This window comes from Plantibacter cousiniae (nom. nud.) (assembly GCF_977070315.1).
This window is the reverse complement of sequence record NZ_CDRVEU010000014.1, coordinates 56,824-169,911: the sequence shown is the minus strand read 5'-3', so window position 1 is coordinate 169,911 and position 113,088 is coordinate 56,824. Positions and strand designations below refer to the sequence as shown.

Sequence of the window (113,088 nt, the reverse complement as noted above, 5' to 3'; positions counted from 1 at the left end):
TCGGCGCGCTCGCGCAGTTGCTCTAGCAGCACGTCGGGATTGTCGCCCGGCAGGTTGCGGAACTCGAATTCCATGGTGCACAGGTTGGGCACGATGTTCAGCGCCTTGCCGCCATCGATACGGCCAATGTGCACGGTGCTGTAGGGAATGTCGTAGCCCTCGTCACGCGCGCCCTGCTGTTCGATCTGCTTCTGGCTGTTGCGCAGCTCGGCGATGAAATCGCTGGCCAGATGAATCGCGTTGACCGCTCTTGGGGCCAGCGAGGAATGCGCTTCCTGGCCTCGACAGAAGGTGCGATAGGACGCCTTGCCCTTGTGACCGACAGCGAACTGCATCAGGGTCGGCTCGCCAACCACGCACAGGAACGGGCGTACCGGTGCCAGATGCAGGACGTCGAGCAGACGCCGCACACCGACACAGCCGATCTCTTCGTCGTGGGACAGCGCCAATTGCAACGGTCGCATCAGGGGCATGTCCGCGGCATTGAGCATCGCGTCGATAGCCAGGGCGATAAAGCCCTTCATGTCGCAGGTGCCACGGCCGTAGATGCGCCCGTCACGCAGGGTGGCCTGAAATGGCGGCATCGTCCACGCCTGACCGGCCGCAGGAACCACGTCGGTGTGGCCGGACAGCAGCACGCCGGGTACATCACGCGGGCCGGTGCTGGCGAACAGGTTGGCCTTCTTGCCGGTCTCGTCCTTGACGATCAGCGACTCGATGCCTTTGCTGGCCAACAGTTCACGGACGTATTCGATCAGCGCCATGTTCGGCTCCGACGACACGGTGTCGAAGGCGATCAGGCGCTTGAGGATTTCCAGTGCGCGTGGGCTCATGAGGCTTTACTCGTCTGTTCAGTGAGGTTGTCCACAAGGCTGACATCAAACCGGCGAATGTCGAACGGGCTGATCGAGGTGCTGGTCGCGCCGGTGCTGATCAGCTCAGCCATCACGTCGCCCACGCCCGGACCGAGCTGGAAGCCGTGGCCGCAGAAGCCGAACGCATAGAACAGGCCGTCGACCTTGCCGCTGCGACCCATCACCGGCAGCGAATCCGGCGTGTAGCCTTCGATGCCGCTCCACACGCGGATGATGTTCAGGTTGCCGACGCCGGGCAACAGGCGACGCATTTGCTGCACCTGATTGATGATGCTGCGCGGCTCGACGTAGGCGCGGCGGTTGATCATGTCCGGCTTGCTGCGAAAACCACCACCGATGACGATGTTGCCGCGTGCGATCTGCCGGAAGTAGATCACTTCGTGAGGGATTTTGGTGAACACACCGATCACTGTCGGCAGTGCATACGGCACCGGCTCGGTCACGGCCATCTGCGGACCGTGGGTGTCCAGCGGCACGGATTCACTAAACTGCGTGGAGAGTTTCTGTCCCCAGGCGCCAGCGGTGATCAGCAACTGATCGGCGGTGAATATGCGCCCGTCAGTGGTGGTGACTTCGAATTCGTGACCGACCTTTTCCACATGGGCCACTTCGGTACGCTCTTCGATCCGCGCCCCGGCCCGAATCGCCGCGCGGGCGAAAGCCGGTGCTGCCAGACGCGGGTTGGCGTGGCCATCGTGTGGCGCGTAGGAGCCGCCCTTCACGTCCGGCCCGAGAAACGGAAAGCGCTCGTGCAGTGCTTTCCCGCTATAGATTTTCAGGTCCAGCTCACGGGCTTCCGGGGCCGCTGCGTAGGCTTCCAGTTCGGCGATTTCGTCCTCGCGATAGCAGACGCGCATGTGGCCGCTGGGCAGGAATTCCAGGTCTTCACCGATCAGCTCCGGCAGCCGCTGCCATAACGCTCTGGAACGGTTGGCGAGTTCCAGCTGGCCAAGATGCCGCCCCTGACGTCGCACGTTGCCGAAGTTCACGCCGCTGGCGTACTGACCGATCACGTCGCGCTCCAGCAGCGTCACCGACTTGCCGCGCTGGCGCAGAAAGAAGGCTGACGCCGAGCCCATGAAGCCACCGCCGACAATCAGCACATCGACTCTCGGCTGCCTCATGAAACCACCTCGTCGATCAGCATCGACAACGGTTTGACCGGCGCCTGACCGCGCTGGCGACCGACCTGTTCGACCGGCACACCGGCTTCGGCCGCGATCACCTCGGCCCCGGCCTGCGAGCAGTAGCGGCCCTGGCAGCGGCCCATGCCGACGCGACTGAAAGCCTTGGCGCGATTGACTTCGCAGGCGCCCTTTTCACGTACGACGCCGCGCAGTTCTCCCGCGCTGATCATCTCGCAGCGGCAGACAATGGCGTCATCGGGCAAGGCAGCGGCCTGGGCCGCAGGCCAAGGAAACGCTTCGGCCAGCCCGACCCGAAAGCGATCCATTGCCACCAGGCTCTTGCGTACTTCTTCCTGACGCGAGTTATCCACAGGTCGCCCGAGGTCCTCCAGCAGTGCCATCGCCACCAGTCGACCGGCCTGTTCGGCGGCATCGGCGCCACGAATCTTCGCGCCGTCACCTGCGGCGTAAAAACCTTTGACCGAAGTACGTCCCTCTTCATCAACTGCCAGCACCCATTGCCCGGACGCTTCGTCGAAGCGTAACTGGCAGCCGGCCAGATCAGCCAGCTGGGTTTCCGGACGCAGGTGGTAACCCAGCGCCAGAGCATCGCAATCGACGTTCAGCGAGGTCCCATTGGCCAGCTTCACGCGCACGCCGACCACGCCGTCCTGTTCGCTGCCGATGATTTCCTCGGGCTGCACGCCCAGATGCACCGGCACCCCGGCGCTGTACAGTTGGCCCAGCAGTTTCATGCCGTTGAACAGCAGACCGGGACGCGCCAGCAATTTGGGCATCGCGCTGACGCGTTTGCCGAACGGTGAGGTGTCGAGCACCGCAGCGACATCGGCACCGGCTTTGACGTACTGGCTGGCGACCAGGTACAGCAGCGGGCCGCTGCCCATGAACACCACGCGACTGCCAATCGAGACCGATTGCGACTTGAGCGCAATCTGCGAGCCGCCGAGGCTGTAGGTGCCTGCCAGCTGCCAGCCCTTGATCGGCATCAGGCGGTCGGTGGCCCCGGCACACAGAATCAGTGCGTCGTATTCGACCACGGTGTGCACGCCCTGACTGGCGCAGCACAGTTCGCCGTGGGTCAGGTTCCAGGCCAGCGTGTCGGGGCGGTAGTCGATCTGCGTGCGCAGGCGATCGAAGCTTTCATGCAGGTCACGCGCCTTGGCCGCCTCGGTGCCATACAGCGCTGAATAATCGCGTTTGAAGCCCTCTGGCTGACGGCGATAGATCTGCCCGCCGTCACGCCGGTTTTCGTCGATCAAAATCGGTTTGATGCCTGCAGCCAGCAAGGTTTCGGCGCAACGGGTACCTGCCGGGCCGGCGCCGATGATGACCACTCTCGGGCTGCCAGGGTTGCGAACGTCTAACCGTGAAGAAGTGGCCATTTCGCCTCCGGTTGGGTGGTGACGATGTCGAGTCCGTCGCGGACTTCGTTGGAGCAGGCGCGCAGCCGCTCGCCGCTGCGGGTCCAGACCCAGCAGTCCTGGCAGGCGCCCATCAGGCAGAAACCTGCACGGCGCCCGGTGTCGAACTCGGATTGGCGTAATGTGCCCTTGCGGGTCAGCAACGCTACCATCAGGGTATCGCCCTGCAATGCCTCGATGGGCGCGCCATCGACCATCAGGCTCACGACCGGGCGTTCACGTTCGCCCAGTCTCACAAAACGGCCATTCATGCGTAAGCTCCGACGGTTTCAGGGTTCAGGTTTTCTTGCACGGCTTGCAACTCGTCGCTGTCGCGGTGGCAAAGGATCTCGCTGCCACCTGCGATCAGGCGACGACCCGGCGCGGTCTTGTTGCACAGGCCTTCGATGCGGGCCGGGCAGCGATTGAGGAAGGTGCACAGCTCCGGATTGTTGGCCGGTGCGCTGATGGGCGGCAGCTTGCCGCTGGTCACACCGCAGGTTTCCAGCCAGCCCTGACGCAATTCCGGCACCGAATGCACCAGCAGATCGGTGTAAGGATGGAACGGCACTCGGCTGAAGGCTTCGCGGCTGCCCTCTTCAACCTTGTGGCCGCTGTACATCACCACGATGTCGTCGCACAGCGCGCGAACGGTGGAGATGTCGTGGCTGATGAACAGGTAGGAAACCCCCAGCTTGCGGCGCAGTTCGCCGAGCAGTTCGAGGATGCATGCACCGACCACGGTATCCAGCGCCGAGGTCACTTCATCACAGAGGATCAGGTCCGGCTTGGCCGCCAGGGCGCGGGCCAGGTTGACGCGCTGTTTCTGCCCGCCCGAGAGTTCGTTGGGGCGCCGCTCGGCCAGCTCGCGAGGCAGGCGCACCAGGTCCATCAGCTCATCGATGCGCTCGCGCAGGGCCTTGCCCTTCAGGCCGAAATACATCTTCAGCGGGCGGGCCAGAATCGCGCTGATGCTGTGCATCGGGTTGAGCGCGGTATCGGCGTTCTGAAACACCATCTGGATGCGCCGGAACTGTTCTTCGGTACGACCCGCCAGGGTGCCGGACAAGTCGGCACCGTCGAACGTCAGGCTGCCATGCGCCGGGTCCAGAAGACCGGCGACCACACGGGCCAGCGTCGATTTGCCCGAGCCCGACTCACCGATCACGCCGATGGCCTGACCACGGCGGATTGTCAGGTCGATGTCTTCCAGCACGCGAATCATCGGCATGCCTTGCAGGTCTTTTTTGCCATACCCCGCCGTCAGGCCTTTGATGGTCAGCAGCGTGCTGTCCTTGACCACTTCGCTGGCCGGACTCAGTACTTTATCCGGACGCGCGGCCGCCAGCAGGCTGCGGCTGTAGGCATCCGCCGGGCCTTTGAGCAGCTCGGCGGTGCTGCTCTGTTCGATGATCCGCCCGCCATTGAGCACCACGATCTGATCGGCCATCTGCGCCACCACCGCAAGGTCGTGGGAGACATAGACTGCCGTGGCACCCCGGTCGCGGACGACCCGCTTGAATGCGCGCAGCACGTCGATCTGCGTGGTGACGTCCAGTGCGGTGGTCGGCTCGTCGAGGATCACCAGCAACGGATCACTGATCAGCGCCATGGCCGCCATGACGCGCTGCAACTGGCCACCCGAGACCTGATGCGGGTAACGCCGGCCGATGCTTTCCGGATTGGGCAGGGCCAGGTCGCGGAATAGCTCGACAGCCTTGGCTTCCAGTTCCGCGCGGCTGCCCAGACCATGAATCAGCGCACCTTCGATCACCTGATCGATCAGCTTTTTCGCCGGGTTGAAGGCGGCTGCGGCGCTTTGTGCAATGTAGGAAACGCGGTTGCCACGCAGGCCCTGCAATTGGCTTTCGGGCAGGCTGAGCATGTCGTGCTCGCCCACTTGAACCACCCCGCCAGCCAGCTTGCAACCGCGTCGGGCGTAACCGAGCAGGGCCAGCGCGATGGTGGTCTTGCCGGAGCCCGACTCGCCGATCAGTGCCAGCACTTCACCTTTTTCCAGCGAGAAGCTGACGCCTTTGACGATCTCCAGCTCGCCATGGTCGCCCTCGGCAACCACACGCAGGTCTTGCACACGAATCAACTGGCTCATCTCAATGCCCTCCCGAACGACGGCCGCGCCGCGAGGCCAGCCGGTCGATGAACAGGTTGACGCCGATGGTCAGGGTGCCGATGGCCAGTGCCGGGATCACGATGGCCGGAGCGCCCTGGCTGAGGCCGCCGATGTTCTCGCGTACCAGCGAGCCAAGGTCGGCGTCAGGCGGTTGTACACCGAGCCCCAGAAAGCTCATGCCGCTGAGCAGCAAGACGATGAAGCCGAAGCGCAGGCCCAGGTCGGTCATGACCGGGTTGAGCATGTTCGGCAGGATTTCCCGGCAGGCAATGTAGATACGGCCCTCGCCGCGTGTGCGCGCCACCTGCACGTACTCCAGCGCCTCGATGTTCACCGCCAGGCTGCGGGCGATCCGAAACGCGCCTGGCGTGTAGCTCAGTACCGCCGTGCAGATGAGCAACACTTCGGACGAGCCGAACGCCGAGACCATGATCAGTGCCAGCATTTTGCTGGGGATCGAGATGAACGCGTCCATCAGGCGGCTGATGATTTCGTCCAGCCATTTTGGCGCGACCACCGACAGCAGCGCACACAGGGTGCCGATGCCGCTGGCCAGCACGGCAGAAATCAATGCCAGACCGACGGTGAAGCGCGCACCGACCAGCACGCGGCTGAGCATGTCGCGGCCCAGGTAATCAGTGCCGAACGGATAGGCTGCGCTCATGTTTTCGAACATGTTGTCGGAGACCACTTCGCCCACCGGATGCGGCGCGAGCCAGGGGCCGAACAGGGCGACCATCAACCAGATGAAGCACACCGTAGCGCCCAGCAGGCCAAGCCATGAGGTCGGACGGGACGCCTTTTTGCGAAGCACCGGTTGCGGCGCCGCAGGCGTCGATTTCGCAATGAATTGAGTCATTGGGTTCTCAGCCTCGGATTGGAAAGAATTGCACACAGGTCGGCCATCAGCACCAACCCAAGGTAAGCGGAGCAGAACAGCATCGTGCAGCCCTGCACCAGAGCCATGTCACGGTTGGTCACGGCATCGACCATCAGGCTGGCGATGCCGGGATAGTTGAAGATGGTCTCGACGATAACCACCCCGCCGAGCAGGTACGACAGGCTCAGTGCCACGGCGTTGACGATCGGCCCGATGGCGTTCGGCAAGGCATGGCGCAAGACGATGCGCACCGGGCTAACGCCCTTGAGGCGCGCCATTTCCACATACGGGCTGTCCAGCTGATCGATGACCGCAGCGCGGGTCATGCGCGCCATCTGCGCCACGATCACGCAGCACAGGGTCATCACCGGCAATGCATACGTGCGCATGAACTGCCACGGCGAGCTGACATCGGCGCCGTAGGACAGCGCGGACAGCCAGCCCAGGTTGACGGCGAAAATCAGCACCGCCAGCGTCGCCACCAGAAACTCGGGCACCGCGACCAGTGACAGGGTGATGAAATTCAGCGCGCCATCGAGGCGACCGCCACGGCCCATTGCGGCGCCGATGCCCAGTGCCAGCGCAACCGGCACCGATACCAGCGCGGTGGTGGCCGAGAGCATCAGGGTTTTCGGGAAGCGTCCGGCAATCAGCTCTGAAACCGGCATCGCGTTGGAGACCGATTCGCCGAGGTTGCCGCCGAGCAGGTTGGTCAACCAATGCAGATAACGCACCACACCTGGCTGATCGAGGCCCAGTTGGGTACGCAATGCCGCGACCTGTTCAGGCGTCGCGAATTGCCCAAGGGCCTGTTGCGCTGCGTCTCCGGGCAACACCGCCGTGATGGCGAAGACCACGATGGAAACGATCAACAACGTCACGATCGCCGCGCCGAAGCGCTGCACGATCAACCAGAGTGTGTTGCTATTCATCTGCATCCTCCTGCTCGGTTCAGCGTTGCATTTATGCGTCCAGCCACACCTGCTCGCTGAACATGTAGCCCATGAAGCCGCCCAGCGGGTTGCTGGAGTAGCCCTGGATACGCTTGTCCACACCGTCGATGTTGCTGATGAACACGGGGATGCCGATGCCGCAGTTCTGGCTCACCAGAGCCTGCATGTCGCCATACATTTTGGCGCGCTTGGCGTCGTCGGTTTCGCCACGGGCCAGCAACAGCAACTGGTCGAACTGGTCGTTTTTCCAGCCGGATTCGTTCCACGGCGCGGTGGACTGGAAGAACTGCGAGAAAATCACGTCTGCGTTGGGGCGCGGGTTGATGTTGCCGAAGCTCAGCGGGTGTTTCATCCAGTGGTTGGACCAGTAGCCGTCGCTTGGCAAACGGTTGACGTTGAGGGTCAGCCCGGCCTGTTTGGCGGACTGTTGCAGCAGCACGGCGATGTCCACCGAACCCGTGGCGGCAGGCGATGCCGCGACGGCCATGGTGATCTTTTCCATGCCGGCTTTCTTGAGCAGGAATTTGGCTTTTTCCGGGTCGTAGGCGCGCTGTGGCAGGTCGGCGTTGAAGTAGCGCGAGCCCGGCGAGATCGGATGGTCATTACCCACGCGCGCGTAGCCACGGAACACCGCCGATTTGACCTGTTCACGGTCCAGCAGGTACTTCATGGCCTCGGTGAATTCCGGGCTCTTGCCGGGCATCTGATCCTGACGAATGATCAGGTCGGTGTAGTTGCCGGACGGTGCATCCACAACGCGGTGCTTGGCGCTGGCCGCGATGCGTGTGGTCGAGCGCGGGTTGACCTCGTTGATCATGTGCACATCGCCGGACAGCAGCGCGTTGACCCGCGATGGCTCGTCGCTGATGGCGATGAATTCGATCTCGTCCAGATACGGCAGGCCCGGCTTCCAGTAGTTGGGGTTGCGTGCACTGACCGAGCGCACGCCAGGGTTGAATTCCTTGACGGTGAATGGCCCGGTGCCGATGCCTTTGCTGAAGTCGGTGGTGCCTTCGGGCACGATCAGCAGGTGTGAAACGGCGAGGATCGACGGCAGCTCGGCGTTGGGCGAACTGAGGGTGATCTGCACTTCCAGCGGGCCGGTGGCCTTGATCTCGGAAAACTGTGCCATCAGTGGCAGGACTTTCGAGCCAGTGGCCGGGTCCTTGTGGCGCGACAGGGAGAACACCACGTCGCCAGCGGTCAGCGCCTTGCCGTTGTGGAAGGTCACGCCCTGGCGCAGGGTCACGGTCCAGACGGTCGCGTTGTCGCTTTCGATCTTCTCGGCCAGCTCCATGTGCGGGACCAGATGGCTGTCGAAACGGGTCAGGCCGTTGTAGAACATGAAATGACGCACGTAGTCGGTAGACAGCGCGCCTTTGGCCGGATCCAGCGTGTCGGCGGTAGAACTGGACATGCCGGCAACGCGAATGCGGCCGCCCGGCTTGCCTTTGACAGGGGCATCCGCGTCATCGGCAAAGACCTTGCCGGCCGCGCCGAACAGGCTGGTGGAGCCCGCCGCAACCACACCTGCAACACCCAGCATGCGCAACGCATCGCGCCGCGACAGGCCACGATTGAGACCTTCGAAAACCCGCAGGCTGTCTTGGCCTGTGATCAACGCGGAGTCGGTTTTGTTATCAGCCATATCAGTTCTACCTGTCGAAAAGGGGAAATTCCGAATTGCTCACGGTTGGCCGGAGCGTCCTTCAAACACACACGACGACGGTTAAACAAACACTCAGTGGCGGCTGTCCTGGTAGCGGTAATACGCGCCTACCAGCGGCAGAAACCATGGCTTGCCGAAGTGGCCGGGAATGGCTGGCCAGCTCAGGTCCTTCCACGGATTGGCCTGTGCCTTGCCTTCCATGACTTCGGCCATCATCCGCCCCATGTGCACTGACATCTGTACACCGTGGCCGCTGTAACCCATCGAGTAGAAGACCCCGTTGTGTTCGCCTGCACGCGGCAGACGGTCCGAGGTCATGTCCACCAGTCCGCCCCAGCAGTAGTCGACCTTGACGTGTGCCAGTTGCGGAAACATCTGCACCATGGCCGCCTGCAGCACCTTGCCGCTCTTGGCGTCGGAGCTGCTGTTGGACATGGCGAAGCGCGCCCGCCCGCCGAACAGCAGGCGGTTGTCCGGCGTGAGGCGGAAATAGTTGCCGATCAAACGGCTGGTCACGTAAGCGCGCTGGTGGGGGAACAGTTGGTCGATCAGCGCTTGCGGCAACACTTCAGTGACGATGACGAAACTGCCGACCGGCACGATGCGCCGGCGATACCAGCCCAGTCCGCCATGCTGGCAGGCACCGGTCGCCAGCAGCAGCTGGCCGACCTGGATCGAGCCCTTCGAGGTGTTGACCACAAAGCCGCCACGGTTGGCCTTCCAGTCCTTTACCGTTGCGTTCTGATAGACCCTTGCGCCATGACGCACCGCCGCGTCGGCGAGACCCAGACCGAAACGTCCGACATGCATCTGTATGCCGTTGCGCTGCAGCAGGCCGCCGTGAAACTCGTTCGAATCGATTTCGGCGCGCACGTCCTGGGCGGACAGCAGTTCGACGTCAGCATCGACTTCACGGCGGATCAGCTCGCAGGTGCGCGCCAGTCCTTCGTAATGCCCTGGCTTGGCCGCCAGCTTGAGCTTGCCGTTACGCTTGATGTCGCAGGCGATGTTTTCCTGCTCGATCACGGTCACGACGCTCTGCACCGCGCTTTCGTAAGCCTTGTAATACTCGCGTGCCTGATCGGCACCCAGGGTTGCGCTCAGCGACGCATAGTCCTGGGCCACGCCGGTATTGCACTGTCCGCCGTTGCGGCCCGACGCTTCGCCGATCACCCGGCCTGCTTCCAGAACCACCACGCTGGCACCTTTCAAGGCCAATGCACGCGCCGCCGCAAGGCCGGTGAAACCGCCACCGACCACTACCACGTCAGCCTGCCCCTCCACTGCGCCGTCCTGCGCGCCGGTAAAGCCTGGAGCCGTATCGAGCCAGTAAGACTCACTGCGCATCTCGTTCCCCTTGTCACTCATCGAAGAGCACCTTGAAAAATGCCGGTGTCAGGCGCCGGGCCTGGCTTACAAGCCGACCAGCCCGGCCAGTCCGCCGATATCGGGAATCTGGTGGTATTCGAAGCTGCTGTTGGCTGGCTGCTCATGACCACGCGCCACGAATGCCTTGTTCCTGATCTTCATGTCATGCGCCGAGAACAGGTCGTAACGGAAGCTCGAGGACACATGCAAGATGTCTTCCGGGCCGCAACCCAGGTTGTCGAGCATGAACTCGAAAGCAGCCAGACGCGGTTTGTAGGCCTTGGCCTGTTCAGCGGTGAACACCTTGTGGAACGGCGCGCCGAGCTTTTCGACGTTGGACATGATCTGGCTGTCGCTGGCGTTGGAGAAAATCACCAGCGGGATCTTGTCGGCGATTTTCGACAGGCCGGCGGGCACATCGGCGTGCGGGCCCCAGGTCGGCACGGCGTCGTAATACAGTTGGCCTTCTTCGCGGTATTCAACGTTCCAGCGCTTGCAGGTGCGAGCCAGTGCGACCTTGAGGATTTCGTCGTACGGCATCCAGTCACCCATGACCTGATCCAGACGATACGCCGAAAAATCCTTGACGAACTGATCCATCTGTTCAGCCGCAACGCGGTCGGCAAACAGCTCGCGCGTCATGGTGCCCATGTGGAAATTGGTCAAGGTGCCGTAGCAGTCGAACGTAATGAATTTTGGTCGAAGAAAGCTCATTGTGTGCGGTCCTGAAAGTTCGTTGAGGTCATGGCATGACGAGCAATCCGGCCTGATGTTCAGGGGCGGTGATGCACGCTGCAGCACAACCTCATTACAACACCGTGAAATCAGCAGATGGCGTTAAAAGTGATGGCTGCTTGATAGAAACCACCGTTTTGAGGTGCGCGCTCAGCAGACTTTGCGGGGCGCTCCAGCCTTGGGCAGAGCCCGGTTTTCGGCGCTTTTATGACCCTTTTCAGGGCGCTCGGGCTCAAACCCGCGGGTTTGCGCCGCAGAAACTGCGCCGCGCCAGCGCTTGGCGGGCGACAAACTCCGAGCCCTATATAAAAGGCTTGAACACGGGGTGAAAACCCTAAGCATTTGCTGCCGGAGGCCGCGCCGATTTAAGCAGTAACTGTGGTCTGGCGAACGGCACTTCGTGGAATCTGCCGAATGCGTGCAGCCCTCTTGTCACCGTCCGCAGCAGGTGGGATACAACATGCCTGACGCATCCTTTTATTGCCTGTGCATCCTTCTGGACGGAGACACGTCATGCTCGCTCAGCAACGCCTCGATTTTGAATTTCGCCCCATGACCGCAGCCGACGTCGGCAACGCGCACGAGTTATCCATCGCCTTGAAGTGGCCGCATCGGTTTGAGGACTGGGCCATGCTGCAACGTGTCGCCCAAGGCTTTGTCGCGGTACACAACGGGCGGTTGATCGGCAGTGCCTTTGCCTGCCATCAGGGCGAGTTTTCTACCATTGGTCTGGTGATCGTCAGCGACGACTATCAGGGCAAGGGCATTGGTCGCAAGTTGATGGAGCTGGCCGTCGGCTGCGTCGCGCCCCGCACGGCGGTCCTCAACGCCACACTGGCGGGTGCGCCGCTCTACGCGAAGATGGGGTTTGTCAGTTTTGGCGAGATCCAGCAGCGTCAGGGGCAGGCCCAACCGACCGGCACCACCGAATTGAAGGCGCAGGAACGTTGCCGGGGGCTGAGCGAGGCTGACCACCCTCGCGTGCTGGAACTGGCCAACGCCGGTTCGGGCATGGACCGCTCGGTGACGCTGGGCGATGTGCTGAACAACCTTGAGCACGCCGTCGGCATCGAGCACGACGGCCAGTTACAGGCCTTTGCTCTGCTGCGCCCGTTCGGCCGCGGCCTGTGCCTCGGCCCTGTCGTCGCCCAGAGCGTCGACCAGGCCAAACACATGATCGGAGAACTGCTGGCCCGCGTGCCTTATGCCTTCGTACGTATCGACATCCCGACCGACAGCGGCCTGGCCGACTGGCTGGAGGACGCCGGCCTCAAGCGCGTCGATAGCGTGACCTGCATGAGTATGGGCGCAGTCCCGCAAGCCAGTCAGGGTGTGCGCCAGTTTGCGCTGATTACCCAGGCGATCGGCTGATCGCCCGGAAGAACATCATCGTGCCAATGCTCTGCGTTGGCATGCAGTTCTGGACGCTCTGCGTCCGGTCTTGAGCATGTGACGCAGAGCGTCACGAAAGGCATTACCACGCAGAGCGTGGGAACGATCAGCCACTCTTCAACTTCAGGAGCCCGACTCAATGCCCCACCCCACAGTCCTGCTATTGGCCCGCGCTGACCTCAGCCCGGTAGACACCGAATTCACCACCGGCCCCATTGATGCGCATGACCCGTTCGACAGTGGCCGCCGCACGGCATTTGTCGATGAACAGGGTATTGCGGCTGGCATCGTTGAATTGGGTTCGGCGCTCTCGATAGAGGCCTACCCCTACACCGAAATGCTGGTGATGCATCGCGGCAGCGTCACGCTGACCTCTGGCACCGGCAGCATCACCATCAGCACCGGCGAAAGTGCCGTGATCGGTCGTGGCACGCAAGTACGTATCGAAGCGCAACCGGACAGCCTCTGGGCGTTCTGCGCGTCCACCCAGGCCAGCGGGCCAGACAAACCCGGCATCACCGCGCTCGACCGCCTCGCCATGCTCACGCCGTCGTCACCGCCAGACCCGGCGATCATGATCAGCGCACTGCCGCAATGCCGCAGCAACAACCTCTTCGAAGACAGCGCCAGCACCCTGCGCATCGGCGTCTGGGACTCCACACCCTACGAGCGCATCTCGCGGCCGCACAAGATCCATGAACTGATGAACCTGATCGAAGGCAGCATAGTGTTGAGCCTGGAAAACGGCCCGAGCCTGAGTGTGAATACCGGCGATACCGTATTCGTCGCCCAGGGCGCGCCCTGCAAATGGACCAGCACGGGGTATGTGCGCAAGTTTTATGCGGTGACGTGAAGAAAGTTATTGCGCCCTTCAGCCTTGTAGGGCGCAATATACTTACATGTTTAGCTCTCGCAAGCGCAGTTAATCCAATGCAGCGCTAAAAGACAAGAATTAAAAATTTCTTTCGCCAATGCACGAAGAATCAGAAGTTTCCTACTTGCCTTTCGTGTCGCTTGTGTTAAAAAACAATAACTAATTTCAGCAAGTTAAAATTTGCTCCTGACGGGCCCATCAAGGCAGTCATGCGCTTTATGCATGGCTTAACCTTTATCTATCATGTTGACTGGAGCTACTTTATCTGACCGACGCATTCACTGTGCGCACGACTTACTAACCCTCCGCGACACGCTATAAGCTGAACGATCCGTATGGGCACGAACGACCGCTACCCCGTTTCGTCTCGCGTTTACCTTATTCAAAATCAATATGAAATTACTCATTTAACTCAAGGAATATTCCCGATGAAAACTAACAAGACCTTATTGGCTTCCCTTGCTTTTGCAACACTGTGCACCAGCGTTACGGCGCAAGCGGGACCAGCAGTTACTGTTACATTTAAAAACCTGGGCTCCGAGGTGGCGGAGTATAAACCCGTTACGCGTAATGAGATATCTGCCCGGCTGAATGCTAAATCACCGATTAACTCTGCAGTCCCCCCGGGAGGTTCAGATACTTACTCGATGCAAAGCACGCTCTCGCCGGATACCAGCTACGCCAGTGTTCGCTACGTCATGGGGTCCAAGGTTTGCGTATTCTCGACCACCTTTATAAAGATTCCCGGTGCAGGCGGGGTCAAGGTGCCGAAATGGAACCGGACTGCAAATTCTGAAGGCGGCGCTGTCTGCGCGGCGACGTCTCGCGCCACCAATCTGTCCACCTACGCGTGGGCTGCTGAATTCACCATGAAATAAGCCCCCGGAGCGTGCGTGTCGCATTTTGATACGCACGCTTTTCAGCGGAAAACTAAAGCGGTGTCTGGCTGGGCCGATACAAAGAGTGAATATAAAGCCATGGATTGGCCCCTGCCGCGAGGACGCAGCATGATTGATACAACATCCCTCACACACCTCACCCATAAAACTGCACTAACGACTGTCGAGAAAAGCACCTCCGCCACGCCTTTAAACTCCAGCCTGAAAGAACTTGATTCTGCATCTGCTATTGACGGTGCCACCTTCTCGACATTGTCCCGTCAATTAAGTAGTAGTGCCGCACGAGCTCAGGCTCGCGACAGCAGTCTTGACTTCAAAAGCCTGAGGTCTCTGGCAAACAGTATTAGTGACAAAATTGCAGGCAACAGCTATCACGCCAATAGGAAACTGCACGACGCAGAGATTCCGGATACGGACGACCCTGCATTGCTCGAAAGAGCCGTGCAAGCGACTTCGTTCAAAAACGGGTCAGGAGCAAATCCGTTCGCGGGGTTATCTCAAGATCAACTGAGGCTGATCATGTACGACGAAGATAGCGACTTCACAATTAACGAAAGAAGTGCTGCGTATTCCGAAAACTACGCTCAAGAGCAAGTATGGAAAAGGGCCATCTGCCAAAGATATACCGACGAATACAACGAAACCGGCAAAAGCACGCAAACACTGGTGATGCTTCTCGCCCATTATGATCAGTTGCCACCCATAGAAAAAGCCCAATACCCCGCCCATTACGCGGCGCTCATCACATCGGACGACAGCTCGGCCATGGACATTTTCAACGCGCTGAAAAGCCAGTCAGATATTCAGGAGGCTTGATTGCAAGACATGAAGAATCGCCGTAACGCTTCCGAGAACTTGAGTGTCGACGAGGAAGACACAATTGCGCGTGCTCAGCGCCGCAAGTCAAGGAGTGCTCCGACGTTCCAGCACTATCTATTGATGGTGCTTTTACTGATGGGGCTGTGCGCTTACGGCCTGTTTCATTACCGGCATTTGCCGAAAACAATCGATGCCGCGCCTGCGCTATCTTCTGCTTTCGTCGATGCCGACGCTTCAGCCGTTGCTCCGCTACCACTACACGAGACGCCGGGCCGCCCCCAAACGCTGTCTGAGTGCATGGGACCGGATAATCTCATCGACGAAACAGTCGCTACCTGTCGATTTGGCAAAGGCCAAGAGACAGTTCGAAATTCAACCGCACAGGGGATGGTGTCTGCGAGCTATATGAGCCACTACAAGGCACAACAGCAAAGGCCGCAGCCAAGGCTCGCAGCGGCGCAATTCGTTGAGTCGGCCGTTGTGTGGCAGTGGGACAGGAAGCGCACCTATCACGCTGAATGGATCGTTACAGATGCTCAAATCGACGGCACCAGCGTGTGCCATAACTGGCGTAGAGGCTCAATCGAATACCGGGAGTGTCGCAAGGGTGCCAAGGTGTATTTCAAGGAGCAGTGCAAGCGTCTCGCTGAATCCGCCACTCGCCAACGCTATTGCAGTGCGGCGAGCGGGTTTAATCCGTTGGGTTGAGCTGCGGCCACAGCTTTACTCAGGGTTCAGACCCAGCACGTAGAACTTGCTGTCCACCGCAATTAGCGGAAAGCTCGCAGGCAGATCCTCTTTTGCGATCTCCTGGAAACCGTGCTTCTCATAAAATCTATGTGCGGCGAGAAATTTGTCGGTTGTACCCAGAAACACTTCGGTCACGCCTTTGCGAGTCGACTCTTCGATCAAACGGTCCAGCAGCTTGGCTGCAATCGAGAACTCTTTGCCGCGAAACGGCGCGGCGACGAACATCTTGCGCAGCGCTGCCTGCCCTGAGCCGATGTCCTTGAGCGCGATGCTGCCGACGACGTGATCACCTTGCACCGCGACCCAGAAATCGCCGGTGCCGGTCTGGTAAAACTCTGGAATCGCCTTCAGATCAGGCTGATCCTCGGCGGTGATGGGGATACCGAATTCTTCACGCTGGATGGGCAGGATCAATGCCGACACACCTTGCTCATCGTTCGGCACAAAACGACGTACCTGAATTCCGGTCGCTGTCACAAGCCACCTCCTTGTCATCGTCACAAATGGAAATCAGTATTCCAGACAAGCAAACGCCCCGACAAGTCGAGGCGTCTTCATGAGCATTTCCGGGGGCGCATTTGGGAACGTACTCGAAGATGTTTAATTACAACATGGCTTCGGCGACCTCGCGGTTACGACGGTTGCCGTTGAATCAGGCGATCAGTCTTGCCCCTCCACCACTCGGGGTGGACAACTCCCGACCGCTGCGATTGAGCTGATCACTGGCCTAATGCGCTGTGGCCGAAGCAATAGCCATATGGGCAGAATTTTCGACGCATGAACGGCACAGGCTGGGCCATCCATCACGCGGTCAAACGTCGCGGACGTGCGGGCTCACAATGTTAATCGAGTCACATGGAGAGAGAGAATTGATACTCCGGTGTGCAGCGAAATTGACGGTTTGGGTACACAGGCTAAACAACGCAGACCTGCATTACTTTGCTCCGGCAGTCCTGCCGCTGCGCAAGAGGTGCTGAGCGGATTTGGGATTTGATTGTTTTACCAAGGAAAGGGTTTATGGCTGAAGTAAAGAAAATACCTTATTACACGATGAAACGGTCTATTTTTCGTGGCAAAGTATGGAAAGAAAATGATGGCCTAGAAGGTGCTGTCCCCATCAATACTTCACAAAAAATCTCCTATGATCGTTGCGCGCCTGGTCAAGTAGTCTTAAAGCCCACAAAGCGCAGTAAAGAGCAACTCATAGCGCAAAAAACAGAAGCGGAAGGTAAGAGATCGCTTACTGAAGTTAAAAGTAATAAACCATCCTCCGGGGAAACCAAACCCTCAAAGCCCTATACGTTAGAGAGCGATGCGGAAGATAAGGAAAAGCTTCCAAAGTTCGATCTTCAGGATGTTCCTTTGGCTATGGACAAAATAGGTTGGCCGACAGCTGCCAAAATCGCCAGACGGTGGTTCGCTAACCCTAAGCATATCTACAATGACCAACCCAATTCAGTTCAACCCATTGATGACACAACAGTGACATTAAAATGGGCTTTGAAGTATGGAAGCGTAGCAGAAAAATTTAATGAATTGGTTGAAGAAAAAATTTACTCTGAAAAAGCAATTGCAGGTGCTAAACAAAAAATCCTCAAGCATGTAAAAAATAAATTCGATGATTCTAGTTCGGCAGCAAATCTTTCCTTTGATACGTCTCCTTGGATAAGGGATATCAGGCAGTTTCATATTGACTGGCAAATTCAATTTCAGGCAATATCAACACGTAACACTCTTGACGGCCTGAGTTTAACTGATCTCACTGCCACGCTCGGAAATTTTAATATCTATGCTGCTATTGGCATGGTTGAAGTTGCTGTGGAAAAATTCTACAGATATGATGATAAAGGCAGAACCAAAACTTTTTGCGCTGAAGCTACGGCGACCATCACTAGTGTGTATACCTACCTGAAAGATAACTATTCCTTTAACGACAAAAATGATGGCAATAGTCAATATCTGAGGCACTGGAACAAAAATGACATGATTCTTTCCTACTCTGCTGTTGTCAGTGATCTTGTTGACGGTAAGAAAATTCATACTAATATGGGGAGTGCCCCTATAAGTGAAACTAAAGTCAATTGGGACTATTTGCCTGGCGGGCAGATTGACAAGCCAGTAGATAAGAGAACAGGTGTTGTCAGAAAATTTATGGAGAAAGATGTTTACTGGCCTGTGTACAATAGCTCTTATAGTGAGTGGAGAGAAAAGCATGGTCGAGGTGGCGATTTTATGATTTACAGCAGACCTGAAATACATAAACTAAAAAGCCTATTACCATAAAGCTGGATACATTATGCAAACCCCCAGAACCCATGTAAGAAAAATGTACCTCAGGTCTTTTTTCTTCTTTATTTTCATGCTGACTGCTTTGGTTGTTTACTCCGCTGCATTCAACGTGCTAGACAGCACTGACTGCCAAAGCTACAACCACACCAAAGAATTAAACGGCGGCACAAAAAACTTTGACAATAAGACGTTTGTGATAAGCATTTGCGGAGTCGGAGTAAACAATAGCCTTTTTAATGGCGATGGCATGGAGAGGGTCCGGTTGACTATTTTCGACGATCAAGGCGAGCTATTAGCCAGAAGGTACTATAGGGTCTTTTGGGACGGCCAGCCCGGACATGAGCCGCTTAAGGTTTCTGAAAACAGTATCACCTATCAAGACGACAAGGAGCAGAAAGACCACGCAATCACTATGCCTCCTACACGCTTGGAATGGATTCGCGCAAGGCTTCCCCTATGATTTTGGTCTTCATACGAATGGGCTTATTACGGATTTTAGAAAAGCCCTGATGCAGTGGAAGCGCTCATTGATAAGTATTTAGCCAGAGACTATACAAGCCCTCTGGCTGGGTCTGAAGTAAAGGGCGTAAAGTTTGATTTATTGAAGTGCCTTGATCTCTACCACAGTAAAAAATTCAATGCTCTGGTAAAGAATATTGTAATAAAACCGGGCCACACACATAGGCAAGATAATAAATGACAGATGCCAACGCTGACATTTCCACGCAGGTTGTGCGGACGCTATTCAATCGTCGGTTCGCAATCTGAAAGGGCCTACATCAAGTACTCAATTCCAGGACCAAAAAAAAACCGCCTGATGAAGGCGGTTTTTTAAAGAGGCTAATTAAAGCTTCTTACAACTTCGGACCCGCAGCCTTGATGGCGTCGCTCACGTCGAACTTCTTGAAGTTCTCCACGAACAGGCCAGCCAGTGCTTTTGCTGCTTCGTCGTAGGCGGCTTTGTCAGCCCAGGTGTTACGTGGGTTGAGCAGGCCGGTATCGACGCCGGGTACCGATTTCGGTACGTCGAGGTTGATGGTGTCGAGGTGCTCGGTTTCGGCACCGATCAGTGCGCCGCTCTGGATCGCTGCGATCACGCCACGGGTGGTCGGGATGTTGAAGCGCTTGCCGACGCCGTAGCCGCCGCCGGTCCAGCCGGTGTTGACCAGGTAGACCTTGGATTTGAAGCCACGGATGCGCTTGATCAGCAGTTCTGCGTATTCGCCAGCCGGACGCGGGAAGAACGGTGCGCCGAAGCAGGTGGAGAAGGTGGACTTGATGCCCGAACCCGAACCCATTTCAGTCGAGCCGACCAGTGCGGTGTAACCCGACAGGAAGTGGTAGGCGGCCTGTTCTTCGCTGAGGATCGACACAGGCGGCAGTACGCCGGTCAGGTCGCAGGTCAGGAAGATAACGGCGTTCGGCTCGCCACCGAGGTTTTTCGGTGCGCGTTTTTCGATCAGTTCGCGCGGGTAGGCCGCACGGCTGTTCTGGGTCAGGCTGCTGTCGGCGTAATCGGCTTTTTTGGTAACCGGGTCGAGTACGACGTTTTCCAGTACCGCGCCGTGCTGGATGGCTTTCCAGATGACCGGCTCGTTCTTCTCGGACAGGTCGATGCACTTGGCATAGCAACCGCCTTCGATGTTGAACACCACGCCTTCGCCCCAGCCGTGTTCGTCGTCACCGATCAGGTAACGGCTTTCGTCGGCGGACAGGGTGGTTTTGCCGGTGCCAGACAGGCCGAAGAACAGGGTTACATCGCCCTCTTCGCCCATGTTGGCTGCGCAGTGCATCGGCAGAACGTCGGAAGCCGGGAGCAGGAAGTTCTGCACCGAGAACATGGCTTTCTTCATTTCGCCGGCATAACGCATGCCTGCGATCAGCACCTTGCGGGCTGCGAAGTTGATGATCACGGTGCCGTCGGAGTTGGTGCCGTCACGCTCAGGGTCGCAAACGAACCATGGCGCGTTCTGGATTTCCCACTCGTCCTTGCCAGCCGGGTTGTACTGTTCAGGGTTGATGAACAGGCAACGGCCGAACAGATTGTGCCACGCAGTCTCGGTGGTCATCTTGACGGGCAGGTAGTGCGCAGGATCGGAGCCTACATGAACATGGGAAACGAAGCGCTCGCGCTCGGCGAGGTACGCACCGACACGGTTCCACAGGGCGTCGAATTTCTCGGCCGGGAACTTGCGGTTGATCGGGCCCCAGGCGATGGCGTCCTGAGTGCTCGGCTCTTCAACGATGAAACGATCGACCGGCGAACGGCCAGTACGATGGCCTGTCTCCACAACCAGTGCGCCAGTATCGGAAAGTACGCCTTCTTTGCGGGCAAGGGCTTCCTTGACCAGTTCGTCGGTGCTCAGATCGGTGTACACAGCGTTGTTGGTTTGCGTCATGAGGTTCCCCGTCGGCCTGTGGCCGAGTGCTCCAAACGGTTTTGTAGTAAAAAAACAACCACTACTACAGCGTAAAAGTGGGCCGGATTATGCCAGAAATGCCCGGAAATGGTAGGACCCTCCTGTCAGAACAGCATTACAGGGGCCCACACCGTATTCTGAGGCCCTTTACGCGATGATTAATGGCGCGTGTCAGATGGCGAATCGACACCGCCGCCAGCAAACAGCTGCGCGACGTCAGTGGCATCGAACAGATAGCGTTCGTTGCAGAACTGGCAGTCGATCTCGATCGTACCGTTGTGCTCGATAACCAATTGCTGCGCGTCCTCCAGCCCGAGACTGACCAGCGCATTGGCAGATCGTTCGCGAGAGCAACTGCAACGGAAGCAGATCGGTTGAATATCGAACAGGCGAACCGGGTCTTCGTGAAACAGGCGATGCAGGATGGTCTGGTTATCCAGACTCAGCATTTCTTCGGCCGTGAGGGTGTTGGCCAGGGTGATGACATGCTCCCAGTTGGCATCACGCTCTTCAGCGTCGGTGATCTGCGCGGCAGGCAATTGTTGCAGCAGCAAGCCACGCGCACGGTGACTGTCAGCCTTGAGCCAGAAACGCGAACCCAGCTGCTCGGACATCACGAAGTAGTTGGAGAGGCTTTCCGACAAGTCGACCCCGTCCAGCGCCACGATGCCCTGATAACGCTGGCCCTGGCGCGGGTCGACGGTCAGCGCCAGCGATCCGTCAGGCATCATGTCCTGAAGACCCGCGCCGGGGTTGATCAGCGATTCGTCGTAGCGAGCGATGCCACGCAACTCACGCTCGCTGGAGCACTCGACCATCAGCAATGGCACTGCGCCGCTGGAGCGAGCCTGCAGGATCAACAGGCCGTCGAATTTGAGGGTGCCGACGAGCAGCGCAGCCGCCGCCATCAGTTCGCCGAGCAACTGCGCGACCGGCTCCGGATAGGGATGCTTGGCGAGCACTTCGGCGTAACTGCGCTCCAGAGCGACCAGTTCTCCGCGAACGTCGCTTTCGTCGAAGATGAAGCGCTGGGTGAAATCGATGTCCGGGAAATCATGCATAGGTAGGAAAGGTATCTGAAGTAATGACAATGGATGGCACGCGGCTGAGCAAACGCCGTCCGGCACTCGAAAGCGCCGTGGGCCATGCGGATTGACCGGCATTTTAGGAGCTATCCGGTGCGCTTCCAAGCTGGATGGCACTTCGGACTGATAGCCGGAGCTGCCCGGTGCAGTGTTTCAGTCGTTGCTCTGGCTGGCGCGGAAACCGAAAAGCTCCCGGCGTTGCTTCTTGGTCGGCTTTCCGTCGGTGGTTACACCCAGGTTGCCGGCCTTGCGCTGAGCCGCCGCGTTCTCGCGTCTGGCGATGCTCTCGGGCGTCTCGTGATACAGCGTTTGAGCCTCCGGCGCGCCACGCCGAACGATGGATAATGCCTCGACCACCACCGTGCGGTCGTCGAAGCCCATGCGAATCTGAAACTCGTCACCGATACGCGGCTCCTTGCCGGGCTTGCAACGTTCGCCGCGACAGTGCACCTTGCCGCTTTCGATAGCCGCTTTGGCCAGCGCACGTGTTTTGAAAAAGCGCGCGGCCCAGAGCCATTTATCCAGGCGGACCTTATCGTCTTCTTCTGGCTTTTGCGCCATTTGAATTCCTCATCAATGTGACAGTCTGAACTTTACCAGGCCAGATAAACAAAGCGACGGCACACGCTCGCCCCCTTTTTCTGCGCCGCCATGAACATGAAGTAACCGATATGTGCTTGTCAAAAACAGCTATTCATCTTTTTATTGCCCCACACCTAAATGGAGCGCGACGTGACAGATTTTCCAACTTCGTTGACCGCCCCTAGAAAAGGGTGTGCTGGATGCACTGGCAGTCCAGAGCTGGATTTCTCGTTTGACTACGCCTATCAGCCGATCGTGAACCTTCACGACCAGTCGATTTTCGCTCATGAGGCGCTGGTTCGCGGGCCTAATGGCGAGGGCGCAATGTCAGTCCTGAGTCAGGTCACCGACCAGAACCGCTATCGATTCGATCAAAGCTGTCGCACCACCGCCATTGCTGGTGCCGCGAAACTGGGCATGACCGAGCGTCTCTCGATCAACTTCTTGCCCAACGCCGTGTATCGTCCCGAGCTGTGCATCCGCAGTACGCTGGAGGCCGCCAGGCAACACAACTTCCCTATCGAGCGTTTGATTTTCGAAACCATCGAAAGCGAACATGTGAACAACAACGGTCATTTGAGCAACATTCTGCGCGAGTATCGCGAGTTCGGCTTCATGACCGCCATCGATGATTTCGGGGCCGGGTATTCCGGGCTGACGCTGCTCGCGGATTTCCAACCCGACCTGATAAAGCTCGACATGAACCTGATCCGCGACATTCACCGCAATCGCGCGCGTCAGTCCATTGTTCGTGGGGTTGTCACAATGTGTTCGGACTTGGGGATTAAGCTGATTGCCGAAGGTATAGAGCAGGTGGAGGAGCGGGACTTTCTCGCCGACTGCGGCATTTCCCTGATGCAGGGTTATCTGTTCGCAAAACCTGCATTCAAAGCCCTGGCCCGGATAAGTCCCGAGGCCTGGCAGAAGTCTTGAGAAGTACGGAATCACATTGAAGACATTCGATCATCTGACAGTCATCGGCCTGCGCGAGTGGGTGGCGCTCCCCGATCTGGGGGTGGCAGGCCTGCGGGCAAAAATCGATACCGGTGCGAGCACGTCGAGTCTGCATGCCACGGAAATCGAACCTTTTGAACGCGATGGCCAGAAATGGGTGCGCTTCAACGCGCATCTTGGCACGGTGGTGCAGTTGCGCCATCGTCGCTGCGAGGCGCAACTGGTTGCCATGAAAACCATTAAAAGCTCCAACGGTCAGGCGCAGGTGCGTTATGTCATTCGCACCACGCTGGCGCTGGGTGATCGTATCTGGCCGGTGGAATTCACACTGGCCTGCCGCAAGTCGATGCGTTATCGACTGCTGCTGGGTTCCAAGGCTCTGATCGACGGCCAGCTGGTGGTCAATCCGGGCATAACTTACGTACAAGACAAGCCGGTGTTCCCGGCCTCTACTTCCTCAGGTGTTGCATGAAGATCGCTGTGCTTTCGCGTAATCCGCGTCTGTATTCCACCCGTCGTCTGGTCGAAGCTGGCATCGAGCGTGGCCATGAGATGGTGGTGATCGACACCCTGCGCGCCTATATGAACATCGCCAGCCACAAGCCGCAGATCCACTACCGCGGCAAACCTCTGGAGGGCTTCGATGCGGTTATCCCGCGCATCGGTGCTTCGGTGACTTTCTATGGCTGTGCGGTGTTGCGTCAGTTTGAAATGATGGGCGTGTTTCCGCTCAATGAATCGGTCGCCATTGCCCGTTCGCGGGACAAGCTGCGCTCGTTGCAACTCCTGTCACGCCGGGGGATCGGCTTGCCGGTCACCGGTTTCGCTCACTCGCCCGACGACATTCCCGACCTGATCCAGATGGTCAATGGCGCGCCGCTGGTCATCAAGGTGCTTGAAGGCACTCAGGGGATCGGCGTGGTGCTGTGCGAAACGGCCACGGCGGCCGAATCGGTGATCGAAGCCTTCATGGGCCTCAAGCAGGACATCATGGTTCAGGAGTACATCAAGGAAGCGGGCGGCGCCGACATTCGCTGCTTCGTGGTCGGTGACAAGGTCATTGCCTCGATGAAGCGTCAGGCCAAACCGGGCGAGTTTCGCTCCAACCTGCACCGCGGTGGCAGCGCCAGCCTGATCAAGATCACGCCTGAAGAGCGCATGACCGCGTTGCGTGCAGCCAAGGTCATGGGGCTGAGCGTGGCGGGTGTGGATATCCTGCGTTCCAATCACGGCCCTCTGGTGATGGAGGTCAACTCCTCGCCTGGCCTGGAAGGCATTGAAGTGACCACCAGCAAGGACGTGGCCGGGATGATCATCGAGTACCTCGAGAAAAACAGCGGCCCGCACATGACCCGTACCAAAGGTAAGGGCTGACGGGTCCCGCACCCGTTCAGATTGCTCGGGCCGGCGTTCTGTCTGCGGACAGACTGGCCTGGGCTCTCAGCTACCGTACATCAGGTAAATAGGCCTGGTAGTCGAGTCCGGGTCTTTGTATCGCGTCTTTGTATCCGTATCCCCCTGTTCAGCTTAAGGCGACGTAATAGCCAGCTTCGCGCCGAATAGCCATCCTCCCGCGTGACATAAATCAACACATTTCTCCCGTATTTGTATGCCGATCATGCATGAGGTAGTCGTTTACGGCATTAGACGTATACGCGCGCCATGGGAATAGTTGCGACTTTTTTCGCCTGCTACAGAGCTGGGATGCTCGTCTGCGGTGACCTTCTCGGGACATTTCCAAAGGGAGCTTCTGCCCCGAAACTGCTGTGAAAAAGCAGCTCGGCGCATTGGTTTTGGACGTGCCCAAGCCACTTTGAACAAGGGTAATAATATGAAGAAGGCAAAGCTGAGTCTGGCCTGGCAGATTCTGATCGGACTGGTACTGGGTATCGCTGTTGGGGCGTTACTCAATCATTTCAGCGCAGAAAAGGCCTGGTGGATCACCAACATCCTGCAGCCCGCAGGCGATATCTTCATTCGTCTGATCAAGATGATCGTTATCCCTATCGTTGTTGCCTCGCTGATCGTCGGCATCGCGGGCGTGGGCGATGCCAAGAAGTTGGGGCGTATCGGTCTCAAGACCATCCTCTATTTCGAAGTCGTCACCACTATCGCGATTCTGGTGGGCCTGGTGCTGGCTAACGTGTTCCATCCGGGCACCGGCATCGACATGAGCACCCTGGGCACCGTTGATATCTCCAAGTATCAGCAGACTACGGCCGAGGTTCAGCACGATCACGCATTTATCGCGACCATTCTCAATCTGATCCCGTCCAACATCTTCGCTGCCATGGCGCGTGGCGAGATGCTGCCGATCATCTTCTTCTCAGTGCTGTTCGGTTTGGGGCTTTCCAGCCTGCAGGCCGAGGTCCGTGAGCCGCTGGTGAAACTGTTTCAGGGTGTCTCGGAAACCATGTTCAAGGTCACTCACATGATCATGAACTACGCGCCGATCGGCGTGTTTGCCCTGATTGCGGTGACTGTCGCCAACTTCGGCTTCGCCTCCCTGTTGCCGCTCGCCAAGCTAGTGATTCTGGTTTATGTGGCCATCGCCTTCTTCGCCTTTGTGGTGCTGGGGTTGATCGCTCGTGCATTCGGCTTTTCGGTCATCAAGCTGATGCGCATCTTCAAGGACGAGCTGATTCTGTCCTACTCCACCGCCAGCTCCGAAACCGTGCTGCCACGCGTGATCCAGAAGATGGAAGCGTATGGCGCGCCGAAGGCGATCTGCAGCTTCGTGGTGCCTACGGGCTACTCGTTCAACCTCGACGGCTCGACGCTCTATCAGAGCATCGCAGCGATCTTCATCGCTCAGTTGTACGGCATCGACCTGTCGATTGGCGCGCAGTTGATGCTGGTACTGACCCTGATGGTCACCTCCAAAGGCATCGCGGGTGTGCCAGGCGTTTCCTTCGTCGTGCTGCTGGCGACCCTGGGCAGTGCCGGTATTCCACTGGAAGGCCTGGCATTCATCGCCGGTGTCGACCGGATCATGGACATGGCGCGTACCGCCTTGAACGTGATCGGCAATGCCCTGGCAGTGCTGGTCATTTCGCGCTGGGAAGGCATGTACGACGATGCCAAGGGCGAACGCTACTGGGAATCCCTGCCGCACTGGCGCAGCAAAGAGCCTGTACCGATGGGCCAGCCGACAGCGGACTGATCTTCGCCAATGTACTGACAAACCCCGGACCTCCGGGGTTTGTTGTTTTCAGGTCGCCGGTTAGACTGCCTGCCTTACCTGAGGATTGACCATGACCGACGACATCGATAATGACGAAGAAGACTTTGCTGCCTCGACCCTGATCGAAGCCATCGAAAACCAGATCGAAGCCGGTAATCCGCCTGCAGCCAGAGCGGTCTTCAACATGCTGACCCTGGTGAACTATGAGCGTGAGGATATTCTGGAGATGATGGCCCACGTGCTGGCTATCGAGATCGATGCCTTGCTGGAGCAGGACCGTCCGTTCGACACTCAATGGTATGAAGCAGCGCTGCGCGCCCTGCCCGACCTGCCGCCGGAAAAGTAATCCTGCGGTCCGAGCATGCCAGCAAGATATATGCTGCAAACACTTCAGGCGCTGACTACACTGCAAATGCCCCGCTGCCGCTTGATCCTCCGGGGCCACACGCCAAACCGGCTTTAACGGTCATCCAGAACCGACGAGCGCAGATCGGACACGTCGATTCCAGAGCACACCCACCAGCCGGTGAGGTCGTACTACTACAAAAAGTCTGGAGTACCTATGTCGTATACCCCTGAGTTGGTTGCCGAACTGGAAATCCTTGCACTGTTCAATCTGGGAAACACCCAGGAAGGCCTCAAAGTCCACCATGTAGCGGCACCCACGGCCGTCGCAGCAGCACAAAGACTCTTCGATAAAGGGCTGACGACCCAGGTCGATGGCGGTTATCTGACCAGCCTCGGGCTCGAGGCCGCTCAGCATGCCCAATCATTGCTGACCATCCTCAACGTCTCTAAACAAGCTGCCTGACAGGCGCAGGGCCTGCGCACAAAAAAGCGTGGCAGGCCCTTCACTTATTCGAGCGCCAGTCGATACAGGACGTTGGCGCCAGAATAACCATCCGACCGAATCCGCTTCCCTCGGCTGCAAACCTTCTCCGCCATCTTTCTCGGTAATTCCACGCCTGCACAGGCCAGATGCCTTGAGTTGTGATGACGCGTAATCCTGAAATTCGCCCCGACCTGGATGAGGGCATCGACCGCAAGGTTCTCAGCCAGCTGCGTAACCGTTTCCTGTCGCTCAACGACGGGCGATACGCGCGTGCGCTGGAAGGTATGTCGACTCGCCAGCAGAGCGTTCTGACCCTGCTGCCGCTGTTCTTTCACGTCAATCATCCGCTGTTGCCTGGTTATGTTTCCGGCAGCACGCCTGCTGGCGTTTCGCATTACGAGCCGGACACGCTGGCCTTGGCCGAGGCGCAGCGGCTGACACGCTCCTTTTCCTACAAGGCCCGGCACGGCAACCCGCCCCAGCCGATTCATGGCCTGTTTCTGATGGGCAGCCTCGGCACACTGGCTCAGGCTGAACAAAGCGATATGGATGTCTGGGTCTGCCACGACAGCGAGCTGGACCCGGAGGCTATCGCCGAACTGCGCAAGAAATGCCAGGCACTTGAAGCCTGGGCTGCGACGATGGGCGCAGAGGCGCATTTCTTTCTGATCGACCCACAGCGTTTCAAGAGTGGCGAGCGCGATTCGCAGCTCAGCTCGGACGATTGCGGGACTACTCAGCATTACCTGTTGCTCGACGAGTTTTATCGCACGGCGATCTGGCTCGCCGGGCGCACCCCGATGTGGTGGCTGGTGCCGGTCTATGAGGAGCAGAATTACGAGGATTACACCCATACCCTGCTGAGCAAGCGCTTCATCCGCGCCAGCGAGGTGCTCGATCTCGGTCCGATGTCGCACATTCCTCCGGCCGAGTTCATCGGTGCCGGATTGTGGCAGTTGTTCAAAGGCATCGAGTCGCCCTACAAGTCTGTGCTCAAGCTGCTGTTGATCGAGGTCTATTCCAGCGAGCATCCTCGCGTGCAGTGCCTGAGCCTGCGTTTCAAGCAAGCGGTGTTCGCCAATCAACTGGACCCGGATGAGCTGGACCCTTACGTGGTCGTGTACCGACGTATCGAGGAGCACCTGCAGGCACGCAACGAGCCGGAACGCCTGGAGTTGGTGCGGCGCAGCCTGTACCTGAAGGTCAACAAGAAGCTCACCGGGTCGACCCGCCTGCGCAACGTCGGTTGGCAGCGTCAACTGCTGGAACGCCTGACGACGGAGTGGGGTTGGGACGAGCGACAACTGGCGCTGCTCGACAGCCGCAGCCAGTGGAAAGTCCGCCAGGTGGCCGGCGAGCGCCGCGCACTGGTCAACGAGTTGAATTACAGCTACCGCTTTCAGAGCCGATTCGCCAAAACGCAAAGCACTGCCGATGCGCTCAACGCCCGCGACCTGACCATTCTGGGGCGGCGCCTTTATGCGGCTTTTGAGCGCAAGGCGGGCAAGGTCGAGTTCATCAACCCGGGCATCGCCCCTGACCTTGCCGAAGATACGCTGACGCTGGTGCATTCCCCCGACAAGCGCGAGCCCGGCAAGCATCAGTGGGCCTTGTTCAACGGCAATCTGGGCATTCATGAGTGGCCGAATTTCTCACCCATCAAACGCAGCCGTGAATTGCTTGACCTGCTGACCTGGTGCCACCGCAATACCGTGATCGACAGCACCACCCGCGTGGCATTGCACCCGGGCGCCAGTGACCTGAGCGAGTTCGAGCTGTTCAACCTGATGGGCGCCTTGCAGCAGAGCATTCAACTGCCACTGCCCGAGGTCAGCGATGAGGCGTTGCTGATGCCCAGCACGCCCAGTGAGATCCTGCTGTTGATCAATGTCGGCGTCGATCCGCTCAGGCATCACCGCGACCTGAATATTCTGATGACCACCGAGCGCACCGACTCGCTCAGTTATGCGGGTGTCCGGGAAAATCTGGTGCTGACGCTGGACCAGATCACCCTCAATACCTGGAACGAAACCCTGGTCAGCCGCTACGACGGCCCGCACGCCCTGCTCGACTGCATGAGCGAACTGCTCGGCAGCCTGCCGCAGAGTGGTAAGCAGCCGCAGATTCACGTGCGCTGCTTCTGCCACAACCGCGCGCCCGCGATTGCCCAGCGTGTTGAAGAACTGATCGGCACGGCGCGTTTGTTACTGGAGAGGCGGCTCAATCACCGTTACCTGATTCAGGTGCAGCAGCAGTATCACGTGCTGGAGATGAAGCCGGGTCAGATCGGACATGTGGTGGTCAACAGCCTGCCGGGTCTGTTCAAGTACCTGGGTGAGGAACTGTCGTCCTACAGCCCGTTGCACTTGGACCCGCAGGCACTCGATGATCACGATCTGTCCCTGATCCTGCCGCTGGGTCAGCCGGAGTGCATTCAGGTGTTCTACCGGGTCAACGAGCCGGATGCTGACCTGTATGTACTCGACGAACACAATTCGCTCTGGCACCAGCGTCTGCCGTATCACGATGAACAAAGCCTGCTGGTGCCGCTGCAGCGCTTTCTAAACGCGCTGGTTTATCGCCGCGGCGCTTCATTGCCGCTGGATGATCCGTCCGCGCCGGTTACGCTGGAAACCCTTTACTATCAGATGCTGCCCTCCGGTGCAGGGCCTGCACGACGTGTCGAACATCGACTGGTGCCGATTGCAGTGGACAAGGCGTTTTACGACGTGCAGGCAATCATCGAGGAAACCTCGCCAGGGCAACTGAACGCCACCCTGTACTGCGACAACAGCGAGTTTTCAGAACTGGAATACGGCGATCGACTGTACGCCGCCGTCGCGCAGCAAATCCTCGGCAAACGCCTGGAGCCCCAGCGCTATCGCTGTTACATCACCGACCTGGACCTGTCCGGTCTGCTGGACGGCAAGCACGGGCAAAGCATCCTCTTCCTGCGCCACAAGGCCGAACTGGAAAAGCTGCTGAACGAGGCGATGGATCAGGCCTGACGTACGCTTGTCCTTCCGCGCGCGCCTATCGTTCCGCACGCTCTGCGTCCGCATCCTGGATGCGGACGCACTCTGCGGATGCGGCGCCTTCGATTACTCGTACTCGCCCGCCGCTTCCGGCTGATACTCCACTGCCAGCAAGGTCAGTTTCAGGGTCTTGCCGCCCGGTGCAGGCCAGTCGATGTGTTGGCCGATTTGCAGGCCCAGCAGCGCCGAGCCCATTGGCGCCAGGACCGAGACGGTGCCGTCCGCGCCCGCATCCTGTGGATAAACCAGCTTGAGGTGGTAGTCCTTGCCGCTGACTTCTTCGCGGCAATGCACACGCGAATTCATGGTCACAACGCCCGCAGGCACTTCATCGTGGCCAACCACCTGGTCGGCGCGGTCCAGTTCGGCCTGCAACGCCTGGATACCCGGCGTGTCTTCGTCCTGGCTGGCGATAAAGCTCTCAAGACGCTGTACATCGAGTCGGGTGAGGATGATCGAAGGTGCTGTGGTCATGGTCTGGGCAGACTCCTTTATTCTCCCTGATAAAACAAAACCCCACCAATTGGCGGGGTTTGACGAGCCTCCTGATCTGCAGAGGCATGGCCTGACACTAACACAGCGCAATAAATACACAACCCGACGCGGTTTCAGCCTGCGGCCTGATCAACCTCGGCGCGGGCTCGACGCTGATCGGCCTCATGGCGAATCTGGCGGCGGCGGTCGTCATCGGCCGAGCGCCATTCGCGGATGTCTTCGACATGACGGAAGCACCCCAGGCAAACCTTCTGCTCATCGAGCCGACACAGGCTGATACACGGAGAGGCTACTGCCGGGCTGACGTTGCTGAAAAGCGGCTTGGGCGGTCGAACGGGGGACTGGCTCACGATCAGATCTCGTCGAAATCCAGTTCGACGCCGGCTTGCTCAAGGGTGATGCGCGCAAGCATTTCGCTGAGCAGCTCATCACTGGTGTCGCATGCCCAACGGCTGTTCTCTTCGTCATAATCGAAATGGAAACCGCCGGAGCGGGCTGCCAGCCACAGCTGACGAAGCGGCTCCTGACGACTGAAGATCAGTTGCGAGCCGTTTTCGAACTTGACGGTGAGGACGCCGGCCGAGTTTTCCAGATCGACATCCAGGCCGCTCTCGTCGAAAACATCTTCCAGCACCTGCTGCGTCGCATCGACGAGGTCGTGAAAACGGGCTTCGGTCAAACTCATTGCGGGAACCTCGATAAGTGTCTGCAAATAGCGCAGAGGGGCAAGATACGGACGCAGGCAGGCAAATGCAAAGCTTACTCATCATTGGCAACACACGATCGTATTAATCCGATCAACCGCCGCTCTGCTGCGGCTTTCACGCCAAAGGCCCGCCAGACGGGACGCCGCTCGCATAGGCAAGGTGCCGGGTGGTCGGTATACTCGGGCGCAATTAATGCTTTTACAAAGGATTTCGCCATGAAGCGCCTGATCTCTTCGCTTGCTGCGCTTGTCGCGGTCGCTTGTCTTGTTACAGCCTGTGGCCAGAAAGGCCCGCTGTATCTGCCGGATGACACCAAGACCCCGGACGAACAAGCCAAATCGCAATCGCACAAGCACCTTTAAGGGACTCCAATGGACGCCTTCAACTACCGCGACGGTGAGCTGTTCGCGGAAGGGGTAGCATTGTCTGCCATTGCCGAGCGCTTCGGCACGCCGACCTATGTCTACTCGCGCGCTCACATCGAAGCGCAATACCGTGCCTACGCCGACGCGCTGAGCGGCATGCCGCACATGGTCTGCTTCGCCGTCAAAGCCAACTCCAACCTGGGCGTGCTCAATGTCCTGGCGCGCCTCGGCGCCGGTTTCGACATCGTCTCGCGCGGCGAGCTGGAGCGTGTGCTGGCGGCAGGTGGCAAAGCCGAAAAGATCGTCTTTTCCGGTGTCGGCAAGACCCGCGAAGACATGCGTCGCGCCCTTGAAGTCGGCGTGCATTGCTTCAACGTCGAATCCACCGACGAGCTGGAGCGCCTGCAGGAAGTGGCCGCTGAACTCAACGTTCGTGCGCCGATATCGCTGCGGGTCAATCCGGACGTGGATGCGGGCACTCACCCTTACATCTCCACGGGCCTCAAGGAAAACAAGTTCGGCATCGCCATTGCAGCGGCTGAAGACGTGTACATTCGCGCTTCGCAACTGCCGAACCTCGAAGTGATCGGGGTCGACTGCCATATAGGCTCGCAACTGACCACGCTCGAACCGTTCATCGATGCACTGGATCGTCTGCTGGACCTGGTCGATCGTCTGGGCGACTGCGGCATTCATCTGCACCACATCGATCTGGGTGGCGGCCTTGGCGTACGTTATCGCGACGAAGAACCTCCGCTGGCGGCCGACTACATCAAGGCCGTGCGTGAGCGACTGGCCGGTCGCGACCTGGGGCTGCTGTTCGAGCCGGGCCGCTTTATCGTCGCCAACGCGGGCGCGCTGCTGACTCGTGTCGAATACCTCAAGCACACCGAGCACAAGGATTTTGCCATCGTCGATGCGGCGATGAACGATCTGATCCGGCCTGCCCTGTATCAGGCCTGGATGGATGTCACGGCGGTGCGTCCGCGTGACAGCGAACCTCGTGCGTACGACATCGTCGGGCCGATCTGCGAGACCGGCGATTTCCTCGCCAAGGGTCGCGAGCTGGCGCTGGCCGAGGGCGATCTGCTGGCCGTTCATTCAGCCGGCGCCTATGGCTTCGTCATGAGCTCGAACTACAACACCCGTGGCCGTGCCGCTGAGGTGCTGGTCGACGGTTCCCAGGCTTTTGAAGTGCGTCGTCGCGAAACCGTGGCCGAGCTGTTCGCTGGCGAAAGCCTGCTGCCGGAGTAATCCCCATGCTGCTGCGTTTTACCAAGATGCACGGGCTGGGTAACGACTTCATGGTCCTTGACCTTGTGAGTCAGCACGCGCATATCTTGCCCAAGCACGCCAAACAATGGGGCGACCGCAACACCGGTATCGGTTTCGATCAGCTTTTGCTGGTCGAGGCGCCGAACAATCCGGATGTGGACTTTCGCTATCGAATCTTCAATTCAGACGGCTCCGAAGTCGAACAATGCGGCAACGGCGCGCGCTGCTTTGCCCGTTTTGTACTCGACAAGCGTCTGACGGCCAAGAAGCAGATCCGCGTCGAGACCAAGAGCGGCATCATCGAACTGGATATCCGCAGCGACGGGCAGATCAGCGTCGACATGGGACCGCCAAGGTTTGTCCCTGAAGAGATACCTTTCGAAGCAGCGGAGCAGGCCACCTGTTACACCGTTGACGTCGACGGACAGAGTATCGAAATGGCGGCTGTGTCCATGGGCAATCCGCATGCCGTGCTGCGGGTCGATGACATCAATAACGCACCGGTGCATGAGCTGGGGCCGAAGATCGAGCATCATCCGCGCTTTCCGGCCCGGGTCAACGTCGGCTTTCTCCACGTTGTGGACCGTCAGCGGGCGCAGTTGCGTGTCTGGGAACGCGGCGCCGGGGAAACCCAGGCGTGTGGAACCGGTGCCTGTGCGGCGGCTGTCGCTGCCATCAGTCAGGGCTGGATGGATTCGCCACTGCTGATCGACCTGCCCGGAGGGCGCCTGTCCATCGAATGGGCTGGGCCGGGACATTCTGTCATGATGACCGGCCCCGCAGTCAGGGTTTATGAAGGCCAAGTTCGTCTTTGAGTGAGTAAGTACCATGACCGATCAACCTCCCGCTTCAACAGGCACCCCCTGCGAATCGCCTGTCGATAGCGCAGCGCCAGACCTTGAAGCAGAGGCGGTCATCGCCTTCCTGCTCGAGCACCCGGACTTCTTCGCCGAGCACGACGAGCTGCTGGTGTCGATGCGCATCCCGCACCAGCGTGGCGACACCGTTTCGCTGGTCGAACGTCAGCTCAAGCTGCTGCGCGAGCGCAATATCGAAATGCGCCATCGCCTGTCGCAATTGATGGACGTCGCACGGGACAACGACCGCCTGTTCGAGAAGACCCGACGCCTGAACCTCGCGCTGATGGATGCGACCAGCCTGGACGAGCTGGTCATCGCCGTTGAAGACAGCCTGCGTCAGGACTTTCAGGTGCCCTTTGTCAGCCTGATCCTGTTCAGCGACAGCCCGATGCCCGTGGGGCGCTGGGTCAGCGGTGCCGAAGCACAGAAAGCCATCGGCGGCCTGATTGGCGAGAAGATCATCTGCGGCGCCCTGCGTGAGCATGAACTGGCGTTTCTGTTTGGTGCAGAGCAGGGCAAGGAAGTCGGTTCGACCGCCATCGCCAGCCTCAATCATCTGGGCCTGCATGGCGTGCTGGCCATCGGCAGCCGCGATCCGCAGCATTACAAAAGCTCGGTCGGCACCCTGTTTCTCAGCTATATCGCCGACGTGCTGAGCCGCCTGCTGCCGCGCTTCGCCCACTCATTACGCTCGGTTCGCTAGCCATGGAACAGCATCTGGACGCCTACTGCATGCACCTGCGCAGTGAGCGCCAGGTGTCGCCTCACACGCTGGAAGCCTACCGGCGCGATCTGGGCAAGGTTCTGGCGTATTGCCAGAAGGCCCGGTTGTCGAGCTGGAGTGACCTGGATATCCAGCACCTGCGCAGCTTCACTGCCCGCCAGCACCAGCAGGGCCAGTCCTCGCGCAGCCTGGCGCGGATGCTGTCGGCGGTGCGCGGCTTCTACAAGTACCTCAATCGCGAAGGCATCTGCCAGCACGACCCGGCAAACGGCCTGTCACCGCCCAAGGGCGAGCGGCGTCTGCCCAAGACCCTGGACATCGACCGCACCGCACAATTGCTGGACGGCGGCGTTGAAGATGATTTTCTGGCGCACCGCGATCAGGCCATTCTGGAGCTGCTTTACTCATCAGGGTTGCGATTGTCCGAACTGACTGGCCTGAACCTCGATCAACTGGACCTGCGCGACGGTCTGGTGCAGGTGCTGGGGAAGGGCAGCAAGACCCGCGTATTGCCTGTGGGCAGCAAGGCGCGTCAGGCACTGGAAGTCTGGTTGCCGTTACGCGCCCTGACCAATCCGCAGGACGATGCAGTATTTGTCAGCCTGCAAGGCAGGCGCCTGGGCCCGCGCGCGATTCAGGTGCGACTCAAGGCGGCCGGTGAGCGAGAGCTGGGGCAGAATCTGCACCCGCACATGCTGCGTCACTCCTTCGCCAGCCATCTGCTCGAATCGTCACAGGACTTGCGCGCCGTGCAGGAATTGCTGGGTCATGCGGATATCAAGACCACGCAGATATACACGCACCTGGATTTCCAGCATTTGGCTACTGTTTATGACAGCGCCCATCCCCGAGCCAAACGTAAAGGAGCTGCAGATGATTAAGCTGGTGACGTTTGATCTTGACGACACGCTCTGGGACACCGCTCCTGCCATTGCCGGTGCCGAGGTCACATTGCGTGACTGGCTGGGCGAACACGCGCCCAGGCTGGGGGCGGTTCCTGTCGAGCACCTGTGGGAAATCCGCTCGCGTCTCGTGGCTGAAGACCCGTCCTTCAAGCACCGCATCAGCGCCTTGCGCCGCCGCGTGCTGTTCCATGCACTCGAAGATGCCGGTTACGACCCTGACGTGGCACAGGACCTGGCCGACCGGGGCTTTGAGGTCTTCCTGCATGGCCGCCATCAGGTGCAGATTTTCCCTGAGGTGCAGCCGATGCTGGAAATTCTTGCCAAGACCTTCACGCTGGGCGTGATTACCAATGGCAATGCCGATGTGCGTCGTTTAGGACTGGCAGACTACTTTGCCTTCGCGCTGTGCGCCGAGGACCTGGGCATCGGCAAGCCTGACCCGGCGCCGTTCGTGGAGGCGCTACGCCGCGCAAGGGTCGATGCCGGCTCGGCGGTGCATGTCGGCGACCACCCCAGGGACGATATCGCAGGCGCCCAGCAGGCTGGCATGCGCGCCATCTGGTACAACCCGCAGGGCAAGGCCTGGGATGCGGATCGACTGCCGGATGCCGAGATCCACAACCTGTCGCAACTGCCCGAGGTGCTGGCGCGCTGGGCCTGAAAGCGCACTGACAGGCGCGCATAGAAAAGCCCGCAGCGACGGCGGGCTTTCCTCATACAGCCATGCAGCCTCAGATAGGGCGGCTACCGTATTTGTTGTCAGGCTTCTTGGGCGGATCGGCGACCACGTTGGCCTCCACTTCCTGCACCTTGCCGCCACGCGCCAGGAATTCTTCCATGGCACGTGCCAGCGCATCACGTTCCTTGTTCTTGGCTTCTACGCTGGGCAATTCATCGACCGAGACAGCAGCCTTGGCCTTGCCTTTTGCGGGTGCCGCCGGAACGTCGGAATCGTCTGGTTCGGCTGCTTCGTCTTCCGGGGAGGCAGCTGCGAGACCATCGTCTTCTTCGCCGTCCAGATCGTCTTCCAGATCATCCTTAATATCGTCGTCGTCGCTCATGTTGTACCTCATGACTTGCGAAAGCTGATTAGTTATAGCCCAACCGCCCGGAAATGCTAAGGCGATCGGAAAAATTCAACAACCGCTGATCTCAGCGGTGATGTCTACTCACCCTGAAGGGTCGCCAGGACGTTACGAGATCCACCAGCGTCTCGATGTTCGCCCAGGTAAATACCTTGCCAGGTGCCCAGCGCCAGTCGCCCAGCCGTAACCGGCAACAGCAACTGGCAGCCCAGCAGACTGGCCTTGAAATGCGCTGGCAAGTCATCAGGGCCTTCGTCGTCATGTTCGTAGCCGTCCACGCCCTGGGGCACCAGACGGTTGAAAAAACGCTCAAAGTCGCGACGTACCGCCGGATCGGCATTTTCGTTGACGGTCAACGAAGCCGAGGTATGTTGCAGCCATACATGCAGTAGCCCGACACGACAATCGCGTAATGCGGGCAAACCCGCGACTATCTCGTCAGTCACCAGATGGAACCCGCGGGGCCTGGCCCGCAAGGCAATCCTGGATTGATGCCACATACCGTTCTCCGCACCTTCGGCGCGCATTCTAACTCGACTGAGAAAAAAGCAAAGCGCGCAATAAGCCGGCTTCCCTGCAAGTTGACGAAGACTGTCGCAACCTCGTTACCTGCGCTGCGTCACGGTGCCGAAATCATTGACACGGGCAAGATCAATGACAGCAAAAAGCGGCGGTATATCCACAAACGTCAGACAAAAAAATGCCCGGAGACCGGGCATTCTTTTTTGCGTAGGCCGAAGCTTACAAGTTGTAGCCACGCTCGTTGTGTTGCGCAAGGTCCAGACCGACAGACTCTTCCTCGTCGGTGACGCGCAGCCCCATGACCGCATCCAGCACCTTGAGGATGATGAAGGTCACGATTGCGGTGTAGACAACGGTGAACGCAACGCCCTTGAATTGAATCCAGACCTGAGCACCGATGTCAGTCACGGTGCCGAAACCGCCCAGTGCAGGTGCTGCGAACACGCCGGTCAGGATCGCGCCGACGATACCGCCGATGCCGTGAACGCCGAACGCATCCAGGGAGTCGTCGTAGCCCAGCTTGCGCTTGAGGCTGGTTGCGCAGAAGAAGCAGATCACGCCCGCTGCCAGACCGATGATCAAAGCGCCCATCGGGCCAACGGTACCGGCGGCAGGGGTAATGGCAACCAGACCGGCAACCACGCCCGAAGCAATACCCAGAGCACTTGGCTTACCGTGAGTCAGCCACTCGGCGAACATCCAGCCCAGTGCGGCGGCCGCGGTAGCGATTTGAGTAACCAGCATGGCCATACCGGCAGTGCCGTTGGCTGCAGCCGCGGAGCCGGCGTTGAAGCCGAACCAGCCGACCCAGAGCATCGCTGCGCCGATCAGGGTGTAACCCAGGTTGTGCGGTGCCATCGGCGTGGTCGGGAAACCTTTGCGCTTGCCCAGTACCAGGCAGGCCACCAGACCGGCTATACCGGCGTTGATGTGTACGACGGTGCCGCCAGCGAAGTCCAGAACGCCCCAGTCCCACAGCAAACCACCGACGCCGCCCCAGACCATGTGGGCGATTGGCGCGTAGACCAGAGTGAACCAGATACCCATGAACACCAGCATCGCGGAGAACTTCATGCGTTCTGCGAAAGCGCCGACAATCAGGGCAGGGGTGATGATTGCGAAGGTCATCTGGAAGGTGACGAACACCGCCTCAGGGAACAACGCAGCAGGACCGGTAATGCTTGCCGGCGTGATGCCTGCCAGGAACGCTTTACCCATACCGCCAAAGAAGGAATTGAAGTTGACGACGCCCGCTTCCATGCCGGTTGTGTCAAACGCGATGCTGTAGCCGTAGACGACCCACAGGATGCTGATCAGACCGGTGATGGCGAAGCACTGCATCATCACCGAAAGAATGTTCTTGGAACGAACCATGCCGCCGTAGAACAGCGCGAGACCGGGGATGGTCATGAACAGGACCAGAGCGGTCGAGGTCAGCATCCATGCAGTGTCGCCAGAGTTCAGCACCGGCTCGGCCACTGGGTCAGCCGCCAGGGCAAGACCAGGTAATGCGAGGGACAACAGGGCACCGAGCCCTGCGAATTGACGCAGAGTCATATTGTTTTCTCCTGGGGCGTTGGGTTTGGCGGCTTAAATAGCGTCTGTATCGGTCTCGCCGGTACGGATGCGGATGGCCTGTTCCAGATTGACCACGAAAATCTTGCCGTCACCGATCTTGCCAGTGTTGGCAGCCTTGGTTATGGCTTCGATGACACGATCCAGATCCTTGTCATCGATGGCGACATCGATCTTCACTTTGGGAAGGAAGTCGACGACGTATTCAGCACCGCGATAAAGCTCAGTGTGACCCTTCTGACGCCCGAAGCCTTTGACTTCAGTGACGGTGATGCCCTGCACGCCGATTTCAGACAACGACTCGCGCACGTCATCCAGTTTGAACGGCTTGATGATGGCAGTGACTAGCTTCATGAAAACTTTCTCCCGAATTTGGTGGACTTGCCCCAGGAAAACAAACCCGACTCAAGTCTAAGCGCAGTGTCTGGCTTTGTAACGTGCTGGCCGCCTGATCAGGCCAGACCAACTCCAGAAAACCGCTTCTGACGAAACACTTCCCCGCTCCGCCTGCCGCACTGCATTCGTCACAGCGACTGCATCAGTGCATGGGTCATAAGCCACTAAGCAGAAAGCTTGCCATCTCGCGAATATTCATTGAATACAGGCTCTTGGGCTGGTTTTGCACGACCTTGCAGGGTCCATCAAGGAGCGAATGCACAGCAATGGTGCTCATATGCCCGTCATCGCGCTCCATAAGCGTGCATCGCGCACCTGGAAGTGACTATAGACACTGCGTGTTACACTGCCGCCCTCTGATTCAGGAAAATCACCATGCTCGCGCCCAAAGCCTTTCTTGACGCTCTCAGCGGCCACGCCTCTCGCCTGTTCAATGGCGAAACGCCTGTACCGCGTAGCGAATTCGAAACCCAGTTCAAGGCCCTGCTGCAAAGCGGCTTCAGCAAACTGGATCTGGTCAGCCGTGAAGAGTTCGACAGCCAGATGGCCGTTCTCGCCCGCACCCGCGCCCGCCTGGAAGCGCTGGAGGCCAAGATGGCCGAGCTGGAAGAGAAGGCTGGCGGTGTTGAAAAGGCCGAGTAATTCCTGGCCTGATATCTTCGCCGGTCGTCAGGCCATTGCGATCAGGCGATCTCGCTTCTGATCGCTTGTACCACCATGCTCGACAATCGCTCGGTCAGAGGATTGGGATTCGCCTCGTGCCTGTGCAACGTCAGGGCTATCGAAGGCAGAGCCGGCAAACCCCGGTCTTCGATATTCAGAAGCTCAGTGCCCGATTGAAGACCAAGAGCCGTTCTGATGGTGTAGCCCAATCCAGCCTCGGTGGCCGCAGACAGACCATTGAGACTCGAGCTGGTAAAGGAAAGATGCCAAGGGATCCCGGCAAGGTTCAATGCGTCAGTGGCCTTTGAATGGAAGGGACAAGGCGCATCAAATGCAATCACAGGAAGTGGGTTGCCTGACTCGACACGCCAGTCCAGATACCGGTGTGACGATCCGATCCATTGCATGGGCAGCTCTACGATCGTTTCTTGGTACCCATTCTTTTTTACACCCCCCCACGCCACTGCAAGATCGAGAGAACCATTTTCGATGCGGTTCAACAGATCTGCATTACGTGCAATACGTGCCTCGACTCGAACATCGGGGTGGGCTCTGGCGAATCGTCCAAGCACTGTCGGCAAGAAACTGCCCAGGTCTTCCTGAAGCCCGAGGCGTACCCAGCCTTTGAGTTTGAGCTCCGACACTGCCGTTATGGTCTCGTCGTTAAGGCTCAAGAGGCGCTTGGAATAGTTAAGTAACACCTCCCCGGTGTCCGTCAACGCCAGCTTGCGTCCGGCTTTCTTGAAGAGTGGAGAGCCTGCCTGAGCTTCCAGTTTTTTCAATTGGGCACTAATGGCTGACGTAGAGCGGGCAAGTTTCTGCGCGGCCTTGGCAAAACTGCCCAATTCGACCCCTGTTACAAAACTGCGCATGACATCTAAATCGAAATTCACCGGTCTCATAACAATCCTGCTTTTTGGGACGAACACGCAAAATAATTTGATATTCGAGACGATACTCTCATGAGAATCTTGCGACCCACAACCAATTAAATAGTGGGATTCTTATGACTGTCGATAACGGTCACCGTTGGAAAGTGCTTGGCGTCGGCGTGGCCGCCAATGCGAGCTTTTCAAGCGTCGTAGGGGGGCTGCCCGCGACGGCGGTCTATATGCGTGCCACCTACCAGTTGGATAACAGCGAGCTGGGGCTTGTACTCGGCGTTTTAGGATTGGGTATCGCCATCAGCGAGATCCCATGGGGGCTGCTGACTGACCGCTGGGGAGACCGTCCCGTACTGCTGACTGGCCTGCTCAGTTCGGGGATTGCATTGCTGATATTGGCCATGCTGGCCTCTTACGCACCGACGGTCGTATTGCTGGCGGTGGGCCTGTTCGTAGTGGGCCTGCTTGGCAGCAGCGTCAACGGAGCCAGTGGGCGAGCGATCATGGCCTGGTTCAAAGAGGGTGAACGGGGGTTGGCCATGAGCATTCGCCAGACGGCCGTTCCGGGCGGTTACGCCTTGGGGGCAATCGTGCTGCCCTATCTCGCTTATACCTACGGGTTTGTAGAGGTCTTTACTGCATCAGCCTTGTTCTGCCTGATAGCGGCGTTGTTCGCCGGGTTCTGGCTCTATGAACCCGACTTCTCCAGCAGCGCTGCAAAAAAACAGAGCATGGAGACAAGTGCGAGCCCGTTAAAGGATCTGAGGGTCTGGCGCATCGTATTAGCCATCGGTCTGTTATGCGCGCCTCAATTCGCGATCCTCACCTATGCGGCGGTGTTCTTCCATGATTTCAGCAAGATGGACATCACGCTGATTTCAACCACGTTGGCGATTATCCAGGTCGGCGCGATTGTCAGCAGAATATGGAGCGGACGCTGGACCGACAAAAACAAAAACCGACGTGCCTACCTCAAGACGTGTGCTTGGTTAAGCACCCTGACTTTTTTGGCGCTGGGCACCTTGGTGTCGGCAGCGGGGTTTTATGGCTTGAGTGAAACTGCGCTGGCCAGCGGTCTGATTATCGGCGTCATGATCATTGCTGGAATCAGCGTGTCCGCCTGGCACGGTGTCGCCTATACCGAACTTGCCACACTGGCGGGTGCGAGTCGGGCGGGTACAGCCTTGGCCATGGGCAATACCTGCGTGTTTGTGGTGCTGTTCGCAACGCCCATCGCTGCATCCTCTCTCATGACTCACTTTTCCTGGGGAGTGGTGTGGCTGGCAGCAGCCTTCTGCGCGCTATTGACGGTGCCGTTGTTCCCGCGCGTTGAAAAAAGCTATGCACTGGCCCCCCGTTCAACCTGAGACCGATTCCCCTGCTGACCGCTGTTGTAAACCGTGTTGCCAACTAGTTTGAGCAGCACGCCCTCGCACTGACGATAGACGCCACCGGCCTGACGCTTTCTTAATTGAACTGAACTCTTTCCATGGAGGAGAGGCATGATCCCGCTATTTACTTTTGAGCCTGAAGAGAAAGCACACCTGCTGAATCTTCTGGAACCGCTAGATTTATCCCCCTATAAAAGCTACACAGGTTTCTCGGAAGGAATACGGCGCTTGCACTCCGATGTGCCCGCTCGTTTCCTGAGTGCCTGTCAGATTATCCGCAGCGAAAGAGCGAATCATCAGCAAAAGATTCACGTTATTCGCAACTGCCCTATGGACAGGTTGATTCCCGAGCTTGATCCGGAGGATCCGGTAAAGGATAAACACGTCAAGAAAACACAGTTTGTCAGTGAGGCCTTTCTTGAACTGTTTGCGCAACTTACCGGCACACCGTTACTGTCTTATAAGACCAGAAATGAAGGTGATTTCTTCACCGATGTTATTGCCATCAAGAAGTACAGCGGGCAATTGACCGGCTTCAGCGACAGTGAACTGGTGTTCCACAATGATCGTACCGCGCATAAAGTCAGGGCCGACTACATCACGTTGCTGGGCATGCGTTGCCCGGAAGATGACCTGATCTATACCGGTTATATCGATGGTGTCGACATCGTCAGAAACCTGGAGCCCCGGCACATTGCCTGCTTGCGTGAGCCGCATTTCTATACCGTGTTCGATATCTTTTCCCGTGACATGAACAAGCAACTCAGCACCTCTGAAAAACATGCCATTCTGAGCAACGACCATTCCATCCGCTTTCTCGACACCATGACCTGCGTTGCCGAACAAGCCCCTGTCGAAGCACGCGATGCCTTCATCGCATTCAAAAGTGCAATGACACGTTCGCACTGCAAGCGCCACCGCATACTGACTGGCGACTTGTTGACCTTCGCCAATCAGGACGGTCTGCACAACCGGGAAAAGATCGACATTCTGAACCCTGAAAGTGCGGCGTCCCGCTGGCTGTTGAAAACCTACGCTTTCAAAGACCTGTGCACCGCCGAAAGCTTTCAGTCTTATTGGTCCCGTAACAGAGCGGGCTGTGTCATCGACTGATTTACTGTTAACACGATACAACCCTTATCAGCATGTTCATATTTCAAGGTGATTCTAAATGCGGATGCGCGCACTCTCTAAGCGTGTTGAAAGTTTGCAGCTTTCGGAAACTTACGTAATTTTAGACAGGGTACGTAGCCTGCGTGAGCAGGGGGAAGATGTTGTCGATCTGGGCGGCGGTGAGCCTGATTTCAGGACGCCTGATCATGTTACACAGGCTGCCGTTGAAGCGCTGTCCGAGGGCGATACGCACTACACACCCAGCCGTGGCACCACTGCATTACTGCAAGCCGTTGTACACAAGTACAAGACCGAGCAGGCGTTGAGCCTAGTGGCGGATAAAAACATCATTATTACGCCTTCGGCAAAGCATGCGTTGTTTATCACCATGATGACACTGCTGGATGAAGGCGATGAAATCATTATCCCGACGCCCAGTTGGGTTAGTTACAAGGCAATGGCTGCGATGGCGGGTGCCACGGTCAGGGCTGTGCCGCTGGACGGCAATAACGGGTTTTTTCTTGACGCGAATGTCCTGGAGCAAGCCATTACTCCGCGCTCCAAGGCAATCCTGATCAACAATCCCAATAACCCGACCGGCCGCGTGCTGAGCCGTGAAGAGGTCGAGGGCGTTGTCAGGGTCGCCCTGAAGCACGGGCTGTACATCATCTCCGATGAAATTTATGAAAAAGTCATTTATGGCGATGTTCGCCACATCAGTATTGCCAGCATCGAAGGTGCCGCGGACATTACCGTAACGGTCAGCGGCTTTTCCAAAGCCTATGCAATGACGGGCTGGCGGCTGGGGTATGTCGTCAGTGCCGAGCGCATCTCCAATGAAATGCTCAAGGTTCATCAGCATACGGTGGGCTGCGCGGGGTCTTTCATTCAGCGCGGCGGCCTTGCTGCTCTCAATGGTGATCAGCAGCCCATCGCGGTAATGGTCGAGTCATACCAGAAGCGAAGAGACCGACTGATCTCTGGCCTTGAGAAAATTGCCGGTATCAGATGCGTGGTTCCCGAGGGCGCGCTTTATGTCTTTGCTTCGATCAACGCTCTGGGCTTTGAAAACTCCCTGACATTTACCCGCTGGCTGCTAGACACAGCCAAGGTTGCGGTCACTCCAGGCACGGCATTCGGCGAGGGGGGCGAGGGCTATGTCCGACTGTCATTTGCCGGCAGTGATGAAGCGATCGATGAGGCCGTTCGACGCATCCATAACGCCTTTAACTGATTGCCCCTCTTTTCCACGGTTACTACATACCAACAGGAGTCAGTATGCCTCTTCGAAACGTCGCGCCCTCAGCGTCGGCATATCGCATCGCGATCATTGGCAGCGGGCCTCGTGGCTTGTCTGTGCTGGAGCGTCTCGCCGCACTCATGCTCGTCAATGCGCCTGTCAGACAGGTCGTTATTTATCTTATCGACAGTGCTCAAATGGGCACGGGCCGCATATGGCGCACTAATCAGCCACGTCATTATGTGATGAACACGGTTGCCGAAGAAGTCTCTTCATTCTCCGGTCCGCTCGATGAAGGTCCTGTAAGACCTGGTGCGGGGCCTTCGCTGGCGCAATGGTGGAGAAACGCAGACCCCGACTATCCGGGCCCTAATGCATACGCTCCGCGTGCGGTGCACGGCGAGTACATGCAATTTGTGTTGTCGACCATCGAAGCCAGCTTCACATCAAATATCTCGCTATCTAGAGTTTCTGCCGTGGTCGTCGATCTTATTGACGATGAACAGGACGATACACGCACGCTGCAACTGGACGACGGAACGTCTCTGTGTGTTGACAGGGTAGTCATCGCAACCGGGCATCCGAAGCCCGAACTGGTTGGTTGGGAAAAGACTCTTCAGCAGTTCGCACAGCAGACTCCAGGGCTGGGTTTCCTTCGCGGGGATTCCGCTGCAGACATGCCGCTTTCCCGAATAAAGCCTCGCCAGCCGGTAGGCATCGTCGGCCTGGGCCTTGCTTTTCACGACATCGTTGCTGAGTTCACCGTCGGCCGCGGAGGTACCTTCAGTGTTGTGAAGGGTGTCACTTCGTATATTCCGTCCGGCCTCGAGCCGCAACTGTTTGCCGGGTCGCGCAGCGGCATGCTGATACCTGGCAGGGGCAGAAATCAGAAAGGTCCGGACTTTCAATACCAACCTGTCTACATTACGCGCGAAAAAATCAACGCACTGCAACAGCGTGGCCAGATAGATTTTGCTGCCGAAGTTCTCCCGCTCTTATTGATTGAAATAAACATCGTCTACTTCGCCACCGCCATACGGGCCAAACAAGGTGCATCGGCCGAGCTGGAGTTCAAGCGTCGCGTTGTTCAGCAGCAACTTTTTACGTACGAGGCGCTTGTGACAGAAGCGGCCTGCTTTGCGGTGGTCGATTTACCTGCTCTGGATCTGGATCGTCTGGCCAGACCTTTTCAGGCACAAGAATTCACCAGCCCGGCAGACTTCGCCCAAGCCCTGGATACGGTTTTACAAAGGGACCTGGACTGCGCCCGCGAAGGCAATGTGAACAACCCGGTAAAAGCAGCTCTGGATACCATCCGTGACACGCGAGCGCTGATCAGAAGTGTGGTGGATTTCGGAAGGCTTGCACCGCGTTCTCATAAAGAGGATTTCCTGCGTGATTACGCCCCGACCAGTCTGTTTCTGACCGCGGGCCCTCCGCTCTATCGGACCGAGCAGATTCGTGCCCTCATTGCTGCGGGTGTTCTGACGCTGGTCGGGCCTGAAACAGTCTATGGAATAGACGTCGAGCAGAATAAATTCACCATTGAGTCGCCCAGAGTCAAAAACTCCAGGCAACTGATCGATATCGTCATTGATGGACGCATCCCTTCACCTGATCTGCCCAGAGATCCTTCGGTCCTTACCCAAAACCTGATACGGCGCGGTTACTGGACCAACTACGTGAACGAGGACACGCACGATCGCTTTGTCACAGGCGGCGTTGCCGTTACTCCGGGGCCTTACCACCCGATTGATAGCAAAGGCCAGCCGCTCAGAGGGCTTGACGTATTGGGTCTCCCTTGTGAACACACCCGCTGGTTCATGCAGGCTGGCAGCAGTCGCCCCGGATTCTGGACAGACTTTGCCCAGGATGCTCACTACGTGGCTTCCGACGCTCTGGCACCGGTGTACGCCGATCTATCTATTGAAATCACTGAAGTTGCGTGATGCCCTCTCATTTAAAGGAATGAATGATGTCTGTAAAAAAAGCACTGTTGGTCATGGACTTCATCAATGAGATTGTCCACCCCGAAGGGGTTTATGGTCGTGAAGGCTATTACCAGCAGATCCAGGAGGGCGGTGTTCTGAAAAAAGCCGCAGCCGCTCTCAGCCATGCGCGCGATCACCATCTGCAGATTGTGTTTGTTGTGGTTGGGTTCAACGCACACTACGAAGGCTTTCCCCTTCGCTCCCGAGTGTTTGCGCCTGCAAAAGAACACGACGTTCTGAAGTTGAAAACCTGGTCTACCCAAGTGCATGACGAATTGCGTCCGCGCGAGGATGAAATCATCGTTGCCAAAAGCCGGGTCAGTCCTTTCTATCAAACCAACCTGGAGCTGCTTCTTAGAACCCAGGGTATCGAAGAACTGATACTGACAGGCGTCTCGACCGAGCACGTCATCCTGGCCACTACACTGGACGGCCACGACCGTGACTTCAACGTTACGGTTCTGGAAGACGCTTGTGCCGCCGTCACACGCGAGCGTCATGTGGCGGCAATAGAAAGAATATCGCGCACTGCAACAATCAGCTCGACCTCCGATTTCATTGGCTCTTCTCTATGACAGGCTCTGACATGACCCCCACTGTTTTCAACCTGCTGGACATCTCCAATGATCCTGATTCCATTCAGTGGTCGGCGCACCAGCAACTGGGCCGCAACGGTGCAAGTATCTATACCGTATTCGAATGCGGTGAAAGCGCTCAGCGTATTGCCTTGATTCGTTGCGAGCCCGGTGCCAGCGCGCAGTCCCACCGTCACCTGGGTCATGAAACTTTCCTGATCCTGGACGGGGACTTTGAAGATGAAAACGGCCTTTATCTCAAAGGCGATCTGGTGATCTATCCGCCGGGCAGCAGCCACGCCTGGAAGTCCTCGAACGGTGCTCTGATCTACGCAACCTGGGGAGGTGCGGTGACATCAACGAAGGTTGATCCGGTCTTGGCGACCAACAGTGCCGCCTATGACAGCAGTGCCTACGACGGCCGACACTTGATCTGAACATTCCGGACATTTCTTTGGGGTAAGTCATGCGTTTCAAGCGAAGTGGAAAGCTGCTGTTTCTGAGCAGTGACCCAATGAAAATGTCACAGCAACTGGGCGGACAGACACTGGTACTCGAACAGGCCCAGCCGCTGCGTGACGACATTTCTACAGATGAGATAACACCGATTCCTGTGCTGGCTTTTTTTGACGATCGCCTTGGCTCCTACCCCTATGTCGGCGTCAAGACCGGCTCGATGCTTCCAATCGGCAAGGATGATGTGCTTCGCGCAGGGTTTGAAATAACGGTTGCAGGCAAACGTTATGGAAAGGGTTCGTCTCGCGAGCACAGTCCCTTGGCCGAGAAGAAAGCGGGCATCAGGTTGGTCATCGCAGAAAGCTTCGAGCGTATTTACCGACAGAACGCTGACAATATAGGGCTGCTGACCTCCACTGACTTTTCATTGATTCCGCGTCTGCTGGCAGACGAAGAGCTTTCTCTGGAAGAGCTGACAGGGGACCGGGATGCCTTGTCGGCAGCCATCCTGAGCTGTGGCGGGTTACTTAACTATGGTCGCGACCATCTGAGCCATGAGGCTGCGCTGCCTGCGGCCCCGTCTCACCCTGCACTGATGGGGCCTCTGACATTCGCTGAAAAAATCATTCAGCGTCATTTGATCAAAGCGCATGGTGCACAACGCGTCGAGCAGGGCGCGGGGATCCTTTTAAAGGCGGACTGGCGTTTTATTCACGAATATTACACAGGCCTGTGCGCCCACTTGCTTGATGATGCGTTCGGCGAAGATTTTCAACTGTATGAGCCCGATTCCATACTGGCTTTCGAGGACCATCTTTCCTATAAAAATCGAAGCCCGGCGCACTTGAAACAAAATCTTGTCGGTGAGCTCGATGGCTTGTCCCACGCGCACCGGGATTTCGTCGAAAAGCATAAGCTCACCGGACACGGTTACTTGCCTGCGGAGGGCAGTGAGGGCATCTCTCACGCGATGATGGCCGAGCACTATGCGCTGCCTGGACAAGTTGTAGTGGGTACCGACTCACATACCCCGCACAGTGGCGCGCTTGGCTGTCTGGCGTTTGGTGTTGGCACTACCGACATGGCCAACGCGTTCATGACGGGCTCGGTCAGAGCCGTGTATCCACAGATACTGCGTATTTCGCTGATCGGCAGATTGGCCGAAGGCGTCACAGCCAAGGATCTGGTGCTGGTCTTGCTGGCTGATGCGCGTATCAGGGCAGGTCATGGCGTGGGCAAGGTATTTGAATTCGGCGGCCCGGCCATCGCGTTTTTATCGACTGATGAGCGCACAACACTCACCAATATGACCGCGGAGCTTGGCGGTTTCACCGGCATCGTTGTGCCCGATCAGGAAACCGTCCGTTTTCTCAAGCAACGACGCAACGTCGACTTCGTTCTTGAACCGTGGATGCACAGTGACCCGCATGCGGCCTATGCTGACACCATAGAACTCGATTGCGATCTGGTTCGTCCGATGATTGCTTCTCCGGGAGACCCTGGCAATGGACGACAACTCACCGATCTGACAGATCGGGTTCATGTCGATATCGCCTATGGCGGCTCCTGCACGGCGGGCAAGCGTGATGATTTCGATCACTATTTCGAGGTTATCAACTGGGCGCTTGAAAATGACCTGAGGTGCCATCCGGACGTAAAGCTGTATCTGCAGTTCGGTACTGTAGACGTGCGCGATTACTGTGAGCAAAAAGGCTACCTTCCGGCATTCGAGACCTTTGGTGCAGAACTGCTACAGCCTGCATGCGGCGCGTGCGCAAACTGCGGCCCAGGCTCTTCGACCAGTAAGGATCAGGTTACCGTCAGCGCCATCAACCGTAACTTTCCAGGGCGTTCCGGCCCGGGACAAGTATGGCTGGCAAGCCCGCCAACCGTAGTGGCCAGCGCCATAGCAGGTTACATCACCTCTTTCTCGGCGCTGCAGACCTGCAGAGCCGATTGACTGGGGGGCGTCATTTTATGGATCTGACCCTTTTTGCCTTCGAGGCTCGCACCCTCCTGTGGACGAGTCTTTGCACAGACCGCACGCGAACTGCTGCGCCCATTCAGGCTGAAGGCGGTGCCAGCTCGATGGTCCGGCAGTAATCCATGAACAGGCGTGTCGCACGGGTTGGCTGGTTGTTGCGCAGGTAGGCCATGACCAGGGTGGAGGCGGGCATGTCGTCTTCGATATCGAGCTGCACCAGCAGCTCGCCGTCGTAGGTCATGTTGGTTCTGGGCCGTGTGACCAGCACCGAAAACCCCAGACCCTGGCCGACCATACAGCGCACCATTTCGATCGATGGTGAACTGTACGCGACCACCGGCGCGTAGCCCTTTTCCGTGAAGATATCGATGAAGTAGGTCCTGCTGGGTACGGCGTCGAGCAGGATCATCGGTTCGTGGCTCAGCTCCAGCAAGGTCACGGTTTTTTTCTTCGCCAGAGGGTGGGCTGCCGGCAGCAGCGCATAGGGCTTGTGCGGTGCATTCAATTCCTCCTTGTTGATCGTGGTTCCCAGTTCCAGGTCGTACAGAAACGCCAGATCGAAGCGCCCACGGTGCAGCCCGTGCATCAGTTCATGTTGCTCGCCGTCATAGAGCTGAATGGTGACGTCCGGGTATAAGCGCTTGAAACCGGCCACCAGTCTGGGCATGTAAAGCGGGGCGGCCGATTCAAAACAGCCAATGGCGATAGTGCCGGAGACATGTTTGTTTTCAGCCCGGGAGTTTTGTTCGAGCTCTTCGGAAAGTCGCAGCAACTCTTTGGCTTTCTCATACACTTTCCCGCCACCGGAAGTTAGCGAAACACCTTGAGCGTGGTGACGGACAAACAGCGGCTGATTGAAGGCTTCTTCGAGGTTTTTGATGGCGACGGAAATAGACGGCTGCGAAATATGCAGCTGTCGCGAGGCCTCGGCAATGCTGTCCATTTCGACCGCCGTCACGAAATACTTGAGCTGTTTCAAGGTGAAGTGAGCCACGTGATACCTCGTGCTGAGCAGACCCTGGACGGCTGCACTTGAATAGCTTTTACCTATGCTTAGCGAGGAGTGTGCCAGCCGCTCGCGTCTTGCGGTATTAGTCGAGCCCGCCGCTGGCCATGGTCATTCAGCAGCATCCCTAAATAATAGACGCTTGCCAGACAAGCCCGTAAATGCGGGCGGCGCACCTATTACGAGCGATTATCGCGACGTCTTTATTTAATCGCCCTAAAAGTGTGCAATCCACTCGGTGTGACACTAAAGCATCACTAAGCCTTTTTAACGCGCTGCCGCCTTGGAGATGAATACAGGCATCTCTGCTTAGGATTTTCCTATGCTGCGGGCCAAAACTTACTATTTGGCTGCCGGACCTGGCATCAATCATGATGGCTTCAGAAGGGCAAACGGACAGCGTCCCGTTTCAACTTCAACAGGACGTCGCCCATCACTATTCAATTTGCCGAGCGAGCCGACAATGACGTTTGATTGGAAATACATGTTTGGCCTGTTCAGCGATACGGAATTCTGGATGGCCACCTGGACGGTCATTCAACTCAGTGTACTGACCTGGGTCATCAGTATTGTTCTGGGTTTTGTTCTCGCGCTGGCCAAACAATCATCTTTGCCGCTGATCAACTTGCCGGCCAAAGCCTATATCTGGTTATTTCGCAGTTTACCGTTACTGGTACTGCTGATCTTTGTCTACAACTTGCCACAGGCAGTACCCGCTACCTCGGCGGTGCTGGCCAATCCGTTCTGGGCCGGCCTGATTGCCATGGTGATGTGCGAAACGGCCTACGTCGCGGAAATTCATCGCGGCGGCCTGCTGTCCATCGCCAAGGGCCAGACCGAAGCTGCCCGGGCACTGGGCCTGCGTTTCGTGGGCACGCAATGGCGGATCGTGATCCCGCAGGCGCTGCGTGTGGCGCTGCCGTCGCTGACCAACGAATACATCTCCATCGTCAAACTCAGTTCACTGGTTTCAGTGATCTCGCTGACCGAGATCCTGATGGTCGGTCAGCGCCTGTATTCGCAGAACTTTCTGGTGATGGAAACCATGGCGGCCGTGGCGTTCTATTACGTGCTGATCGTGACCGTATTCGACTTCCTGCTCAAACGCCTGGAGCGCTATCTGGACGTCACACAGCACAAGGTGACCCGCACGCCGGACGCCGAAATGCTTGAGCTGGCCAGCCGCAAATCGGCGGTTGTCGCTCGTCCTGTCATCGACTTCGAAGGGCCGGCACTGCAAGCGACGCGACTGCACAAGGCGTACAACGACATCGAAGTACTCGGTGCGGTCAGCCTGCAGATCAATTCCGGCGAGGTGGTGTCGGTGATCGGCCCATCAGGCTCGGGCAAAACCACGCTGATCCGGCTGCTCAATGGCCTTGAGCAGATCGACAACGGCGACATCAAGATCAACGGCCAGCCATTCATTCACCTGGTTCGCCAGGGCGCGCAAAAGCCGCGTTACGTGGAGAACGCCGCCTACCGCCTGAACATCGGCATGGTGTTTCAGAGCTTCAACCTGTTTCCGCACCTGACGGTGTTGAACAACCTGCTGCTGGCCCCGCGTTATCACCGCCTGGCGCCGGTCCCCGAGCTCAAGCAGCAGGCCTACGAATTGCTGAACAAGGTCGGGATGCTGGAGCACGCCTGGAAATACCCGCATCAGTTGTCGGGTGGCCAGCAGCAACGTGTCGCCATCGCTCGCGCCCTGATGATGCGCCCGCAAATCATGCTGTTCGACGAGCCCACCTCGGCGCTCGACCCGGAGAAGGTCAACGAGGTGTTGCAGGTCATTGAAACCCTGGCCCAGGAAGGCATCACGATGGTCATCGTGACCCATGAAATGAACTTCGCCTTCAAGGTCTCTGACCGCATCGTCTTTATGGAGAAGGGACGCGTGATCTGCGATGACAAACCCCAGGCGCTACGCGACGGCCAGCACCCCCGCGTTGAAGCCTTTCTTAAAGATGTCTCACTGGCCTGAGGCCTTGTTGAAGAGGAGAAGAACATGATCGAGCAATGGCAGATTGACCAGTTTCACGAGCAGGGTTTTCTGGTAGTGGAGGGCGTGCTGGCAGCCGATGAAGTGGCAGCGCTTCAGCAGGACTTCGACCAGTGGGTCGACGACAGCCGCAGTCAGAGTCAGGCCTGGGGGCAGACTCAGGACGGGCGTCCGCGCTTCGACATCGAAAGCGATCATCGGCCGGATCACCCGTCGCTGCGCCGCGTGGCTTCGCCCACGGAGATCTCGCCGGCCTACCAGCACGCAGCGTTCCAGTCCCGGATGGCAGCCATCGCCGCGCAGCTGATCGGCGGCAATGGCACCCGTTTTCATCACAGCAAGATCAACTCCAAGCTGCCGCACACCGCGACTCAGGTTAAGTGGCATCAGGACTTCCTCTTCACACCGCACAGCAATGATGACCTGGTTACCGCGTTGCTGATGATCAGCGATGTGACCCCCGAAAACGGCCCGCTGAACGTGGCGCCTGGCAGCCATAAGCAGGCGCTTTGGTCGCATTGGCAGAACGAGCGTTTCACCGGTGCCGTGGAAGATGCGGTGGTTGAACAGCATTGCCAGCAACCGGTCGCCTGCTATGGCCCGTCGGGCTCGGTGTGCTTCATGCACACACGCCTGCTGCATGCTTCAAGCCCCAACGAAACCGAGTTCCCGCGCACGCTGTTCATCAGCGTCTATGCGGCTGAAGACGCATTGCCGTTCGGTGAGAACCCTTTGCCCAGCGAGCATGCCGGGTTGATGGTCGCTGGCCAGGAGAGCGGTCTGGTACGCAGCACCGAGAACCATATCCGCCTGCCGCAGAAACCCAAGGGTGCTTCATTTTTCGTGCAGCAAGCCGGAAAAGACGCCGCCGTTGCCTGATCTCCATGACTCCACGAGGAATACCTATGAAGCTGTCAGCTCTGATTGTTCGTCCCGTAGCCCTGGCTTTGCTGGGCGCGGTGGTTGCCATGTCCTCGTCTGCCGCTTCGGCCTTCCAGCAGCCCGGCAAGATCATCGCCGGCTCGGACATGACGTTCTTCCCCTATGAATACATGGACAAGAACCGTCCCGCCGGTTTCGACATCGAGTTTCTCGACGGCCTGGCAAAGGTCATGGGGCTCAAGGCCGAGAACATCGACACGCGCTTTCCCAATCTGATCGGCGGGCTGCAGGGCGGACGTTTCGACATCACCAACTCGTCGATGTACATCACCGCCGACCGCCTGAAAGTCATCGACATGATTCCTTACCTGAAAAGCGGCGAGGCGATTCTGTCGGTCAAGGGCAGCGACTATCAGCCCAAGACGCCAGAGGACTTCTGTGGCCACAAGATCGGCTCCATGGCGGCCACTTCCTGGCTGCAACAACTGCAGAAACTTTCGACCGACTACTGCGTGAAGAACGGCCTGCAACCAATCGCCATCAGCGAGTACGGCACCGACCCACAGACCACCCAGGCCATGCTGGCCCATGCCGTCGAAGCGCAGATCACTGACGCAGCCGTCGCACGCGGCGTGGTCGAAAAACTGGGTAGCCGGGTGGTGATTTCTTCCGAAACCCTGATTTACCCGGTGCTCAACGGCTTTGGCGTGAAGAAGGGCAACGACGAGGTCCGCAAGGCCCTGGAAGACGGCCTTGAGAAGTACAGCAAGACCCCGGAATACGCCGCGTTGCTGGAGAAATACAAGTTCCAGGCACCGACAGCCGATGACATCGCCGCCCTGATGCCCAAGCCCTGACAACCAAAGGACGTGCCTGGCAGGTTCGGCAGGCACGCTCGACCGGAGAGCAATTAGCATGGCCCTTAATTTCGAAGAGCAGACGCGCATAGACCTGGCCGCGACGTTCCGCATCATCGCCCATCTGGGTATGCATGAAGCGGTCGCCAACCACTTCAGCGCGGCCATTTCGGGGGATGGCAAACAGTTTTTGCTCAACCCGAAGTGGAAACATTTTTCACGCATACGTGCCAGCGATCTGTTGCTGCTCGACGCCGATGATGCCGACGCGGCGCATCGCCCTGATGTCGATGCGACGGCATGGTCCATTCACGGCCAGGTCCACCAGCGTCTGCCCGATGCGCGCGTGGTGCTGCACTTGCACCCGGTCTACACCACAGCCGTGGCGTGCCTGGCCAAGCCGCATATTCCGCCCATCGATCAGAACACTGCGCGCTACTTCAACCGCATCGCGGTGGACGAGCTTTACGGCGGCATGGCCGACACGACCGCCGAGGGCGCTCGACTGGCCGGTTTGCTGGAGGACAAGAGCCGCTTGTTGATGGGCAACCACGGCGTGATCGTCACCGCGCCCACCGTTGGCGAAGCCTTCGATGACATCTGGACCCTGGAGCGCGCTTGCCAGATTCTGGTAACGGCCTGGTCCACCGGCCAGCCGCTCAAGGTGCTGGCGGACGATGTCGCCGAGAAGACCGCCCGTGACTGGCAGAAGATTACGGATTTCTCTCATCAGCACTTCGAGGAAATGAAACTGCTGATGATTCAGGCTGACCCCTCTTTGGTCGACTGATCGCCCCTGCTACTGACTGGATGCGCGTCTGCGGATGGCGTAGGGCTTTTTGCGCCCGCGCATCGACGTTTCAACACTTTTCATTACGTCCAACAGGTCGTAAGCCACCTGTCGAGGGATGCCGAGATGACAGAAAAAATCATAGAAATCGATACGCTCGTCGTAGGTGCAGGACAGGCCGGAGTGGCCACCAGCGAACACCTGAGCCGTCTTGGCATCGAGCACCTGGTGCTTGAAAAACACCGCGTTGCCGAGGCGTGGCGCAGTGGCCGCTGGGACTCGCTGGTAGCCAACGGTCCGGCTTGGCATGACCGGTTTCCCGGCCTTGAATTCGCCATGGATCAGGACGGGTTCGCGGGCAAGGAGCAAGTGGCCGAGTACTTCGAGCGCTATGCCCGCAAATTCAATGCGCCGATCAAGACCGGCGTCGAGGTCAAGCGCGTTACCCGCAATACCGGGCGTGCAGGCTTTACCGTCGAAACCAGTGCCGGCACCTATGTGGTCAATCATCTGGTCTCGGCGACAGGGCCGTTCCAGAAACCGGTCATCCCGCCGATTGCGCCGGTTAACGAGGCGCTTCATCAGATCCACTCGGCGCACTATTTCAATCCGCAACAATTGCCCGAGGGCGGCGTACTGGTGGTCGGCGCTGGTTCCTCGGGTGTGCAAATCGCCGAGGAGCTGCTGCTCTCGGGTCGCAAAGTGTACTTGTCGGTCGGTCCTCACGACCGTCCGCCGCGCGCCTATCGCGGCCGGGACTTCTGCTGGTGGATGGGTGTGCTGGGGTTGTGGGACAGCGAAACTATGCAGCCCGGCAAGGAGCACGTGACCATCGCGGTCAGTGGTGCAAGGGGCGGCTATACGGTCGACTTCCGCCGGCTGGCTCAGGCCGGAATGAACCTCGTGGGCCTGACCGAAAGCTTCGTCGGCAACAAGGTGCACTTCCAGAACGATCTGGTGAGCAACCTCGACAGTGGCGACGCGAACTACCTGTCGCTGCTCGATGCCGCTGATGCCTACGCCGCACGCAACGGCCTGGACCTGCCGCTGGAGCCGTCGGCCCGTGAACGTGTGGCGGATGCGCCGTGCATCACCCATCCGCTCAGCGAACTGGACCTGATCGAGTCAGGCGTCACGTCGATCATCTGGGCCACCGGCTATGCCCTGGATTACAGCTGGCTGCAGGTCGATGCCTTCGACAGCAAAGGCAAACCTCGTCACCAGCGCGGCGTGTCCTGCGAGCAAGGCCTGTACTTCGTCGGCCTGCCATGGCTGTCGCGCCGCGGCTCCGCGTTTATCTGGGGCGTATGGCACGACGCCAAACACGTCGCCGATCAGATCGCCACGCAGCACAAATACCGTTCCTATGACGCCGGCAAACGTGCGGCCCCCGTCGTGCCGTTGCGCAACGTCAACGGTTGATCATCGCGCTCAATGCCCACAGGAGTTACCCATGACTACGCCGACTCATACTCGTATCCGCATGTTCAACACCAAGGACACCTACCCCAATCAAAGCCTGAACAACGACCTGTGTCAGGCGGTGCGCGCGGGCAATACCGTGTACGTCAGGGGCCAGGTCGGCACCGATTTCGACGGCAATCTGGTCGGCCTCGGTGATCCGGCTGCACAGGCGCAGCAGGCGATGAAAAACGTCAAACAATTGCTCGAAGAGGCGGGCAGTGACCTGTCGCACATCGTCAAGACCACCACTTACATCACCGACCCGCGCTACCGCGAGCCGGTCTATCACGAAGTGGGCAAGTGGCTGAAAGGCGTGTTCCCGATCTCCACCGGGCTGGTGGTGTCGGCGCTGGGGCAGCCGCAATGGCTGATGGAAATCGACGTGATCGCCGTGATCCCTGAATAAGGACTGTTGCCCATGACTTTTTCCATTGCCGCCCGCTGTGTCAAAACCGGCCAGCTGGGCATTGCCATCAGCTCGTCGAGCATTGCCGTAGGCGCGCGTTGCCCCTGGCTGCGTGCGGGTGTCGGCGCGGTGTCGTCGCAGAACATCACACTGCCGGCCCTGGGACCGCAAACGCTGGACCTGATGGAGCAGGGCATGTCTGCCTCTCAGGCGCTGGACCAGGTCATGAACGCCAGCCCGTTCAGCGAGTATCGGCAGATCACGGCGATTGATCATCAGGGGCGAGTCGCGCATTTCAGCGGCAGCGAAACACTGGGCATCAACAACGCGGGCAGCGGCGATCAGTGCGTGGTGGCTGGCAACATGCTGGCGAGCCAGGCCGTCATCGACGCGATGATTCAGTGCTTCGAGCAGGCAACCGGGCACCTGGCAGAGCGTTTGTTACAGGCGATGCAGGCCGGTCTGGCAGCAGGCGGCGAAGCAGGGCCGGTCCATTCGGCGGCGCTGAAAGTCGTGGGCGAGCAGTCCTGGCCCATCGTTGATCTGCGCGTCGACTGGGCCGAGCACGACCCGCTAGGCGAGCTGAAAATTCTTTGGCAGGCCTATCAGCCGCAAATGCAGGATTACCTCGACCGCGCCCTGAACCCGGCTGGCGCACCAGGCTACGGCGTGCCCGGAGACGAGCGATGAGCTCCAGCCGCGAGCTGTTGGCGCGGCTGGTGGCCTTCGACACCACCAGTCGCGAATCGAATCTGGCCCTGATCGACTTTGTGGGTGAATACCTCGAGCGCTTCGGCGTCTCCTGCGAGTTGATCTACAACGCGCAGAAAACCAAGGCCAATCTGTTCGCCACCATCGGCCCGGCTGACGTGCCAGGCATCGTATTGTCTGGCCACACTGATGTGGTGCCGGTCGACGGCCAGCCATGGACGTTCCCGCCGTTCGAACTGAGCGAAGCGGATGGCAAACTCTACGGCCGTGGCACTGCGGACATGAAAGGCTACATTGCCTGCGTGCTGGCGCTGGTTCCGGCGCTGACCCAGGCATCGCTGCACATGCCGGTGCATATCGCGCTGTCCTACGACGAGGAAGTGGGTTGCCTGGGCGTACGCTCGTTACTGGCATCGCTGCGGTCGCGGCCGGTGAAGCCGATACTGTGTGTGATTGGCGAGCCGACGGAGTTGCAGCCAGTGCTCGGCCACAAGGGCAAGGTCGCGGTGCGCTGCGATGTACAGGGTGCCGCCTGCCACTCGGCCCACGCGCCCAGCGGCGTTAACGCCATTGAGTATGCGGCGCAGTTGATCGGTGAACTGGGTCGCCTGGGCGAAGCATTACGGGCAACTGATGCCCTTGACGAGCGCTTTGATCCGCCGTTTTCGACCATTCAGACCGGCGTGATCAGCGGCGGCACGGCGTTGAACATCGTGCCCGAACAGTGCCGTTTCGATTTCGAAGTGCGTGCGCTCCCCACCCTGGACCCGCAGCAGATCGTCACTGCCATGCACGCCTACGCCGCGCAAAAACTGTTGCCGGCCATGCAGGCGGTCAGTGCCCGGAGCGAGATTCGCTTCACTGAACTTTCGAGCTATCCGGGACTGGATATTCCCCAGCACAGCCATGCGGCGGAATTGATTGCCGGTTTTTGCGGCTCCCGAGCGTTTGGCACGGTGGCGTTCGGAACCGAAGGCGGGTTGTTCGACCAGTCAGGCATTCCGGCTGTGGTCTGCGGGCCGGGCAGCATGGAGCAGGGACACAAGCCGGACGAGTTCATCAGCGTCGCGCAACTTGACGCCTGTGACGAGATGCTCAAACGTGTACTGGCCTTCGCGTCGCAGCCATGAATCGCCCCCGGATTTCAGTGATACAGTTGCGTGCCGAAATACGCTAACGTCTCGGCGCGCCAGTCATGGACTGGCCACTCTTCCCGGCTACTCGAACGTTCTATGGATGGAAGCATGACTGACAAACGTCCCCTTACTCACGGCTCCCTGGCCGCAACTCTCTGGCTGTGTGTTGGCACGTCGGTTTTCGCTCAGGACTCGGCACTGCATTCCGGCAAATACGAGCAGTTGATGCTGGCCGTAACGCCCGAGCATCAGGTCGAGGGTTATTACTCGGAGACGCGCGGCGAGGCATTCAGCTGTGCGTTCTATCTGCAAGGCAAGGTCGAGGCCGGGAAGGGCGCAGCGGTGTCGTCCTGGTTTGACGACGTCTACCCAGGAACACTGAAGGCCTCGGCTGATGGCGTGGTTCTGACGATAGAGCAAGGCCGGCAGCATCTTGGCTGTATGAACGTGTTGGTACCGGACATCGCCACCGGCATGGATCTGACCCGGACCGCCAGCAAGCAGTGGGTCGGCCTGGTGACCGTCACCGCGGACAAGGCCTGGCTGCAAAAAACACCGAATGCCAAAGCCACCCGAGGCGCCTATATCGTCAAGGATGACGTTGTCGGGGTTCTGGCATTCAAGGATGGCGCGGCTCAGGTCGAGTTCATCAATGCCAATGATCGCTCGTTTACCGGGTGGATCAGTCAGGACCAATATGCGCGGTTGGCCGCGCCCGGACGCTGATGCCGGACGGGGAGGTCAGCCGATCAGCCGCACTCTGCTGAGATCCGTCGAGGGCGGGCAGCCAAACTGGCGGCTGTACTCCCTGCTGAATTGCGAAGGGCTTTCATAGCCGACGCGATAGCAGGCGCTGGAGGCGTCCAGGCCTTCATTGATGATCAGTCTTCGGGCCTCTTGCAGGCGCAGCTTTTTCTGATACTGCAACGGGCTCATGGAAGTCAGCGCCTTGAATCGGTGGTGCAGCGTCGAATTCCCCAGGTTGGCCATGCGCGCCAGCTCGTCGATGCGCAGCGGCTCGGTGTAGTGACTGTTCAGCCAGTCGACGGCCCGCGTAACGCGATGCGTCTGCGAATCCCCAACCGCGATTTCGTAGAGTCGCCGCCCATTGTTGCCGCGCAGCAGCCGGTAGTAGAGCTCCCTAAGTGCAAGGGGCGCGAGCATGCCGATGTCGCGAGGCGTGTCGAGCAGGCGCACCAGCCTCAACACCGTCTCCAGCAATGGCTGATCCATCGGCTCAAGAAACAGGCCCCGCTGCGGCTCGTCCGGAACGCTGTTCAGTGGCGCCTCCGCAATGAGTTGGGCAATGTGCGCAGGCTCGAAATCCAGACGAATACACAGATAGGGCGCCTCGCCACTCGCTTCCAGCACGCGCCCGGCGACCGGCACAGTCACCGCGACGACCAGGTAGCTGAGCGGGTCGTACACATACTGCTCATCGCCCAGCGCAACCTCCTTGCGACCTTGAACGATCACGCAAAGGGCTGGCCGATGCAGCGCATGAATCAGCTCGGACGGCGCATCGCAGCGGATAACGTGCAGCGGTGCAATAGCGGTTTCATAGACACCGGGTGCCGCAAAGCGCTGCGTCAGCAACTGGATGATTTCAGCCCGGCAAACATCGGTGCCCGGAGCGCTCGCGGCATTGTGTGTATCCATGAAGAACCCCGTCCCAAAGTCAGTGTTGCTGCACGCCTTTCCTTTGCATCGAACTCCATCATAGCGGCCATTGCGCGGCGATTCAGCGTAAGGCAGACCCACAGACAGGAATAGGCAAGTGTCGCGCAGGTATCGGCATGCGCGCAGTGATGAGCGACTCGTAGCATGGCCATCGCAATCAGTTTGAGCCGCGCGCTGAAACTGAGCCAACGATGACTCACGAGGAAAGCCAGTCATGTCGAACATTCAAGGCAAGGTCGTACTGATCACAGGTGCCAGCAGCGGCATTGGCGAAGCTGCCGCCCGACTCATCGCCGCCAAGGGCGCACACGTGGTGCTGGGCGCTCGGCGCATCGAGCGTCTGCAGACGTTGGCGGCAGACATCGAAGCGCAGGGCGGCTCGGCACGCTTCCGTGCGCTGGACGTGACCGATGCGCTCGACATGCAAGCCTTTGTCGACTTCGCCACACACGCGTTCGGCAAGATCGACGTGATCATCAACAACGCCGGCGTCATGCCCCTGTCGCCGCTCGCCGCACTGAAAATTGCAGAGTGGAACCAGATGCTCGACGTCAACGTGCGCGGCGTACTGCACGGCATCGCCGCCGTGCTGCCGAGCATGCAAGCGCAAGGGCACGGCCAGATCATCAACATCTCGTCCATCGGCGGCCTCGCCGTTTCCCCGACCGCCGCAGTGTACTGCGCCACCAAATTCGCTGTTCGCGCCATCTCCGACGGCCTTCGGCAGGAAACCGACAAAATCCGCGTCACCGTCGTCTGCCCCGGCGTGGTCGAATCAGAACTGGCCGACTCGATTTCCGACGAGACTGCGCGTGACGCGATGAAAGCATTTCGAAAGGTTGCGCTGGAGCCCGACGCCATTGCACGGGCGCTTGTTTATGCGATCGAGCAGCCGGATGGGGTGGATGTGAGTGAGATTGTGGTGCGGCCTACGGGGAGTGCTTATTGATACAGGTAAGGGCTACCACTTCCAGGCCCTTTCAGTGAACTCGGCCGTTGGGGGGAGCGCGGCTCGGAGAAACGTGAGGTATTTATTGAACAGTACCTCGTGCTGGAAGCGGGCCTCGAAGCCAAGTGTAACGTCGGTGCGGTGGGTGATGATCATGAGGCGCTTTCGGTCGACGGTGACGAAGTTGTACTCGGCCCATGGCAGGCTTTGTTCGTGGTGGATGGGGTTTTCCCAGTTGAGCAGCTTGATGGCTGCGATAAAGGAAATGGCCACGGGGCCGATCAGGAACAGCAGCGAGCCGGTGAAGAGTGCTACAAAAACGAATATCAGGATGACGGCTATGGCGATGCCCTTGAAAAGGGATGAGGCGAAGTCGGGGTAGTGGAGGTGGTACTCAACGAGGGCATGGTTGGTTTTGATGGTGTAGTTGTAGATGGTTTTTTGGCGGACACCCAAGACAATAAAATAAATGGCTCCGCCACTTGCACTCGCTAAAATATAAAGCGCTTGCAACGGATTTTTTGAATAAAAGCTCCACCCTGCCCACAAGCCAAAGCTCAGCATCGCCGCATAGATTGAAATAATTGCCATTTCAGCAAAAAATATTTCTTTTGACGGTCTTGCGATGGTTTTTATTGACCAGCTCAGGATCTCCTTACCGTTTGGATATCGTTTGGTTATTCCAAAAGCTTCTGATTCCGAGGTGATGCCTTTGAGTTTTTTTGTAGCGATCGGGTGTGTTGAGGAGGTTGTCATAGTTTATTCCGCTACTTCGAGAGTCAAGGCAGTGCTGCGGTTTAGCGCTTTTACTTCAAGTTCAGCAGTTATCAGGCCGTCGACCTTGGTATCGCCCTCGCGATTTAGTTCAAGTTGATACAAGTATCCGATGTCTTGTTGGTCGGGTTTAATAAGGCTATCGGGGTACCATATCTGCAGCTCTAGGTATGTGGCTTCTGCCTCAAGAGGGATCCAGGTTTCCCATATCAAGTCTTCACTTTCATGGGGCATAAGCGGAAATGTGAAATCCTCGTGAGCATTGCGGGCCGCTTTGTTGCCGAGTGTTCCAAACTGGCCAGCCTGCCTGAACTGCCCTCGGTTTAGAAATGACTCATTTATCGGAGAATCTATTTTTTCCACGGGAAGTACTCCCCATGGGCGCTTGCTGCTGATGATATTGATATGTACAGATTGCGCGCGTACCGCGCTCGGAAAAAGAAGCTGCACGCCAGCACCGTCTTGCACTGCTGTGCTGTAATAATCCCCTTTACCAAGATAACGACTCTCAAGACGTGTGGTTATTTTTACATGAACTTGAGGACTTAATTGTATTGTAAGAAGGTCAAGCTTTTCTGCGTGCTGGCCTCCTGCGTCCGTTGAGTACCGGTACTCAATTGATCTGGACCAGCAACATCTTCGCAGCCACCAACCTACACTGTCCTGCTTAAAGTAATTCAGAGCCGTCGTCGCTAATAGGTACACGGTACCTATGAGCAGTAAAGTTATACTAAACCATGGGCTCATCGCGACGGCGGTAAGGGGTGTGGTGGGGAAGATTCCTGCAATAAGTTGAATGGCACTGCCTGCTCCCATCATGAGCACTGACACAAATTTTAGCTGCATCGCTATGATCTCTTCGAAAGTATTGACTCGGCTGAGATCATCCTGAATATCCAATACTTCCAGAACAGCCGCCGCTATCCCAAACGCCCCCATCGCCACCATCGAAACCCTGAACCCACGTACAGCATCTCCCCATGCGAGATTTCCCTTCGCCCTCCAATAACCCGCAGAGCGATCCAGAATCCCGACATTCTTGCCATCGATCAGCACCGGCGTCGCATCCCTGATAATTGCCCACGGCGCTTCAACAAACACCGCCATCAACAAGTTAAAGCTATACCCCAAACCATACGTCACCTTGCCGATGTCCTTGGCACTGAAGTCTCCATCCCGAGTAAGGTCGCGATAAGTGAAGGCGGTGTTGATGAAGTTGAGCATGATCACGCTCCAGGTGATCGAGCCGGCAATCCCTCCCAGGCCATCGAGCCAGCGTTTGGCGGTCGCCAGCCAGTCTTTGGCGATGGCTTTGCCGGACTGGAAGTGCAGGCGAATCTCATCCTGCAACTGCCTGGCGTACTCGTTGTTTTGAAAGTCGAGCAGGGCGGGCATGCTCAGTTCGTGCAGGCGAAGCTTTTGCTCGAGCGTGCGCAGGTGGCTGGCGATGCTTTTGCGGGGGTTGTAAGCGGTTGGGTAGAGCCAGCTGCGACGGGTGTCGCTGATCTGTTTGTTGAGCACCTGCCACTCACTGATCCAGTTTTTCAGCTTCGCGAGCATCTTGTGATCGATCGCGATACGCGCCTTCGAATCGAGCAGGATCTGGCCTATCAACAGCGTGCGTATCAGTGCAACGATGTTCTGCTGCTTGCCCACCGCCAGGCGGCTGTCGATGGGCACCCAGGCCAGCAGGATGCTTTCGAACGTCGCCTTGCCTGCGCTGCTGGCCAGTTGGCCGAGAGCTTTGAAGGTTTCCTGAACGGGGTGTTTCAGCGCCTTCATCCACGGCTTGTCGGCAAAGCCCTGATGATTGAGCGTGCCGTTGAGTTCGCCGATGCGGGTGGCCAGGTTGGTCACGTCGCCAAGGCCTTTCAGCAGCGCGTTGGCCTCCTGGTGCAGCGCGTGTTTGAGCGCCGGCGAGAAGCCGTAGCGCAAGGTGCCAAACAGGCTGCTGTCGTTGGCTTCCTGCTCGGCAAGCCAGGTGCTGGCGGCGTTGTCCTGAGCGTAGATGATCTGCAGGTTTAGCATGATCGCTTGCAGATAAAGCAGGCTTTCAGGGTGTGTGGTGTCGACAAACAGCTTGAGCGGTTCCGTGCCCAGATGGGTCGACCATTGCCTAAAGTCGCTTTGCGTGTCACGCACCTGTTGCAGCAGTGTGTCGCCGGTTGGCAGGTGCTGCTGAAGGTATTGGCGCGCACCGCTCAGATCGACCTCGCGCCGCCATTTGTGGCGATCTTTCCAGGCTTGCAGGGCCTCGTCGGCGGGCGCGCTGCCGTAACGCATTTCAATCGATTTGCGCATGTCCAGGCTCTTGAACATGTCCGGCATCAGCAGAAAATCGCCGGGAACGTTACTGCTGCTGATCTGCGCTTCCTCAAGAATGCACTGCTCGAAGTAAGCTTCGAACTCGCCCAGATACTGGTGAGTGAGCGCGGCATTGCCGCGCACCGATGCCGGCAATTTCTCCGGTTCGCCTTCAGCGCCACACAGTGCGGTGACCGTCTGGGCGATCTGGATCTTGTGTTCGTGCTCGGCTTGCCAGTTGCGGTAAGCGGCCTGATCGGCGGCCAGTTGCATGCCCAGATCATTGAAAATGGCCAGCGGGTCATCAAGGGCGATGAGCAGTGAACTGTGCTGGTCTTCAACGCTGCCCTGCCAGAAAACGTCAGCGCCGATTGGCGAAAACAGTGCTTTACCTTCATCGCTATCCGAAGGCGGGCGGGCAGCAGGAATCTCCGAGTCTGCAAAGCGGTCATCATCAACCACATGCTCCTTGTCGATGTCCGCCACCGCTTCGGCAATGCGGTTCAACGGCAAGGTATCCGGCTCGGCCATGGTCATGCAGTAGCGTTTCAGATCCAGCGCTTTCATCCATGCAGAGCGGCTTACTGGGTTCGAACGCAGGTGTTCGCATGTTCGCCACGTCCATTGCAGCGGAGAAAAGGCGATATGAAGCCGGTTGTTTCGCGGATAGAGCAGGAAGGGTTTGCCATCGTCGGCACCGCTTCGCCGGTCACAGCCAAGCTGCGTATCGGTCCAGACAATACGGCTCAGGTTGCCGGTGGCGGCTGACACCGCGTACTCATGCAGCGTTTCGGCAGTCTCGTCATAGACATATACGTAACCGTCATACAGCTGGCGAAGGGTATAGCTGCGTGTTTTCAGCTTCGGCATCACCGCCCAGCGGCTGCCCTTGAGTAGCGGTTTCAGCTTCTGGGGCGCGGTATCGTAGCGGGAGCGATCCAGCGCATAGCGCACGGGCACGATGGCGACGTCAGGTCCGCGGAAGGGACACAGGCTGGTGGCCGTGGCGGGAGTTTTGGCGAACGTTGCAGCACGTCGCTGAGTATGGGTGCCGGATTTGTCGGTCATGCATGGAATCTCTGCGCAGAAACGGTCGATATCGCCCGCTGTATGCAGAGGTGCATTCCAAGATATGTGCCGACTGTCTACTTATCTATAAAAAACAAATAGATAGGAATTTAAAGCAAAGACATCGAGCGAGAAAAGCGTGAAATAGTGCGCAAGTATCTGCACACGTGCGCTGACTCGCGCATGCTCGCTGCATCGCTTTGAATATGGAGCTTTGCTGGTTAAGCCCCGGCCATCGGATGCGCAAAAATTTGCGCATCTATGTTTTGCATGCAGCCTTTAGCCGACTAAGTGTCGTGCCTGTCGAACCCTACTCACACCCTGTATCCATTCCCCACTCACCCCCACCCCGCAAATAAAGCACGATACCCGCCCATCGCTCATATCAAGGAATGATCCATGTCGCTGGCTATCGTCCATAGTCGTGCCCAGGTCGGGGTGGAAGCCCCGGCGGTTACTGTTGAAGCGCATCTGGCCAACGGCCTGCCGGCCCTGACGCTGGTGGGGTTGCCGGAGGGGGCGGTCAAGGAGAGCAAGGACCGGGTGCGCAGCGCCATTCTCAATTCCGGGCTGGATTTTCCAGCGCGGCGGATCACGCTCAACCTTGCGCCGGCTGATTTGCCCAAGGATGGCGGGCGGTTTGATCTGGCGATTGCGCTGGGTTTGCTGGCCGCCAGCGGGCAGGTGCCATTGGTTGCGTTGCAGGATGTCGAGTGTCTGGGCGAGTTGGCGTTATCGGGGGCGATTCGGCCGATTCAGGGTGTGCTGCCTGCTGCGCTGGCGGCACGTGCGGCGGAGCGGACGCTGATCATTCCGGCGGTGAACGCCGAGGAAGCGTGTTTGGCGTCGGGGCTGCGGGTGATTGCGGTGAGCCACTTGCTGGAGCTGGTCGCGCATTTCAACGGGCGCACGGTGATTGCGCCGTATCAGTCCAGCGGCTTGCTGCATCAGCCCAAGCCATATCCGGACTTAAGCGAAGTGCAGGGCCAGACTGCCGCGAAGCGTGCGCTGGTGATCGCCGCTGCCGGTGCGCATAACTTGCTGTTCAGCGGGCCGCCTGGCACCGGCAAGACATTGCTCGCCAGCCGCCTGCCGGGTTTGTTGCCGCCGCTGGGCGAGCACGAAGCGCTGGAGGTGGCGGCGATTCAGTCGGTTGCCAGCCAAGTGCCGCTGACCAGTTGGCCGCAGCGGCCGTTTCGACAGCCGCATCACTCGGCGTCCGGGCCGGCATTGGTGGGCGGTGGCAGTCGTCCGCAACCTGGCGAGATCACGTTGGCGCATCACGGCGTTCTATTCCTTGATGAGTTGCCGGAGTTCGACCGCCGCGTGCTGGAGGTTTTGCGTGAGCCGTTAGAGTCCGGGCATATCGTGATTTCCCGGGCGCGGGATCGCGTGCGCTTTCCGGCGAGGTTCCAGTTGGTGGCGGCGATGAACCCGTGTCCCTGTGGCTATCTCGGTGAGCCGACCGGGCGCTGCCGCTGTTCCACTGAGCAGGTGCAGCGCTATCGCAACAAGTTGTCCGGCCCGCTGCTGGACCGGATCGACCTGCACCTGACCGTCGCCCGCGAAGCCACCGCCCTCAACCCTGACCCGACCACCAGTGAAAACACCGCCAGTGCCGCAGCTGTGGTCGCTGAGGCGAGAGACCGTCAGCAACGTCGTCAGGGCTGTGCCAATGCGTTTCTCGATCTGCCGGGGCTGCGTGAGTACTGCGCGCTGTCCAGTGTCGATGAAAGCTGGCTGGAGACGGCGTGCGAGCGTCTGACCCTGTCGTTGCGCTCGGCGCATCGATTGCTGAAGGTGGCGCGGACTTTGGCGGACCTGGAGCAGGTGGATGCGATCAACCGCAGCCATCTGGCCGAGGCGTTGCAGTATCGGCCCTCAACCAATTGACCGTCCAAACGCAAAAACTCGCCGTCAACGATCAAATCGACGGCGAGCCTTGGGTCAGCCAAAGAAGCTTACATGCTGCTATAAAGCGGGAAGATCCCCATCAGCAGCGCGGCAACCAGAATGCACATGCACACCAGAATCGCCCATTTCAGGGTGAAGCGCTGGTGGTCGCCGAACTCGATACCGGCCAGAGCCACCAGCAGGTAGGTCGAAGGCACCAGCGGGCTGAGCAGGTGGACCGGCTGACCGACGATCGAGGCGCGGGCCATTTCCACCGGGCTGATGCCGTAGTGGGCGGCAGCTTCGGACAGCACTGGCAGTACGCCGTAGTAGAACGCGTCGTTGGACATGAAGAAGGTGAACGGCATGCTCACCAGCGCGGTGATCACGGCGAGGTACGGGCCCAGCGCATCCGGGATCACGGCCAGCAGGCTTTTCGACATCGCGTCGACCATGCCGGTGCCGGACAGGATGCCGGTGAAGATACCCGCGGCGAAGATCAGGCCGACCACCGCCAGTACGCTACCGGCGTGGGCCGATACGCGGTCCTTCTGGTCCTGCAGGTTCGGGTAGTTGATGATCATCGCGATACTGAACGCGATCATGAACAGGACCGGCAGCGGCAGCAGGCCCATGATCAGGGCGACCATCAGTGCCAGGGTCAGGGCGGCGTTGAACCAGATCAGCTTTGGACGGCGCGCGTCAGGGAATTGCGAGACGCTGATTTCGCTGTGGTCGACTTCATCACCCTGCAGGTGCAGTTCACCCAGTCGGGCACGTTCGCGTTTGCCGTAGAAGTAGGCAATCGCCAGGATCGCGATCACACCTGCCAGCATGGCCGGGATCATCGGTACGAAGATGTCGGAGGCATCGACGTGCAGGGCGCTGGCCGCACGAGCGGTCGGGCCGCCCCAAGGGGTCATGTTCATCACGCCGCCGGCGAGAATGATCAGGCCGGCCATGATGCGCGGGCTCATGCCCACGCGGCTGTACAGCGGCAGCATGGCGGCAACGCAGATCATGTAGGTGGTCGCGCCGTCACCGTCGAGGGACACCACCAGCGCCAGCACGGCGGTGCCGACCGAAATGCGCATCGGGTCGCCCTTGACCATTTTCAGGATCTTGCGCACGGCCGGGTCGAACAGGCCGGAGTCGATCATCAGCGCAAAGTACAGAATGGCGAACATCAGCATCACGCCGGTCGGCGCCAGCTTGGTGATACCTGCCAGCATCATCGGACCGATCTGCGACGCGAAGCCACCGAACAGGGCGAAGATGATCGGAACCAGGATCAGGGCGATCAGCGCAGTCAGGCGCTTGCTCATGATCAGGTACATGAACGCAATAACCATGGCAAAGCCAAGGAAAGTCAGCATGGGAATACTCCAGACGTCATACGGCTACAGAACGTGAAATGAACGAGTCAGCTCAGCAGATCGGTACGTGGAGTGGGGGCGCAAGGAGAGTGTGGAGCGAGAAGTCAGCAAGCATCGGAATCACCATTATTGTTGTTAATTGGGCCTGAAACACCTTGGAGTCCGTTCCTGGCTAACCGGTCTTTTTGCCGGAAGTGAGCTGATGCTAATTGGCCAAGCTTTCACCGAGCTTTCATTCGGCAGTTGCCGGAATTTTATTGTCACAGGGATTATGGGCATGAACGGGAGAAGCACGGATGAGCGAGATACACTCGGGTGGCTGCCATTGCGGCGGGCTGCGTTATCAGTTCGATGCGCCGTTGCGGGACATCGCTCACTGTCATTGCTCCATCTGTCGACGCACCTCGGGTGCAACGGTCGTCACCTGGATAAGTGTGCCGCTGGCGTCGTTCACGTGGCTGACGGGCAGCCCCTGCGCTTATGACTCTGCATCCAGCTGCGTCCGCTATTTCTGCGGCAAGTGCGGCGCTCACCTGGCGTTGTTCACGCGCAACAGCCCGGACGAGATCGACGTCACCATTGCGACGCTTGACCAACCTGAGCTGGCTGCGCCCTCTCGACACATCTGGATAGAGAACCGGCTTCCATGGCTACGCCTGGATGAGCACCTGCCGGGGGTTGAAGGCGAGCCTTTCTAAGGTTCGAGGGGAGAGTGCCAAGGCCGGAGCCTTCGGCACTATTCGTACGTTACATCCGCAGGTTACTTGCTGAACTGTGACGCCAGTTCGCGCAGCAGCACCTCGGCCTCGAGCACCTTTTTCACCGATTCGTTGGCCTTGTCGCGGGTCAGGCCCAGGCGTTCGAACAGTTCGTCCGGGATACCCTGTTCGGGACCGGAGCCGATACCGTTGGCTCGCAGCAGTCGCACCGCCAGATAGACCAGGTTGGCATAGACGTGATGCTCACCCTTGTAGTGCGGGTCGTGCTGGAAGCGCAGCGCGATGGCGAGCTCATCCGGCATGTCCCAGTAGCGCATCAGCCACGCACCGATCTGCTCGCGGCTGATGCCCAGCAGGTGCTGCTCGATAAAGCTGTGGTGCAAATGCGGGTTCACTTCCAGTTGGCGGCAAATCAGGGTGAAGTGCGGTGGAAACACGTGCGCCAGCAGCAGGTAACCGAAGTTGTGCAGCAAACCGGCGAGGTAGCTCAGGCCACCCTCCGGGCGGCTGGCGCGCGGAATGGCGCGGGTCAGGCCTTCGATGACGGCAGCGGTGTAAATGGATTGCTGCCAGTAAGGCGTGGTCTGTTGCGGCTGATCCTTGGGCAGGCTCAGGGTTTTACCCAATGCAAGGCCCAGCGCCAGATTGATCACCAGATCGAAGCCCAGTACACGGACGATTGCGTCTTCGACAGAGCGAATCTTGCCGGTCGACGCGTAATACGGCGAAGCGGCCCAGCTGACGACCTGAGCGGCCAGCGCAGGATCGGTTTCGACGACGCCGGTGATGTCATCGATGGTTGCGTCAGGGTCGACACGCAGTTTGATGATTTTCTGCGCAGTGCCGGCCAGCGGTGGAATCTCCAGAGTCGCTTCCAGGCGCTGCTGGATGCGGCGCGCCGTGAAGACATGCATGGCTTGGGTGATTTCTGCCGGATCGTCGTGAGGACGATCAAGATTGGGATGAATCTTCGCCAGCGGCTCGCCGAAGTTCGCCGCACTGGCCTTGTTCACCATGACTTTGAACGCATCATTGCTGATTTCCAGCAGCACGCCTGGCTCGCCCGAGCCCACCAGCAGCATGGGCTCGTCCAGCAGATGTTTGTCGTAAAGGCACGGTGAGCTAGTCAGTGCCGGGACCCCCGGCAGCACTTGCAGGTTGTGCTTGGTGAGCATGCGCTGCAAACGGTCATGCGGCACAGCGGTCAGTTGGCGGCCGGTCAGCTCGGTGATGCGGGAGAGGTCGAGCAACTGGCTTTGCGGAAACAGGATAAGCAACGCACCGACAGCATCCTCGACCAGCACGGCCTGCACCTTGCGCGCTGGAGGGAGGGTCTTTTCGTCCACGACTTCGTTGTAGCTGATAGCCAATTTTTCAAGCAGCTGTCGGATTACCGGCGGCGCATGGTGCGGATCATTGACGTGGGCGACTTCTGTCATGAGCTATGTCCAAATTCCTACATTTTCTGAAGTATAACCACGTTATTCGATTTGGGTCGCACGCGGTTTATAAAGCGTAGCCTGCATCACACCTGGCCATACTGCTGGCCATGACGCAGCCATCTGTCGAGCAGGGGGCTGACATGTTGGGGCCAGCGCTCCAACAGGGCCTGAGCCGCGTCGCGTACGGCCGGCAGCAGATCCGCGTCACGCATCAGGTCGGCGACCTTGAATTGCAGAAGGCCCGTTTGTCGGGTGCCGAGCATCTCACCGGGGCCACGCAGTTCGAGGTCTTTTTCGGCGATGACGAAACCATCGTTGGTTTCGCGCATGATGCCCAGTCGTTGCCGTCCGATCTGTGAAAGCGGCGGATGGTAGAGCAGCACACAATGACTCACCGCGCTGCCGCGCCCGACGCGGCCGCGTAGCTGGTGCAGTTGCGCCAAGCCGAGGCGCTCGGGGTTCTCGATGATCATCAGACTGGAGTTCGGCACGTCGACACCGACTTCGATGACCGTTGTCGCCACCAGCAATTGCAGTGCACCCTGCTTGAACTCGGCCATGATCGCGGCTTTTTCTGCGGGCTTCATGCGCCCGTGAATCAGTCCGACGCGCACGTCACCCAACGCACTGCTCAATTCTTCGTACGTGGTTTCAGCGGCCTTGCAGGTCAGCTCTTCGGATTCTTCGATCAGCGTGCACACCCAATAGGCCTGGCGACCTTCTGCGCACGCGGCGCGCACCCGCTCAACGACTTCCAGGCGGCGGCTATCGGCAACCAGCACGGTATTGACTGGCGTCCGGCCCGGCGGCAGTTCGTCGAGGATCGAAGTGTCCAGATCGGCGTAGGCGCTCATGGCCAGTGTGCGCGGGATCGGTGTGGCAGTCATGATCAACTGATGCGGGCACATCAGACCGCCAACCCCTTTTTTGCGCAGCGCCAGGCGTTGCTGCACGCCGAACCGGTGTTGCTCGTCGATGATCACCAGCGCCAGGTTCTTGAACTGCACTTCGTCCTGAAACAGCGCATGGGTGCCGACCACCATGGGTGTGCCACCGGCGATCAGCTCCAGAGACGCGACGCGCGCCTTGCCCTTGAGCTTGCCCGCCAGCCATGCCACGCCCACGCCCAAGGGCTCAAGCCAGCGCTGGAAGTTGATGTAGTGCTGCTCGGCGAGAATCTCGGTGGGCGCCATCAGCGCCACTTGATAACCTGCTTCCAGTGCTTGCAAGGCTGCCAGCGCGGCGACCACGGTCTTGCCCGACCCCACATCGCCCTGAATAAGCCGCAGCATCGGCTCGGGCTGACTCAGGTCATAGGCCACTTCCTTGCCGACACGCTGCTGCGCGCCGGTGGGGGCAAAGCCAAGGTTGGCGAGAAACTGTTTCGGCAGTTTTTTCGCAACGGGCAATGCCGGTGCGCGCTGTGAACGCAGGCTTTCACGCAGGCGTTGCTGGGAAAGCTGGTGACTCAGCAGTTCTTCGAACGCCAGCCGGTGCTGCGCCCAGTGATGCCCGAGGGCCAGCTCCTCCACGTCGGCATCGGCGGGTGGGTGATGCAGGTAACGGATCGCATCATCCAGCGGCGCCAGCTGATAATCGCGGGCCAGCTCGTCAGGCAGCCAGTCCGGCAGACTTTTGGGGCCGAGCATCGCCAGGCTCTGCTGGCACAACTGGCGCAGACGCTGTTGGGTCAGGCCTTCGGTCGTCGGGTAGATCGGCGTGAGGGTCTGTTCGACGGGCGCGGGCTCATCACCGGTAATCGCCCGATATTCCGGGTGATAGATTTCCAGTCCGGAAGCTCCGGGACGCGCTTCGCCGAAGCAACGCAGGTGCGTGCCACGCTTCATGCTTTCTTTCTGGGCGTTGCTGAAATGGTAGAAGCGCAGGCTGACGACCCCGGTGCCATCGCCCAGCCGGACCAGCAGGCTGCGGCGCTTGCCCATCACCACATCGGCACCGCTGACCACGCCTTCGATGACGGCATCCTGACCAGGACGCAGCGCACCGATCGGTACGATGCGCGTGCGGTCCTGATAACGCAGCGGCAGATGGAACAGCACGTCCTGCAGGGTTTCCAGCCCGACCTTGGCCAGCTTTTCTGCCATCGCTTCGCCGACACCCTTGAGCGCCGTGACCGAGACCCTGGAAAGCTCGCTCATTTCTGTTCTGCCTAGCTAGCGACTGTTTTCGGACGTGCCACCGAGCACAGGCGTGCAGAGTCAGCGAGGATTTCGATGGCTTTGGGCCTCGGGAAGCTTGCACGCCAGGCGATGGCGACCGTGCGGAAAGGCACGGGCGGCGTCAGTGGGCGCACTTCGATCACGCCGGGCGCGTAGTGATGGCTGTCGACTGCCGACAGCGGCAGGATCGAAATGCCCAGCCCGGAGGCGACCATGTGCCGAATGGTTTCCAGCGAGCTGGACTCTACTGTCGTGTGCTTGGCACCTTCGTTGCCTTTGCCCAGCGTCGGGCAGGCCTCCAGAACCTGATCACGGAAGCAGTGACCTTCGCCCAGCAATAGCAGGCTCTTGTCGTTGAGCGCCGAGGCATCGATGGTCTCTTTCTGAGTCCAGGGATGGTCGGCCGGCATCAGGACAGAGAACGGTTCGTCGTAAAGCGGCAGGGTCAGTACGTCGGCTTCGTTGAACGGCAAGGCAATGATGACGGCATCCAGCTCACCGTTACGCAGCTTGTCGCGCAGCACATGCGTGAAGTTTTCCTCGATGTACAACGGCATCTGCGGGGCGACCCGGTGCAATTGCGGGATCAGGTGAGGAAACAGGTAGGGACCGACGGTGTAGATCGCGCCGACTTTCAGCGGGGCGGTCAGCTGGTTCTTGCCGGCTTGGGCCAGCTCGCGAATACCCTGGGCCTGCTCCAGCACTTTCTGCGCCTGCGCAACGATGCCTTCACCGACCGGTGTCAGGCGCACAGCGCTCTTGCTGCGCTCGAAAATGAGCACGCCGAGTTCGTCTTCGAGTTTTTTGACACCCACCGACAGCGTTGGCTGGCTGACATGGCAGCGTTCCGCCGCATGGCCAAAGTGCTGCTCCTGGGCGAGCGTAACGATGTAGCGCAATTCTGTAAGAGTCATAACGTGCGTCCATGAAGTTGCGACCCCAGCATAGCGGGTGCGATCGATAGACGCACGTTATCAGAAGTACTTATGGGTAACAAAAGTACAATTTAGCGTTTATCCAGCGAATAAACGAACGGTGCGAGGATTTCAATGGTGCCGTTGTTGAGAATTTCCTTCGGCGGCTTGGGCAAAGGCTGAGCGCGACGGATCATTTCCATGGTCGCTCGATCCAGCGAAGGGCTGCCTGAACTGTTGGCAATCGAGTAGGAAAGCACGTTGCCGTCAGCGTCCACCACAAAGCGCAAGCGAGCGACACCCTGCATGCCACGACGGCGTGCATCCTCAGGGTACTTCTTGTACTTGCTCAGATGACCGAGCAAATCGCCCTGCCAGTTCGGCAATGCGTTGCTGGGTGGCGAAGGTGCAGGAGCAGGCTTGGGAGCCACCGGCTTTTCCGGTTGCGCCGTGGTCGGCGGTGTATCGACCGGCTTTTCGTCAGCAGGCTTCTCCTTGGGCGGCTCAGGCTTCTTCTGCGGCTTTGGCGGCTGCGGTTTGGGCTTGGGCTTCTCAACCTTCTTGGGCACCACGATTTCCGGCTTCGGCGCCTGCACGACTTCCGGCACCGGTGTCGGCTCCTCCGGTGCTGGCGGCGGGGGCGGCTGAACGACCTTCGGTGGTGGCGGCGGTGCGGGCTCTGGCAGAGGCGCAAGCTCGAACATCATGGCTGCCGGTGGCAGCTCGATCGCCTGAGAGGCGGGCCAGCGAACGGCAATGATGATTGCGATGGCGTGCACGGCCAGCACCAACAACAGACTACCGCTATAGCGCGTCAGTTTTTGGCGCGTACTGATCATTTCTTACCAGCCGTCTCGAGACCTACCAGACCGACCTTCAGGTAACCCGCACCCCGAAGCGTGTTCATGACCTCCATCAGATCGCCGTAATCCACGCCCTTGTCGGCCTGGAAGAAGATCGTGGTGTCTTTCTTGCCCTTGGTGCGGGCGTCCAGCACCTGACCGATCTGCTCGCGGGCAACCTTCTCTTCGCCCAGGTACAGGCTCTTGTCGGTTTTCACGCTGAGAAAGATCGGCTTCTCGGGTCTGGGCTGCGGTGTGGCGGTAGACGCCGGTAGATCAACCTTGATGTCTACGGTCGCCAGCGGCGCAGCCACCATGAAGATGATCAACAGCACCAGCATGACGTCGATGAACGGCGTCACGTTGATTTCATGGTTCTCGGCGAGATCGTCGCCGCCTTCATTAAGATGCAGGCCCACGTGTTAGCCCACCTTGACCATGTGCGGTTGTTGTTGATTGCGCTCGGACGGCTCAGGCAGATGATCCAGATCGCGGCTGACCAGCAGCAGAACGTGTGCCGAGGCATCGGACACCTGAGCCTTGTAACCGGCGATGGAGCGGGCGAAGACGTTGTAGATCACCACCGCAGGGATCGCGGCGACCAGGCCCAGGGCAGTGGCCAGAAGGGCTTCGGCGATGCCGGGGGCGACCACGGCGAGGTTGGTGGTCTGGGTCTTGGCGATGCCGATGAAGCTGTTCATGATGCCCCATACCGTACCGAACAGGCCCACGAACGGCGCAGTCGAACCGATGGTCGCCAGCACGCCGGTGCCCATGCTCATGTTGCGGCCACAGGCGGCGACCAGGCGCTCGAGACGGAAGCTGACACGCTCCTTGATCCCTTCACGCTCACGGCTGTTGGCCGAAAGGCGCATCTCCTCGAGGGCGTCATGCACCAGCAGGTGGGCGAGGGTGCCTTCCTTGCTGGCGGTGGCGCTCGCTTCAGTCAGGGAGCGGGCTTTTTTCAGATTAACGATTTCGCCGCGCAACCGGCGCTTGGCACCCAGCAGCTCGAAACCCTTGGAGATCCAGATGGTCCACGTAATGATCGAGGCAATGGCCAGACCGATCATGACCGCTTTGACCACGACGTCGGCATTCTGATACATGCCCCACGGCGACAGGTCATGCGCCATGCCCAGGCTGTTGTCTTCGGCGGCAGGCTCCATGGCCTGCACCGGGGCTGCTGCGTCAGGTGCAGCAGGTGCCGTTGCCGCAGGTGCGCTTGAGGTCGCAGGGGCCGCGGTCGGAGCCGACTGATCCGCAAGTGCCATGGGGACGAACATCAGGCTCAAGACAAGGGCTGCGATACCGCGCCATGCACGAGGCAGGCGAGGCATCTGGGTAGGCGAAGCGATTGATTGAATGCGTTTCATGCTGGCCGGACCTGAGAGGAAAAAGGGGATGGTTCCAGTGCGTCGCTTGGTGCTGTCGGCGCTTACGGGGAACGAATGGGTCGCCATTATTGCAAATCGTTCTTGTTAACAAAAGTAATACAGTATCTTTTTTTACATATTCGCCCGAACGCTTGCCTGTCGATGAGCGTTTTTAACGATACTGACACTGCCTTTTCTGGAGATACCGAATGACTGCTCCCTCACTTCTGATCGCCGGCTGTGGCGACATTGGTTCGCGACTCGCTAACCGCCTGCTGCCTCACGGCTGGACCGTGCATGGGCTGCGGCGCACTGTTTCCGAGCTTCCTGCCGGTGTTCACGGTGTGGCGGGCGATCTGTTCGAGACGCCAAAACCTGCCCACTGGCCAGCTGCGGCACTGGATTATGTGGTGTATTGCGCGACCCCCTCGCAGCGTGACGAAGCGGGTTACCGGATGGCTTACGTCGAGGGGCTGCGTAACGTATTGAGCTGGCTCGAGCAGACCGGGCAGCGGCCAAAGCGCTTGATCTTTGTTTCAAGCAGCGGTGTTTATGGTCAGCAGAATGGTGAGTGGGTGGATGAAACCTCCGCCACCGAGCCCGGCAACTACACCGGCACGGTGATGCTGGAAGCCGAGCAGGTCGCGCTGAACAGCGGACTGCCGGCCACGGCGGTGAGATTGACCGGTATTTACGGCCCAGGTCGCAGTGACCTGTCGAACCGCGTTCGTCAGGGGCACAGCGTGAGGATCGATCCGCCGGTCTACTCCAATCGCATTCATGCCGACGATGCGGCCGGTCTGCTCGGGCACCTGCTGCTGGCGAATCAACGCGGCGTTGCGCTGGAGAGTTGCTATCTGGGCGTCGACGACGATCCGGCCGCGCTGGCCGATGTGGTGGCGTGGATACGTGAGTATCTGGGGGTGACCGAGTGGTCGGAGGAGGTCAGCGTGCAGCGCGTGGGCAGCAAGCGTTGCAGTAATGCCAAGGCGCGAGCATTGGGATGGGCGCCGATGTACCCGGATTATCGGGCGGGCTATGCGGCGTTGCTGGGCTAGAACAGTGGTTGATCAGGAGCGCCGTGAAGAGCGCTCCTGATACCTGAATCGCTTACTGCTGTTCGAGCAACCAGCGACGTGGGCCGGGACGCAGCTCGGGCATCTGGTCGGCGCCAGCGTTGTTCACCGCCTGGAATATCTCCAGCTGCTTGCCTTTGCGGGCGAAAATCCACGGGTTGCCTTTCTCGGCTTTCTCCAGCCACATGCTGTCGTATTCGCCGCTCATGGCTGCACAATCGCCTGCCAGGCAGAGCGCGTAACGATCGTTTTCCGGAAGCCCCTGCACACTGCCGTCAGGCATGAATTGCACGGTGCCGCCCTGGCCATCGCCCTCTACGACCGTCCATTTGCCGCCCATGTAGGCGCCATACAGCGCTTTCTCGAAGCTGCTGCCTGGCTGAGCGCCGTCCGGAGCCGGATCTTCGGGTTTCTGGAAGTGCTGTTCAGGGCCTGACTCGCTGGCCGCCTGGACCAGTTCGTCATCCTTGACGCTCAGGTCTTCGAAGAAGTTGCCGTAGAAATCGACATGCAGCTTGCCTTCGGCAGCGCTGACGATCTTGCCTTCGCCGAGCTCGAAGCCATTGGAGTAAATGGCCTGATTGGCCTTGGAGTTGATTTTCCACTCCAGGTTGGGACCATTGGCGAGCAGGGCCTGGCGCAAGTTGCCTTGCTTGACGGCGGCGTCGATGGCGGTCTGGTTGATCCAGGTGCCGTCCGGATTGCGGTCGGCGTGGCTGGCGCAGCCGCCCATAATGACGGCGAGCAGCGAGATGGCGAGCGCGGAGCGCATAACGGATTCCTTCCTTCAGGGAGAACGGAGCGCAAGGCACGCTCCGTCGGGGATTTATTCGATGACGAGAATCGCGTCCATTTCAACCTGGGCGCCACGCGGCAATGCCGCAACGCCGATGGCCGCACGGGCCGGGTAAGGCTGAGTGAAATAGGTGCTCATGAGCTCGTTGACCTTGGCGAAGTGGCCCAGGTCGGTCAGAAAGATGTTCAATTTGACGATGTCCTTGAACGATCCGCCCGCCGCTTCGGCAACCGACTTGAGGTTTTCGAAAACCTGAGTGATCTGGGCTTCGATGCCTTCAACCAGTTCCATGGTGCTCGGGTCCAACGGGATCTGTCCAGACATGTAGACGGTATTGCCAGCTTTGATGGCCTGTGAGTAAGGGCCGATGGCCGCAGGGGCTTTATCGCTGGTGATGACAGTCTTGGTCATGAGAACTCCTGATAGTGGGATGGCCTACGCGCGCATCCGGGTGATGCGTGTGACACCGGTCAGGGCGCGCAGTTTCTTGATCACACGAGCCAGATGCACGCGGTCGTGCACGCTGACCACCAGTTGGACCACGCTGATGCGACCATCGCGTTCGTCCATGCTGATTTTTTCGATATTGCCGTCCGCCGCGTTGACGCTGCTGGCCAGCAGCGCGATCAGGCCGCGCTGATGCTCAAGTTCGACACGCAGCTCGACGTTGAATTCGCCAGTCACGTCCTTGGCCCAGGATAACTGGATGCATTTTTCCGGGTTGTGGCGGATTTCGCTGATGTTGCGGCAGTTGTCCAGGTGCACAACCATGCCCTTGCCTGCAGACAGGTGGCCGACAATCGGGTCGCCCGGGATCGGTGTGCAGCACTTGGCGTAGCTGAGCACCAGGCCTTCGGTGCCACGAATCGCCAGCGGACCTTCAGGGCTCGGCAACTGATCGCCTTCGCCCAGCAGGCGGCGGGCAACGACATAAGCCATGCGGTTACCCAGGCCAATGTCTTCGAGCAGGTCTTCCAGCACTTCGACACGGTATTCGTTGAGCACCAGTTGAATGCGTTCCTGGCTGATCTTGTCGAGGCTGCATTCAAAGCCGTTGAGGACCTTGTTCAGCAGTCGCTCGCCCAGATTGATCGACTCGGAGCGGCGTTGCAGCTTGAGTGCGTGACGAATATGGGTGCGCGCCTTGCCGGTGACGACGAAGTTCAGCCAGGCCGGATTCGGACGTGCGCCGGGTGCGCTGACAATCTCGACCGTCGAGCCGCTTTGCAGCGGTTCGGAAAGCGGTGCCAAGCGGCGGTTGATCCGACAGGCAATGCAGCTGTTGCCGACATCGGTGTGTACCGCGTAGGCGAAATCCACTGCCGTAGAGCCTTTGGGCAGCTCCATGATCCGGCCTTTGGGGGTGAAAACGTAGACTTCGTCCGGGAACAGGTCGATCTTGACGCTTTCGATGAATTCCAGAGAGTTGCCGGCGCGCTGCTGCATTTCCAGTACGCCCTTGACCCACTGTCGGGCACGAGCGTGAGTGCCCTTGGGCTGCTCATCGTCACTGGACTTGTACAGCCAGTGCGCCGCGATGCCGTTGTTGGCCATTTCTTCCATCTCGCGGGTGCGAATCTGGATCTCGATAGGCACGCCATGCATCCCGAACAACGTCGTGTGCAGGGACTGATAGCCGTTGGCCTTGGGGATCGCGATGTAATCCTTGAATCGGCCGGGCAGCGGCTTGTACAAATTATGTACAGCGCCAAGCACGCGATAGCAGGTATCGACCTTGTCGACGATGATGCGGAACGCGTAGACATCCATGATCTCGTTGAAGGCGCGACGCTTGCCGCGCATCTTCTTGTAGATGCCATACAAATGTTTCTGCCGCCCACTGACGTCGCCTTCGATGCCATCGACGGCCAGACAATGACTCAGGGACTCTTCGATCTTGTTGACCAGTTCCTTGCGATTGCCCCTGGCGCGCTTGACCGCCTGGTTGATTCGCGAGGAGCGCATCGGGTACATCGCCTTGAAGCCCAGGTCCTCGAATTCGATACGCACACTGTGCATGCCCAGCCGATTGGCGATGGGCGCATAGATTTCGAGGGTTTCCTTGGCGATGCGCCGACGCTTTTCGCCAGACAGGACTTCCAGCGTGCGCATGTTGTGCAGGCGGTCGGCGAGCTTGACCAGAATGACGCGAATGTCGCGCGCCATGGCCATGGCCATTTTCTGGAAGTTTTCCGCCTGGGCTTCGGCCTTGGTCTCGAAATTCATCTGGGTCAGTTTGCTGACCCCGTCGACCAGTTCCGCGACGGTCTCGCCAAATTGGGCGCTGAGCGCTTCCTTGGCAATCCCGGTGTCTTCGATGACGTCATGCAGCATCGCAGCCATCAGGCTCTGATGGTCCATGTGCATGTCGGCAAGAATGTTCGCCACCGCAAGGGGATGGGTGACGTAGGCTTCACCGCTGCGACGGCGTTGGCCATCGTGGGCTTGTTCGGCGTAGAAATACGCTCGGCGGACCAGATTGACCTGGTCCTTGCCGAGGTAGGCCGACAGTCTGTCGGCGAGGGCGTCTATGCTCGGCAAGGCGCTACCCCTTGCCAATGGCTTTTACCCTGCGCCGTACTACGTCGACCTGGCATAGGCTTAGACGGCCTCGTTGGACTCGTCCTCGAACGCTGCGAACAATGGCTCATCTTCAACGATTTCAGCTTCTGCGATTACAGAGTAATCCATTACGCCAGCGGCGATTTCACGCAGGGCCATAACGGTAGGCTTGTCGTTTTCCCAGGCCAGCTTTGGTTCTTTGCCGCCGGTTGCCAGTTGACGGGCACGCTTGGTAGAGAGCATGACCAGCTCAAAGCGGTTATCCACGTGTTCTAGGCAGTCTTCAACGGTTACGCGGGCCATGGGTATTCCTCGTAGCAAATGCGGATGCGCGATGCCCGGATGGGCGAGCGGACTCGGTAGTTTACAAGCGGACAGCACCACTCATCAAGCGGCATGCCACCAACGGCATGCTTTTAACCTGTTGCCTGATGGCTGGAAACGTTTCGATCAAGCCAGCAACTCCTGAAAAAGCTCGCTGTATTGCTCTTGCTGATGCTGTTGAGTGAGGCGATTGGCGCGGAAAATCGCCTTGAGGTCTTCCAGCGCGCCGGCGAAGTCATCATTGACCACGACGTACTCATACTCGTTGTAGTGGCTCATTTCGCTGACCGCTTCACGCATCCGTGCTTCGATGATCTCGTCGCTGTCCTGGCCGCGATTGGTCAGGCGCTGGCGCAGGGCCTGCTGAGTCGGCGGCAAAATGAAGATGGAGCGGGCCTGGGGCATCTGCGCACGAACCTGACGCGCACCCTGCCAGTCGATTTCCAGAATCAGGTCGTGGCCTTCGTCCAGCGTCTGCTGCAGGTGGCTCTGCGACGTGCCGTACAGGTTGCCGAAGACCTCGGCCTGCTCGAGAAAGTCGCCGTGCTCGATCATGCTCAGGAACGTGGCGCGATCGACGAAGTTGTAGTTCACGCCGTCCACTTCACCGGGGCGCATGGCGCGTGTGGTGTGCGAGACAGAGACGCGAATCTTTGCCTGCGCGCCGTGCTGAGGCTCTTGCTGAGCGTCCATCAGCGCCTTGACCAGGCTGGTCTTGCCCGCACCGGACGGAGCGGAAATGATGTACAGGGTGCCAGTGATATGGGTCATGTCAGGTTCAGCCTTACTCAATATTCTGCACTTGCTCACGCATCTGCTCGATCAACACTTTAAGGTTGACGGCGGCCTGCGTGCTGCGTGGGTCAAAGGCCTTGGAGCCCAGTGTATTCGCTTCGCGGTTAAGCTCTTGCATCAGGAAATCAAGGCGGCGTCCTGCCTGGCCGCCAGCCTTGAGTACGCGACGCACTTCGGTGACGTGTGTGCTGAGGCGGTCCAGTTCTTCGGCGACGTCGCTTTTCTGTGCCAGCAGGACCATTTCCTGCTCCAGACGCTGAGGGTCGAGTTCGGCTTTCATGTCGGCAAAGCGATCCAGCACCTTCTGACGCTGGGTTGCGAGCATCTGTGGCACCAGCGTGCGCAAGGTGGCGACTTCTTCGACGATGGAAGACAGGCGCTCGTCGAGCAGCCGCGCCAGGTCTGCACCTTCGCGCCCGCGGCCGCGTTTCAATTCGGTCAGCGCATCATTGAACAGCTTCAGGGCCTCGGTGTTCAACACCTGCGGATCGTTGGCATCGGCCACCAGCACGCCCGGCCATGCCAACACCTCGAGCGGGTTCAATGCAGCAGGCTGTTTGATCAAGCCGGCAACCGACTCGGCTGCGGCGATCAATTGGCCTGCGCGTTCAAGATCCACCTGCAGCGGCTTGCCGGCGGTTTCCTCGACAAAGCGCAGTGTGCACTCGACCTTGCCGCGCGACAGGCCCTGACGCAATGCTTCGCGAATCGCGCCTTCCAGATCGCGGAACGACTCCGGCAGGCGCAGGTGCGGCTCAAGATAGCGGTGGTTGACCGAGCGCAGTTCCCAGCTCAGTGTGCCCTGGGCACCGGCCCGCTCTACTCGGGCAAAGGCAGTCATACTGTGCACCATGGGAAATACCTCTTGGTTCGCTTCAAAAGCGTGGTTCGGTTCATGAGCGCGCAGAAGTGGCGGTCATGGGCGTCGTGAAAGCCGGCTGGCTGTAGAGGCGCAGGATTGTAGCGCAGTGCGGCGCAGGCTCCCAATCCGACAGTGTGACAAGTGACGCAAGGCGTTGTTTTAACCGACATCTGCGCGTCGAAAGCCTTGGTCCAGGGCCTTCTATTGTCGCTGGATCGGCATTGGCGGCTTTTAGAGATGCCCAGCGGCAGCTGTGACCTCTATAATGCCCAGCAGTTTTCCGTCTCAGTACAGGTATCCCAGATGAAACGTCCAAGTGGTCGCGCCGCCGATCAGCTCCGCTCGATCCGCATCACCCGCAACTACACCAAACACGCCGAGGGTTCTGTACTGGTCGAGTTTGGTGATACCAAGGTGATTTGCACCGTCAGCGTCGAAAACGGCGTACCACGCTTTCTCAAAGGGCAGGGCCAGGGTTGGCTGACCGCCGAATACGGCATGCTGCCACGCGCTACCGGCGAGCGTAATCAGCGCGAAGCCAGCCGCGGCAAGCAGGGTGGTCGCACACTCGAAATCCAGCGCCTGATCGGTCGTTCGCTGCGCGCTGCGCTGGACATGTCCAAGTTGGGCGACGTTACCCTGTACGTCGATTGCGATGTCATTCAGGCTGACGGTGGCACTCGTACGGCTTCTATTACCGGTGCGATGGTTGCTCTGGCGGATGCGCTGAAGGTGATCAAGAAGCGCGGCGGCCTGAAAGGCGGCGACCCGCTCAAGCAGATGATCGCGGCCGTTTCGGTCGGCATGTATCAGGGTGAGCCAGTGCTCGACCTGGACTACCTCGAAGACTCGGCTGCCGAAACCGACCTGAACGTGGTCATGACCAGTGCAGGCGGCTTCATTGAAGTACAGGGCACTGCCGAAGGCGCGCCATTCCAGCCTGAAGAGCTGAACGCGATGCTCGCGCTGGCGCAAAAAGGCATGACCGAGCTGTTTGAATTGCAGCGCGCCGCGTTGGCCGACTGATAGCCAGAAGGGGTCCGATAATGAGTGACAGCTTGCAACCGTTCAGCAAACCACCGCAAAGCGCTCGCCAGTGGGCGATGTTCTGTCACTTGTCGGCGTTTGCCGGGCTGATGTTTCCGTTCGGCAATCTGCTGGGCCCGCTGATTATCTGGCAGTTGAAGAAAGATGCCGATCCGTTTATCGACGCGCAAGGCAAGGAAGCGCTGAACTTTCAGATCACGGTCGCCATTGCGGCCACCGTCAGCATGTTGCTGGTGCTGCTGATCATCGGCTTTGCGTTACTGACGCTGGTGGGGATCGGAGCCGCAGTGCTTGCGATCATTGCCGGGATAAAAGCCAATGACGGCGTCGATTATCGCTATCCGTTCACCTTGCGCCTGATCAAGTAGCATCATTTCAGGCAACGCAAAAAGCCGACTTCAAGTCGGCTTTTTCGTGTGCGCTGTTCGCCTGGCTATCAGATAGTCAGGGTCCAGTCGTAATCCACGATCAGCGGCGCGTGCTGCGAGAAGCGCGGCTGGCGTGGCAGACGGGCGCTGCGCACGAAGCGGCGCAGGCCTGGGGTCAGGATCTGATAATCGAAGCGCCAACCCAGATTCAGCATCTCGGCCTGCTCGTTGTCCGGCCACCAGCTGTACTGGTCACCTTCACGGCTGACTTCACGCAGGGCATCGACGTAGCCCATGGTGCCGACGATCTCATCCATCCAGGCGCGCTCGGGCGCGAGAAAGCCCGGCGACTGCTGGCTGTCGCGCCAGTTCTTGATATCGAGCTTCTGCTGCGCCACATAGAGCGATCCGCAGTAGATGTATTCGCGACGCTTGCGGCGCTGCTTGTCCATGTACTTGCCGAAATCGTCCATGAGCTTGAATTTCTGATTCAGGTCTTCATCGCCATTCATCCCCGACGGAAAGAGCAGGGTAGCGATACTGACCTTGTCGAAATCTGCTTGCAGGTAGCGCCCGTAGCGGTCGGCTGTCTCGAAGCCGAGGCCGCTGATTACCGCCTTCGGCTGCAACCGCGAATACAGCGCCACACCACCCTGAGCGGGAACCTCGGCTTCGCAGGCATAGAGGAAGTAACCATCCAGCTGAAAGGCTGGATCGTCCAGTTCAAAGGTGGAGGCGCGGGTGTCCTGTAAGCAGATGACGTCGGCATTCTGAGCTTGCAGCCAGCTGAGCAAACCACGCTCGACCGCAGCCTGAATGCCATTTACGTTCACACTGATGATCCGCATAAATGGCCCCAAAAATCACGTGCGTGTATGATACCCGAGCTCTACCTAATTAGCTAAATCCGTGGTATTCGGAGCTTTTTTCATGCAAGCGTATCAACGCGATTTCATTCGTTTTGCCATCGATCGCGGTGTTCTGCGCTTCGGTGAGTTCACTCTCAAGTCCGGGCGCACCAGCCCGTACTTCTTCAATGCGGGGCTGTTCAACACCGGTTCCGCACTGGCACAGCTGGGGCGTTTCTACGCGGCAGCCGTGGTTGAAAGCGGTATTGCCTTCGACGTTCTTTTCGGTCCGGCCTACAAGGGCATTCCGCTCGCATCGGCCACTGCTGTGGCGCTGGCCGAGCATCATGACCGTGATCTGCCGTGGTGTTTCAACCGCAAGGAAGCCAAGGCGCACGGCGAAGGCGGCAGTCTGGTGGGGTCCCCGCTGACCGGTAACGTGCTGATCATCGACGACGTGATCACTGCGGGCACTGCGATCCGTGAGGTCATGCAGATCATCAAGGACCAGGACGCGACAGCTTCGGGCGTGCTGATCGCGCTCAATCGTCAGGAGCGTGGCAATGGCGAGCTGTCGGCGATTCAGGAAGTCGAGCGTGACTTCGGAATTCCGGTGGTGAGTATCGTGTCGCTGAATCAGGTGCTCGAGTTCCTGGCCGACGATCCGCAACTCAAGCAGCATCTGCCTGCTGTCGAAGCCTATCGCGCGCAATTCGGAATCTGAGGACGTGCCTATGGCAGTCGGCGGCAGGTCTTGGCGATCGGTTTCAGGCGCGCTGAGCGGTTTTCGGGCCTTGCTGGCTGTGGTCATGCTTGCGCCCATGCTCGCCCAAGCGGCCGACGCACCTGAGCCACGGCTTTATCGCTACGTCGACAGCCGCGGAGTGACGGTGATCGACACGCAAGGCGTGCCGCCCGACTACGTTGCCAAAGGCTATGAAGTGCTCAACAGTCGTGGTCGGGTGGTTCAGGTCGTACCGCCTGCGCCAACGGCCGAGCAGATTCGCCAGTCCGAGGCAGACAAGCGCCAGGCCGCCGCCGATGCACAACTGCTGAGCCTGTACAGCAGCGTTGCTGAAGTGGACCGCATGAAGGCCCGCAAACTGGCCGAGCTGGACGCGCTGGTTGGCGTTGCCCAGGGTAACATTCAGGGGCTGGCGGCGCAGCAGCGCAGTCTGCAAGGCCAGGCCGCCGACCTTGAGCGCGCAGGACGACCGGTCCAGCAGGCACTTGTCGATCAACTGAACGATTTGCGCGATCAGCAGCAGAAACTGCAAGCCGATATCGCCGGGTATCAGGCCGCACGCGTAAAGGCCGAAGCAGACTTCGCCGTCGACCGCGCCCGCGTCCAGCGACTGACTCAATGACCGGACGCAGAGCGTCCAGAGCGGCGTGCCCGCGCGGAGCACTCAACGTTATACATATGTCTTGAAGAGCCCGGGAAACGTGACTTTCAGGGTTCTGCCCGAAGTGCGTGAGAGTGACCGGGCGGCGATCCGCATGGCTCACGAATAGCAGGGTCCAGACGCCCCATTTTCAGGGGCTCTACTGGCCTCTTCGCGAGCAAGCTCGCTCACACGGTCTGCGGCGAGAATCAAGAGCAGACTTGTGTATAACGCTGAGCGCGGAGCATGGACACAATAGTGTTCTCGATCATCAGCCAACAAAAAGGCCCCGTGAGGGTTAGCTCACGGGGCCTTTGGGTGTTGCGTCTGAATCAGTGCCGCTTGCGGTTGGTGATCTGAGTACCTACACCGCTGTCGGTGAAGATCTCCAGCAAGACCGCGTTGGGCACTCGACCGTCGATGATGTGCGAGCTGTTGACGCCGCCCTGAACCGCTTCCAGCGCGCAACGAATCTTCGGCAGCATGCCGCCGTAGATGGTGCCGTCGGCGATCAGGCCGTCGACCTGCTCGGTGGTCAGGCCGGTCAGGACTTCGCCCTGCTTGTTCATCAGGCCGGCGATGTTGGTCAGCAGAATCAGCTTCTCGGCCTTGAGGGCTTCGGCAACCTTGCCTGCGACCAGGTCGGCGTTGATGTTGTACGACTCGCCGTCCGGGCCCACGCCGATAGGCGCGATGACCGGAATGAAATCCCCTTTGACCAGCATGTTGAGCAGCCCGGTGTTGACCCCGACCACTTCACCGACCTGACCGATGTCGATGATTTCGGGCTTGGTCATTTCCGGCGTCTGGCGCGTGACGGTGAGCTTCTTCGCACGAATCAGCTCAGCGTCCTTGCCGGTCAGGCCGATCGCGCTGCCGCCGTGACGGTTGATCAGGTTGACGATGTCCTTGTTGACCTGGCCGCCCAGTACCATCTCCACGACATCCATGGTTTGCGCATCGGTAACCCGCATGCCGTCGATGAAGTGGCTCTCGATGGACAGGCGCTTGAGCAGATCACCGATCTGCGGCCCGCCGCCGTGAACCACCACCGGGTTGATGCCCACCGCCTTCATCAACACGATGTCGCGCGCAAAGCCGGTTTTCAGCTCTTCGCTCTCCATGGCGTTGCCGCCGTACTTGATAACCAGCGTCTTGCCGACAAAGCGGCGAATGTAAGGCAGCGCTTCGGAAAGGACCTTGGCTACATTAGAGGCGGCATCGCGTTCGAGGGTCATTCAGGGCTCCAGTCAAAAGGAAAAACAATCAAAATGGCAGGTCGAGGTCCGGCGCAACTTTCTTGAGTTCTGCGTGGAACACGTCCTTGATACGCTGCAATTCGGCCTCGGTTTCGGCTTCAAAACGCAGCACCAGTACCGGCGTGGTATTGGAGGCACGAACCAGACCCCAGCCCTTCGGATAGTCCACACGGACACCGTCGATGGTGGTCAGTTTGGCATCGCCCCACTGCGCATCCGTTTCAAGGGCCTTGATGATGCTGAACTTGGTGACATCCGTCACCTTGATGTTGATTTCAGGCGTCGAAATATCGTTCGGGAAGGTCTCGAACAGGTCTTCGGCATTGGCCTTTTCCTGGCTGAGGATCTCCAGCAGGCGTGCTGCGCTGTAGATGCCGTCATCGAAACCGAACCAGCGTTCCTTGAAGAAGATGTGGCCGCTCATTTCGCCTGCCAGCAGCGCACCGCTTTTCTTCATTTCTTTTTTGATCAGCGAGTGACCGGTTTTCCACATCACCGGACGACCGCCATGTTTGCTGATCAGCGGAGTCAGGCGGCGTGTGCATTTCACGTCGAAAATGATGTCAGCACCCGGATTGCGCTTGAGCACGTCCAGCGCGAACAGCATCAACAGGCGGTCCGGGTACACCACGTTGCCCGCGTTGGTCACGACACCGACACGGTCGCCGTCACCGTCGAACGCCAGGCCCAGGTCGGCACCGGTTTCCTTGACCTTGGCAATCAGGTCCTGCAGGTTTTCCAGCTTGCCCGGATCCGGGTGATGGTTGGGGAAGTTGCCGTCCACTTCCGCGAACAGCGAGATCACTTCACAGCCCAGCGCTTCGATCAGTTGCGGAGCGATCACGCCTGCCGCGCCATTGCCGCAGTCGACCACGACCTTCAGCTTGCGCGCCATGACGATGTCATTCTTGATCTGCTGGAAGTAGCGATCAAGGATGTCGACTTTGGTGATGCTGCCTTTCTGCGACGTCAGGTTGTTGGTCTTGATGCGCTCGTGCAGTGCCTGGATCTGCTCGTTGGCGAGGGTGTCGCCAGCGATGACGATCTTGAAGCCGTTGTAGTCCTTGGGGTTGTGGCTGCCGGTCAGCATGACGCCGGTCTTGCCGGCCAGCACGTTGGCTGCGTAATACAGCGCAGGCGTTGGCACCAGGCCCACATCGCTGACGTGGCAGCCGCTGTCGTGCAGACCTTGAATCAGTTGCTCTACCAGTTCAGGGCCGGAAAGGCGACCGTCGCGGCCAACGCTGACGTTGGGTTCGTTCTGCGCCAGGCTTTCAGAGCCAATGGCGCGGCCGATCCAGTAAGCCGTTTCAGCGTTGAGGGTGTCCCCGACCACGCCACGAATGTCGTAGGCACGGAAAATAGTCTCGGGAAGGTTGGGTGCCACGGATGCTGGGCTGTTCATAGCGAGGTTATGCTCCGATCTCAGGAAGTCCTGGTTTTCGTCGAGAAGGTCGATATCAAGGATATCGGTATCTTGAAACAGCGGATCGGTCCAGTCGGTGCGTGATGCAGCCACGGTGGACGAAGCACTGCCTTTGGCAATATCTGCATCGCGCTGCTCGCCCGCCGCCAGGACAGGCACTGCCTGAGGCTGACTACGAAGCGAGACACGAGCAAGGGCCTGAGCCAGACCACTAAGGGCCGGGAGGCTCAAACCGAAGGGTTTGACGGCTTTTCCGCGTGAGAGTTCTTGGAGCAGCTGATCCAGTTGCCGTGCGTCGGCGCAAATACGCTTCTGCAGGGCCCGTTCATTGCGGTGCAAGCCAAGCAGCACACCCGCTGCAGCGATAATCAATGCCAGCAGCATAAGCATCACGGACGGAGAGGTTTTCAGCCCGGGACCGGGCGTGAACTCGAGTTTCCAGCCTGGATAACCGGTATCGAAGGCCTGGGCTTTGCCGTCATCGGCCTGACCGCGCTGCAGGAAAACCTGAGCAGGCCCGCTGCCGAATTGCTGGCTGAGCACCACTTGCCCGGCATCGGCAGGCAGCGTCGGCAAGGCATTGAGCAAGCGCTGCAGGTCAAAGGCCAGCAGCAATGTACCCATCACCGGCTGAGTGGCAGTGGCACGCACCGGTGCGGCGCTGTAGATCAACCAGCGCTCGCCGACCTTGCGCGCCTCCGGGGCGACCGTCTCACCTTGTGCGGCCTTGTTGAGCATGTCCAGGGTGGCGAAACTGACGGGCAGTGCGCCTTGCGTGTCCACATCGGCCAGCCCCTTGGAGTACAGCCGAGCGCCTGCAAGGCCGTCCCAACGGGTAAATCGCTCCTGAGCGGCCAGCAGGGCAGCGGCGTCATTGCTCTGAAGCGTCTGCACAAGTGCTGCGCCGGAGGCCGCCGACTGGGTGTCCGCGTTGATCTGATGCAGCGCCAGACCCACCGCTGCTGCCTGACTGCCGCCCCAGGCCTGAACAAGCTGGTCCTGTTGCTGCGGACCGGTGGCCAGAGCTGTCCAGACCAGTGCCGCAGCAATCAGCAGGCCGATGGCGGCAGGCACCAGGCCAGGCGCGAGTCCTTTGAGGCTCGCAGCCGGAGGCGAGTTATCGGCGGGTATGGCGTGCTGTGAAGCGCTGTGCTGACTACCTTTCACCGACCTCTCCCTGAGTCTTGTCCCGAACCCGGATTATGTGCCGAATGGCGATCAATGACTGCCGGAATGACCGAAGCCGCCAGCGCCACGCTGACTTTCGTCGAACGCTTCAACCAGCTCGAAATGCGCCTGTACGACCGGCACCAGGACCAATTGGGCGATGCGCTCGCCGACGGCGATGTTGAAGGCAGCCTGGCCGCGGTTCCAGCAGGAGACCATCAGTTCGCCCTGATAATCGGAGTCGATCAGGCCCACCAGATTGCCCAGCACGATGCCGTGTTTGTGGCCCAGGCCGGAGCGCGGCAGGATCAGCGCAGCAAGGCCCGGATCGCCAATGTAAATCGACAGGCCGGTAGGGATCAGCAGGGTCTGCCCCGGTTCGAGGACCGTGTCCTCCTTGAGCATGGCGCGCAGGTCCAGGCCAGCCGAGCCGACAGTGGCGTGGGCCGGCAGCGGGAATTCGTTGCCAATGCGAGGGTCGAGGATCTTGGCTTGTAGAGCGTGCATTCGTAGTTAAACCTGATTCATGCGGTCGGCGATAAAAGTGACCAGCTGGCGAGCGATCTTGGCCTTGCTGGTCTGGGCGAAAAGTGTTGCGTGCAACGCCCGGTCAATCACGCTGCAGGCGTTTTCCTCGCTGTTGAAGCCGATGCTCGGGTTGGCGACATCGTTGGCGACAATCAGGTCGAGGTTCTTGTCCTTGAGCTTGCGGGCAGCGTAGTCGAGCAGGTGTTCGGTCTCGGCGGCAAAGCCGACACTGAAGGGGCGATCAGGGCGGGTTGCGATGGTCGCCAGAATATCCGGATTGCGCACCATCTGCAGCAGCAAGCCGTCACCGTTCGAAGGATCTTTCTTCAATTTGTGCGGGGCAACGACTTCCGGACGGTAGTCAGCCACGGCTGCAGAAGCGATGAACAGGTCGCAGGGAATGGCCGCCTCGCACGCTGCCAGCATGTCGCGGGCGCTGACCACGTCGATGCGCGAGACGCGATCAGGCGTAGGCAGGTTGACCGGCCCGGTGATCAGCGTGACGCGAGCGCCGGCTTCCACGGCCGCTTCGGCCAGAGCAAAGCCCATTTTTCCCGAGCTGTGGTTGGTGATGTAGCGCACCGGGTCGATGTTTTCCTGGGTCGGGCCTGCGGTGATCAGCACATGCTTGCCGGTCAGCGTCAGACGCTGGAAACAGTCGGCCGCGCACTGGGCCAGGTCGTCGGCCTCCAGCATGCGCCCGAAGCCGACATCGCCACACGCCTGACTGCCGGACGCCGGCCCGAACACACGAAAATCGCGCTCTTCGAGCAGACGGGTATTGGCCTGCACCGAGGCGTCACGCCACATTGCCTGGTTCATCGCCGGGGCAATGGCGACGGTCGCGTCGGTGGCCAGCACGATGGTGGTCAGCAGGTCGTTGGCGATGCCTTGCGCCAGGCGCGCGATGAGGTCGGCGGTGGCCGGTGCGATGAGGATCAGATCGGCCCACTTGGCCAGTTCGATATGGCCCATCGCGGCCTCGGCGGCCGGGTCGAGAAGGTCCAGGTGCACCGGGTGCCCGGACAGGGCCTGCATGGTCAGAGGGGTGATGAACTCTGCACCGCCCCGGGTCATGACCACACGCACTTCAGCGCCCTGATCGCGCAGGCGGCGGACCAGCTCAGCGCCCTTGTAGGCCGCGATGCCGCCGCCGACGCCAAGAACGATGCGTTTTCGATACAGCCGCTGCATAGACCTGCCTTTTTGGTCAAGTGAACACACAACGGCCATGACGCCTCCCCAGGCCAGATCGTCGTGCAAAAAAGATGGGCTAAGATAGCACAGCGACCGCACCGGAACAGCGGTGCCCAATCACATGGAGGTGCTATGAGTATTCGCAGTTGGCCCGCGGCTGAACGCCCCCGGGAACGCTTATTGGAGTTGGGGGCGGCAAGCCTTTCCGACGCCGAGTTGCTGGCTATCTTTTTACGCACCGGCGTGGCTGGAAAAAGCGCCGTGGACCTTGCGCGTCATCTGCTGAATCAATTTGACGGGCTCAGACCGTTACTGGATGCGGATCTGTCGGCATTCACCTCGCAACTGGGGCTTGGGCCCGCCAAGTTCGCTCAGTTGCAGGCGGTCATGGAAATGGCGCGTCGGCATATGGCCGAGTCCTTGCGCCGTGAGTCAGCGCTGGAAAATCCGACCCAGGTTCGCAGCTATCTCAAGGCCCTCCTGCGGCATGAGCCGCACGAAGTCTTCGGCTGCCTGTTTCTCGATAACAAACACCGGGTCATGACCTTCGAGATATTGTTTCGCGGGACGATCAACGCGTCCTACGTGCACCCGCGCCAGGTGGTAAAACGAGCGATGGCGCATAACGCTGCGAGTCTGATCCTCTGCCACAACCATCCTTCCGGTATCACCACGCCCAGCCGTTCCGACATCGACCTGACCAAGCGCCTCAAGGAAGCGCTGATGCTGGTGGATGTTCATGTGCTTGACCACGTGATCGTGGGAGACGGTGAGCCACTGTCGATGGTGGAACGCGGTTTGATGTAAAGAGCTGACGAGCAATGTGCGCGATGGGGCGGGCACCCGGATTATCGCTCCCACGCTCTGCGTGGTAATGCCGTTCTGGACGCTCTGCGTCCGGTCTTCAGAGGGTCGTGCCAATGCAGGCATTGGCACGACGTCACCCAGAGAGCCTCAGGTCAGCCAGGGGACTTACTTGACCTGCACTTTATAGAAATCCTGCCTGCCGAACGGGCTGACCTGATAGCCAGTGACGTCCTTGCGTACCAGGGCTGCAGCCGTCGGATGGGCGAGGGGGATCCACAGTGCCTGCTGTTGAAGCTGCTGCTGGGCCTGGTGATACAGCTTGCTGCGTTCGGCCTGGTCACTGACTGATTTACCGTCTGCGATCAGCTTGTCCAGTGTCTTGTCGCAATAACGGGCGAAATTGGTGCCCGACTGCACGGCTGCACACGAGAACTGCGGGGTCAGGAAGTTATCCGGGTCGCCATTGTCGCCCGCCCAGCCCATGAACAGCAGGTCATGCTCGCCAGCCTTGGCGCGGCGAATCAGTTCGCCCCACTCAATGATCTTGATCTCGGCATCAATGCCGACCTGCTTCAAGTCAGCCTGCAACAATTGAGCGCCCAGGCTCGGGTTCGGGTTCAGCAGGCTCCCGGAAGGTCGCGTCCAGATAGTGGTCTTGAAGCCTTCCTTTACACCGGCCTTGGCCAGCAACGCCTTGGCCTTGGCAACATCGTGCTGATAGCCAGGCAGGTCCTTGGCGTAACTCCAGGTATTGGGCGGATAAGGACCATTGGCTTTTTCAGCGGTGCCTTCGAACACGGCTTTCAGGTAATTGTCCTTGTCGAACGCCAGGTTGATGGCCTGGCGAACTTCCGGCTTGTCGAACGGCGGGTGCTGGCTGTTGATCGCGACAAACGCGGTCATGAACGCTTCAGTCTTCTCGACCTTGAGCGAGTCGTCCTTGCTGGCTGCCTGAATATCCAGAGGCTTGGGCGAGAGCGCTATCTGGCATTCGTCCTGACGGATTTTCTGCAGGCGCACATTGGCGTCCGGCGTGATGGCATACACCAGCGTGTCGATATCAGACTTGCCGGCGAAGTAATCGTCGAACGCCTCATAGCGCACCGCGGCGTCTTTCTGGAAGCGCTTGAACACGAACGGCCCGGTGCCGATCGGCTGGCTGTTGAGTTTTTCCGGCGTGCCCGCCTTCAACAGCTGCGCGGTATATTCGGCTGAATAGATCGAGGCGAAACCCATGCTCAGCGTGGCCAGGAAGGTCGAGTCCGCATGGTTGAGCGTAAAGCGCACGGTGTGTGCATCGGGCGCTTCGATACTCTTGATCAGCGCGGGCAACTGCATGGATTGCGCATGCGGAAAACCGCTCTGGGCGATCTTGTGCCACGGGTTCTGCGGGTCGAGCATGCGCTGGAAGCTGAACAGCACGTCATCCGCGCTCAGCTCGCGAGTCGGCTTGAAATAGTCAGTGGTGTGGAATTTCACTCCGGCGCGCAGCTTGAAGTCGTAAGTCAGGCCGTCTTTGGACACGGTCCAGCTTTCTGCCAGGCTCGGCACCAGCTTGCCGCTCTTGGCATCGAAGTCCACAAGGCGGTTCATCAGCACGTCGGCCGATGCGTTGGTGGTGGTCAGCGAGTTGTACTGTACAACGTCGAAGCCCTCGGGGCTGGCTTCGGTGCAGACCACAAGGTTCGATGCCTGGGCAGCGACGGGAAGCAGGAGTGGAACGAGTAGAAAAGGGAGTGCAGCTAGGCGCATGGCGTTATTTCCTGTTCAGAAAGGGCCCCATCTGCCGGCGCAGTCTGGTGAGGGACTAACCCTAGACCATGTACTGGCGCAGAACAATCGTCTCGGCGCGACGAGCGGTCGATTTGCCTGTGCCCCCGCAGTGCTTGAGCATACCGCTGCGCGAGGCGTGATCATTCGGGTCAAAGTGCTTTGCCTGTTGTTGTGCCAAAGGCTTTCTGGTATAAAGCAGCGCTCTTTTCTAGGGGCCCGGTTCCTTCACTGTAGGTGTAGCCGGTAAGACCCTTAAAGAAACGCGGCGCCTGGCGCCAAATGACTGAGAGATTAAGCGGCCAACCCATGCCGGGTTGGGCATGTGGTTTTAGAGGGCTGAGGCATGTCGAGAGTATGTCAAGTTACCGGTAAGGGTCCGGTGACTGGGAATAACATTTCCCACGCAAACAACAAAACCCGTCGTCGTTTCCTGCCAAACCTGCAGCATCACCGCTTCTGGGTTGAAGGCGAGAAGCGTTTTGTTCGTCTGCGCGTATCTGCTAAAGGCATGCGTATCATCGACAAGCGTGGCATTGAAGTTGTGCTCGCTGAACTGCGTCGCGACGGCAAAATTTAAGGGAGAAAATCATGCGTGAATTGATCCGTTTGGTGTCGAGCGCTGGTACAGGCCATTTCTACACCACCGACAAGAACAAACGTACTACCCCGGATAAAATCGAAATCAAAAAATTCGATCCGGTTGTACGCAAGCACGTGATCTACAAAGAAGGCAAAATCAAGTAATTGATTCTGTCGGCTACAAAAAAACCCGCCTTGGCGGGTTTTTTTGTGCCTGCGTTCCTGGCGTAGCTGCCAGCAGTATCCAGGCAGCAAAACGCCCGACGCGATGCGCCGGGCGTTTCAAGCATGTGAAGCTGCTGTCGGGCGACGAAGGTACGGTCGCCTGATCAGCCGAAGCTGAAGCCGGCCACCAGACCGTCCTTGTCGACATTGACGTACAGACGGTTCGGGTTGAGGTCTTTGGTCGTGATGTCGCCAGGGCCGATCACCTTCTGAAGACCGGTAATTTCGCTGATATAGGCTTTGACGGTAGGCACATAGCGGCTGCCTACAAGGTACTGAAGCGCTTGGGCGATAACTTCGTTGGTCATTTTCAAAATCCTTTTTGAGTGAATGTCCTCACTGGACGCGCTCAGAATCCTCCAGAAAACCCGATGTGATGCGGTACTTATTTATCTGCAGCCGCCTCAAACACCACATAAATCTTGCGGCATGTTTCCAGCACCTCCCAGGTGCCCTTGAAACCGGCCGGAATCACGAAGCGGTCGCCTGCGCGCAGGGTTTTCGCGTTGCCCTGCTCGTCGCGCAGGACTGAAACACCCTGCACAATCTCGCAATACTCGTGTTCCGAATAATTCACCTGCCACTGCCCGGGCTCGCCATTCCAGACGCCCGCGCTCATCTGTCCGCAGGGGCTGTTGTAGTGGTTGTAGAGGGTTTGTGCCGGATCACCCTTGAAGACCTTTTCCGGTGCAGGGCGATAGTGCTCGGCGGCGGTGCTGGCTTCACTGAAGTCGACGATGCTTTCGATGCTCATGAGGGGCCCCTTGTCCTGAATGCGTTGAAGGTTTGACGTGCGTGCAGTGCGTTAGTGCCTCGGCGCGCGTGCTGAGCTGTTTAATAAAATCAACATAAAGGCACCGTAGCGGCTATTTATGTCAAATATATTGGTTTTGTCGGGCCGCTGGTTTAGGGTAACGGCCGTCCTGAAAAATTTCAGATTGTGTCTTTAATCAACCATGACACACCCACATTCAACAAGAGGAGGACATGCAAATGACCACCCTGACTCGTGCTGACTGGGAGCAACGCGCCCAGAATTTGAAGATCGAAGGCCGTGCCTTCATTCAAGGTGAATACACCGCAGCCTCCTCCGGCGAGACGTTTGACTGCATCAGCCCGGTCGATGGCCGGATGCTTGCCAAGGTTGCCAGCTGCGATACCGCTGACGCACAACGCGCGGTCGACAGTGCGCGCAGCGCCTTCAACTCCGGTGCCTGGTCGCGACTGGCTCCGGCCAAGCGCAAAGAAACGATGATCCGTTTCGCCGAGCTGCTCAAGCACAATGCCGAAGAACTGGCTTTGCTTGAAACCCTGGACATGGGCAAGCCGATTGGCGACTCGTTCGGCGTCGACATTCCTGGTGCTGCCAGAGCCCTGAGCTGGAGCGGCGAGGCCATCGATAAACTGTATGACGAAGTCGCGGCAACGCCTCATGACCAACTGGGTCTGGTAACGCGCGAGCCGGTGGGTGTCGTGGCCGCCATCGTACCGTGGAATTTTCCGCTGATGATGGCCTGCTGGAAGCTGGGCCCGGCGCTGTCCACCGGCAACTCGGTCATCCTCAAGCCATCGGAAAAATCTCCGCTGACGGCCATTCGTATCGCACAACTGGCCATTGAGGCGGGTATTCCTGCGGGCGTACTCAACGTGCTGCCTGGCTATGGCCACACCGTCGGCAAGGCGCTTGCCCTGCATATGGACGTGGACACCGTGGTCTTCACTGGCTCGACCAAAATCGCCAAGCAGTTGATGATCTATGCAGGCGAATCGAACATGAAGCGCGTGTGGCTGGAAGCCGGCGGCAAGAGCCCGAATATCGTCTTTGCCGACGCGCCTGATCTGCAGGCCGCCGCCAGCGCCGCCGCCAGCGCGATTGCCTTCAACCAGGGCGAAGTCTGCACCGCCGGTTCACGCTTGCTGGTCGAGCGCTCCATCAAGGATCGCTTCCTGCCGATGGTGATCGAGGCGCTGAGCGCCTGGAAGCCCGGCAACCCGCTCGACCCTGCGACCACCGTGGGCGCGCTGGTCGATACCCAGCAGATGAATACCGTGTTGTCCTACATCGAGGCGGGGCACTCCGATGGTGCCAAGCTGGTTGCGGGCGGCAAGCGCATTCTGCAGGAGACCGGCGGCACCTATGTCGAGCCGACCATTTTCGACGGTGTGAACAACGCGATGAAAATCGCTCAGGAAGAAATCTTTGGTCCGGTGCTTTCGGTACTGACGTTCGATTCTGCCGAAGAGGCGATCCAGATCGCCAACGACACGCAGTATGGTCTGGCGGCTGCCGTATGGACCGCGAACATCTCCAAGGCACACCTGACCGCCAAGGCTTTGCGCGCAGGCAGTGTATGGGTCAACCAGTACGACGGCGGCGACATGACCGCACCGTTCGGCGGCTTCAAGCAGTCGGGCAACGGTCGTGACAAGTCGCTGCATGCGTTCGACAAATACACCGAACTGAAGGCGACCTGGATCAAGTTGTAGTCATTTGCCTATCGCTCCCAGGCTCTGCCCTCGGAGCATTGGCAAGATGGGGTCTCACGATCATCGCTCCCACGCTCTGCGTGGGCGTGTGGTTCTGGACGCTCCGCGTCCTGGCTTGGATGTGCGCAACGGCGCAGATCTGTGACGCGGAGCGTCACGGGATGCATGCCAACGCGAAGCATTGGCGCGATGGGACCTCAAGATTGCTCATCGTTCCCAAGCTCTGCGTGCCATTGGCTCGATGGACATTTCAGGATTTGTACAAGGCGAAGAGAGCGCAGCGCAGCGCTGGGCAGGAGCGTGGAAATGCGTTGGGGTACTTATTTTGCTGTGCTGGCGTCCGTGCTGGGCGTTGGTCTGGCAATGGGCGTCAGCATGCCGCTGGTTTCATTGCGGCTGGCAGGCTGGGGCTATGGCTCGTTCGCCATTGGCATTATGGCGGCGATGCCTGCGGTGGGCGTGCTGCTCGGCGCGGCGCTGGCCAGTCGTCTGGCGGCGCGCTTCGGCACGGCCAATCTGATGCGCCTGTGTCTGTGGGCCGGGGCGTTTTCGGTCGGCGCGCTGGCGCTGCTACCGTATTACTGGATCTGGCTGGTCTTGCGCCTGACCCTCGGGGTCATTCTGACCATCGTCTTCGTGCTGGGTGAAAGCTGGATCAATCAGCTGGTCATCGAGCGCCTGCGCGGGCGTCTGGTGGCGCTGTATGGCAGCACCTACGCATTGAGCCAACTGGCAGGTCCGCTGCTGCTCGGCGTGATCGGCACCGAGGCCGACTACGGTTTCTGGATTGGCGTGGCGCTGCTGGTCGGCTCACCGTTTCTGCTGTTGGGGCGCACCGGCGCGCCGTCGACCGAATCCTGCAACGTGACGTTTGCCGATCTGTCCGGCTTCTGTCGCGGCATGCCTGCCATCGCCTGGGCGGTCGCCCTGTTTGCTGCGTTCGAAGCGCTGATCCTCACCCTGTTGCCGCTTTACTGCATACGCCACGGCTTCACCCCGGAAATCGCCCTGATCATGGTCAGCGTGGTGGTGGTCGGTGACGCGCTGCTGCAACTGCCGATCGGCATGCTCGCCGACCGCATTTCACGTCGCGCGATGTTCACCGGCTGTGCCGCCTTGCTGCTGGCGTCCAGTCTGCTGGTGCCATTGCTGATCGACACTGTTCTGATCTGGCCGCTGTGGACCGTCTTCGGTGCCAGTGCCGGTGGGCTGTTTACCCTGTCGCTGATTCTGATCGGCGAACGCTATCGCGATGATTCGCTGGTCCGCGCCAACGCGCATGTCGCTCAACTGTGGGGCATCGGCTGCCTGCTCGGCCCGTTGATAGCCGGCGCGGGCAGCCAGTGGGTCAGCGGTGAGGCCTTGCCGCTGATGATGGCTGCAGGTGCCTTGGGTCTGCTGATACTGATCCGGCGACGCGGTGCGTTCGGCGATACGCAGGCTGCGCCCGCTTAAAGCATTCTTTCCAGGCCGATGGCGCGGCTCATCCACGCATTGAAACGCCGCCACCAGTCGCCCGGTTCGGTATACAGGGTGTGGATCTGCCCGTTGTCTTCGGTCACCCACACCACTTTGCCGTCCTCCAGCCGCGCTTCGTAGGTGAGCGACGGGGCCATGCCCTGCAAGGTCAGTTCGCGCAGTTGTTCGGCCAGTTGCGGGCTGTCGACCAACACGCCCACTTCGGTATTCCACAGCACAGAGCGCGGATCGAAGTTGAATGAGCCGACAAAGACCTTCTGCCGATCAAAGATCATCGCCTTGCTGTGCAGGCTCGATTCGGAACTGACCAGAGAATGGCTTTTCTTGAACAGATGCGGACCGCTGCCGCGCATCGTCTCGGTATCGCCAGGCTGTCGGCGCAGCTCGAAGAGCTTCACGCCATGCTCCAGCAGTGCCTTGCGGTACGGCGCATAGCCGCCATGCACGGCAGGCACGTCGGTGGCTTCCAGGGAGTTGGTCAGCAGGCTGACATTGACACCGGCATCGGCCCGGCCGGTCAGGTACAGCAAGCCTTCCTGGCCCGGCACAAAGTAGGCCGAGATCAGCATCAGTTCCTTGTGCTTGTTCAGCAGTTCAGGCGCCAGTTGCGTGGTCAGCAGCAGGTGCGGATCAGGCTCGCCCTGCGCCAGTACCTTGGTCGGTGCATCCCACAGCGCCTGGTTGTACGCCCAGACCAGCTCGTTGAGCCAGGTTTTCATGCGCGGCTGGGTCTTGTAGGCCATCAATCGCTCATACAGCGCCTTGTGCTGCTGGTGCGCCTGCTCCAGAGAATCGTCCAGCTTGCGCCGGGCCTCGGCCAGATCCTCTCCGTCTGGCCGGAAATAGATGAACTCATCGATAGGCTTGCTGAGTGTGCTGTTCCAGTACTGGTCGAAGCTGTGGCCGAGCTGCTCGGCCACCGGCCCCACGCTGAGCATGTCGATATCGGTGAAATTCAGGTTCGGCTCGGCATCGAAGTATTCATCGCCCAGGTTGCGCCCGCCGACGATGGCCACGCTGCTGTCGGCCAGCCATAGCTTGTTGTGCATGCGCCGGTGCTGGCGCGACAGGTTCATCAGGCGCCCGAGGCTGCGGGTGATGCCGGTCTCGCGCCCCAGGTTTTGCGGGTTGAACAGGCGAATCTGAATGTTCGGGTGAGCGGCCAGGGTGGCGATGGCCTGATCCAGACCGTCGCTGGTGGTGTCGTCCAGCAGGATACGCACGCGTACGCCACGGTCTGCCGCCTTGAGCAGTTCATCGATCAGGGCGCGCGTGCTCAGGCCGTCGTGGACGATGTAATACTGCAGATCAAGGCTGCTTTTTGCATTGCGGATCAGTTCGGCGCGAGCCTTGAAAGCGTCACTACTGTCAGGCAACAGACGAAAGCCAGAACGTCCCTCGTGGGGCATGGCCATGGCCTGGATCGAACGGCCGAACGCGGAGCCTGAAGGCGGCATGGCCTGGCTTGGCTCACTGGCGAGCTGTTGATGCGCGCAACCGCTGACGCATAACGCAACCAGCAAGCAAAAGGGCAAGGCCCATGAGTTATTCAAATTGATCTTCCGCGTCTGGACATGGCTCGACTTGGCGATATGACCCGCAAAACCGGGAAAGATTTGCCCGCATCAGTCAGTTTGCGCATTCAGTAGTGCAATTGTCTCGCCCACGATACGCACAGCGCTCTCGATTTCGCGGTTGGGTTTGGTCGCGAAGTTCATGCGCATGCAGTTGCGGTACTTGCCCGATGCCGAAAAGATACTGCCCACAGCGATCTGCACACCCTTGTCCAGCAAGGCGCGGTTCAGGCGCAGGGTGTCGAAGCCTTCGGCCAGTTCCACCCACAGCATGAAGCCGCCTTGTGGTCGGCTGGCGCGGGTGCCTTCAGGGAAGTAGCGCATCACCCAGTCGATCATCTGGTCGCGACTACGCTGATATTGGCTACGCATGCGCCGCACATGTGGCTCGTAATGGCCGCCTTCGATGAAGTCGGCAATGGCCAATTGTGGCTGCGGGGCGGTCGAGCCGGTGCCGATGTATTTCATGTGCAGCACCTGCTCCAGATAGCGGCCCGGCGCTACCCAGCCGATTCGCAGCCCGGGCGCCAGGGTCTTGGAAAACGAACTGCACAACAGCACGCGACCGTCCTCGTCGAAGGATTTGATGGTGCGCGGGCGAGGGTAGTTGTAGGCCAGGTCTCCATACACATCATCTTCGATGATCGCCACGTCGAAGCGCTGCGCCAGGGTCAGCAGTGCCCGCTTGCGTGCTTCAGGCATGACATAACCCAGCGGGTTGTTGCAGTTGGGCGTCAGCTGAATGACCTTGATCGGCCATTGCTCCAGCGCCAGTTCCAGTGCTTCGAGGCTGATGCCGGTCAACGGGTCGGTAGGGATTTCCATGGCTTTCATGCCCACGCCCTTGAGCGTTTGCATGGCGCCGAAGAAGCTTGGCGAGTCCACCGCCACGATGTCCCCCGGCGAGCAGATGGCCCGGACACTCGCTGACAGCGCTTCATGACAGCCATTGGTGACGATCAGGTCATTGGCGGTCAGGTTGCAGCCCGAGTCGAGCATCAGCCTGGCAATCTGCTCGCGCAGCCTGCGCACGCCGTAGATGTTGTCGTAATACAGGCCCGGCATGTCCTGATGGCGACTCAACTGACTCAGCGCGCGCATCAGCGGTTTCAGGGTCGGGCTGGTGACATCGGGCATGCCGCGCCCCAGTTGCGTGACGGCTTCAAGAGGTGCCACGCGAATCAGGTCCAGTACCTGATCCCATTGAGAGATATCCACAGGCCGCTGCACAGGCCTGCCGACCGCTGGCAGCGCAGGGGCTTTTCGGCTGACCGAGACGAAATAGCCGGACTTGGGTTTCGGCGCGGCCAGCCCATTGTCTTCCAGCACCCGGTACGCCTGCTGCACGGTACTCAGGCTGACGCCATGTTCGACGCTCAACGCGCGTACCGAGGGCAGGCGGTCGCCGGGGCGATAGAAGCCGTTTTCGATGCGCGAGCCGAGCAGTTCGGCGAGGTTGACGTAGAGCGTCATGGCATACTCTCAGAAAGTCGAATGCGGTAAAGCAAAATACAGATTGGCCGAAAATATAGCATTCAGTGGCGTTTTTGAATCTTCTGTATGGAAAATATAAAGGACTTTTGAATCTGTATTGGTTTTGCTGTTCGCTGCATCATGAACCCACACCCACCCAGAATGAGGGAGCAGGACATGAACGGGTTCAGCGATGTGCGCCTTGCGCTTCACAGCCATGAATTGAATGAGTATCGGCCAGCGGCGGTCAGAACGGTCCGCTCGAACAAGGCCGATCTGTTGGCAGGCATGGGGCGCTGGGCACTGTATCGCCATCGCTGGTTGTCACGCCGTACCTTGCTGACACTGACGGACGACCAGTTGCGCGACATCGGGCTGGATTTCCGTCAGGCGCGGGTCGAGGCGATGAAGCCGTTCTGGAGGCCCTGAGCCTAGCGCAGCTCTTTAAGGCGGTGCCAGAGCATGCCTAATGCCAGCAGAGGCGAGCGCAAGTGCTTGCCGCCGGGAAAGGTCATGTGCGGCACTTTGGCGAACAACTCGAAACCATCGCTGTGTTGCCCGGCGATGGCTTCGGCCAGCAGTCGGCCTGCCAGATGCGTGGCATTCAGACCGTGGCCCGAGTAGGCCTGAGCATAAAACACGTTGGGGTGCTGCTTGAGCCGGCCAATTTGCGGCAGGCGATTGGCGCCGATGCCGATCATTCCGCCCCACTGGTAATCGATCTTCACTGAGGCCAGTTGTGGAAACACATCGAGCATCTTCGGTCGCATGTACGCGGCGATATCCTGAGGGTCACGCCCCGAGTAATGGCAGGCGCCGCCGAACAGCAAACGGCGGTCGGCAGACAGCCTGTAGTAATCCACCGTCACCCGCTGATCGCAGACCGCCATGTCCTGCGGCAACACTTCACGGGCCTGCGCTTCGCTCAATGGCTCGGTGGCGATGATGTAGCTGCCGGCAGGCAACACCTTGCCGCTGATTTCCGGATTCAAGTCATTGAGGTAGGCGTTGCAACCCAGCACCAGGGTCTGCGCCTGCACCGAACCGCCCGCTGTATGCACCCGAACCTGCGGGCCATAATCGATGTTCGTCACCGCTGAGTGTTCGTACAACTGGACGCCGAGCGACTGCGCCACAGCCGCTTCGCCCAAGGCAAGGTTCAACGGATGCAAATGCCCCGAGCCCATGTCGATCAGGCCACCGACATAGCGTGAGGAGCCCACCACCCTGTGCATCTCTTCGGGTTGCAGCAACTGCAGTGCATGGCGATAACCCAGGCCGCGCAACTCTTCTGCATCTTCGGCAAGGCTGTGCAGGTCGCGCGGTTTGTTGGCCAGATCGCAATAACCCCATTTCAGGTCGCAATCGATAGCATGCCGTTCGATGCGCTGACGTACGATCTCGACGGCCTCGATGCCCAGCAGCTTGAGCTGCCGCACGCCTTCGCTGCCGATGACATTGGCGAACTGTTCGACGCCATGACCGACCCCGCGAATCAACTGACCGCCATTGCGCCCGCTGGCCCCCCAACCGATCTTGCGCGCTTCGAGCAGCGCCACGCTGAACCCGCGCTCGGCCAGTTCGATGGCAGTGTTGAGTCCGGAGAATCCACCGCCTACTACGCACACATCCACCTTCACCTCACCTTGCAGCGCAGGATGATCCGCTTGCGCATGACTGCTGGCGGCGTAGTAGGAAGCAGCGTGCTGATCGTGACGAGTCGGGTGCTGAACGCGGGCGTTCATGAGCGTGTCCTGTTGGTGGCGGATGGCGTGTCGGGAGGATAAGCCGCTGTCATGAGCCTGCCAACTGAGGCAAACTTGCGGCCTTATGTATGAGTGGTCGAGTCAATGAGCTGCAACCGTCAGAAAATAGCGGATCTGCGTCGCCAGATTCCTTCGTTCGAGTGTGTGCCCGGCTGCCACGACTGCTGTGGGCCGGTGACCACGTCGCCCGAAGAAATGTCGCGTCTGCCGCGCAAGACGGCCGCCGAACAGGACGCTGCACTGGACGAACTCAATTGCGTACACCTTGGTCCGCAAGGCTGCACCGTGTATGACGAACGCCCGCTGATCTGCCGCCTGTTCGGCACCACCGCAAGCCTGCCCTGCCCGAATGGCCGTCGGCCGGTCGAGTTGATCCACCCACGGGTCGAAAAGCAGATTCATGAGTACATGGCCTCGACTCGCCAGGTACTCGTATAGCAGGCAATCAGTCGGGAATCGGCAGATTCAGGCTCTCTTTGACTTCCTCCATGACGATGTAGCTCTTGGACTCACGCACGTGCGGCAGTTTGAGCAGGATATCGCCCAGCAGTTTGCGGTAGGACGCCATTTCGGAAATCCGCGCCTTGACCAGGTAGTCGAAGTCGCCGGACACCAGATGGCACTCCAGCACATGGGGAAGCTTCAGCACGGCACGGCGGAATTCTTCAAAGGTGTCGCCAGACTTGTAGTCCAGGCTGATCTCGACGAATACCAGCAGGCTGGCCTTGAGGCTTTGCGGATTCAGCCGGGCGGTGTAGCCCATGATGATCCCCTCGCGTTCCAGCCTGCGCACCCGCTCTGTACAGGGCGTAGTTGACAGGCCGACCCGCTCGCCAAGCTCGGTGAACGAGATGCGCCCGTCGGCCTGCAGGATGCGCAGAATATTGCGATCGATCTTGTCCAGCTCACGATTTGACTGGTGTTGAGTGCGCACGGGTCATTTCCCCTCTAGCAAAGCGTTTATCGCCGCGAATAAACACCAAATATAGATCTTTATACAGTGAGAAGCACTGCCCATTGCTCAATATACTGCGCACATCCTTGCTTAAAACTTCGAATTATCAGCGGATATCCGCGATGAGGTCATCGACATGCGCGTTCTGGTCCTGGGTAGTGGCGTTATCGGTACAACCAGTGCTTATTATCTGGCGCGTGCCGGTTTCCAGGTGACCGTCGTTGACCGTCAGCCTGCTGCCGCCATGGAAACCAGTTTTGCCAATGCCGGCCAGGTTTCTCCGGGCTATGCCTCGCCATGGGCTGCGCCGGGTGTTCCGCTCAAAGCGCTCAAATGGCTGCTGCAGCGCCATGCGCCATTGGCGATCAAGGCGACGGCGGATATCGATCAGTACCTGTGGATGGCGCAAATGCTGCGCAACTGCACGGCCAGCCGTTATGCCGTCAATAAAGAACGCATGGTACGCCTGTCCGAATACAGTCGCGATTGTCTGGATGGACTGCGCCTCGAGACCGGCATCGCCTACGAAGGGCGCAGCCTGGGCACCACGCAGTTGTTCCGGACCCAGGCCCAGCTGGACAACGCCGCCAAGGACATCGCTGTGCTCGAGCAGTCCGGTGTTCCTTACGAACTGCTGGATCGCGAAGGCATTGCCCGTGTCGAGCCCGCCCTGGCCGGTGTGACCGGCATCCTCAGCGGTGCATTGCGCCTGCCCAATGACCAGACGGGTGACTGTCAGTTGTTCACCACGCGCCTGGCGGAAATGGCCGTGGCGCTGGGTGTCGAGTTCCGCTACGGGCAAAACATCGAACGCCTCGACCACGCTGGCGACCGCATCAATGGCGTGTGGATCGACGGCAAGCTCGAAACCGCCGATCGTTACGTGCTGGCGCTGGGCAGTTACTCGCCGCAGTTGCTCAAACCGCTGGGCATCAAGGCGCCGGTCTATCCGCTGAAGGGCTACTCGCTGACCGTGCCGATCACCAACCCGGACATGGCACCGACTTCGACCATTCTCGATGAAACCTATAAAGTCGCGATCACCCGTTTCGACAACCGGATCCGCGTCGGTGGCATGGCGGAAATAGCCGGTTTTGACCTGTCGCTCAATCCGCGTCGACGCGAAACACTGGAGATGATCGTCGGTGACCTCTATCCTCAGGGCGGCGACCTGACCCAGGCCGATTTCTGGACCGGGTTGCGTCCGACCACGCCCGACGGCACACCGATTGTGGGTGCAACACCGTTCCGTAACCTGTTCCTCAATACCGGCCATGGCACTCTGGGCTGGACGATGGCGTGTGGTTCCGGTCGCTTGCTGGCAGACCTCATTGCCCGCAAGACACCCCGTATCAGTGCTGAAGGCCTTGATATCTCTCGTTACGGCAACACTCAGGAGAATGCACAGCATGTCAATCCAGCGCCAGCTCACCAATGAGCGCATGAGTCAGGTCGTTGTCCACAATGGCACCGTCTATCTGTCGGGCCAGGTCGGCAATGACATGACTGCGGATGTCGAGCAGCAGACCCGAGAGGTACTGAACAGCATCGAGCGCCTGCTTGACCTGGCCGGCACCGACAAGACGCGTATCCTGTCGGTCACCATTTACCTGAAAGATATCAATGCCCACTTCGCCGGCATGAACAGCGTCTGGGACAAATGGCTGCCCAAGGGTTTCGCGCCTGCACGCGCAACGGTCGAGGCCAAGCTGTGCCAGCCCGAAATGCTCGTTGAACTGTCGGTGGTCGCCGCGCTGCCTTGAGCCTTGTTGCCCGGCGCGTCCCTGCGTCGGGTTCGCCCTCTCCCTTTCCATCCTTTCAGGCAAGTAACGTCATCATGCGTCCAGCCCGCGCCTTTATCGATCTTCAGGCACTGCGTCACAACTACCAATTGGCCCGTGAAAACAGCGGCGGCAAAGCGCTCGCCGTCGTCAAGGCCGATGCCTATGGTCACGGCGCGGTGCGCGTCGCACAGGCGCTTGAAGCGCAGGCCGACGGTTTTGCAGTGGCTTGCATTGAAGAAGCTCTGGAGCTGCGTGCGGCAGGCATTCGTGCGCCGGTCCTGCTGCTTGAAGGCTTTTTCGAGGCCGACGAGCTGGCGCTGATTGTCGAGCATGACCTGTGGACCGTTGTACACGCGACCTGGCAACTGGAAGCCATCGAGCAGGCGCGCCTGGGCAAACCGATAACGGTCTGGCTCAAGCTCGATACCGGCATGCACCGGGTTGGCCTGCATCCTCACGAGTACCAGGCGGCTTATCAGCGTCTGCTGGCAACCGGCAAAGTGGCCAGAATCGTGCTGATGAGCCACTTCTCCCGCGCCGATGAGCTGAACAGTGCCTGCAGTGATGAGCAGCTTGCCGTATTCGAGACCTTTCGCAAGGGGCTGGCAGCGGAAACCAGCCTGAAAAACTCCCCGGCGGTGCTGGGCTGGCCACAGATCCCGAGCGACTGGTCGCGTCCGGGCATCATGCTCTACGGTGCTACGCCGTTTGATCAGGTGCACCCGCTGGCGGATCGCCTGCAACCGGTGATGACCCTGGAATCGAAGATCATCAGCGTGCGTGAACTGCCCGTTGGTGAGCCCGTGGGCTATGGCGCGACATTTGTCTGTGACCGGCCTTTGCGTATCGGCGTAGTAGCGATGGGCTACGCCGACGGCTATCCGCGTCACGCGCCGACCGGCACGCCCGTGCAGATCGACGGCCAGCCGTCCAGACTGCTCGGACGGGTGTCCATGGACATGCTCTGCGTCGACCTCACCGATGTGCCGCAGGCCGGGCTTGGCAGCCGTGTCGAGCTGTGGGGCAAGCAGGTGCTCGCCAGTGAAGTGGCCCAGCGTGCAGAAACCATTCCCTACGAAATCTTCTGCAACCTGCGTCGCGTTCCGCGCATCTATTCCGAAGACTGATTCATCTCTCTGTGCCCCAGGCCGCAGTGGGTCAGGTGTCTGTCGAAGTGTTGTAAATATCGAACGCTGTTGCCATGATGGCGTTCATACCGACTAGACCTGACAAAACCTGGGGGAATATCGCATTGGACGTGGGTGAACGACTGCAATCGATTCGCAAGCTCAAGGGCCTGTCCCAGCGTGAACTCGCCAAGCGCGCAGGTGTGACCAACAGCACCATCTCCATGATCGAAAAAAACAGTGTCAGCCCTTCGATCAGTTCGCTGCGCAAGGTGCTCGGCGGCATCCCCATGTCCATGGTCGAATTTTTCTCGGAAGAATCCGTGCCCGAGAACGCAGCTCAAGTGGTGTACAAGGCCAGCGAGCTGATTGATATCTCGGACGGTGCAGTGACCATGAAGCTGGTCGGCAAATCGCATCAGGGCCGCGCCATCGCCTTTCTCACCGAGACCTACCCACCGGGTGCCGACACCGGGGAAGAGATGCTCGTTCACGAAGGCGAAGAGACCGGCATCCTCGTCGAGGGTCGGCTGGAACTGGTGGTCGGGCTGGATACCTATGTGCTCGAAGCGGGTGACAGCTACTATTTCGAAAGCACCCGGCCGCATCGCTTTCGTAACCCGTTCGACGTCCCGGCACGATTGATCAGTGCGGCCACCCCGGCCAATTTCTGACCCGCCCCTTGCGATGAGTGATGCGTGAAACTGACCCGAAAGATTCTGAGCAGCGCAGGCGTTCTGGCGTTGTGGGCGTTCAACGCGCAAGCCGCCGATACCGCCCGAGCGCCTGACGACGTCATCGCGGCCCATTGCGTCGCCTGTCACAGCGTCGGCCTGCTCAACGCGCCGAAGATCGGTGACACGGCGGCCTGGGAACAGCGAGCTCAGCAAAAAGGCGGCCTTGATGGACTGCTGGCCAGCACTATCAAAGGCCTCGGCATCATGCCCGCGAAAGGCACCTGCGGCGATTGCACAAACGATGAACTGAAGAGTGCCATTCAGAGCATGTCCGGGCTGAAGTGAGGTGAGCTCTCGTTCATACGCTAGAGCACCTGGCGCTGTACATGCGTGTTGTGAGAGCGAGCCGGGCGACGCTTCGCTTGCTGGCGAAGATGATGTTTAGATCGATGCATTTTTGGCGATAGTGCACGCCCTTTCGCGAACGAGTTCGCTCCTACGCCCTTCGGGCAGAAGCCTGGGAGCCTTTTGTTCCGGGCGTAACGATGATGCTCTGCGCGGCAGAGCATGCAGCACTTTGACGTTGTCGTCGGTCCAACCTGCACCCAATAACAATTCAGGAGAGCTGGGATGCCGTATTCCTGTTCCATCGAGCATGCCGTCGATCACGTTCTTGCGCAGCTACCCGAACATATCCACCTCGGCATGCCGCTGGGGCTGGGCAAGCCCAACCGCTTCGTCAACGCGTTATACCAGCGCATCAGCGAGTTGCCCGAACGACGGCTGACGATCTACACCGCGCTGACACTCGGGCGGCCGACGCCGGGGGAGGGTTTGCAGGCGCGGTTTCTCGAACCGTTTCTGGAGCGTGTCTTCGCTGACTATCCGGAGCTCGATTTCCTGGCTGCACTGCGCCGCGACAAACTTCCTGCCAATATCCATGTGCAGCAATTCTTCATGCAGCCAGGCAGTTTGCTCAACAGCCAGTCAGCCCAGCAAGACTACGTCAGCAGCAATTACAGCCACGCCGCCCGCGACATCAACGCCAACGGCCTGAATCTGGTCGCGCAACTGGTGGCCCGTGACGAGCAGCGTCCAGGCACGTTGAGCCTGAGCTGCAACCCGGACGTGACCCTCGACCTGTTGCCCATGATCGCCAAGCGCCGGGCCGCCGGGGAGACCATTCTGATGCTCGGCCAGGTGCATGCCGATCTGCCGTACATGCCGGGCGACTCGGAACTGGATGTCGACGCCTTTGATGTGCTGATCGATGAAGACGAGCGCAGTACGCTGTTTTCCACCCCCAATATGCCAGTCGGCTATCAGGACCACCTGATCGGCCTGCACGCCAGCACGCTGGTGCGTGACGGCGGCACGTTACAGATCGGCATCGGCTCGATGGGCGATGCACTGACCGGCGCGCTGCTGGCCCGTCAGGCCGATAACGAAACCTGGCGCGGCCTGCTGGCCGAGTTGAACATGAGTAACTGGCAGACCCTGATAGATCGGGAGGGCGGCGTTCAGCCGTTCGCCAGCGGCCTTTACGGTTGCAGCGAAATGTTCGTCAACGGCCTGCTGGTACTCGCCGATGCCGGCATCGTGCGGCGCAAGGTGTATGCCGATGCAGAGCTGCAACGGCTGGCCAACATGGGCACGCTGGATGAGGATGCCCATCCTGGTGGCGTAGTCGTGCATGGCGGCTTTTTCCTCGGCCCGCGCAGTTTCTACGCGCGACTGCGCGAGCTGCCCGCCGAGCGGCTGGCGCAGTTCAACATGACCGCCATCAGCTACATCAACGAGCTTTACGGCCAGGAAGAACTCAAGCGCCTGCAACGCCGCGATGCGCGCTTCATCAACAGCGCGTTTACCGTCACCCTGATGGGCGCGGCGGTGGCTGATCAACTGGAAGATGGCCGGGTGCTCAGTGGCGTGGGCGGTCAGTACAACTTCGTGGCGCAGGCCCATGCACTGGAAGGCGCCCGTTCGATTCTGATGCTGCGCAGCTGGCGCGAGTCGGGCGGCGAGGTCAGCTCCAACATCGTCTGGCAGTACGGCCACACCACCATTCCCCGACACTTGCGCGACATTGTCGTGACCGAATACGGCATCGCCGATCTGCGTGGGCAGACCGATGCGACGGTGATCGAGCGGATTCTGAACATCACCGACTCGCGGTTTCAATCGGGCCTGATCGAGCAGGCGCAAAAGGCTGGCAAGCTACCCAAGGACTTCCGTCTCGATCCGCGCTTCACTGACAACACACCCGAGCGCCTCAAGGACACCGCATCACGCTATCCGTCGCTGTTTACCGAGTACCCGCTGGGGTGCGACTTTACCGCCGAGGAACGCGATCTACTGAGAGCCCTGAACTGGCTGAAGAGCAAGCTCAAGCTCACTGAAATCCTCGAGCTGGGCAAGGCGACCCTCGATGCTCCGGACCCCGAAGCCTTCCTTGCGCACTTGCAACGCATGCAGCTCGACCAGCCGCAGGGCTTGCGCGAAGAGTTGTATCAGCGGCTGTTGCTGGCCGGGTTGCAGAACAGCACCGGGCTTGCCGGCTAAGAGGCGGGCACTGATCGTTGTTGCTGGTGACGATCGGTGCCCGGCGCTTCGCGCCTAGGTCGTCGCCTTGCGGGTCGCACGCCCGACCGGGCCGACGCGCTCTTCGATGGCGTGCTGCAGCGGTTTGCGCTGGCCCATCAGGAACGCCAGCTCCGCGACCACAAACAGCGGGCCGATGATCAGCCCGGTCAGGTCATCGATGAAGGCCGGTTTGCGCCCCTCGTAGTAATGGCCGACGAACTGGATGATCCAGCCAATCACAAAGAGCCCGACGCCCGCACTCAGCCAGACCATGGTTGGCTGCTGCGCAAGGTCGGCCCCGGCCCAGATGCACAGCGCCAGTAATATCGCCATGACGATGCCCAGAGCGCGGTCGAGTCGCAGGTAAAAGACCATCGAGCCCAGGGCCAGAAGCGCCGCCGGTGAAAGCCACAGCCCGCTTATATTCCATCCCGGTCGTGAGAGAAGCACCGCCACGGCCAGCACGATCAGTGGGATACCCACGAAGTGCGTCACGATATTGCGCGAATCACGGTGATAAGCCGCGTATTGGCTGAGATGATCGACAAGGTTTTTCATTATTATTCCTGCCTGAGACGATGGCCGGCGTGAGCCTGATTTCTTGTACAACATGCATGGCTGAAAGAGAAGGGAGCAAAAATGACAAATGGAGTGTCGTGGCGGTCACGATTGCTATCCGATTACTGGTTTTCCCATCTGCCTGCCGATCTGCAGGATAGCCTGCTGGAGGCTGCCCGCCAGCGCCGCAAGACGCCCGGCCAGCGGCTGTTCGACAAGGGCGATCTGCCCTGCGGTGTTTATGTGCTGCTGGAGGGCCGCGTGCGGATCGGCGGTGCCCACGAGCAGCGGCTGCTGAGGCACGTGGAACCTGCAAGCGCGCCGTGCTGGTTTGGCGAAGTCTCGCTGTTTGACGGGCTGCCGCGCCGTTTCGAAGTCTGCTCGCTGGAACAGAGCATCTTCCTGCACATCCCACAGCCATTCCTGGCCCGGCTGCTCGACAGGCACCCCGAGTACTGGCGCTGGTTTGCCGCACTGCTCAGCCAGAAGGTCGGCTTGCCACTGCAGAGCCCCGAGAAAATGCGTCGCCTGCCGCCGCGGGCGCGGGTTGCCTGGCGCCTGTTGATGCTCAGCGAGGGGTATGGCCCGTTGAGCCAGGCAAGACGCCTGATTGCGCTGGACGACATTCAGGCCGCGCAGCGTCTCGCGCTTGCCTCGCCGGCCTTGCTGGAAGTGCTCCAGGACCTGCATGAGCGCAGGATCGTGCGCCTGGGAGAAGGGCACCTGGAGGTGTTCGATGTGGACAAGCTGCGCCGGGTCGCGAACTTTTCCAGAGCCAGGGCTGTGTGCTGATCACCGGTCATGATCGAGCCTGGACACATCCGGTAACGGCTCCGCTGCCGCTTCGATTGAGATAGCAAATGGGATTCACTACCATTTCGCCTCCTTTGCGAACGCGAGATACCCCGATGCAGGCAAGCAAGCGTCTTCTGGCTGCTCTGACACTGACTTTACTGGGCAGCACCGCTCAGGCTGCCGATGAAGTGGTGGTGTATTCATCCCGGATCGACGAGCTGATCAAGCCGGTATTCGATGCGTACACAGCCAGTACCGGGGTGAAGATCAAATTCATCACTGACAAGGAAGCGCCGCTGATGCAGCGCATCAAGGCCGAGGGACAGAATGCGACCGCCGACCTGTTGCTGACGGTCGATGCGGGCAACCTCTGGCAGGCCGAGCAGATGGGTATCCTGCAGCCGTTCACCTCGCCGGTGATCGAAGCCAACATTCCGCCGCAGTATCGCTCATCGACGCACGGCTGGACCGGTCTGAGCCTTCGCGCGCGCACCATCGCCTATTCCACCGACCGCGTGAAGCCTGCCGAGCTGAGTACCTACGAGGCGCTGGCCG

General features: G+C 59.2%; 113 protein-coding genes (2 of these 113 cut by a window edge). 61 read left to right on the top strand and 52 right to left on the bottom strand.

What is annotated here, in order from left to right:
• The 10 genes from argE (ACW55A_RS23985) to ACW55A_RS23940 form a co-directional block, all read right to left on the bottom strand.
• On the bottom strand, positions 1-833 hold the 5' portion of the coding sequence (gene argE, locus ACW55A_RS23985; RefSeq protein WP_455808376.1) for an acetylornithine deacetylase. 325 nt of this gene lie to the left of the window's left edge; the window shows 833 of its 1,158 coding nt (coding positions 1-833); its start codon is at positions 831-833; the stop codon falls past the left edge of the window.
• Positions 830-1,999 (bottom strand): NAD(P)/FAD-dependent oxidoreductase, encoded by a 1,170-nt coding sequence (locus ACW55A_RS23980; protein WP_498811673.1) that lies wholly within the window; start codon positions 1,997-1,999, stop codon positions 830-832. The genes argE (ACW55A_RS23985) and ACW55A_RS23980 overlap by 4 nt, the downstream gene beginning before the upstream one ends.
• Positions 1,996-3,405, bottom strand: a complete 1,410-nt coding sequence (locus ACW55A_RS23975; RefSeq protein ID WP_072365218.1) for an FAD/NAD(P)-dependent oxidoreductase — start codon at positions 3,403-3,405, stop codon at positions 1,996-1,998. Before ACW55A_RS23975 ends, ACW55A_RS23980 begins: the two co-directional genes overlap by 4 nt.
• Complete coding sequence (locus ACW55A_RS23970; protein ID WP_096120170.1) at positions 3,384-3,695, bottom strand: (2Fe-2S)-binding protein; 312 nt, start codon at positions 3,693-3,695, stop codon at positions 3,384-3,386. Before ACW55A_RS23970 ends, ACW55A_RS23975 begins: the two co-directional genes overlap by 22 nt.
• Positions 3,692-5,533: an ABC transporter ATP-binding protein gene (locus ACW55A_RS23965; RefSeq protein WP_003435054.1), complete on the bottom strand. Its 1,842-nt coding sequence runs from the start codon at positions 5,531-5,533 to the stop codon at positions 3,692-3,694. The genes ACW55A_RS23970 and ACW55A_RS23965 overlap by 4 nt, the downstream gene beginning before the upstream one ends.
• Before the next feature lies 1 nt (position 5,534).
• Positions 5,535-6,413, bottom strand: coding sequence for an ABC transporter permease (locus ACW55A_RS23960; protein ID WP_003435052.1), 879 nt, complete (start codon positions 6,411-6,413; stop codon positions 5,535-5,537).
• A complete protein-coding gene (locus ACW55A_RS23955) occupies positions 6,410-7,366 on the bottom strand; it encodes an ABC transporter permease (RefSeq protein ID WP_003367584.1) in 957 nt (318 codons plus the stop codon). The genes ACW55A_RS23960 and ACW55A_RS23955 overlap by 4 nt, the downstream gene beginning before the upstream one ends.
• A gap of 31 nt (positions 7,367-7,397) precedes the next feature.
• Positions 7,398-9,035 carry an ABC transporter substrate-binding protein gene (locus ACW55A_RS23950; RefSeq protein ID WP_003435048.1) on the bottom strand — a complete coding sequence of 546 codons (1,638 nt, stop codon included), beginning with the start codon at positions 9,033-9,035 and terminating at the stop codon, positions 7,398-7,400.
• A gap of 93 nt (positions 9,036-9,128) precedes the next feature.
• Positions 9,129-10,424, bottom strand: a complete 1,296-nt coding sequence (locus tag ACW55A_RS23945) for an NAD(P)/FAD-dependent oxidoreductase (protein ID WP_499140651.1) — start codon at positions 10,422-10,424, stop codon at positions 9,129-9,131.
• A 45-nt stretch (positions 10,425-10,469) separates the two neighbouring features.
• A complete protein-coding gene (locus ACW55A_RS23940) occupies positions 10,470-11,138 on the bottom strand; it encodes a haloacid dehalogenase type II (protein WP_003367579.1) in 669 nt (222 codons plus the stop codon).
• A gap of 534 nt (positions 11,139-11,672) precedes the next feature.
• Between ACW55A_RS23940 and ACW55A_RS23935 the strand changes: the two genes are divergently transcribed.
• The 5 genes from ACW55A_RS23935 (at position 11,673) to ACW55A_RS23915 (ending at position 15,851) form a co-directional block, all read left to right on the top strand.
• The gene (locus ACW55A_RS23935) at positions 11,673-12,530 is read left to right on the top strand and encodes a GNAT family N-acetyltransferase (RefSeq protein WP_455808372.1); all 858 of its coding nucleotides are present in this window, start codon (positions 11,673-11,675) and stop codon (positions 12,528-12,530) included.
• A gap of 160 nt (positions 12,531-12,690) precedes the next feature.
• Positions 12,691-13,404, top strand: coding sequence for a cupin domain-containing protein (locus ACW55A_RS23930; protein ID WP_498811672.1), 714 nt, complete (start codon positions 12,691-12,693; stop codon positions 13,402-13,404).
• 449 nt (positions 13,405-13,853) lie between these two features.
• A complete protein-coding gene (locus tag ACW55A_RS23925; protein WP_498811671.1) occupies positions 13,854-14,303 on the top strand; it encodes a hypothetical protein in 450 nt (149 codons plus the stop codon).
• 15 nt (positions 14,304-14,318) lie between these two features.
• Entirely contained in the window at positions 14,319-15,140 is an 822-nt protein-coding gene (locus ACW55A_RS23920) for a hypothetical protein (protein ID WP_498811670.1), read from the top strand.
• Complete coding sequence (locus ACW55A_RS23915; protein ID WP_498811669.1) at positions 15,141-15,851, top strand: hypothetical protein; 711 nt, start codon at positions 15,141-15,143, stop codon at positions 15,849-15,851.
• Between the two features lie 15 nt (positions 15,852-15,866).
• Here the strand turns inward: ACW55A_RS23915 and ACW55A_RS23910 are convergent, their stop codons facing one another.
• On the bottom strand, positions 15,867-16,370 hold the full coding sequence (locus tag ACW55A_RS23910; RefSeq protein ID WP_058416105.1) for a GNAT family N-acetyltransferase: 504 nt from the start codon (positions 16,368-16,370) through the stop codon (positions 15,867-15,869).
• Positions 16,371-16,910: 540 nt separating this feature from the next.
• Between ACW55A_RS23910 and ACW55A_RS23905 the strand changes: the two genes are divergently transcribed.
• Genes ACW55A_RS23905 through ACW55A_RS23895 form a run of 3 tightly spaced genes read left to right on the top strand, consistent with a single transcriptional unit; the run spans position 16,911 to position 18,882 of the window.
• Positions 16,911-18,176 (top strand): DUF6402 family protein, encoded by a 1,266-nt coding sequence (locus ACW55A_RS23905; RefSeq protein ID WP_498811668.1) that lies wholly within the window; start codon positions 16,911-16,913, stop codon positions 18,174-18,176.
• Between the two features lie 13 nt (positions 18,177-18,189).
• On the top strand, positions 18,190-18,642 hold the full coding sequence (locus ACW55A_RS23900) for a hypothetical protein (RefSeq protein ID WP_455808368.1): 453 nt from the start codon (positions 18,190-18,192) through the stop codon (positions 18,640-18,642).
• 54 nt (positions 18,643-18,696) lie between these two features.
• Positions 18,697-18,882 carry a T6SS amidase immunity protein Tai4 family protein gene (locus tag ACW55A_RS23895; protein ID WP_096106108.1) on the top strand — a complete coding sequence of 62 codons (186 nt, stop codon included), beginning with the start codon at positions 18,697-18,699 and terminating at the stop codon, positions 18,880-18,882.
• Between the two features lie 154 nt (positions 18,883-19,036).
• Here ACW55A_RS23895 and ACW55A_RS23890 read toward each other — a convergent pair whose 3' ends face one another.
• The 3 genes from ACW55A_RS23890 to ACW55A_RS23880 all read right to left on the bottom strand — a co-directional run bounded on the left by ACW55A_RS23890 (position 19,037) and on the right by ACW55A_RS23880 (position 22,248).
• On the bottom strand, positions 19,037-20,581 hold the full coding sequence (locus ACW55A_RS23890; protein WP_003367573.1) for a phosphoenolpyruvate carboxykinase: 1,545 nt from the start codon (positions 20,579-20,581) through the stop codon (positions 19,037-19,039).
• Positions 20,582-20,760: 179 nt separating this feature from the next.
• A complete protein-coding gene (gene hslO, locus ACW55A_RS23885; RefSeq protein ID WP_003367572.1) occupies positions 20,761-21,663 on the bottom strand; it encodes an Hsp33 family molecular chaperone HslO in 903 nt (300 codons plus the stop codon).
• 177 nt (positions 21,664-21,840) lie between these two features.
• On the bottom strand, positions 21,841-22,248 hold the full coding sequence (locus tag ACW55A_RS23880) for an RNA-binding S4 domain-containing protein (RefSeq protein ID WP_044310511.1): 408 nt from the start codon (positions 22,246-22,248) through the stop codon (positions 21,841-21,843).
• A gap of 159 nt (positions 22,249-22,407) precedes the next feature.
• Here ACW55A_RS23880 and rimA point away from each other — a divergent pair, with 159 nt between their 5' ends.
• The 7 genes from rimA (at position 22,408) to ACW55A_RS23845 (ending at position 30,247) form a co-directional block, all read left to right on the top strand.
• On the top strand, positions 22,408-23,202 hold the full coding sequence (rimA, locus tag ACW55A_RS23875; protein ID WP_165441100.1) for a S6 modification regulatory phosphodiesterase RimA: 795 nt from the start codon (positions 22,408-22,410) through the stop codon (positions 23,200-23,202).
• 16 nt (positions 23,203-23,218) lie between these two features.
• Positions 23,219-23,695: a retropepsin-like aspartic endopeptidase RimB gene (gene rimB, locus ACW55A_RS23870; RefSeq protein ID WP_003367567.1), complete on the top strand. Its 477-nt coding sequence runs from the start codon at positions 23,219-23,221 to the stop codon at positions 23,693-23,695.
• Positions 23,692-24,597: a 30S ribosomal protein S6--L-glutamate ligase gene (rimK, locus tag ACW55A_RS23865; protein WP_003318100.1), complete on the top strand. Its 906-nt coding sequence runs from the start codon at positions 23,692-23,694 to the stop codon at positions 24,595-24,597. Before rimB ends, rimK begins: the two co-directional genes overlap by 4 nt.
• Positions 24,598-25,054: 457 nt before the next feature.
• Entirely contained in the window at positions 25,055-26,386 is a 1,332-nt protein-coding gene (gene gltP / locus ACW55A_RS23860; protein ID WP_003367565.1) for a glutamate/aspartate:proton symporter GltP, read from the top strand.
• A gap of 91 nt (positions 26,387-26,477) precedes the next feature.
• The gene (locus ACW55A_RS23855) at positions 26,478-26,753 is read left to right on the top strand and encodes a hypothetical protein (protein ID WP_003344493.1); all 276 of its coding nucleotides are present in this window, start codon (positions 26,478-26,480) and stop codon (positions 26,751-26,753) included.
• A gap of 216 nt (positions 26,754-26,969) precedes the next feature.
• Complete coding sequence (locus ACW55A_RS23850) at positions 26,970-27,218, top strand: TIGR02647 family protein (RefSeq protein ID WP_003367562.1); 249 nt, start codon at positions 26,970-26,972, stop codon at positions 27,216-27,218.
• A gap of 182 nt (positions 27,219-27,400) precedes the next feature.
• Positions 27,401-30,247, top strand: a complete 2,847-nt coding sequence (locus ACW55A_RS23845) for a class I adenylate cyclase (protein ID WP_058416108.1) — start codon at positions 27,401-27,403, stop codon at positions 30,245-30,247.
• Positions 30,248-30,340: 93 nt separating this feature from the next.
• Here the strand turns inward: ACW55A_RS23845 and rnk are convergent, their stop codons facing one another.
• The 3 genes from rnk to cyaY form a co-directional block, all read right to left on the bottom strand.
• A complete protein-coding gene (rnk, locus tag ACW55A_RS23840) occupies positions 30,341-30,748 on the bottom strand; it encodes a nucleoside diphosphate kinase regulator (protein ID WP_003367560.1) in 408 nt (135 codons plus the stop codon).
• A gap of 134 nt (positions 30,749-30,882) precedes the next feature.
• Positions 30,883-31,119: a DUF1289 domain-containing protein gene (locus ACW55A_RS23835; protein WP_003318094.1), complete on the bottom strand. Its 237-nt coding sequence runs from the start codon at positions 31,117-31,119 to the stop codon at positions 30,883-30,885.
• Positions 31,120-31,121: 2 nt separating this feature from the next.
• Complete coding sequence (cyaY, locus tag ACW55A_RS23830) at positions 31,122-31,454, bottom strand: iron donor protein CyaY (protein ID WP_002555818.1); 333 nt, start codon at positions 31,452-31,454, stop codon at positions 31,122-31,124.
• Between the two features lie 237 nt (positions 31,455-31,691).
• Between cyaY and lptM the strand changes: the two genes are divergently transcribed.
• Genes lptM through ACW55A_RS23800 form a run of 6 tightly spaced genes read left to right on the top strand, consistent with a single transcriptional unit; the run spans position 31,692 to position 36,266 of the window.
• Positions 31,692-31,838, top strand: a complete 147-nt coding sequence (gene lptM / locus ACW55A_RS23825) for an LPS translocon maturation chaperone LptM (RefSeq protein WP_002555817.1) — start codon at positions 31,692-31,694, stop codon at positions 31,836-31,838.
• A gap of 9 nt (positions 31,839-31,847) precedes the next feature.
• Entirely contained in the window at positions 31,848-33,095 is a 1,248-nt protein-coding gene (gene lysA / locus ACW55A_RS23820; protein ID WP_003425829.1) for a diaminopimelate decarboxylase, read from the top strand.
• Between the two features lie 5 nt (positions 33,096-33,100).
• The gene (gene dapF, locus ACW55A_RS23815) at positions 33,101-33,931 is read left to right on the top strand and encodes a diaminopimelate epimerase (RefSeq protein WP_499140650.1); all 831 of its coding nucleotides are present in this window, start codon (positions 33,101-33,103) and stop codon (positions 33,929-33,931) included.
• A gap of 13 nt (positions 33,932-33,944) precedes the next feature.
• Complete coding sequence (locus ACW55A_RS23810; RefSeq protein ID WP_003367552.1) at positions 33,945-34,679, top strand: DUF484 family protein; 735 nt, start codon at positions 33,945-33,947, stop codon at positions 34,677-34,679.
• 2 nt (positions 34,680-34,681) lie between these two features.
• Entirely contained in the window at positions 34,682-35,581 is a 900-nt protein-coding gene (gene xerC, locus ACW55A_RS23805; protein WP_498811667.1) for a tyrosine recombinase XerC, read from the top strand.
• A complete protein-coding gene (locus tag ACW55A_RS23800) occupies positions 35,574-36,266 on the top strand; it encodes an HAD family hydrolase (RefSeq protein ID WP_151342441.1) in 693 nt (230 codons plus the stop codon). Before xerC ends, ACW55A_RS23800 begins: the two co-directional genes overlap by 8 nt.
• Before the next feature lie 70 nt (positions 36,267-36,336).
• Here ACW55A_RS23800 and sutA read toward each other — a convergent pair whose 3' ends face one another.
• From sutA to glnK, 4 genes are all read right to left on the bottom strand, one after another.
• On the bottom strand, positions 36,337-36,666 hold the full coding sequence (gene sutA, locus ACW55A_RS23795; RefSeq protein ID WP_003367546.1) for a dormancy-specific transcriptional regulator SutA: 330 nt from the start codon (positions 36,664-36,666) through the stop codon (positions 36,337-36,339).
• 104 nt (positions 36,667-36,770) lie between these two features.
• Positions 36,771-37,190 carry a secondary thiamine-phosphate synthase enzyme YjbQ gene (locus ACW55A_RS23790; protein WP_003367544.1) on the bottom strand — a complete coding sequence of 140 codons (420 nt, stop codon included), beginning with the start codon at positions 37,188-37,190 and terminating at the stop codon, positions 36,771-36,773.
• A gap of 241 nt (positions 37,191-37,431) precedes the next feature.
• The gene (locus ACW55A_RS23785; protein ID WP_003435008.1) at positions 37,432-38,769 is read right to left on the bottom strand and encodes an ammonium transporter; all 1,338 of its coding nucleotides are present in this window, start codon (positions 38,767-38,769) and stop codon (positions 37,432-37,434) included.
• Between the two features lie 33 nt (positions 38,770-38,802).
• Entirely contained in the window at positions 38,803-39,141 is a 339-nt protein-coding gene (glnK, locus tag ACW55A_RS23780) for a P-II family nitrogen regulator (protein ID WP_002555808.1), read from the bottom strand.
• A gap of 417 nt (positions 39,142-39,558) precedes the next feature.
• Here glnK and ACW55A_RS23775 point away from each other — a divergent pair, with 417 nt between their 5' ends.
• Positions 39,559-39,825 carry an accessory factor UbiK family protein gene (locus ACW55A_RS23775; protein WP_455808362.1) on the top strand — a complete coding sequence of 89 codons (267 nt, stop codon included), beginning with the start codon at positions 39,559-39,561 and terminating at the stop codon, positions 39,823-39,825.
• 41 nt (positions 39,826-39,866) lie between these two features.
• On the opposite strand, the gene ACW55A_RS23770 is transcribed toward ACW55A_RS23775, so the two are convergent.
• On the bottom strand, positions 39,867-40,748 hold the full coding sequence (locus ACW55A_RS23770) for a LysR substrate-binding domain-containing protein (RefSeq protein WP_005743179.1): 882 nt from the start codon (positions 40,746-40,748) through the stop codon (positions 39,867-39,869).
• Between the two features lie 104 nt (positions 40,749-40,852).
• Here ACW55A_RS23770 and ACW55A_RS23765 point away from each other — a divergent pair, with 104 nt between their 5' ends.
• The 7 genes from ACW55A_RS23765 (at position 40,853) to ACW55A_RS23735 (ending at position 49,456) form a co-directional block, all read left to right on the top strand.
• The gene (locus tag ACW55A_RS23765; protein ID WP_455808361.1) at positions 40,853-42,097 is read left to right on the top strand and encodes an MFS transporter; all 1,245 of its coding nucleotides are present in this window, start codon (positions 40,853-40,855) and stop codon (positions 42,095-42,097) included.
• 135 nt (positions 42,098-42,232) lie between these two features.
• Positions 42,233-43,234, top strand: a complete 1,002-nt coding sequence (locus ACW55A_RS23760; protein ID WP_498811666.1) for a Fe(II)-2OG oxygenase family protein — start codon at positions 42,233-42,235, stop codon at positions 43,232-43,234.
• Between the two features lie 58 nt (positions 43,235-43,292).
• Positions 43,293-44,468, top strand: coding sequence for a pyridoxal phosphate-dependent aminotransferase (locus ACW55A_RS23755; protein WP_455808359.1), 1,176 nt, complete (start codon positions 43,293-43,295; stop codon positions 44,466-44,468).
• Positions 44,469-44,512: 44 nt separating this feature from the next.
• Positions 44,513-46,423 carry an FAD/NAD(P)-binding protein gene (locus ACW55A_RS23750; RefSeq protein WP_498811665.1) on the top strand — a complete coding sequence of 637 codons (1,911 nt, stop codon included), beginning with the start codon at positions 44,513-44,515 and terminating at the stop codon, positions 46,421-46,423.
• A gap of 26 nt (positions 46,424-46,449) precedes the next feature.
• Entirely contained in the window at positions 46,450-47,040 is a 591-nt protein-coding gene (locus ACW55A_RS23745; protein WP_498811664.1) for a cysteine hydrolase family protein, read from the top strand.
• Positions 47,041-47,051: 11 nt separating this feature from the next.
• Positions 47,052-47,477: a cupin domain-containing protein gene (locus ACW55A_RS23740; RefSeq protein WP_057401486.1), complete on the top strand. Its 426-nt coding sequence runs from the start codon at positions 47,052-47,054 to the stop codon at positions 47,475-47,477.
• A 29-nt stretch (positions 47,478-47,506) separates the two neighbouring features.
• Positions 47,507-49,456: an aconitase family protein gene (locus ACW55A_RS23735; protein ID WP_498811663.1), complete on the top strand. Its 1,950-nt coding sequence runs from the start codon at positions 47,507-47,509 to the stop codon at positions 49,454-49,456.
• Positions 49,457-49,559: 103 nt separating this feature from the next.
• Here ACW55A_RS23735 and ACW55A_RS23730 read toward each other — a convergent pair whose 3' ends face one another.
• The gene (locus tag ACW55A_RS23730; protein WP_498811662.1) at positions 49,560-50,474 is read right to left on the bottom strand and encodes a LysR family transcriptional regulator; all 915 of its coding nucleotides are present in this window, start codon (positions 50,472-50,474) and stop codon (positions 49,560-49,562) included.
• Positions 50,475-50,949: 475 nt separating this feature from the next.
• Here ACW55A_RS23730 and ACW55A_RS23725 point away from each other — a divergent pair, with 475 nt between their 5' ends.
• The 9 genes from ACW55A_RS23725 (at position 50,950) to ACW55A_RS23685 (ending at position 59,460) form a co-directional block, all read left to right on the top strand.
• Positions 50,950-52,470, top strand: a complete 1,521-nt coding sequence (locus ACW55A_RS23725) for an amino acid ABC transporter permease/ATP-binding protein (RefSeq protein ID WP_003435000.1) — start codon at positions 50,950-50,952, stop codon at positions 52,468-52,470.
• 24 nt (positions 52,471-52,494) lie between these two features.
• Positions 52,495-53,367, top strand: a complete 873-nt coding sequence (locus tag ACW55A_RS23720) for a phytanoyl-CoA dioxygenase family protein (protein WP_003434995.1) — start codon at positions 52,495-52,497, stop codon at positions 53,365-53,367.
• A gap of 26 nt (positions 53,368-53,393) precedes the next feature.
• A complete protein-coding gene (locus ACW55A_RS23715) occupies positions 53,394-54,227 on the top strand; it encodes a transporter substrate-binding domain-containing protein (RefSeq protein WP_003367532.1) in 834 nt (277 codons plus the stop codon).
• Positions 54,228-54,285: 58 nt separating this feature from the next.
• Complete coding sequence (locus ACW55A_RS23710) at positions 54,286-55,017, top strand: class II aldolase and adducin N-terminal domain-containing protein (protein WP_455808354.1); 732 nt, start codon at positions 54,286-54,288, stop codon at positions 55,015-55,017.
• Positions 55,018-55,143: 126 nt separating this feature from the next.
• Positions 55,144-56,439, top strand: coding sequence for a flavin-containing monooxygenase (locus tag ACW55A_RS23705; RefSeq protein ID WP_058397862.1), 1,296 nt, complete (start codon positions 55,144-55,146; stop codon positions 56,437-56,439).
• A 31-nt stretch (positions 56,440-56,470) separates the two neighbouring features.
• Positions 56,471-56,887, top strand: a complete 417-nt coding sequence (locus ACW55A_RS23700; protein WP_003408344.1) for a RidA family protein — start codon at positions 56,471-56,473, stop codon at positions 56,885-56,887.
• Between the two features lie 12 nt (positions 56,888-56,899).
• Positions 56,900-57,577: a DUF1028 domain-containing protein gene (locus ACW55A_RS23695; protein WP_455808353.1), complete on the top strand. Its 678-nt coding sequence runs from the start codon at positions 56,900-56,902 to the stop codon at positions 57,575-57,577.
• Positions 57,574-58,728, top strand: a complete 1,155-nt coding sequence (gene argE, locus ACW55A_RS23690) for an acetylornithine deacetylase (RefSeq protein ID WP_455808352.1) — start codon at positions 57,574-57,576, stop codon at positions 58,726-58,728. Before ACW55A_RS23695 ends, argE (ACW55A_RS23690) begins: the two co-directional genes overlap by 4 nt.
• 114 nt (positions 58,729-58,842) lie before the next feature.
• Positions 58,843-59,460 (top strand): hypothetical protein, encoded by a 618-nt coding sequence (locus tag ACW55A_RS23685; protein ID WP_455808351.1) that lies wholly within the window; start codon positions 58,843-58,845, stop codon positions 59,458-59,460.
• Positions 59,461-59,475: 15 nt separating this feature from the next.
• Here the strand turns inward: ACW55A_RS23685 and ACW55A_RS23680 are convergent, their stop codons facing one another.
• Positions 59,476-60,393, bottom strand: coding sequence for an AraC family transcriptional regulator (locus ACW55A_RS23680; protein WP_455808350.1), 918 nt, complete (start codon positions 60,391-60,393; stop codon positions 59,476-59,478).
• Between the two features lie 235 nt (positions 60,394-60,628).
• On the opposite strand from ACW55A_RS23680, the gene ACW55A_RS23675 reads away from it, so the two are divergent.
• Entirely contained in the window at positions 60,629-61,363 is a 735-nt protein-coding gene (locus ACW55A_RS23675; protein WP_498811661.1) for an SDR family oxidoreductase, read from the top strand.
• A gap of 12 nt (positions 61,364-61,375) precedes the next feature.
• Here the strand turns inward: ACW55A_RS23675 and ACW55A_RS23670 are convergent, their stop codons facing one another.
• Both ACW55A_RS23670 and ACW55A_RS23665 read right to left on the bottom strand, forming a co-directional pair.
• The gene (locus ACW55A_RS23670; RefSeq protein WP_498811660.1) at positions 61,376-62,119 is read right to left on the bottom strand and encodes a hypothetical protein; all 744 of its coding nucleotides are present in this window, start codon (positions 62,117-62,119) and stop codon (positions 61,376-61,378) included.
• Between the two features lie 3 nt (positions 62,120-62,122).
• Positions 62,123-65,509: a toxin VasX gene (locus ACW55A_RS23665; RefSeq protein WP_455808347.1), complete on the bottom strand. Its 3,387-nt coding sequence runs from the start codon at positions 65,507-65,509 to the stop codon at positions 62,123-62,125.
• Between the two features lie 399 nt (positions 65,510-65,908).
• On the opposite strand from ACW55A_RS23665, the gene ACW55A_RS23660 reads away from it, so the two are divergent.
• Positions 65,909-67,402 carry a YifB family Mg chelatase-like AAA ATPase gene (locus ACW55A_RS23660; RefSeq protein ID WP_498811659.1) on the top strand — a complete coding sequence of 498 codons (1,494 nt, stop codon included), beginning with the start codon at positions 65,909-65,911 and terminating at the stop codon, positions 67,400-67,402.
• Between the two features lie 68 nt (positions 67,403-67,470).
• Here ACW55A_RS23660 and ACW55A_RS23655 read toward each other — a convergent pair whose 3' ends face one another.
• Entirely contained in the window at positions 67,471-68,778 is a 1,308-nt protein-coding gene (locus ACW55A_RS23655) for a CitMHS family transporter (RefSeq protein ID WP_003432156.1), read from the bottom strand.
• A 296-nt stretch (positions 68,779-69,074) separates the two neighbouring features.
• On the opposite strand from ACW55A_RS23655, the gene ACW55A_RS23650 reads away from it, so the two are divergent.
• Positions 69,075-69,476, top strand: a complete 402-nt coding sequence (locus tag ACW55A_RS23650; RefSeq protein ID WP_455808346.1) for a GFA family protein — start codon at positions 69,075-69,077, stop codon at positions 69,474-69,476.
• A gap of 62 nt (positions 69,477-69,538) precedes the next feature.
• Here the strand turns inward: ACW55A_RS23650 and ACW55A_RS23645 are convergent, their stop codons facing one another.
• The 6 genes from ACW55A_RS23645 to exbB form a co-directional block, all read right to left on the bottom strand.
• On the bottom strand, positions 69,539-70,936 hold the full coding sequence (locus ACW55A_RS23645; protein ID WP_455808345.1) for an aminoacyl-tRNA deacylase and HDOD domain-containing protein: 1,398 nt from the start codon (positions 70,934-70,936) through the stop codon (positions 69,539-69,541).
• A gap of 86 nt (positions 70,937-71,022) precedes the next feature.
• On the bottom strand, positions 71,023-73,098 hold the full coding sequence (gene recG / locus ACW55A_RS23640; RefSeq protein WP_498811658.1) for an ATP-dependent DNA helicase RecG: 2,076 nt from the start codon (positions 73,096-73,098) through the stop codon (positions 71,023-71,025).
• Positions 73,099-73,109: 11 nt separating this feature from the next.
• A complete protein-coding gene (locus tag ACW55A_RS23635; RefSeq protein ID WP_002551493.1) occupies positions 73,110-74,033 on the bottom strand; it encodes a hydrogen peroxide-inducible genes activator in 924 nt (307 codons plus the stop codon).
• A 92-nt stretch (positions 74,034-74,125) separates the two neighbouring features.
• A complete protein-coding gene (locus tag ACW55A_RS23630; RefSeq protein ID WP_498811657.1) occupies positions 74,126-74,872 on the bottom strand; it encodes an energy transducer TonB in 747 nt (248 codons plus the stop codon).
• The gene (gene exbD, locus ACW55A_RS23625; protein ID WP_002551495.1) at positions 74,869-75,294 is read right to left on the bottom strand and encodes a TonB system transport protein ExbD; all 426 of its coding nucleotides are present in this window, start codon (positions 75,292-75,294) and stop codon (positions 74,869-74,871) included. Before exbD ends, ACW55A_RS23630 begins: the two co-directional genes overlap by 4 nt.
• A 3-nt stretch (positions 75,295-75,297) precedes the next feature.
• Positions 75,298-76,251 carry a tonB-system energizer ExbB gene (gene exbB, locus ACW55A_RS23620; RefSeq protein ID WP_463589779.1) on the bottom strand — a complete coding sequence of 318 codons (954 nt, stop codon included), beginning with the start codon at positions 76,249-76,251 and terminating at the stop codon, positions 75,298-75,300.
• A 209-nt stretch (positions 76,252-76,460) separates the two neighbouring features.
• On the opposite strand from exbB, the gene ACW55A_RS23615 reads away from it, so the two are divergent.
• Complete coding sequence (locus ACW55A_RS23615) at positions 76,461-77,309, top strand: NAD-dependent epimerase/dehydratase family protein (RefSeq protein ID WP_498811656.1); 849 nt, start codon at positions 76,461-76,463, stop codon at positions 77,307-77,309.
• Positions 77,310-77,361: 52 nt separating this feature from the next.
• Here the strand turns inward: ACW55A_RS23615 and ACW55A_RS23610 are convergent, their stop codons facing one another.
• The 6 genes from ACW55A_RS23610 to ACW55A_RS23585 form a co-directional block, all read right to left on the bottom strand.
• The gene (locus tag ACW55A_RS23610; protein ID WP_455808340.1) at positions 77,362-78,099 is read right to left on the bottom strand and encodes a hypothetical protein; all 738 of its coding nucleotides are present in this window, start codon (positions 78,097-78,099) and stop codon (positions 77,362-77,364) included.
• Between the two features lie 54 nt (positions 78,100-78,153).
• Entirely contained in the window at positions 78,154-78,534 is a 381-nt protein-coding gene (locus tag ACW55A_RS23605; RefSeq protein WP_003367486.1) for a RidA family protein, read from the bottom strand.
• Between the two features lie 24 nt (positions 78,535-78,558).
• Entirely contained in the window at positions 78,559-80,664 is a 2,106-nt protein-coding gene (spoT, locus tag ACW55A_RS23600; RefSeq protein ID WP_003367484.1) for a bifunctional GTP diphosphokinase/guanosine-3',5'-bis pyrophosphate 3'-pyrophosphohydrolase, read from the bottom strand.
• Positions 80,665-80,724: 60 nt separating this feature from the next.
• The gene (gene rpoZ / locus ACW55A_RS23595; protein ID WP_003320174.1) at positions 80,725-80,988 is read right to left on the bottom strand and encodes a DNA-directed RNA polymerase subunit omega; all 264 of its coding nucleotides are present in this window, start codon (positions 80,986-80,988) and stop codon (positions 80,725-80,727) included.
• Between the two features lie 147 nt (positions 80,989-81,135).
• The gene (gmk, locus tag ACW55A_RS23590; RefSeq protein ID WP_003344442.1) at positions 81,136-81,780 is read right to left on the bottom strand and encodes a guanylate kinase; all 645 of its coding nucleotides are present in this window, start codon (positions 81,778-81,780) and stop codon (positions 81,136-81,138) included.
• Between the two features lie 13 nt (positions 81,781-81,793).
• Positions 81,794-82,645 carry a YicC family protein gene (locus ACW55A_RS23585; RefSeq protein ID WP_498811655.1) on the bottom strand — a complete coding sequence of 284 codons (852 nt, stop codon included), beginning with the start codon at positions 82,643-82,645 and terminating at the stop codon, positions 81,794-81,796.
• Between the two features lie 324 nt (positions 82,646-82,969).
• On the opposite strand from ACW55A_RS23585, the gene rph reads away from it, so the two are divergent.
• Both rph and ACW55A_RS23575 read left to right on the top strand, forming a co-directional pair.
• Positions 82,970-83,692, top strand: coding sequence for a ribonuclease PH (gene rph, locus ACW55A_RS23580; protein ID WP_003313989.1), 723 nt, complete (start codon positions 82,970-82,972; stop codon positions 83,690-83,692).
• 20 nt (positions 83,693-83,712) lie between these two features.
• Positions 83,713-84,081: a DUF4870 domain-containing protein gene (locus ACW55A_RS23575; protein WP_003367477.1), complete on the top strand. Its 369-nt coding sequence runs from the start codon at positions 83,713-83,715 to the stop codon at positions 84,079-84,081.
• A gap of 68 nt (positions 84,082-84,149) precedes the next feature.
• Here the strand turns inward: ACW55A_RS23575 and crc are convergent, their stop codons facing one another.
• Positions 84,150-84,929, bottom strand: a complete 780-nt coding sequence (gene crc, locus ACW55A_RS23570; protein ID WP_002551505.1) for a catabolite repression control protein Crc — start codon at positions 84,927-84,929, stop codon at positions 84,150-84,152.
• An 82-nt stretch (positions 84,930-85,011) separates the two neighbouring features.
• Between crc and pyrE the strand changes: the two genes are divergently transcribed.
• Positions 85,012-85,653 (top strand): orotate phosphoribosyltransferase, encoded by a 642-nt coding sequence (pyrE, locus tag ACW55A_RS23565; protein WP_498811654.1) that lies wholly within the window; start codon positions 85,012-85,014, stop codon positions 85,651-85,653.
• Between the two features lie 10 nt (positions 85,654-85,663).
• Positions 85,664-86,296, top strand: coding sequence for a hypothetical protein (locus ACW55A_RS23560; RefSeq protein WP_003367476.1), 633 nt, complete (start codon positions 85,664-85,666; stop codon positions 86,294-86,296).
• Between the two features lie 350 nt (positions 86,297-86,646).
• Here ACW55A_RS23560 and argB read toward each other — a convergent pair whose 3' ends face one another.
• The 4 genes from argB to coaBC form a co-directional block, all read right to left on the bottom strand.
• Positions 86,647-87,552: an acetylglutamate kinase gene (gene argB, locus ACW55A_RS23555; protein WP_002551508.1), complete on the bottom strand. Its 906-nt coding sequence runs from the start codon at positions 87,550-87,552 to the stop codon at positions 86,647-86,649.
• Positions 87,553-87,580: 28 nt separating this feature from the next.
• Positions 87,581-88,978, bottom strand: a complete 1,398-nt coding sequence (locus tag ACW55A_RS23550; protein WP_498811684.1) for a phosphomannomutase/phosphoglucomutase — start codon at positions 88,976-88,978, stop codon at positions 87,581-87,583.
• A 1,239-nt stretch (positions 88,979-90,217) separates the two neighbouring features.
• Positions 90,218-90,673 carry a dUTP diphosphatase gene (gene dut, locus ACW55A_RS23545; RefSeq protein WP_455808337.1) on the bottom strand — a complete coding sequence of 152 codons (456 nt, stop codon included), beginning with the start codon at positions 90,671-90,673 and terminating at the stop codon, positions 90,218-90,220.
• 6 nt (positions 90,674-90,679) lie between these two features.
• Complete coding sequence (gene coaBC, locus ACW55A_RS23540) at positions 90,680-91,888, bottom strand: bifunctional phosphopantothenoylcysteine decarboxylase/phosphopantothenate--cysteine ligase CoaBC (protein ID WP_003367473.1); 1,209 nt, start codon at positions 91,886-91,888, stop codon at positions 90,680-90,682.
• Positions 91,889-92,023: 135 nt separating this feature from the next.
• Between coaBC and radC the strand changes: the two genes are divergently transcribed.
• Positions 92,024-92,698, top strand: a complete 675-nt coding sequence (gene radC / locus ACW55A_RS23535; RefSeq protein WP_003432182.1) for a RadC family protein — start codon at positions 92,024-92,026, stop codon at positions 92,696-92,698.
• Between the two features lie 165 nt (positions 92,699-92,863).
• Here the strand turns inward: radC and ACW55A_RS23530 are convergent, their stop codons facing one another.
• Positions 92,864-94,450, bottom strand: a complete 1,587-nt coding sequence (locus ACW55A_RS23530) for an ABC transporter substrate-binding protein (protein WP_498811653.1) — start codon at positions 94,448-94,450, stop codon at positions 92,864-92,866.
• Between the two features lie 364 nt (positions 94,451-94,814).
• Between ACW55A_RS23530 and rpmB the strand changes: the two genes are divergently transcribed.
• Both rpmB and rpmG read left to right on the top strand, forming a co-directional pair.
• The gene (gene rpmB / locus ACW55A_RS23525) at positions 94,815-95,048 is read left to right on the top strand and encodes a 50S ribosomal protein L28 (RefSeq protein ID WP_002551514.1); all 234 of its coding nucleotides are present in this window, start codon (positions 94,815-94,817) and stop codon (positions 95,046-95,048) included.
• An 11-nt stretch (positions 95,049-95,059) separates the two neighbouring features.
• Positions 95,060-95,215, top strand: coding sequence for a 50S ribosomal protein L33 (rpmG, locus tag ACW55A_RS23520; protein WP_002551515.1), 156 nt, complete (start codon positions 95,060-95,062; stop codon positions 95,213-95,215).
• A 164-nt stretch (positions 95,216-95,379) separates the two neighbouring features.
• Here the strand turns inward: rpmG and ACW55A_RS23515 are convergent, their stop codons facing one another.
• Both ACW55A_RS23515 and ACW55A_RS23510 read right to left on the bottom strand, forming a co-directional pair.
• A complete protein-coding gene (locus ACW55A_RS23515) occupies positions 95,380-95,583 on the bottom strand; it encodes an I78 family peptidase inhibitor (RefSeq protein WP_103736009.1) in 204 nt (67 codons plus the stop codon).
• A gap of 77 nt (positions 95,584-95,660) precedes the next feature.
• The gene (locus tag ACW55A_RS23510) at positions 95,661-96,029 is read right to left on the bottom strand and encodes a cupin domain-containing protein (protein WP_004666557.1); all 369 of its coding nucleotides are present in this window, start codon (positions 96,027-96,029) and stop codon (positions 95,661-95,663) included.
• Between the two features lie 239 nt (positions 96,030-96,268).
• On the opposite strand from ACW55A_RS23510, the gene ACW55A_RS23505 reads away from it, so the two are divergent.
• The gene (locus ACW55A_RS23505) at positions 96,269-97,762 is read left to right on the top strand and encodes an aldehyde dehydrogenase (RefSeq protein ID WP_058397904.1); all 1,494 of its coding nucleotides are present in this window, start codon (positions 96,269-96,271) and stop codon (positions 97,760-97,762) included.
• Between the two features lie 306 nt (positions 97,763-98,068).
• The gene (locus ACW55A_RS23500; RefSeq protein WP_058397840.1) at positions 98,069-99,217 is read left to right on the top strand and encodes an MFS transporter; all 1,149 of its coding nucleotides are present in this window, start codon (positions 98,069-98,071) and stop codon (positions 99,215-99,217) included.
• Here the strand turns inward: ACW55A_RS23500 and ACW55A_RS23495 are convergent.
• Positions 99,214-100,794, bottom strand: coding sequence for a phospholipase D family protein (locus tag ACW55A_RS23495; protein ID WP_455808334.1), 1,581 nt, complete (start codon positions 100,792-100,794; stop codon positions 99,214-99,216). The genes ACW55A_RS23500 and ACW55A_RS23495 overlap by 4 nt on opposite strands.
• A 72-nt stretch (positions 100,795-100,866) precedes the next feature.
• Positions 100,867-102,288, bottom strand: coding sequence for an aminotransferase-like domain-containing protein (locus tag ACW55A_RS23490; RefSeq protein WP_455808333.1), 1,422 nt, complete (start codon positions 102,286-102,288; stop codon positions 100,867-100,869).
• A gap of 177 nt (positions 102,289-102,465) precedes the next feature.
• Here ACW55A_RS23490 and ACW55A_RS23485 point away from each other — a divergent pair, with 177 nt between their 5' ends.
• Complete coding sequence (locus ACW55A_RS23485; protein ID WP_003432188.1) at positions 102,466-102,717, top strand: DUF1127 domain-containing protein; 252 nt, start codon at positions 102,466-102,468, stop codon at positions 102,715-102,717.
• A gap of 2 nt (positions 102,718-102,719) precedes the next feature.
• On the opposite strand, the gene ACW55A_RS23480 is transcribed toward ACW55A_RS23485, so the two are convergent.
• Positions 102,720-104,033, bottom strand: coding sequence for an NAD(P)/FAD-dependent oxidoreductase (locus ACW55A_RS23480; RefSeq protein WP_455808331.1), 1,314 nt, complete (start codon positions 104,031-104,033; stop codon positions 102,720-102,722).
• A gap of 105 nt (positions 104,034-104,138) precedes the next feature.
• Between ACW55A_RS23480 and ACW55A_RS23475 the strand changes: the two genes are divergently transcribed.
• The gene (locus tag ACW55A_RS23475) at positions 104,139-104,492 is read left to right on the top strand and encodes a YkgJ family cysteine cluster protein (protein ID WP_003314010.1); all 354 of its coding nucleotides are present in this window, start codon (positions 104,139-104,141) and stop codon (positions 104,490-104,492) included.
• A 7-nt stretch (positions 104,493-104,499) separates the two neighbouring features.
• Here the strand turns inward: ACW55A_RS23475 and dadR are convergent, their stop codons facing one another.
• Complete coding sequence (gene dadR, locus ACW55A_RS23470; RefSeq protein WP_003314011.1) at positions 104,500-104,988, bottom strand: transcriptional regulator DadR; 489 nt, start codon at positions 104,986-104,988, stop codon at positions 104,500-104,502.
• A gap of 157 nt (positions 104,989-105,145) precedes the next feature.
• Here dadR and dadA point away from each other — a divergent pair, with 157 nt between their 5' ends.
• The 6 genes from dadA (at position 105,146) to ACW55A_RS23440 (ending at position 111,159) form a co-directional block, all read left to right on the top strand.
• Positions 105,146-106,447, top strand: coding sequence for a D-amino acid dehydrogenase (gene dadA, locus ACW55A_RS23465; RefSeq protein WP_498811652.1), 1,302 nt, complete (start codon positions 105,146-105,148; stop codon positions 106,445-106,447).
• A complete protein-coding gene (locus ACW55A_RS23460; RefSeq protein WP_003432191.1) occupies positions 106,419-106,772 on the top strand; it encodes a RidA family protein in 354 nt (117 codons plus the stop codon). Before dadA ends, ACW55A_RS23460 begins: the two co-directional genes overlap by 29 nt.
• 74 nt (positions 106,773-106,846) lie before the next feature.
• Entirely contained in the window at positions 106,847-107,920 is a 1,074-nt protein-coding gene (gene alr, locus ACW55A_RS23455; protein ID WP_248672454.1) for an alanine racemase, read from the top strand.
• Between the two features lie 131 nt (positions 107,921-108,051).
• Positions 108,052-108,594, top strand: a complete 543-nt coding sequence (locus ACW55A_RS23450; RefSeq protein WP_498811683.1) for a cupin domain-containing protein — start codon at positions 108,052-108,054, stop codon at positions 108,592-108,594.
• 24 nt (positions 108,595-108,618) lie between these two features.
• The gene (locus ACW55A_RS23445; RefSeq protein ID WP_122267367.1) at positions 108,619-108,942 is read left to right on the top strand and encodes a c-type cytochrome; all 324 of its coding nucleotides are present in this window, start codon (positions 108,619-108,621) and stop codon (positions 108,940-108,942) included.
• 285 nt (positions 108,943-109,227) lie between these two features.
• The gene (locus ACW55A_RS23440) at positions 109,228-111,159 is read left to right on the top strand and encodes an acetyl-CoA hydrolase/transferase C-terminal domain-containing protein (RefSeq protein ID WP_003432195.1); all 1,932 of its coding nucleotides are present in this window, start codon (positions 109,228-109,230) and stop codon (positions 111,157-111,159) included.
• A gap of 54 nt (positions 111,160-111,213) precedes the next feature.
• Here ACW55A_RS23440 and ACW55A_RS23435 read toward each other — a convergent pair whose 3' ends face one another.
• A complete protein-coding gene (locus ACW55A_RS23435) occupies positions 111,214-111,738 on the bottom strand; it encodes an Mpo1 family 2-hydroxy fatty acid dioxygenase (RefSeq protein WP_065350878.1) in 525 nt (174 codons plus the stop codon).
• Positions 111,739-111,819: 81 nt separating this feature from the next.
• Here ACW55A_RS23435 and ACW55A_RS23430 point away from each other — a divergent pair, with 81 nt between their 5' ends.
• Together ACW55A_RS23430 and ACW55A_RS23425 are read left to right on the top strand one after the other, a co-directional pair.
• On the top strand, positions 111,820-112,530 hold the full coding sequence (locus ACW55A_RS23430; protein ID WP_024663333.1) for a Crp/Fnr family transcriptional regulator: 711 nt from the start codon (positions 111,820-111,822) through the stop codon (positions 112,528-112,530).
• Between the two features lie 116 nt (positions 112,531-112,646).
• Positions 112,647-113,088: the 5' end (the start) of an extracellular solute-binding protein gene (locus ACW55A_RS23425; RefSeq protein ID WP_455808328.1), read on the top strand. It continues 560 nt past the right edge of the window; 442 of the gene's 1,002 nt are visible here — the first part of the coding sequence; the start codon lies at positions 112,647-112,649; its stop codon lies beyond the right edge, outside the window.

Coding starts and splice junctions, on each gene's coding strand:
- ACW55A_RS23980 (WP_498811673.1), bottom strand. CDS start 1,999: ATGAGGCAGCCGAGAGTCGATGTGCTGATTGTCGGCGGTGGCTTCATG.
- ACW55A_RS23975 (WP_072365218.1), bottom strand. CDS start 3,405: ATGGCCACTTCTTCACGGTTAGACGTTCGCAACCCTGGCAGCCCGAGA.
- ACW55A_RS23970 (WP_096120170.1), bottom strand. CDS start 3,695: ATGAATGGCCGTTTTGTGAGACTGGGCGAACGTGAACGCCCGGTCGTG.
- ACW55A_RS23965 (WP_003435054.1), bottom strand. CDS start 5,533: ATGAGCCAGTTGATTCGTGTGCAAGACCTGCGTGTGGTTGCCGAGGGC.
- ACW55A_RS23960 (WP_003435052.1), bottom strand. CDS start 6,413: ATGACTCAATTCATTGCGAAATCGACGCCTGCGGCGCCGCAACCGGTG.
- ACW55A_RS23955 (WP_003367584.1), bottom strand. CDS start 7,366: ATGAATAGCAACACACTCTGGTTGATCGTGCAGCGCTTCGGCGCGGCG.
- ACW55A_RS23950 (WP_003435048.1), bottom strand. CDS start 9,035: ATGGCTGATAACAAAACCGACTCCGCGTTGATCACAGGCCAAGACAGC.
- ACW55A_RS23945 (WP_499140651.1), bottom strand. CDS start 10,424: ATGAGTGACAAGGGGAACGAGATGCGCAGTGAGTCTTACTGGCTCGAT.
- ACW55A_RS23940 (WP_003367579.1), bottom strand. CDS start 11,138: ATGAGCTTTCTTCGACCAAAATTCATTACGTTCGACTGCTACGGCACC.
- ACW55A_RS23935 (WP_455808372.1), top strand. CDS start 11,673: ATGCTCGCTCAGCAACGCCTCGATTTTGAATTTCGCCCCATGACCGCA.
- ACW55A_RS23930 (WP_498811672.1), top strand. CDS start 12,691: ATGCCCCACCCCACAGTCCTGCTATTGGCCCGCGCTGACCTCAGCCCG.
- ACW55A_RS23925 (WP_498811671.1), top strand. CDS start 13,854: ATGAAAACTAACAAGACCTTATTGGCTTCCCTTGCTTTTGCAACACTG.
- ACW55A_RS23905 (WP_498811668.1), top strand. CDS start 16,911: ATGGCTGAAGTAAAGAAAATACCTTATTACACGATGAAACGGTCTATT.
- ACW55A_RS23900 (WP_455808368.1), top strand. CDS start 18,190: ATGCAAACCCCCAGAACCCATGTAAGAAAAATGTACCTCAGGTCTTTT.
- ACW55A_RS23890 (WP_003367573.1), bottom strand. CDS start 20,581: ATGACGCAAACCAACAACGCTGTGTACACCGATCTGAGCACCGACGAA.
- hslO (WP_003367572.1), bottom strand. CDS start 21,663: ATGCATGATTTCCCGGACATCGATTTCACCCAGCGCTTCATCTTCGAC.
- ACW55A_RS23880 (WP_044310511.1), bottom strand. CDS start 22,248: ATGGCGCAAAAGCCAGAAGAAGACGATAAGGTCCGCCTGGATAAATGG.
- rimA (WP_165441100.1), top strand. CDS start 22,408: ATGGAGCGCGACGTGACAGATTTTCCAACTTCGTTGACCGCCCCTAGA.
- rimK (WP_003318100.1), top strand. CDS start 23,692: ATGAAGATCGCTGTGCTTTCGCGTAATCCGCGTCTGTATTCCACCCGT.
- gltP (WP_003367565.1), top strand. CDS start 25,055: ATGAAGAAGGCAAAGCTGAGTCTGGCCTGGCAGATTCTGATCGGACTG.
- ACW55A_RS23855 (WP_003344493.1), top strand. CDS start 26,478: ATGACCGACGACATCGATAATGACGAAGAAGACTTTGCTGCCTCGACC.
- ACW55A_RS23850 (WP_003367562.1), top strand. CDS start 26,970: ATGTCGTATACCCCTGAGTTGGTTGCCGAACTGGAAATCCTTGCACTG.
- ACW55A_RS23845 (WP_058416108.1), top strand. CDS start 27,401: ATGACGCGTAATCCTGAAATTCGCCCCGACCTGGATGAGGGCATCGAC.
- rnk (WP_003367560.1), bottom strand. CDS start 30,748: ATGACCACAGCACCTTCGATCATCCTCACCCGACTCGATGTACAGCGT.
- cyaY (WP_002555818.1), bottom strand. CDS start 31,454: ATGAGTTTGACCGAAGCCCGTTTTCACGACCTCGTCGATGCGACGCAG.
- lptM (WP_002555817.1), top strand. CDS start 31,692: ATGAAGCGCCTGATCTCTTCGCTTGCTGCGCTTGTCGCGGTCGCTTGT.
- lysA (WP_003425829.1), top strand. CDS start 31,848: ATGGACGCCTTCAACTACCGCGACGGTGAGCTGTTCGCGGAAGGGGTA.
- dapF (WP_499140650.1), top strand. CDS start 33,101: ATGCTGCTGCGTTTTACCAAGATGCACGGGCTGGGTAACGACTTCATG.
- ACW55A_RS23810 (WP_003367552.1), top strand. CDS start 33,945: ATGACCGATCAACCTCCCGCTTCAACAGGCACCCCCTGCGAATCGCCT.
- xerC (WP_498811667.1), top strand. CDS start 34,682: ATGGAACAGCATCTGGACGCCTACTGCATGCACCTGCGCAGTGAGCGC.
- ACW55A_RS23800 (WP_151342441.1), top strand. CDS start 35,574: ATGATTAAGCTGGTGACGTTTGATCTTGACGACACGCTCTGGGACACC.
- sutA (WP_003367546.1), bottom strand. CDS start 36,666: ATGAGCGACGACGACGATATTAAGGATGATCTGGAAGACGATCTGGAC.
- ACW55A_RS23790 (WP_003367544.1), bottom strand. CDS start 37,190: ATGTGGCATCAATCCAGGATTGCCTTGCGGGCCAGGCCCCGCGGGTTC.
- ACW55A_RS23785 (WP_003435008.1), bottom strand. CDS start 38,769: ATGACTCTGCGTCAATTCGCAGGGCTCGGTGCCCTGTTGTCCCTCGCA.
- glnK (WP_002555808.1), bottom strand. CDS start 39,141: ATGAAGCTAGTCACTGCCATCATCAAGCCGTTCAAACTGGATGACGTG.
- ACW55A_RS23775 (WP_455808362.1), top strand. CDS start 39,559: ATGCTCGCGCCCAAAGCCTTTCTTGACGCTCTCAGCGGCCACGCCTCT.
- ACW55A_RS23770 (WP_005743179.1), bottom strand. CDS start 40,748: ATGAGACCGGTGAATTTCGATTTAGATGTCATGCGCAGTTTTGTAACA.
- ACW55A_RS23765 (WP_455808361.1), top strand. CDS start 40,853: ATGACTGTCGATAACGGTCACCGTTGGAAAGTGCTTGGCGTCGGCGTG.
- ACW55A_RS23760 (WP_498811666.1), top strand. CDS start 42,233: ATGATCCCGCTATTTACTTTTGAGCCTGAAGAGAAAGCACACCTGCTG.
- ACW55A_RS23755 (WP_455808359.1), top strand. CDS start 43,293: ATGCGGATGCGCGCACTCTCTAAGCGTGTTGAAAGTTTGCAGCTTTCG.
- ACW55A_RS23750 (WP_498811665.1), top strand. CDS start 44,513: ATGCCTCTTCGAAACGTCGCGCCCTCAGCGTCGGCATATCGCATCGCG.
- ACW55A_RS23745 (WP_498811664.1), top strand. CDS start 46,450: ATGTCTGTAAAAAAAGCACTGTTGGTCATGGACTTCATCAATGAGATT.
- ACW55A_RS23740 (WP_057401486.1), top strand. CDS start 47,052: ATGACCCCCACTGTTTTCAACCTGCTGGACATCTCCAATGATCCTGAT.
- ACW55A_RS23735 (WP_498811663.1), top strand. CDS start 47,507: ATGCGTTTCAAGCGAAGTGGAAAGCTGCTGTTTCTGAGCAGTGACCCA.
- ACW55A_RS23725 (WP_003435000.1), top strand. CDS start 50,950: ATGACGTTTGATTGGAAATACATGTTTGGCCTGTTCAGCGATACGGAA.
- ACW55A_RS23720 (WP_003434995.1), top strand. CDS start 52,495: ATGATCGAGCAATGGCAGATTGACCAGTTTCACGAGCAGGGTTTTCTG.
- ACW55A_RS23715 (WP_003367532.1), top strand. CDS start 53,394: ATGAAGCTGTCAGCTCTGATTGTTCGTCCCGTAGCCCTGGCTTTGCTG.
- ACW55A_RS23710 (WP_455808354.1), top strand. CDS start 54,286: ATGGCCCTTAATTTCGAAGAGCAGACGCGCATAGACCTGGCCGCGACG.
- ACW55A_RS23705 (WP_058397862.1), top strand. CDS start 55,144: ATGACAGAAAAAATCATAGAAATCGATACGCTCGTCGTAGGTGCAGGA.
- ACW55A_RS23700 (WP_003408344.1), top strand. CDS start 56,471: ATGACTACGCCGACTCATACTCGTATCCGCATGTTCAACACCAAGGAC.
- ACW55A_RS23695 (WP_455808353.1), top strand. CDS start 56,900: ATGACTTTTTCCATTGCCGCCCGCTGTGTCAAAACCGGCCAGCTGGGC.
- argE (WP_455808352.1), top strand. CDS start 57,574: ATGAGCTCCAGCCGCGAGCTGTTGGCGCGGCTGGTGGCCTTCGACACC.
- ACW55A_RS23685 (WP_455808351.1), top strand. CDS start 58,843: ATGACTGACAAACGTCCCCTTACTCACGGCTCCCTGGCCGCAACTCTC.
- ACW55A_RS23680 (WP_455808350.1), bottom strand. CDS start 60,393: ATGGATACACACAATGCCGCGAGCGCTCCGGGCACCGATGTTTGCCGG.
- ACW55A_RS23675 (WP_498811661.1), top strand. CDS start 60,629: ATGTCGAACATTCAAGGCAAGGTCGTACTGATCACAGGTGCCAGCAGC.
- ACW55A_RS23670 (WP_498811660.1), bottom strand. CDS start 62,119: ATGACAACCTCCTCAACACACCCGATCGCTACAAAAAAACTCAAAGGC.
- ACW55A_RS23665 (WP_455808347.1), bottom strand. CDS start 65,509: ATGACCGACAAATCCGGCACCCATACTCAGCGACGTGCTGCAACGTTC.
- ACW55A_RS23660 (WP_498811659.1), top strand. CDS start 65,909: ATGTCGCTGGCTATCGTCCATAGTCGTGCCCAGGTCGGGGTGGAAGCC.
- ACW55A_RS23655 (WP_003432156.1), bottom strand. CDS start 68,778: ATGCTGACTTTCCTTGGCTTTGCCATGGTTATTGCGTTCATGTACCTG.
- ACW55A_RS23650 (WP_455808346.1), top strand. CDS start 69,075: ATGAGCGAGATACACTCGGGTGGCTGCCATTGCGGCGGGCTGCGTTAT.
- ACW55A_RS23645 (WP_455808345.1), bottom strand. CDS start 70,936: ATGACAGAAGTCGCCCACGTCAATGATCCGCACCATGCGCCGCCGGTA.
- recG (WP_498811658.1), bottom strand. CDS start 73,098: ATGAGCGAGCTTTCCAGGGTCTCGGTCACGGCGCTCAAGGGTGTCGGC.
- ACW55A_RS23635 (WP_002551493.1), bottom strand. CDS start 74,033: ATGACTCTTACAGAATTGCGCTACATCGTTACGCTCGCCCAGGAGCAG.
- ACW55A_RS23630 (WP_498811657.1), bottom strand. CDS start 74,872: ATGATCAGTACGCGCCAAAAACTGACGCGCTATAGCGGTAGTCTGTTG.
- exbB (WP_463589779.1), bottom strand. CDS start 76,251: ATGAAACGCATTCAATCAATCGCTTCGCCTACCCAGATGCCTCGCCTG.
- ACW55A_RS23615 (WP_498811656.1), top strand. CDS start 76,461: ATGACTGCTCCCTCACTTCTGATCGCCGGCTGTGGCGACATTGGTTCG.
- ACW55A_RS23610 (WP_455808340.1), bottom strand. CDS start 78,099: ATGCGCTCCGCGCTCGCCATCTCGCTGCTCGCCGTCATTATGGGCGGC.
- ACW55A_RS23605 (WP_003367486.1), bottom strand. CDS start 78,534: ATGACCAAGACTGTCATCACCAGCGATAAAGCCCCTGCGGCCATCGGC.
- rpoZ (WP_003320174.1), bottom strand. CDS start 80,988: ATGGCCCGCGTAACCGTTGAAGACTGCCTAGAACACGTGGATAACCGC.
- gmk (WP_003344442.1), bottom strand. CDS start 81,780: ATGACCCATATCACTGGCACCCTGTACATCATTTCCGCTCCGTCCGGT.
- ACW55A_RS23585 (WP_498811655.1), bottom strand. CDS start 82,645: ATGACTGCCTTTGCCCGAGTAGAGCGGGCCGGTGCCCAGGGCACACTG.
- rph (WP_003313989.1), top strand. CDS start 82,970: ATGAAACGTCCAAGTGGTCGCGCCGCCGATCAGCTCCGCTCGATCCGC.
- ACW55A_RS23575 (WP_003367477.1), top strand. CDS start 83,713: ATGAGTGACAGCTTGCAACCGTTCAGCAAACCACCGCAAAGCGCTCGC.
- crc (WP_002551505.1), bottom strand. CDS start 84,929: ATGCGGATCATCAGTGTGAACGTAAATGGCATTCAGGCTGCGGTCGAG.
- pyrE (WP_498811654.1), top strand. CDS start 85,012: ATGCAAGCGTATCAACGCGATTTCATTCGTTTTGCCATCGATCGCGGT.
- ACW55A_RS23560 (WP_003367476.1), top strand. CDS start 85,664: ATGGCAGTCGGCGGCAGGTCTTGGCGATCGGTTTCAGGCGCGCTGAGC.
- argB (WP_002551508.1), bottom strand. CDS start 87,552: ATGACCCTCGAACGCGATGCCGCCTCTAATGTAGCCAAGGTCCTTTCC.
- ACW55A_RS23550 (WP_498811684.1), bottom strand. CDS start 88,978: ATGAACAGCCCAGCATCCGTGGCACCCAACCTTCCCGAGACTATTTTC.
- dut (WP_455808337.1), bottom strand. CDS start 90,673: ATGCACGCTCTACAAGCCAAGATCCTCGACCCTCGCATTGGCAACGAA.
- coaBC (WP_003367473.1), bottom strand. CDS start 91,888: ATGCAGCGGCTGTATCGAAAACGCATCGTTCTTGGCGTCGGCGGCGGC.
- radC (WP_003432182.1), top strand. CDS start 92,024: ATGAGTATTCGCAGTTGGCCCGCGGCTGAACGCCCCCGGGAACGCTTA.
- ACW55A_RS23530 (WP_498811653.1), bottom strand. CDS start 94,450: ATGCGCCTAGCTGCACTCCCTTTTCTACTCGTTCCACTCCTGCTTCCC.
- rpmB (WP_002551514.1), top strand. CDS start 94,815: ATGTCGAGAGTATGTCAAGTTACCGGTAAGGGTCCGGTGACTGGGAAT.
- rpmG (WP_002551515.1), top strand. CDS start 95,060: ATGCGTGAATTGATCCGTTTGGTGTCGAGCGCTGGTACAGGCCATTTC.
- ACW55A_RS23515 (WP_103736009.1), bottom strand. CDS start 95,583: ATGACCAACGAAGTTATCGCCCAAGCGCTTCAGTACCTTGTAGGCAGC.
- ACW55A_RS23510 (WP_004666557.1), bottom strand. CDS start 96,029: ATGAGCATCGAAAGCATCGTCGACTTCAGTGAAGCCAGCACCGCCGCC.
- ACW55A_RS23505 (WP_058397904.1), top strand. CDS start 96,269: ATGACCACCCTGACTCGTGCTGACTGGGAGCAACGCGCCCAGAATTTG.
- ACW55A_RS23500 (WP_058397840.1), top strand. CDS start 98,069: ATGCGTTGGGGTACTTATTTTGCTGTGCTGGCGTCCGTGCTGGGCGTT.
- ACW55A_RS23490 (WP_455808333.1), bottom strand. CDS start 102,288: ATGACGCTCTACGTCAACCTCGCCGAACTGCTCGGCTCGCGCATCGAA.
- ACW55A_RS23485 (WP_003432188.1), top strand. CDS start 102,466: ATGAACGGGTTCAGCGATGTGCGCCTTGCGCTTCACAGCCATGAATTG.
- ACW55A_RS23480 (WP_455808331.1), bottom strand. CDS start 104,033: ATGAACGCCCGCGTTCAGCACCCGACTCGTCACGATCAGCACGCTGCT.
- ACW55A_RS23475 (WP_003314010.1), top strand. CDS start 104,139: ATGAGCTGCAACCGTCAGAAAATAGCGGATCTGCGTCGCCAGATTCCT.
- dadA (WP_498811652.1), top strand. CDS start 105,146: ATGCGCGTTCTGGTCCTGGGTAGTGGCGTTATCGGTACAACCAGTGCT.
- ACW55A_RS23460 (WP_003432191.1), top strand. CDS start 106,419: ATGTCAATCCAGCGCCAGCTCACCAATGAGCGCATGAGTCAGGTCGTT.
- alr (WP_248672454.1), top strand. CDS start 106,847: ATGCGTCCAGCCCGCGCCTTTATCGATCTTCAGGCACTGCGTCACAAC.
- ACW55A_RS23440 (WP_003432195.1), top strand. CDS start 109,228: ATGCCGTATTCCTGTTCCATCGAGCATGCCGTCGATCACGTTCTTGCG.
- ACW55A_RS23435 (WP_065350878.1), bottom strand. CDS start 111,738: ATGAAAAACCTTGTCGATCATCTCAGCCAATACGCGGCTTATCACCGT.
- ACW55A_RS23430 (WP_024663333.1), top strand. CDS start 111,820: ATGACAAATGGAGTGTCGTGGCGGTCACGATTGCTATCCGATTACTGG.